This is a genomic window from Kitasatospora aureofaciens (assembly GCF_019192735.1).
Taxonomy (GTDB): domain Bacteria; phylum Actinomycetota; class Actinomycetes; order Streptomycetales; family Streptomycetaceae; genus Kitasatospora; species Kitasatospora aureofaciens_A.
In genome coordinates this window covers 1-115,343 of sequence record NZ_JAHTKP010000017.1, presented here as the reverse complement: position 1 = coordinate 115,343, position 115,343 = coordinate 1, and the positions used below count along the sequence as shown (strand labels likewise).

Sequence of the window (115,343 nt, the reverse complement as noted above, 5' to 3'; positions counted from 1 at the left end):
TGGACTCGCCGGACAACCCCGTTCCGCAGCGCTGAACGGCCCGGCCGTCCGGTGCGGACGGCCGGGCTCTCAGAACCGGACTACGCCCGGACGGCCGGGCGCTCGGTGGCGGCGATGGTCGCCGAGCCGACGACGCGGGTGCCGTCGTACCGCACCACGGCCTGGCCGGGGGCGATGCCGCGGGCCGGGGTGAGGTCGTCCCCGCGTTCGGCGAGGCGCTCGGCGACGACGGCGCCGATGCCGGAGCATCAGTCCTTGTACGGAACGAGCTCCGACAGGCTCAGCGTGAAGCCGAAAGGCTCCGGAATGCTGATCGCGTCGCCGAACTTCCGATCGCTGCGGGTGTGGTACCGGTCGTGGTTCGGCTCAGAGAACAGCGTCACCGTCTGCTGGCGCGGGTCCACGATCAGATAGAGCGGGATGCGCATCACGGCGTAGTCGTGCAGCTTGTCCATCCAGTCGTTGCCCGGATTGGACGGCGAGACGATCTCCACAGCGATCAGGGCTTCCGCGGCGGAGGCCTTGTTGCCCGGCTCGGAGAGGACCTCCACCGGCAGGTACGTCAAGTCCGGCTCGCGTCCCTTGGAGACATCAGGGCTGACGATTTCGCTCCGCTCGCTGGGGAGATAGCCGTCAGGAGCGTGCTGCTCGAACTGCCTGCGCACCTGGGCCACGTTGAGCTGATGGATGTTGGACGGCGACGCCTGCATGATCAGCGTGTCTCCGGACCATTCGATCCGAACGCCTTCCGGGGCGATCCGCTCCAGTTCCTCGATGAAATCGCGGTGCTGCTCGTAGAAGGTCATGCCGTCCTCTCCGGAGGGTGCATCGGCTGCTTCGGCGAGTTGCCGTAGTCCCGCTCCCCAGGCCCGGGCAGTCGCGTTGTCCCGTGCGAGGAAGCCGCGCAGCTGGCACTCCGAGTATGCCAGGGGTGTTCGACCCGGCTCCCGCTGAACTCCCGCCCGCGCCGCCGGGCCGGCGGCGCGGGCGGGATCGCCGACTCGCCTCTCCCCCTCGCGTCGAAAGGAGCAAGGGTGAGGAGCGACGAACCTCAGGCATCGGCCGACCCGGCCGATGCCTGGCCGGCCCGTCCGGCTCAGGCCTTGACGGCCGGGCGCTCGGTGGTCGCGATGGTGGCCGAGCCGACCACCCGGGTGCCGTCGTACAGCACCACGGCCTGGCCGGGGGCGATGCCGCGGACCGGGCTGTCCAGGCGCACGTGCAGCTCACCGTCGACGACGGAGGCGGAGACGGGCACCTCCTCGCCGTGCGCGCGCAGCTGGGCGGTGTACCGGCCGTCGGCGGCCGGCTCGCCGCCGCACCAGCGGGGGCGGATCGCGGTGAGGCCGGTCACGTCCAGGCCCTCGACCGGGCCGACCGTGACGGTGTTGTTCACCGGGGAGATGTCGAGCACGTAGCGGGGCTTGCCGTCCGGCGCCGGGCGGCCGATCCGCAGGCCCTTGCGCTGGCCGATGGTGAAGCCGTACGCGCCGTCGTGCTCGCCGAGCTTGGTGCCGTCCACGTCGAGGATGTCGCCGGTGGCGGTGCCGAGGTGACTGGCCAGGAAGCCCTGGGTGTCGCCGTCGGCGATGAAGCAGATGTCGTGGCTGTCGGGCTTCTTGGCGACGGCCAGGCCGCGGCACTCGGCCTCCTCGCGGATGACGTCCTTGGTGGTGTCGCCGAGCGGGAAGAGGGAGTGGGCGAGCTGGTCCGAATCCAGCACGCCGAGGACATAGGACTGGTCCTTCGCCGCATCCACCGCGCGGTGGAGCTGGCGCTCCCCGGAGGGCAGGTCGACGATCCGGGCGTAGTGGCCGGTGCAGACGGCGTCGAAGCCGAGCGCGATCGCCTTGTCCAGCAGCGCGGCGAACTTGATCTTCTCGTTGCAGCGCAGGCAGGGGTTGGGGGTGCGGCCGGCCGCGTACTCGGCGACGAAGTCGTCGATCACGTCCTCGCGGAAGCGCTCGGCGAGGTCCCACACGTAGAAGGGGATGCCGATCACGTCGGCGGCGCGACGGGCGTCCCGGGAGTCCTCGATGGTGCAGCAGCCGCGGGCGCCGGTCCGGAAGGACTGCGGGTTCGCCGACAGCGCCAGGTGGACGCCCGTCACCTCGTGCCCCGCTTCGGCGGCGCGCGCGGCGGCGACGGCGGAGTCCACCCCGCCGGACATCGCCGCGAGCACACGCAGACGGCCAGTGGACGGAGCGGTCGGGGCACCCGGGAAGTCAGTCATGATGCCGACAAGCGTACGTGCTGCGGCGGCTGTTCCCCGAGTCGATGTCCCCTGGCCGATCCCCGGCCGGTCCTCAGCGCCGGACGGCCATCAGGCCCGCGTTGCGGGCGCGCTGGACGGCCGGGCCGATGGCCTTCGCCAGGGCGGTGACGTCCTCCCGGACGGAGGTGTGGCCGAGCGAGAAGCGCAGCGAGGCGCGGGCCAGCAGCGGGTCGGCGCCCATCGCGAGCAGCACGTGGCTGGGCTGCGGGACGCCGGCCGAGCAGGCCGAGCCGGTGGAGCACTCGATGCCCTGGGCGTCGAGCAGCATCAGCAGCGCGTCGCCCTCGCAGCCGGGGAAGGAGAAGTGCGCGTTGGCGGGCAGCCGGCCCTCGGGCGCCGGGTCGCCGTTGAGCACCGCGTCCGGCACCTCGGCCAGCACCGCGGCGATCAGCTCGTCCCGCAGCGCGCCGAGCGCCACCGCGTGCTCGGCCCGCCGCTCGGCCGCGATCGCCGCGGCGGCGGCGAAGCCCGCGGCGGCGGGCGCGTCCAGGGTGCCGGAGCGGACGTCGCGCTCCTGCCCGCCGCCGTGCAGCAGCGGGACGGGCGCGGCGCCGCGCGAGAGCAGCAGCGCGCCGATGCCGAACGGGCCGCCGATCTTGTGCCCGGTGACGGTGACCGCGGTGAGCCCCGACTCGGCGAAGGAGACCGGCACCTGACCGAGCGCCTGCACCGCGTCGGCGTGCATCGGGATGCCGAACTCGGCCGCCACGGCGGCCAGTTCGGTGACCGGCTGGACGGTGCCGACCTCGTTGTTCGCCCACATCACGGTGACCAGCGCGACCGAGGCCGGATCCCGCTCGATCGCCTCGCGCAGCGCCGCCGGATGCACCCGGCCGAGCCCGTCCACCGGCAGGTACTCGACGGTGGCGCCCTCGTGCTCGGAGAGCCAGTGCACCGCGTCCAGCACCGCGTGGTGCTCGACCGGGCTGCACAACACCCGGGTGCGGGCCGGATCGGCGTCCCGCCGGGCCCAGTAGAGGCCCTTGACGGCGAGGTTGTCCGACTCGGTGCCGCCGCCGGTGAGCACGATCTCGCTCGGCCGGGCGCCGAGGGAGTCGGCCAGCGACTCGCGGGCCTCCTCGACCACGCGGCGGGCCCGGCGGCCGGCTGCGTGCAGGGAGGAGGCGTTGCCGACGACTCCGAGGTGCGCCGTCATCGCGGCGATCGCCTCGGGCAGCATCGGCGTGGTCGCCGCATGGTCCAGGTATGGCATAACCCCCCGATTGTAGAGGGCCCTCCCCCGCGCCGTTCCCGCCGTGCACACCGATCCGGCCACCGGCCGGACGGCGGCCGGATCGGCGGTGTCCGGCACTGGTTTGTACCACTGCACGGCCCAGCGGTTAGCCTGACGGACACTTCTCTCAGAACCTCGGGGGCGCCATGTCGCAGTCGGTCGACCGCGCCCTCACCCTGCTCGGGTCGCTCGGCGACGGGCCGGTCACCCTGGAGCAGGCCGCGACCAGCATCGGCGTCCACAAGTCCACCGCGCTGCGGCTGTTGCGCACCCTGGAGGCGCACGGCTTCGCGCAGCGCCAGCCCGACCTGCGCTACCGGCTCGGCGGCCGGCTGCTGTCGCTGGCCCACCGGGCGCTGGAGGACATCGACGTCCGGCAGGTGGCCGCGCCGTACCTGGCCGCCCTCAACGCGCGCTGCGGCTACACCGTCCAGCTGGCCATGCTCCAGGACGGCGAGGTGCTCTACCTGGACGAGGTGGGCGGCCACGGCGCCGGGCGGCCGTCCCGGATCGGGCGCCGCGCGCCGGTCACCGGGACGGCGGTCGGCCGGGTGCTGCTCGCCGGGCTGCCCGAGGACGGCACCCCCGAGGACGAACTCCCGGCCGAGCTGGCCGCGGTGCGCCGCCGGGGCTGGGCGGCCGAGTCGGCCGAGCACCGGGAGCCGGTGACCTGCGTGGCCGCGCCGGTGGCCGGCAGCGACGGCCGGACGGTCGCGGCCTGCGCGGTGAGCGCCCCGGCGGACCGGGTGCGGCCGGCCGAACTGGCCCGCATGGTGCCGGAACTGCTCTGCACCGCCGAGGCCATCTCGCTCGCGTACGGCGGCTCGCCTAGTCCTCGCTGGTGCGAGAACCGTTGCGGTGCCAGGCCCGCGGCGCGCGCCAGCCGTACTTGAGCGCGAGCATCCGCAGCACGAAGGCGGTGAGCGCGGCGGCGGTGCCGGTGGCCCCGGTCAGCCGGTCGGCGCCGATCAGCACCGCGACCAGGCCGGCACCGACCAGCGCGGGCACCGCGTAGATCTCCCGGTCCCAGCGCAGCAGCGCGGGGATCTCCCCGGCCAGCACGTCCCGGATCACCCCGCCGCCGGCCGCGGTCACCATGCCCAGCGCGACGGCGGCCACCGCGCCGAGCCCGTAGTCGTGCGCCTTGGCGGTGCCGGTGACGCAGAACAGCCCGAGCCCGAGCGCGTCCAGGGTCTGCACCGCCCGGTTGATCCGCTCGACCTCCGGGTGCAGGAAGAACACCACGAGCCCGGCCGCCAGCGGCGTCAGAAAGTACCCGAGATTACTGAAGGCCGCCACCGGCGTCGCACCGATCACCAGGTCGCGCATCACCCCGCCGCCGAGCGCGGTGACCTCGGCCAGCACACAGATCCCGAAGATGTCCATGTTCTTGCGTACGGCGAGCAGCCCCCCGGAGAGGGCGAAGACGAAGATGCCGACGAGGTCGAGCGACTGCTGCACGTCGGAGGGAAAGATCTGCGAGGTCACCGTCCCTTTTGTACCTGATCCACCGAACTCGGCTAGCCTCCGCATGGTGAAGCTGCGCCCCATCACCCCCGCCCCGGCGAGACTCGGCTGGCTCGACGCGCTGCGCGGCATAGCGGCACTCGCCGTGGCCATGCACCACTTCGGCCTGGTCAACCTGATCCCGCATGCCGCGAGAGAGCCGTACTACCTGGATCTCGGGCTCTTCGGCGTGATGCTGTTCTTCCTGGTGAGCGGGTACATCATCCCGGCCTCGCTGGAACGGCGCGGTGACGTCCGGGGGTTCTGGGCGGGGCGGTTCTTCCGGATCTCGCCGGCGGTGGCCCTGGCCGTGGTCGCGAGTCTGCTGATCCTCCCCCGCAAGTTCGCGATCGTGCAGGCCTTCGCCTTCGACCACCCGCTGCTGTCGTTCGCGGCCAACGGGTTGATGCTGCAGGACCTGCTGGGCGTGCCCAGTGCGATCGGCGTCCTGTGGTCGCTCACGTACGAGATGATCTTCTACTACTTCGTGACGGCCCTGTTCGTCATGGGGTGGCACCGGAAGAGCGCCCCGATCGCGATCGGCTTCGCGGCCTTCGCCCTCGTCCTCGGCTCATGGTTGGCGCTGGGTACCATCTCCACCGACCTGGCTTCGATCCGGCACCTGGTCGCCGCCGCCTGCATCGTCGTCCTCATGGCGATGGCCTGCATCTTCACCGCCCGCCCTGACTTGATCCGCTGGGGCGGACTGCTGCTCGGCGGCCTCGGCCTGACCCTCGTCCTGCTCAACAGCCGGTCCGCCGGGTTCGAGACCATGATGATCTTCGCGACGATGTTCGCGGGCACTGTGCTGTACCGCCTCGAACACGGCCAGATCGAGCGGCTCCCGGCCGTCCTCTGCTGCACCTTCGTCGTCGTCTGCGGCTTCGTGACCGGCTACCTCTACGACAGCGGCACGACGCTGTGGAAGACGTGGACCGACTCCTGGATGGCGTTCTCCTACGCCTACCTGGCGGCCTGGGCGGTGTTCGTGGCCGGCATGCTGCTGCGCAAGCGCCGGTTCCCGCGCTGGCTCAGCGGGCTGGGCGCGATCAGCTTCTCCGTCTACCTGCTGCACGGCCCGCTGATCTTCTTCATGGGCTGGCAGCTGTCGGGCCACGCCCCGCTCGTCGGCTGGAAGGACCGGGGCCTGGAACTCGTCGCCTTCCTGGCCGCCCTGGTGGTGCTGAGCTACCTCAGCTACCGCCTGGTCGAGATCCCGTTCCAGAACCTCGGCCGCAAGGTCATGAAGGCGGTCAACCGCCGCTTCCCGCCGATCACTCCCGCCGACCAGGCCCCGCCGGGCGTCCACGAGCCGGCGCGGGTGGGCTCGCGCACCGGCTGACCTCGACCCATCCCCGCAGCTCAGGGGCGGCCGGCCCAGCGGGTGCCCGCCCCGGAGCAAGGGTCACAGTCCGGACAGGAACCACGCTCCGAAGGGTCTTCGAACTCCCTCGAACGGTTCTTACCCCCCGCTGCTTCCGCTAGCTTCCGCGTGTGAAGCTGATGGAATGCGCATCCAGGCGACGCACTGGCCGAACCGCCGAGGGCGCCCCCGCCGCCCCCGCCTCGTCGAGACTCGGCTGGCTCGACGCGCTGCGCGGTATGGCCGCCCTGGCGGTCGCGGTGTACCACCTCGCACTGCCGTTCCACTGGGTGCCGGGCGGCACCAAGGTCCCGCACTACCTGGACCCGGGCATCTTCGGCGTGATGCTGTTCTTCCTGGTGAGCGGGTACATCATCCCGGCCTCGCTGGAACGGCGGGGTGACGTCCGGGGGTTCTGGGCCGGGCGGTTCTTCCGGATCTTCCCCGTGGTGATCCTGACCGTGGTCGGGAGCGTGCTGATCCTCCCCCGCCAGCACTCGGTGGTGCAGGCCTTCGCCTTCGACCACCCGCTGCTGTCGTTCGCGGCCGGCGGGACGATGCTGCAGGACATGCTGGGCGTGCCCAACGTCGTCGGGGTCATGTGGACGCTCACCTACGAGATGATCTTCTACTACTTCGTGACGGCGTTATTCGTCATGGGGTGGCACCGGAAGAGCGCGCCGATCGCGATCGGCTTCGCCGCGTTCGCCCTCGTCCTCGGTTCCTGGCTGGCGCTGGGCACGATCTCCACCGACCTGGCTTCGATCCGGCACCTGGTCGCCGCCGCCTGCATCGTCGTCCTCATGGCGATGGCCTGCATCTTCACCGCCCGTCCGGACCTGGTCCGCTGGGGCGGACTGCTGCTCGGCGGCCTCGGCCTGACCCTCGTCCTGCTCAACAGCCGGTCCGCCGGGTTCGAGACCATGATGATCTTCGCCACGATGTTCGCGGGGACGGTGCTGTACCGGCTGGAACACGGCCAGATCGAGCGGGTCCCGGCCATCCCCTGCTGCGCCTTCGTCGCCGTCTCCGGCGTCACGGTCGGCTACCTCTACAACCGCGGCCCGGCCCTGGGGAAGACGTGGACCGAGTCCTGGATGTCGTTCTCCTTCGCCTACGCGGCCGCGTGGGCGGTGTTCGTGATCGGCATGCTGCTGCGCAAGCGCCGCTTCCCGCGCTGGCTCAGCTGGCTCGGCTCGATCAGCTACTCGGTCTACCTGCTGCACAACCCGCTGATCCACGGCATGGACTGGCTCCTGGAGGGCCACGCGCCGATCGTCGGCTGGAAGGACCGGGGCATCCAGTTCGTCGCCTTCTCGGCCGCGCTGCTGGTGGTCAGCTACCTCAGTTACCGCCTGGTCGAGATCCCGTTCCAGAACCTCGGCCGCAAGGTCATGAAGGCGGTCAACCGCCGCTTCCCGGCGCCCGTTGCACCGCAGCCCGCGATCGTCGGCCAGGCCCAGCCGGCCGCCGCGGACGGGTCCGCGGCGGAGCCGGTGCTGTCCGGCCGCGACTGACGAACCGGCGGCGCTACGACGGCGATACGGCGAAAGGCCGCCCGCCCCGGGCGTCCGGGGCGGGCGGCCTTTGTCGTGGAACCGTTAGGCGACGGCGTCCACAGGGGCTTCGCCCGCGGTGTTCTCAGGGAAGTGACACGCGACCTGGTGGCCGGTCTTGAGGGCGACCAGCGGCGGCTCCTGGGTGGCGCAGACCTCCTGGGCCTTCCAGCAGCGGGTGCGGAAGCGGCAGCCGCTGGGCGGGTTGATCGGCGAGGGGACGTCGCCCTTGAGCAGGATCCGCTCGCGGCCGGCCCGCTGGCGGCGGCGCGGGTCGGGCACCGGCACCGCGGACATCAGCGCGGTGGTGTACGGGTGCATCGGGCTGCGGTAGAGCGAGTCCCGGTCGGCGATCTCGACGATCTTGCCGAGGTACATCACCGCGACCCGGTCGGAGACGTGCCGGACCACCGAGAGGTCGTGCGCGATGATCAGGTAGGTCAGGCCGAGTTCGCGCTGGAGGTCGTCCAGCAGGTTGACCACCTGCGCCTGGATGGAGACGTCCAGGGCGGAGACCGGCTCGTCCGCGACGATCATCTTGGGCCGCAGGGCGAGCGCGCGGGCGATGCCGATGCGCTGGCGCTGGCCGCCGGAGAACTCGTGCGGGTAGCGGTTGTAGTGCTCGGGGCTGAGCCCGCACAGTTCCAGCAGCTCCTGGACGGCCTTCTTGATCCCGCCTTCGGGCACCGCGTTCTGGAGCCTGAACGGCGCGCCGACGATGGTGCCGACGGTGTGCCGCGGGTTGAGCGAGGAGTACGGGTCCTGGAAGATCATCTGGATGTCGCGGCGCAGCGGCCGCATCGCGCCGACCCCCAGGTGGGTGATGTCGGTGCCCTCGAACTCGATCGTCCCGCCGGTCGGTTCGTCGAGCCGGGTGACCAGCCGGCCCATGGTCGACTTGCCGCAGCCGGACTCGCCGACGACGCCGAGCGTCTCACCCGCGTTGACCGTGAAGTCGATGCCGTCGACGGCCCGGACCGCGCCGGTCTGGCGCCGCAGCAGCCCGCTGCGGATCGGGAAGTGCCGGGTCAGGCCGGTCACCCGGAGCAGCGGCTCGCGGTCGGAGGCGGTCGCGGGCGACGGGATCGCCGTCTGGGTCGCCTGAGTGTCCGTCATCGGTTCTCTCCAGAAAGGTGGTACGACGCCTGGTACGAGGCCGGGCTCACAGCCGGGGCGCGATCTCTTCGGTGAAGATGCGGTGCCGCTCGGCCGCCGCGAGGTGGCAGGCCGCGTGGTGCCCGGGCACGGCCTCGGCCAGCACCGGGACCTCGGTCGTGGAGCGCCCGCCGGTGAGCTGGGCGTACGGGCAGCGCGGGTGGAAGGCGCAGCCGGACGGCACGTTGATCAGGCTGGGCGGGGTGCCCCTGACCGGCACGAGCCGGTCCTGGAGCTCCCGGTCGAGGCGCGGCATGGAGCCCAACAGACCCCAGGTGTAGGGGTGTTCGGGCGCGTCGAAGAGGGTGTCGGCGGGGCCGCGCTCGACGCACTTGCCGCCGTACATGACCAGGATGTCGTCGGCGAGCTCGGCGACCACCCCGAGGTCGTGGGTGATGATGATGACGGCCGAGCCGAACTCCTCCTGGAGGTCGCGGATGAGGTCCAGGATCTGCGCCTGGACGGTGACGTCCAGGGCGGTGGTGGGCTCGTCGGCGATCAGCAGGGAGGGGTCGTTGACCAGCGCCATGGCGATCATCGCGCGCTGGCGCATGCCGCCGGAGAACTGGTGCGGGTAGTCGTCCACGCGGCGGTCGGGCTGCGGGATGCCGACCCGGTCGAGCATCTCGATGGCGCGGGTGCGGGCCTGCTTCCTGGTCGCGTCGGGGTGGTGCACCCGGTAGGCCTCGACGATCTGCTGGCCCACCGTGTAGTAGGGGTGCATCGCGGTCAGCGGGTCCTGGAAGATCATCGCCATCTCGCGGCCGCGCAGTTGGCGCACCCGGTCGGGGCCGGCCGCTATCAGGTCCTCGCCGTTCAGCCGGATCTCGCCGCTGATCCGGGCCCGCTTGGAGCGGTGCAGGCCCATGATGCCGAGCGAGGTGACGGACTTCCCGGAGCCGGACTCGCCGACGATGCCGAGGGTCCGGCCCTTGTGCAGGTCGAAGCTGACCCCGTCCACCGAGCGGACCAGGCCGTCGTCGGTGTCGAAGTGGATCCGCAGGTCGCGGACGGAGAGGAAAGGGTCTCCGGCCGGGGTCTGCGCGGCGGGCGCCGTGGTGTTCTGGAGCTCGGTCACGAGAGCCTCACCCGGGGGTCGACGAGGGCGTACAGGAGGTCGACCACGAGGTTGCAGACGACGATGAAGAAGGCGGCGAGCAGGGTGACGCCGAGGATCTTGGGCAGGTCGTTGTCGGCGATCGCCTGGACGGCGAAGGCACCGATGCCCTGGAGCGAGAAGACCTGTTCGGTGATCAGCGCACCGCCGAGCAGCAGGCCGAGGTCCATGCCGAAGATGGTGACGACGGGGGTGAGCGCGGCGCGCAGCCCGTGCCGGGTGACGACCTTGCGCTCGACCAGGCCCTTGGCCCTGGCGGTGCGGATGTAGTCCTCGCTCATGGTCTCCAGCATCCCGGCGCGGGTGAGCCGGGCGTAGAGCGCTGAGTAGAGGAAGGCCAGCGAGATCCACGGGAGGATCAGGTTGCGGGCCCACATGATCGGGTCGTCGGTGAAGTTGACGTACTGGAGGTTGTCCAGGATCGGCCACTCGTAGCTGAAGACGGTGAGCAGCAGCGCGCCGGTGAAGAAGACCGGGAGCGAGACGCCGGCGAGGGCGACGCCCATGGCGAGCCGGTCGAAGATCGAGCGCGGCTTGAGGGCGGAGATGACGCCGGTGGTGACGCCGGAGACCAACCACAGCACGGCCGCACCGATGGCCAGCGAGAGGGTGACCGGGATGCGCTTGGTCAGCTCGGGCCAGACCTCCAGGTGGTTCTTGAACGAGTAGCCGAAGCACGGCACGTGGCAGGTGACCGGGTCCGGACCGAACTTGTACTCGGCGCCGCCGACCAGGCCCTTCAGGAAGTTCCAGTACTGGCTGTACAGCGGCTGGTCGAACCCGAGGTTCTTCTTGACCGCAGCGATCGCCTCGGGCGACGGGTTCTTCCCGATGTACTGCGCGGCCAGCTGGTCACTGGTCTCGCCGGCGATGCGCGGGAGCAGGAAGAAGATCGCGAAGGTGACCGCGCTGACCACCAGGATCAGCAACAGGGCCGCGAACGTCCTGCGAATGATGTAGGCAAACACAGTTGGTCGGCTCCGGCGGCCCGCCACCGTCCGGGATCTGCCGGACGGTGGCGGGCGCCGCTGCCTTCACCTGCCTTCAGGGATGCGGAGCCAGGCTCTTTACTTGGTGGTGCCGATGTTCAGGTAGTCGTACTCACCCGAGAAGGCCGGCGTGGAAGCGAGGTTGGTGGCGCTGTCCGGGCGGTACAGGAAGACCTTGAAGTCGGTCAGCGGGACGTACACCGCCTGGTCCATGACCTTCTTGTCGATCTGGGCGTAGATCTTCTCGCGGGCCGCCTTGTCGGTGTTGGTGGCGGCGTCGTCGATCAGCTTGTTGATGTCGGGGTCGTTCAGCTGGGCCAGGTTGCTGTTGCCGGAGGCCTTGATCGCGCGGCCGTCGACGATCTGCTGCAGGAAGCCGTAGCCGGTCGGCCAGTCGGCGCCCCACTGCATCATCATCAGGCCGATGTTGTGGTCCTGGGTGAACTGCGGGACACCGGCGTTGTCCGAGAAGTACTTGCCCTGCGGGAACTTCTGGATCTCGGCGTTGACGCCGATCTTCTTCAGCGCGGCCTGGATCGCGGTCGCCGCCTGGACCTCGGGGTCGCGCTCGGTGCGGGCCGTCAGCACGGTGTTGAAGCCGTCCGGCTTGCCGCAGGCCTTGAGCGCGGCCTTGGCCTTGTCGAGGTCGCCCTTGTTGTCCTTGGTCTCCCAGGTGTTGAAGTCCTGGTGGCCCGGGATGTCCGGCGGGAGCACGGTGTTGGCGATCGCGCCGCGGATCGGGCCGCCGAGCGTGAGCTGCACCGAGGTCTTGTCGATCGCGTACTGGACGGCCTTGCGGCACTCGATGTTGTCGAACGGCGCGACCTTGGTGTTGATCGCGGTGTAGACCAGGCGACCACCGTAGGCGTTGTCGGTGCTGGCCTTGAGCTTCTGGTTCTGCAGGATCTGCGCCTGGGTCTGCGGGTCGACGCCGCCGCCGACCAGGTCCACCTGGGCGTTGCCGGCGATGAGGTCCTTGTCGATGGTGGACTGCTCGATGCCCATCTTGACCACGATCTTGTCCGCGAGCTGCTTGCGGATCGGGTCGGTGCTCTTGTCCCAGTTGGTGTTCGGCACCAGGGTGAGCTGCTTGCCGTCGTCGTAGGACTCGAACTTGTAGGTGCCCGAGGAGACCACGTGCTTCACGTAGTTGGCACCGTCGTCCTTGGCCTGCGGGACCGGGACCGTCTGCGGGGCGCTGACCAGGTAGTCGAAGTCCGCGAAGGCGTGCTTCAGGTGGAAGACGATGGTCAGGTCGTCCGGCGTCTCGATCGACTTCAGGTCGCCGGTCTTGTCCTTGTACGGGCCCTCGTAGGGGGTCGGGTTGTCGACCAGCAGCTCCTTGAAGTACGTCGGGCCGTTGGAGTTCACGTCCGGCGCGAAGTTGGAGCGCTCCACGGCGTACTTGACGTCCTTGGAGGTGATCGGGGTGCCGTCGTCGTACTTGAGGCCCGCGCGCAGCTTGTACGTCCAGGTCAGGCCGTCCGCGCTGGGCTGGCCCATGTTCTCGGCGAGGTCCGGGACGAGCTTGTTGCCGTCCTCGCCCGCGGCCGGGTTGAAGGTGGTCAGCGGACGCCCGTACAGGCGCGAGAAGTTGTAGATGTAGGCGTAGTACGTGTTGCCCGGGTCGAAGGAGTCCGGGGTGCCCTTCATCTCGTAGGTGACCGTCCCGCCCTTCTTGTCCGAGGCGTTGACGATGTTCTTGGTGGCCGCGTCGGCGCCACCGGCCGCGCTGGTGCCACTGGAGGAGGTGTCGGAGCTCTTGGTGCCGGACGAGCAGCCGGTCACGATCAGGACCGCGGCGGCGGCCGCCGCGGTCAGCGCGACGGTACGGGACCTACGCATGGGTGAGATCAACCCCTTGAGGATGTGGAGGAGGCGGAGATTCCTGACGCAGGGTCAGTTGCTCTTGGGATCGAGGGCGTCACGCAGCCCGTCGCCGAGCAGGTTGAAGGCGAGCACGGTGAGGAAGATCGCCAGACCGGGGACCACCATGTACTGGGGGTCCACCTGGTAGTACTTGATCGCGTCGTTGAGCATGCCGCCCCAGGAGGCCTGCGGGGGCTGGATGCCGACGCCGAGGAAGCTGAGGCCGGCCTCGAAGAGGATGTTGGTCGGGATCAGCAGGGTCGAGTAGACCAGGATCGGACCGACCAGGTTCGGCAGCAGTTCCTTGAACAGGATGAACGGGCCGCGGGCGCCCAGGCTGCGGGCCGCGTGGACGAACTCGCGCTCGCGCAGCGAGAGCGTCTGGCCGCGCACGATCCGGCCCATGTAGGGCCAGTTGAAGAAGCCGATCACGAAGATCAGCACCATGATGTGCAGCGGGAGGCCGTGCAGTCCGAACGCGCCGCCCTGCAGCGAGGTCGAGATCGCGATGGCGAAGAGCAGCAGCGGGAACGCCAGGAAGACGTCCATGATGCGGCTGATCACGGTGTCCACCCAGCCGCCGTAGTAGCCGGCCATCACGCCGAGCACGGTGCCGATGGTGTTGGACAGCACGGTCGCGCCGAAGGCGACCAGCAGGGAGACCCAGGAGCCCTCGATGGCACGGGAGAGCAGGTCACGGCCCTGGAGGGGGTCGACGCCGAGCGGGTGGTCCCAGCTCATGCCGCCCCAGTTCCCGATCGGCAGGCCGCCGAGGTTGGCGTCCAGGATGTCCGGGTCCTGATGGAGTGCGTCGGGGTCGAGCCCGAAGAGGGCCTCGATCGGCTTGGCCAGCACGGCAAGCAGGATCAGCAGGATCACCACGACGCCGCCGGCGACGGCGATCTTGTCCCGCTTGAAGCGGGTCCAGGCGATCTGGCCGAGGGAGCGGCCCTCGATCTTCTTGGCCGGGCTCACGGTGGCGGGTGCCCCCGGTTCGTTCCCGGCGGTCTTGATGGGTGCGGTCATGGTCAGTTGGTCCCCTCGCCGACGGTGGCCGGCCCACGGGTGCCGGTCACCGGTTCGGCGGTACGGCTGCGGACGTGCGGAGGTGCTTGGAGCAGGTGTTCGCGGCAGTACGTCGTGCACAGGTACTGCCACCACGCGGGATGGGCGTCGCGTGGATCGAGCGGTCGGCTTGCGCGTTCACCTTCGTGGGGTTCCAAGTACGCGCGGTGCGTTGCGCAGAACTCTCTGCCATCCGAACTGGCTTGCGCCAGCCCTGCCAACCGACAGATGCCCAACTGTGATCTGTGCGCATGCACCTCCCAGATCGTTGGCATATCCCTCTTCACATGGCCGCACCAGCCATGTCAAGATGCCTGCCTGGCCCGACCGGAAGTTCGTCCGGAAAGCACCGAAGCCGACCTGATGTGAAATCAAGTCGGCTTCGGGTATGGGGCTTTGGGGTTTTGGAACTCAGCGCCCGGGGTATCCGGGCCACGGCCGCTGCGGCGGCTGGGGCTGCCCGTGCCAGCCCGGAGCGGGCGGCTGGGTGCCGTAGTACCCCGGCTGCTGCGGCGGGTGGTAGCCCGGCGGCGGCACCGGCGGGTAGGCGCCGGTCGGCCGGCCGAGACCGGCCGCCTCCCGGTCGTAGAACGGCCGCGTGTTGGCGCGCATCCACAGCGCCACCGGGTCGAACTCGTCCGCCATCGCCACCGTGGACACCGCCAGCCCCTCCGGGGCCACCGCGATCGCCCGCTGCATCAGCGCCCGGACCGCCTCCACGGCCGACGGCGAACTCTCGTACAGGTCCAGGCCGATCGCCAGGTACGGTTCACCCACGGCCGGCTGCACCCAGGCCCGGCGCAGCGCCCGGACCGCGCGCACCTCGCCCGCCTGGCGTTCCAGCAGCGCGAAGAACTGCTGAGCGGGCACCTGCGGTTCGCTCAGCTTCAGCGGCCCGGCCGGCAGCCGGTCCAGGCCCGCCGCGATCCGCCGCAGGTCCGCCCAGGGCACGCCGACGCCGCCGCCCGGGGCGTGCGGGTTCAGCCACAGGCCCCAGCGGGTCCGGTACAGCGAGGCGGCGATCTCCCGCCCGGAGATCACCTCGTGGGCCCGCGCCCAGCCGGAGGCGGCCAGCTGCTCGGGCGAGGTGACGGCCGGCGCGTAGCCGTGGCCGCTGATCTCCATGTTCCCGTACTGGGCGTCCGGGCTGCCCGGCGTGCCGTGCCAGAGCAGCATCCAGACCTGGCCGTCGGCCAGCGCGTGCAGCAGCTGCTCGTACGCCTCGTAGCGCTCCGGCGCGACCTCGCGCAGCGCGCGCTCCAGCACCCCCGGATCCGCGCCGGGGCGCCCGGCCGGTGCCTGGCCCCAGGGCCCCGGGGCACCGCCCGCTACCGCTCCCGCACTCATGCGCCCACCTCGCTGCGCCTCTTTCCTCACCTGCCGCCGGTCCGTCGGCCGTCTGCACGCACCCTATGGCGCGGCACCGGCCACCGCCACGGCGACGTGCCTACGAACAAAGCCCTGATCCGGGTGCTCACATCCGGCTGGTCACATCCGGCTACTTACATCCGGCTACTCACATCCGTGTGCTGGTCACATTCGTGTGTAGAAAGGCAGTACCCGGGTGAGCATCCACTCGACCACCGGATCGTCGGCGAGGTCGAGCAGCACGAGGTGGACGCCGCCGGGCAGCGGCGCGGTTCCCAGCGCACGGCCGAGTGCGTCGTTCACCGCACCCGGGTCCGCCGGGGCGGCCGGGTCGAGCTGGACACCCACGAACATCACGGTCGGCTCGCCCTCGATGCTGGCGAGCGCCCGCCGCGCGGTCAACACCCCGGGCAGGGCGGACAGTTCGGCCCGGCAGGCGGCCAGGAAGTGCTCCGGGTCCTCGCCCGGCACCGGCTCGCGCAGCGCCACCCGGCCGCCGGTCGGGGCGGCGGGGTCCTCGGGGCTCCCCCAGCGGTCGGCGCGCGGCCCGCGGCGCAGCTCGGCCACGCCCTGCGGCGGCACCGGGATGCCCACCGCGGCCTCCGGGTTGACGGCGATGCCGACGCCCAGCGGCAGCCCGCGGGCGAACTCCCAGGCCGGCGCGATCGCGAACGCCATTCCCGGCGCCTGCTGGAGGAACACCTCCTGCGAGGAGAACACCGGCACGTACGGGTCGCCGGCCAGCTCGATGGTCGGCAGGTCCAGCGCCTGCCCCTGCGGGTCGCCGCCGGCCGGCAGCGGGATCCACACCTGGCTGCGGGCCAGCACCTCGATCACCCGCGGGGTCGCGCCCGGATCGCCCAGGGCGGCGGTGAGCACCTGCTCCAGCTCGTTGGCCGGCCACGCGCCGCCCGGCGGCGCCGACTCCGGGCCGCCCCACCCCTGCTGCTGCTCCACCGGGTACCCCATGCGCCCCTGCTACCGCCCTCTGCCGGTCGGCCGCCCACTGCTGCGCCGACGCGGAGCAGTCTAGGGCCCGTCTTCGGACTCCCGTCGTCCGCCCGCAGGGCGGGCCGGGCGGCGTTGGGGTGCGTGCATCGCAAGGCGGAGGAGGGAGTCCATGCGGAGCATCGGCGACCGACGACAACGCAGCGAGGCGCGTGCCCCGGCGTCGCCCGGCAGGCGGGAGTCCGAAGACGGGCCCTGGGGCCCGTGTTCGCCTTCATGTCGGGTGACAGTTCGGGTCATGGTTCGGCAGCGCGCCGTGTGACCGGGTCCCCCCCTCCCGTCGTCGGCGCGGACGTGCCATGATGTGCGCGTCCGACGGCGTCGTGCGACGTCGGCCCCACAACTCCATACCGGCCGCTCGAACCCGCGCGGGAGAGCCCGGAGTGCCCCGTCTGGCGGCACAGCCGGCGCCGAAGGAGCAAGTCCTCCCCGGAATCTCTCAGGCACCCCTACCGCACGGGTTAGGCACATCTGGAAAGCGGCGCACGGCCCTGTCGCGCGCCCACCCACGGTGCAAGCCGCCATGCTGTCCTGAAAGCTGGAAACAGCCACGGGCCGCGGTGCGGTGAAGCTCTCAGGTTCGACGACAGATGGGGAGACCCACGCCGCCGCATGCCCGCGCGCAGGGTCGGCCCCCGAGCGGGTCCGGTCCGGTGCGCGCACCCCTGAGTGCCCAGACCGAGGAGTTCCAGGCCATGTCGTCCCTCCGCCTCACCGCGCTCGACGCGCTGCACCGCGCCCTCGGCGCGACCATGACCGACTTCGCCGGCTGGGACATGCCGCTGCGCTACGGCAGCGAGCGCGAGGAGCACCTCGCCGTCCGCACCAAGGCCGGTCTGTTCGACCTCTCCCACATGGGCGAGATCACCGTCACCGGCCCGCAGGCCGGCGAGATGCTGGACCACGCGCTGGTCGGCTTCGTCTCCGCGCTGGGCGTGCTGCGCGCCCGCTACACCATGATCTGCGCCGAGAACGGCGGCATCCTGGACGACCTGATCGTCTACCGCCTGCGCGAGGACGCCTTCCTGGTCGTCGCCAACGCCTCCAACGCCCAGCTGGTGCTGGACGAGCTGATCGCCCGCGCCAAGGGCTTCGACGCCGTCGTCACCGACGACCGCGACACCTACGCCCTGATCGCCGTCCAGGGCCCGGAGTCCACCGCGATCCTGGCGAAGACCACCGAGGCCGACCTGCCCGGCCTGAAGTACTACGCGATCCTCCCGGCCCAGGTGGCCGGCCGCGACGTGCTGCTCGCCCGCACCGGCTACACCGGCGAGGACGGCTTCGAGATCTTCTGCAACCCGGGCGACGCCGAGGCGATCTGGCAGGCGCTGACCGCGGCCGGTGAGGGCCACGGCCTGGTGCCGTGCGGCCTGTCCTGCCGCGACACCCTGCGTCTGGAGGCGGGCATGCCGCTGTACGGGCACGAGCTCTCCACCGACCTGACCCCGTTCGACGCCGGCCTCGGCCGGGTGGTCCGCTTCGACAAGACCACCAACGAGGGCGCGTTCATCGGCCGCAAGGCGCTGGAGAAGGCCGCCGCCGAGGCCGAGGCCCACCCGCCGCGGGTGCTGGTCGGCCTGGTCTCCGAGGGCAAGCGCGTGCCGCGCGCCGAGTACACCGTGGTCTCCGCCGACGGCGCCCCGATCGGCCGGATCACCTCGGGCGCGCCCTCCCCGACCCTGGGCAAGCCGATCGCGATCGCCTACGTCGACGCGGCCCACGCCGCCCCCGGCACCACCGTCGCGGTGGACGTGCGCGGCAAGCACGAGCCGGTCCAGGTCGTCGCGCTGCCGTTCTACAAGCGCGCCCGCTGACGCTGCCCTTTGACGCTGTCCTTCCGAGAGATCCACGTCGAATTTCCACAGATCCACGTCAGATCCACGTCGAAGCCGTCCGTGCGGCGGCCCGCTTCGTCGTACCCGCTTCCCATCCTGGAGAATGACGCCATGAGCAACCCCCAGCACCTGCAGTACACCAAGGAGCACGAGTGGCTGACCGCCGCCGTGGACGGTGTCTCGACTGTCGGTATCACCGCCCACGCCGCCGATGCGCTCGGTGACATCGTCTACGTGCAGCTGCCCGAGGTCGGCGAGACCGTGACCGCCGGCGAGACCTGCGGCGAGCTGGAGTCCACCAAGTCGGTGAGCGACCTGTACTCCCCGGTGACCGGTGAGGTCACCGAGGTCAACCAGGACGTCCTGGACGACAACGCCCTGGTCAACAGCGCTCCGTTCGAGGGCGGCTGGCTGTTCAAGGTCCGGGTGGAGTCCACCGACGAGCTGCTCAGCGCCGACGAGTACGACGCCCTCACCAACCCCCAGGGCTGATCCCTGGGCCGGGGCGGCCGCAGCGCGGCGGCCGCCCCGCTCCAGCGGCCTCCCCTCCTCCCTCCTCCCGGGAAGACCACACCATGACGGTTCTGAACCAGTCCCTGCACTCCCTCGACCCGGAGATCGCCGCCGCGGTCGACGCCGAGCTGCACCGCCAGCAGACCACCCTGGAGATGATCGCCTCCGAGAACTTCGCCCCGGTGGCGGTCATGGAGGCCCAGGGCTCGGTGCTCACCAACAAGTACGCCGAGGGCTACCCCGGCCGCCGCTACTACGGTGGCTGCGAGCACGTCGACGTGGTCGAGCAGATCGCGATCGACCGCATCAAGGCCCTGTTCGGCGCCGACCACGCCAACGTCCAGCCGCACTCCGGTGCGCAGGCCAACGCCGCCGCGATGTTCGCGATGATCCAGCCGGGCGACACCATCCTGGGCCTGAACCTGGCCCACGGCGGTCACCTGACCCACGGCATGAAGATCAACTTCTCCGGCAAGCTCTACAACGTGGTCGCGTACCACGTCGACGAGAAGACCAGCCAGGTCGACATGGCCGAGGTCGAGCGCCTCGCCAAGGAGCACCAGCCGAAGCTGATCATCGCCGGCTGGTCCGCCTACCCGCGCCAGCTGGACTTCGCCGAGTTCCGCCGGATCGCCGACGAGGTCGGCGCGCTGCTCATCGTCGACATGGCGCACTTCGCCGGCCTGGTCGCCGCGGGCCTGCACCCCAACCCGGTGCCGTACGCGGACGTGGTCACCACCACCACCCACAAGACCCTGGGCGGCCCGCGCGGCGGCGTCATCCTGTGCAAGGCCGAGTGGGCCAAGAAGATCAACTCCGCGGTGTTCCCCGGCCAGCAGGGCGGTCCGCTGGAGCACGTGATCGCCGGCAAGGCCGTCGCCTTCAAGGTCGCCGCGTCGGAGGAGTTCAAGGAGCGCCAGCAGCGCACCCTGGACGGCGCCAGGATCCTCGCCGAGCGCCTGCTCCAGGACGACGTCACCGAGGCCGGAGTCTCGGTGCTGTCCGGCGGCACCGACGTGCACCTGGTCCTGGTCGACCTGCGCAACAGCCAGCTCGACGGCCAGCAGGCCGAGGACCGCCTCCACGAGGTCGGCATCACGGTCAACCGCAACGCCATCCCGAACGACCCGCGCCCGCCGATGGTCACCTCCGGCCTGCGCATCGGCACCCCGGCGCTCGCCACCCGCGGCTTCCAGGCCGAGGACTTCCGCGAGGTCGCCGACATCATCGCCGAGGCGCTCAAGCCCGCCTTCGACGAGGGCACCGCCACCGCGCTGAAGGCCCGCGTCACCGCGCTGGCCGAGAAGTACCCGCTCTACCCGAACCTGTGACCGTCCAGCCTGTGACCGTCCAGGGGTAGGTGACCGGCCTCACCCCGCCGGCGCACCTGGGATTCCGGGGCACCGCGCACACTGGAAGTGCGCGCGGTGCCCCGTCCCGTGTCAAACCCCTGCCAGCAAGTCCTTCCACGAGACCAGACAAGGACGTCCCCCGTGGCCATCAGCGTCTTCGACCTCTTCTCCATCGGCATCGGCCCGTCGAGCTCCCACACCGTCGGCCCGATGCGCGCCGCGCGGATGTTCGCCCGCCGGCTGCGGTCCGAGGACCTGCTCGCCCAGGTGGCCGGCGTGCGCGCCGAGCTGTACGGCTCGCTCGGCGCCACCGGCCACGGCCACGGCACCCCGAAGGCCGTCCTGCTGGGCCTGGAGAACAACTCCCCGCGCACCGTCGACGTCGACCAGGCGGACAAGGACGTCGAGCGGATCACCGCCGAGAAGCGGATCAACCTGCTCGGCGAGCACCCGATCGACTTCGACCCCGACACCCAGCTGATCCTGCACCGCCGCCGCTCGCTGCCCTACCACGCCAACGGCATGACCCTCTGGGCGTACGCGGCGGACGGCTCCACCCTGCTGGAGAAGACCTACTACTCGGTCGGCGGCGGCTTCGTCGTCGACGAGGACGCGATCGGCGCGGACCGGGTCAAGCCCGACGACACCGCGCTGCGCTACCCCTTCCGCACCGGCGAGGAGCTGCTGCGGCTCACCCGGGAGACCGGGCTGTCCATCTCCGGCCTGATGCTGGAGAACGAGAAGGCCTGGCGCAGCGAGGAGGAGATCCGGGCCGGGCTGCTGGAGATCTGGCAGGTCATGCAGGAGTGCGTGCGGGCCGGCATGTCCCGCGAGGGCATCCTGCCCGGCGGCCTCAAGGTCCGCCGCCGTGCGGCCGCCGCGGCCCGCGCGCTGCGCGCCGAGGGCATCGGCCCGGCCAACGCCATGGAGTGGGTGACCCTCTACGCGATGGCGGTCAACGAGGAGAACGCCTCCGGCCGCCGGGTGGTCACCGCGCCGACCAACGGCGCGGCCGGGATCATTCCGGCGGTGCTGCACTACTACCTGAACTTCATCCCGGGTGCGGACGAGGACGGCATCGTCCGCTTCCTGCTCGCGGCCGGCGCCATCGGCATGCTCTTCAAGGAGAACGCCTCCATCTCCGGCGCCGAGGTCGGCTGCCAGGGCGAGGTCGGCTCCGCCTGCTCGATGGCCGCCGGCGGCCTCGCCGAGGTCCTCGGCGGCAGCCCCGAGCAGGTCGAGAACGCCGCCGAGATCGGCATCGAGCACAACCTCGGCCTCACCTGCGACCCGGTCGGCGGCCTGGTCCAGATCCCCTGCATCGAGCGCAACGGCATGGCCTCCGTGAAGGCCGTCACCGCCGCCCGGATGGCGCTGCGCGGCGACGGGCGGCACCACGTCTCGCTCGACAAGGCGATCAAGACGATGAAGGAGACCGGCGCCGACATGAAGATCAAGTACAAGGAGACGTCGCGCGGCGGGCTCGCGGTGAACGTCATCGAGTGCTGATCCTTTCTTCGGCTCTTTTCGCGGCGGTGCGATCGAGCCCCCGGACGGGTTTTCCGTCCGGGGGCTCGTTTCGTGAGGTAAACCCGTAGCCGACGGAGCGTCAGTCGGGCAATAATCCCCGCGAGTTGGTTAACGCCACAGGGGGGAGTGGATGACGTTCCAGCCGTACGCCACGTCCGCCGAAGCACCGCCGTCGTCCCCGTCGCCGTACGCCACGTCCGAGGCCACCCGGCTGCTGTGTGCGGGCGTGTACCTCGACCCGGAGTTCCGCCGGCGCGTGATCTCCGAGCTGGTCGAGCACGACGAGCGTTCCGTCCCGCCGTCGCTGGGCTTCGACCTCGTCCAGGTCCTCGCGCACGCGCTCAAGGCCCGGGCGGCGGAGGCGCTCACCGGCGCCGTGCTGGCCGTGCTCTGGCTCGGCTTCTTCGCCGCCTCCTACCAGCCGCTGATCGCCCACCCGCCGACCGCCCATCACTCGTCCGGGTACGGATACGGCGGCGGGTACGGGTCCTCGCCCTCCCAAGCGTTCGGCGACGGCGTCGGCACGGCCGCCCCGTACGTCGCGAACTTCGCCTTCCTCTACGCGCTCGTCTGCCTGCTGTCCTGGTTCGCCAAGACCCCGGCCGCCCGGGACCACGCGCTCTACGCGCCCGCGCCGCCGGCCGGTTCGCCGTCCCCGCTCCGGCGCGCGCGCAGCGGCTTCCTCGCGGTCGTCGCCGTCCTCGCCCAACTCGGTTACTGGGCGCTCGCGGTGAACGCCCTCCGGGACTCGTACTACCTCGGCGCGGTCTTCCCGTTCGCGCTCGCCGCCGTGGTGTGGGTGCACCGGCTGCTCGCCGCCCGCACCGTTCGCGAGCGGCTCAACCGGCTGCGCTACCCCGACCTGCCGCCCGTCGAGCTGCCCCGCCGGGGCCGCTACCGCGCGCTCGCGGCCGCCATCGAGGCCGAGCAGTACTCGCCGCTCGTCGTCTACGACTCCGCGCAGCCCTTCCTCGGCGCCGGGGTCCCGTTCCAGCCCTGGTCGTTCGTCCTGGAGCTCAAGCGCCGCACGACCGGGCGCGTCCTCCCCGAGCAGCGCGTCCCCCCGGAGCAGCCCGACCTCACCGCGCGCGCCGTCCTCGACCTGATCGTCCCGCGCCTGCTCGCCCTGCGGCAGGCCGCCGCCGAGACCAGCCTGGACCGGCTGCGCGACATGGAGGTCCGGGAGGTCGTTTTCCTCCCCCACGGCCCCCAGCGCGCCGCCGTCCGGCGCGACCGCGAGGCCGTCGAGCAGCACCTGCGCGACGCCGTCGACGAAGGCGCCGAGCGGCGCCGGCACTTCCTGCGGATCCGGGTCGGCGCGTGGGACGAGCAGGTGGTGCTGTCGGTGCTGATCCGGGTGCACACCCAAGGGCGGCTGCTCGTGCTGGAGGTCGTGCCGCACGTCCTGGGGCCGGTCCGGCACGACTACGAGCTGCTGGCCGACGCCGTCGCCCTGCGCGGCGTGCGGCTGCGCTCCGGACGACCGGCGGTGTCTGCCTTCGTCGCCGGGCCGGCCGCACTCCAGGCGCTGCTGCGCTACGGCGCCGGGCCCGGTGGCGGACTCGGCGCGGGGGCGGACGGCGGCACGGCGCTGTCCGCCCGGCCGACCGTCTCGCTGCGCGAACTCGCCGCCGAGTCCACCGTCTCGCTGCTCCAGGACCTCGACGTCAACCGGTACGTGCGGACGATCCAGGAGCGGGTCATCGCGGGCGTGCGCGAGGCGCTGCACAGCGAGGGCTACGAGACCGGCCGGTTCGAGCAGACCGTGGTGCAGGTGCTGGAGGGCGGCGTCTACATCGGCGCGATGAGCGGCGGCGCGGTCGCGTCCGGGGCGGGCGCCTCGGCGCGGGCCGGGGCCGCCGGTGGTGAGGGAACGACATGACGGAGGGATTTTCAGTGACCAACGAAGAGCGGGAACAGACGGGCGGGGTGTCGATCGGGCACCTGTCGGGCGGGGCGGTCGCGGCGGGGGACCACGCGGTGGCGGAGGACCGGTCGCAGCGGGTCGGGGAGGCTGCTCCGGTCGTTCCCGCTGCTCCTCCGGCCGGCTCCCCCAGTGGGATCGCGATCGGGGCGATGAGCGGGGGCGCGGTGGCGGCCGGGGCGGGTGCCCGGGCCGTCGACTCCTCGGTGCACCTCGACGCCTCGGCCCGGCAGTTGCTCACCTCCGTCCGTACGCTGCGGCAGCAACTCCCGCTGCTGGCACGGGCGGAGGGGGACGGTGTGGCGCAGGTGGAGGGCGAGCTGGAGGCCGTCGGCACGGAGATCGAGCAGACCGGCACGGCCGGTCGCTCCCGGCTGGAGCGGCTGCGCGACCTGCTCAAGGGCGCGGGGACCGTGGTGTCCGGGCTCGCCTCGGCGCTCGCCGTCGTCCAGGCGATCGAGCAGTTCCTGGGCTGAGCCATGGATCTGGAATGGGATGCCGAGCGCCAACGTTGGGTGACCCGGCCGGCCGGGCCGGGCGCGCCGGCGCCACCGCCCGTCCCGCCGCCGCCACCGCCTCCGTCCTTGCCTCCGCGGCCACCACGACCGCCAGGGCCGCCGCGACCGCCGCGACCGCCGCGACCGCCAGGCAAGCTGCGCCCGCAGGCGATCGTGCTCGCGGCGGTGGCCGGCGTGCTCATCGGCGGGATCGCGGGCGGCGGCTGGTACCTGCTGTCACTCCGCAGCGAGGGGAAGCAGCCGGTGAGCGCAGCGACCTCGCCTCCCCCGTCATCCCCCTCGCATTCCCCCTCCCCCACACTCTCCCGTTCCCCCTTCCCCACCCCCACCCCGACACCATCCACCCCGACGCCAGCACCGACCCCGACCACCGGCCTCACCCTCGTCCAGGACCCGGCCGGATTCACCCTCCCCGTCCCCGACGGCTGGCAGCGCCGCGCGGACGGCACGTCGGTCTTCTACGACTCCCCCGACGGCACGAGCCTGATCCAGGTCTTCGTGATGGGCACCGGCACCCCGCTGGCCCAAGCCTCCGCCACCGACAGCAGCCTGGCCGGCAACCCCACCCGCTTCCCCGGCTACCAGCGCATCCGCCTCGAACAAACCGCAGGCGGCGCCGCCGAGTTGGAATACGCCTACACCCCACCCGGCAAGCCCACCCGCCACGTCATCGACCACATCCTCACCGCCCCCGACGGCCAGACCTACGCCCTCCTGGTAGCCGGCCCCACCGAAACCTGGCCCACAACCCTCCAGCGCATCCAGCAGTCCCTGGTGACTTCATGGTGCCTCTCCACCCACTGCTGACCCCCGCCGCACAGAAAGTCGACCCCGCCGACTTCCTGCGCCCCCTCCCCCACCACCGATCAGGCACTGCCCTCCAGGCGGGCCGCCATCGCGGTCAGGCGGCCCATGGTGTGGGCTACGCCGAGGCCGTCCATGTAGTCGCGGACGTGCACGATGCGGCCGTCGCGGATGCGAATCACCAGGAGGCCCGGGACGGTGAACGGGCGGCCGGTGGGGGCGATCGTGCCGGTGACGACCTGTTCCACCGTGATCACCTCCGCATCCGTGCTCTGGTGGACGGCGATCTCGTGGATCTCCTTCGGCTGCGCCGGGCTCGCGCCCCAGGCGGCGCGGTAGCCCGCCCGCACCTCCTCGCGGCCTGCGTAGCGCTCGGGCATGCCGGGGAACAGGAAGGGGAAGTCGTGGACGGCATCAGCGGCGTAGAGGTCGGCGAGGGCGTCGGCGTCCTTGTCGAGCATCGCCTGCCGATAGCGGGCGAGGATGTCGAGCGGGGTGGCGTTCGGCATGGGCGAGCTCCGTTCCGTCGTGAGGAGAGGGCGCCAGAACACCTGCGCGACAACCGACTTTAGCCGTTCGAGTTCGCCGGCTCGGCCGTGGTCCTTCGACGGCTTCGACTGACTGCGGGCCGGTGTCCGGGACCGGGTTCGGCCTCGTGAGGCACTCCACCGCCCGCTCGTACGCGTCCGAAGGCACGCACCGGATCCAGTACGGACCGTGCCGCAGCCCGTCCGGATCGATGCCGCCGCCTGCGTAGTCGTCGCGGAAGTACTCGTGCGCGACGAGGGCGGTCAGCAAGTCCCTGTTCCGGGTGCCCGGGGGAAAGCGGAAGGACTTCAGATCGACCCAGCGAAAGCCGTGCCCCCGGCTGTCGGGGAAGGGGTGGTGCCGGAAGTTCACGAAGGTCCGGCCCGTGAAGTCGAGTTCGATCACCGGATCACGCTACCCCCGGGCCCGGGCCGGAACTCGGTCCGGCCCGGCCCGGACCGCTACTCACGGATCACCCGAAGGCGAGGAATGCCAGGCCGGTGGCGAGGACGGCCAGGCCGAACCAGGAGGCGGCAGGCAGGTGTTCGGCGAGGACGGCGACGCCGAGGAGGGCGGCGACGGCGGGTTCGGCCAGCGTCAGCGTCGTGGCGGTCTGGGCGGTGGTGTGGCGGAGGCCCTGGCCGAAGAGGCGGTAGGCGAGGAAGGTGGTGATCACGGCGAGGTGGAGGGCGACGGCCGCGCCCCGGAGCGTGAGCAGCCAGTGGCCGTCGCTGAGCAGCAGGACGGGGAGGACGAGCAGCGCAGCCCCGCCGAACATCGCGCCCATCACGCCGCCGGACGGGTGCCCGTGGGCGATCAGCTTGCCGCCGACGAGGGAGTAGGCGGCGTACGAGAGGCCGGCGAGCGCGGCCAGCAGCACGCCGAGGACGTCAACGGGCGTGGTGCCACCCGTCAGTTCGGGGCCGAGGACGAGGATCGTGCAGCCGAGGACGGCCGTCGTGGTCGCGACGACCCAGCGGGCGGTCGGCCGGGCCTGGCGGGTGAGCCAGGCGAGGAGGCCGGTGAAGACGGGGGCGCTGCCGAGGGCGATCACGGTGGACACGGCCACACCGGTACGGCTCACGGCCGGGTAGAACGTGACCGGGTAGCCCGCCACCGCGACCGCGCCCAGGGCGAGCAGCCACCGCTCACGGCGGGTGCACACCCGGGGCAGGGAACGGGCGGTGCGGGTGGAGAGGAAGAGGAGCAGGCCGCCGAGGACGAGCCCGGCGGCGCCGATGGCAGCCGGGGGCGCCCCGGCGGGGGCGAGGGAACTGGCGGTCCCGGTGGTGCCCCAGAGTATGGCGGCGGCCAGGATCGGGAGCGGCCCGCTAACGGGGTTGAGGGTGCGGTTGGGCACAGTGGTGAACTTCCGTCGTCGAAGACCGTCGTGGGAACTGGTTTCGAAACGGGCGCACGCAACAGCCCCCTGGCGGCGACGAAGGCCGGCCGGGACAGCGGGGTCAAGCCACCACCGAGCGCCCGATCAGGCGCAGAGCGGTGGCAGAACGACGTGCCAGTACGAGTTCACAGGCCCGATGGTACCGGGGTTGCGCAGGAGGTCGACGGGGCCGACTTCCTGCGCAGCGACGGAACGTGTTCAGTCGGCTGGCCACTCAGTCGCCTTGTCGCCGAGCAGATCACGAGTGGACGCCACATCTTCCGCAAAGGCTTCATCCGGAGCGGGCGGGTAGGCCGGCGAGGAGAGGGCGAGTGTGAACCAGACGGTTTTGCCGATGTAGCGCTCGCCGCGGGAGTGCGCGCCCCAGGAGGTGGCGAGGGCGGCGACGAGTTCGAGGCCGCGACCGGACTCGTCGTCGGGGGCGGGGTGGCGCGGGACCGGGAGGTCGGGGCTGGCATCGGAAACTTCGACGCCGGCCGAACGAGGAATCCCTTGCAGCCTCTCGGGTTCGCTGGTCATCGTGGAGACGGTGAACCACGAACGCTACGCCTACGTCGAGACCCACAGCACCAACCTCCTGCACAACGATCCGCAAGTCGTCGGCCAACTCAGCGCGCGCCAGGCGATCTTCCAGGCCGAGGCACTCGGCATCACGAACTCCGCGGAGTTCATCAGGAGAGAGGTGGAGAAGCTGTAGCGAAGAGGATGGGCGTCCGAAGCTCAAGGGCCTGCGGTCGAGTGACCCCCTAGTGGAATGGGTGGGTAACCACCTTCCAACCACCATTGCGCGCAGCAGATATGACTAATCGTCACTGCTTCGCCACAGCCCGTTCCGCCGTGTAGCGTGCGCAGTAACAAATCAACCCCCGCCGGTGCGCCAACACCGAACGGGGGTCTGACCGGCACGATCGAACGGACTCGATCCTGTGGCTAATCACGACTCTACTCGCATGGCCGCGCCCGGATACGGCAAGCAGTCCGCTCCGGGGCAACTTCCCGCCGGGGCGAACGACTTCACGCACCTCCCGGCCCGCGAGGCGTACCTCGCCTCCCTGATCGACCACCTCCCCGACGGCGCCGCCATGGACGCGAAGACGCTCGCCGCCCTCCAGCCCCACTACGGGCAGATGGCCGTCCGCACAGCCCTCAACACCCTCTCCACCGCCGGTCACCTGCGCCGCGTCCGCGAGCGCGTGAGCGGCGACCAATGCCGGTGGGTGTTCCGCACCTACTTCTCCCGAACGCCCCGCAGCGACGCCTGGTGGGCCCGCTTCCTCGTCACCGGCGAGGCGGGCGAGTCAACGGAAAACGCACCCGATCCCCCGAAGGAGCGAAGCGCCTCCCCCGCTCCTCCCACCTCCCCGGCCTACGCCGCCCTCGCCGGCCTCGGGCTGGCCGACGCCCGCCTGGCCCTCTCCGCCGCCGACTGCGAGGCCCTCGAACCGCTCGCCGCCGAGTGGCTGGCCCGTGGCACCCCGCCCGCCCTGTTCACAGCCACCCTCATCGCGGGCCTCCCACCGGCCGTCCACAGCCCGGCCGGCTTCACCCACCGCCGCCTGATCGACAAGATGCCCCCGGAACGCCCCGTCCAAGAGCCGGCCACCCGCATCCTGGAGTGCACCGACTGCCGCACCCCTTGCCGCCCCCACGCCCTCCTCGGGGGCCTCTGCCGCGTCTGCCGCACTGGCACCACCGGCCAACGAACGCCGCCACCCCCGCCCCGCCTCTCCCCCGCCGTCGTCCGTCGGCACGCGGCCGAGGTACGCAGAGCGATGGGTGACGGAAACCCCGTGGCACAGCGGCCCGCACCCGTGCTGAACTGGGCGGATGGACCATGACGACGTACTCGCCCTGTTCGACCGCCAGCTGCGGCGCGACGTGCGGCCCGACAGCCCCGGAGCCCGCGTCGAGCGGGACGGCGACGTCGTGCGGCAGGTCGGCACGGATCACGACTGGAACGGCATCGTCTGGTCGGACGTCAGCACCACCACGGCGGACGAGGCGATCGCGGCCCAGGTGCGGTACTTCACTGCCCTGGGGCGCGAGTTCGAGTGGAAGGCCTACGCCCACGACCGGCCGGGCGACCTCGGGAGGCGGCTGGAGGCGGCCGGGTTCACAGCCGGTCCGGAGGAGGCGGTGATGGTCGCGCCCGTCCAGGATCTGCCCACCGACGTCGCGCTGCCGGAGGGCATCCACCTGCGCGCGGTGACCGACCCTGCCGGGGTGGATCTCCTGGCGGACGTCCACGAACAGGCCTTCGGCACCAGCAGCGCCCGGTTGCGGCAACGACTGCTCGACCAGCTCGCCGAGGGCTCGGAGACAGCCAGCATGGTCGTGGCTATGGCCGGGGACATGCCTGTGTGCGCGGCGCGCATGGAGCTGTGCCCGGGCACGGACTTCGCGGGACTCTGGGGCGGCGGCACCGTGGCGGCCTGGCGGGGGCGGGGGATCTACCGGGCCCTGATCGCCCATCGCGCCCGGATCGCCGCCGAGCTCGGCTACCGCTACCTGCAGGTCGACGCCAGTGATCAGAGCCGCCCGATCCTGCAACGGCTCGGGTTCACCGTGCTGAGCACCACGACCCCGTACGTCTGCAAGCCGTAGGCCCCCGCCGCTTCGCTTCGGCCGAGGCCCGACTGGGATTCGACCGAGAAAGACCCCCACCTCTGCCCGCTGATCATGAATATTCACAGGTGGCGGCGTTAACCTATGCAAATTCCAAAGGTGAAGTAGGTTACAAACCTTTCAATCCAAGACGCCCGGTTTGCCCGCATGCTGAGACCGTGCAATAGTTGACACATCGGACTTCGACTGGCCCGACCTGGCACAGTCGACGCCCATCGCGCGGCACGCACCCCCTTGGCCGGCGCGATGACTTGCAGGGGCCCCCATCCGCCGGACCGCGGCGATCTCGGGGGCCCTGCGTGTTTTACGGGCCGGGAAGAAGAGCCCGGGGAAGAAAAGCCTCAGTGGCGTTCGCGGATCTTCAGCTCGAACCAGACGCCCTTGCCCCGCGGCAGCAGGTCGGCGCCCCATCGGTCGGCGAGGTCGTCGATGACCCGCAGGCCCCGCCCCCGCTCGTTGACGGGCAGCGGCTCGGCGAGGATCACGCAGGGCAACGCCCGCGAGGAGTCTCGGACTTCGATGCGCAGCCAGCCGGGCTTGCGGCTCACCTGGAGCCCGATGGTGCGGCCGGCGGCGTGCCGCACGGCGTTGGAGATCAGCTCGCTGGTGAGTAACTCCCCGGCCTCCAGGTGCTGGTGGAGGTCCCAGGACTCCAGGACGGACAGCACCAGCCGACGGGCCACCGGGCCGGACTCCGGCCGGGACGGCAGCCGCACCTCGCTCGGCGTGGACTGATCGCGCAGCCTGCCGAAGTACATCTCCTCCAGCTCCGCGGAGCTGAGCCGCTCAAGCGCCGAGAGCGCTCCCTGGACGTCGATCCAGGTCGCCTCGGCGACCAAACCGGCCCCGGGAACTGATGACTGATCTGTTTCGCCCCAACCCGCCATGCGACCCATCATTGCGGAACGCAAGCAGCCGCGTACGGACAATGAACAAACGATCTCCGCCGAGTCGGCATATGCCCCGTGCAAGCAAAAAGCGACCCGGGCCCGACGTCCGTCAAGCCCGGGTTGCCGCAAACCTGCTTCTACCAGGCACTCCAGGCCAGGTTCCAGCCGCTCAGACCGTTGTCCGGCTCCAGGGTCTCCTTCTTGATGGAGTTCTTGACGATCACCACGTCCCCGACGAGCGAGCCGTCGTAGAACTTGCCCATCGAGGTGGAGTCGCCGCCGCCCTCGGCGTCCTTGAGGCCGACGCAGCCGTGGCTGACGTTGTCCCCGCCGAACACCCCGTTCTTGGCCCACCAGTTGCCGTGCACGTACGTGCCGGAGGTGGTGAGCCGCATCGAGTGCGGCACCTGGAGGTCGTAGGGCGCGCCGGTCATGCCGGGCAGGGTGCTGGACTGCATCCGCACCGTGCCCTCCTTGGACATGATGACCATGGTGCCGTTCCAGGTCGGGTGGTCGTCCGAGCCGGAGGTGATGTCGATGTCGGAGCTCTGGCCGTCCCGCTCGACGGTCATCTTGTGCGCCGCCGCGTCAACCGTCGAGATCTGGGATCGCCCGATCGTGAAGGGCTCGTCCCGGTCCGAGCCGCCGTAGACGCCCGGGGCGATCTCTACGCTCTTCAGGCGGTAGTGCACGGTCACCTTGGTGCCCGGCTTCCAGTAGCCCTCGGGGCGGAAGTCCAGTCGGCGGTCGCCGAACCAGTGGCCCTTGACCACGGTGCCGTTGTCGGTCTCGAAGGTGACGCCCTTCGCGACCGCGTCCTTGTTCTTGACGTCCTTGGTGAACTCCACCGAGACGATCATGCCGACACCGTACGTCGCGTTGTTGTCGACGTTGTCGACCGCCTTTGCCTGGGCCTCCGGCGTCAGCGTGGTGAAGTTGCTGTCCGCCTCGGCGACCACGCCGTTGGCATCCGCGGCCATCGCGCTCACCTGGTAGCCGGTGCCGACCGAGAGGCCGGTCGATGGAGTCCAGCTGGAGCCGTCGGCGGCGATCGTGCCGGGTATCTCCTTGCCGGTCTTGTCGCTCACCTTGACGGTGGTGAGCTTGCCGCCCGTCGCCCCGACCTTCAGCGCGCCCGGTGCCACGTCCACCGAGCCGGTCTTCGGCTCGATGCTCACCACGGCCTGCGACACCTTCGGCGCCGCGCTCGTGGGAGCGGCGGAGGCCGAGGCCGTACTGCCCGCCGCGCCGGCCCCCAGGTCGGCCTTGGCCGCGCTCCCGCCACCGTCGCCGTTGCACGCGGCCGTCAGCACCATCATGCCGCCGACCAGACCGGTGGCCACCACTCTGCGTATCGACCTCACGTCGATCCCTCCCTCTGAACCCCACTCGAACCCCACCGGGCCCGACCAATACACGCGCTGACCACCGGAAAGGTTGCGCCATTCGAGGGCTTTGCGCTTGGAAAATGCGATCGGCCCGACCCCAACGGGTGAGGGTCGGGCCGATCGACGAGAAACCACCGGGGCACCGGGACTACCGGCGCCTACCAGCGGGTAAGGCCTACCAGTTCGCCCAGGCCACGTTCCAGCCGCCCAGCCCGTTGGAGGGCGAGACGGTCTTCTCCTTCGAGTTCACGATCTTGACGACGTCGCCGACCATCGAGTCGTTGAAGAACTTGCCCGCGACCGAGCTGTCGCTGCCGCCCTTCTCGTCCGCCATCGAGACGCAGCCGTGGCTGGCGTTGGTCTTCCCGAACGGGCTGGCCCAGTAGTTGCCGTGCACGAAGGTGCCGGAGGTGGTCAGCCGCATCGCGTGCGGCACGTCCTGGATGTCGTACTCGCCGCCCAGACCCACGGTCTGCGAGTTCATCCGGGTGACCTTCTCCTTGGACATGATCACCATCGTGCCGCTCCAGGACGGCGTCGCGTCCGCGCCCAGCGTGACCGGCACGGTGGTGCTCCTGCCGTCCCGCTCGACGGTCATCCGGTGCGTCTTGGCGTCCGCGGTGGAGATCATCGAACGGCCGATGGTGAACGGCTCGTCCTTGTCCACGTCGCCGTAGATGCCCGGGGAGACCTCGACGCTCTTCAGCCGGTACTTGATGGTGGCCTTGGTGCCCGGCTTCCAGTACTCGGCCGGACGGAAGTCGAGCCGGCGATCGCCGAACCAGTGGCCCTTCACCTCGGTGCCGTTGTTGGTTTCGAAGGTGATCGCCTTGGCGACGGCGTCCTTGTTCTTGATGTCCCGGGTGAACTCCACCGAGACGATCATCCCGACGCCGTAGGTGGCGCCGTCGCGGATGTTGTCGTTGGTGGAGACCTTCTTCTCCGGCGTCAGCGTGGTGAACGAGGTCGTGGACGCGGCCACCAGGCCCTCGGCGTCCTTGGCCTGCGCGTTCACCTTGTACGCCATGCCCACCACGAGCCCGGCGGCCGGCTTCCAGCCGGTGCCGTCCGGGGTGATCGCGCCCTCGACCGGTTTGCCGTTCTTGTCGGTCACCTCGACCGTCGTGAGCTTGCCGTTGGAGACGGCCACCTGCAGTGCGTTGTTCGGCGCGACGTCCTGGGCGCCGTCCTTCGGCTCGACGGCCAACACGGCGGCCGAGGTCTTCGGCGTGGCCGGCGCGCCCCCGGGCGCCGCGCTGCCGTCCGCCCCCGCTCCCGCCGTCGCCGCCGCGGAACTGCCGCCCCCGGCCGAGTCACTACTGGCCTTGTCGTCGTTGCAGGCCGCGGTGAGCAGCAGCACCCCGCCCATGGCCAACGCCACCGCACCCCTGCGCCCATAGCCCCTGGGCCCGAAGCCCTTGCCCCCGAAGCGACTGGTGGTACGTATCGCGGCGTCAGCCGCCTTCCCCGTCTTCACGGTTTCTCCCCTCCCGGTATCCACTCTCTTGACGCGTTGAGTGCCCCCATGAGTTGCACCGGACGCCGATCTTTCGCGCCACGGCCAGGCGCCGCGGAGCAGGATAACCGGGGTGCCCGAGTGCATCCCGAGGGGAGGTGGGTGGAGCGGGGGTAAAGCGACCGTGAAGATTGCCCGGCAAGATCGACAAGCAGCTGGAGCGCGCTCCCTGCCAGAAGGTCGGGCGGGCAGCGCGGAGTCCATCCGCCGGTAAGCCCCCGTTCAGCCGCTTCCGATCAGCGCAAACCGGGAAAGAGGAAGTGAACGGGGTCCGGGACACCCCGTCCAGGGAGGGCACAGCCATGGCGTCAGGGCAGGAGCTGGAAGCCGGGGTACGGCCGGGCGGCGGTCCGCACACCGCCGAGCCACCGTGGCCCGGCAGCTGGCAACCGCTCGGCGCCCGCTTCCGGACCGACCAACTCGGCGGCCCCGGCACCAACTTCGCGCTCTGGGCGGCCGGCGCCGAGGCCGTCGACCTGTGCCTGTTCGACGAGGCCGGCCGGGAGAGCCGCCACCGCCTCACCGAGCAGGACTTCCAGATCTGGCACGGCTTCCTCCCCGGGGTCCGCCCCGGCACCCGGTACGGCTTCCGCGTGCACGGCCGCTGGGACCCGTGGACGGGCGCCCGCTGGAACCCGGCCAAGCTGCTGCTCGACCCGTACGCCCGCGCCGTCGACGGCTGTTACACCTCCCACGACGCCGTCTGCGGCGCCGTCCGCAACTGGCCGGAGGCGAACGTCGCCGACACCGTCCGGGACAACCGCGACTCGTCCCTGTACGTGCCCAGATCCGTCGTCGTCCACGATGACGACGACTGGTACGACGACCACCGCCCGAAGACCCCGTGGGCCGAGACGGTGCTCTACGAACTGCACGTCCGCGGCTTCACCATGCGCCACCCCGACGTCCCGCCCGACCTCCGCGGCACCTACGCGGGCCTGGCCCACCCCGCCGCGATCGCCCACCTGGCCCGCCTCGGCGTCACCGCCGTCGAGCTGCTGCCGGTCCACCAGTACGCGAGCGAGGACCACCTCCAGGCGCGCGGCCTGGTCAACTACTGGGGCTACAACACCGTCGGCTACTTCGCCCCGCACGCCGGCTACTCCGCCTCCGGCTCGCGCGGCGGCCAGGTCGGCGAGTTCAAGCGGATGGTCCGCGCCCTGCACGCCGCCGGGATCGAGGTGATCCTCGACGTGGTGTTCAACCACACCGCCGAGGGCGCCGAACTCGGGCCGATGCTCTCCCTGCGCGGCATCGACAACGCCGCCTACTACCGCCTCGCCCCGCACCGCCCGCGCGGCTACGCCGACTACACCGGCTGCGGCAACACCCTGGACACCCGCCGCCCGCAGGTGATCCGGCTGGTCACGGACTCGCTCCGGTACTGGGTCACCGAGATGGGCGTGGACGGCTTCCGCTTCGACCTCGCCGCCGCACTCGCCCGCGGCGCCGACGGCGGCGTCGAGATGGACCACCCGTTCCTCGCCGCCGTCTCCCAGGACCCCCTCCTCAGCCGGGTGAAGCTGATCGCCGAACCATGGGACGTCGGCCCGGGCGGCTACCAGGTCGGCGGCTTCCCGCCGCTGTGGGCCGAGTGGAACGACAAGTACCGGGACACCGTCCGGGACTTCTGGCGCGGCGCCCGCCCGGACGTCCGCGAGCTGGGCTACCGGCTCTCCGGCTCCTCCGACCTCTACCAGCGCGGCGGCCGCCGCCCGTACGCATCCGTCAACTACGTGACCGCCCACGACGGTTTCACGCTCCGCGACCTCGTCTCGTACGACCGCAAGCACAACGAGGCCAACGGCGAGGCCAACCGGGACGGCACCGACGACAACCGCTCCTGGAACCACGGCACCGAGGGCGAGACGGCCGACCCCAAGATCACCGCCCTGCGGCTGCGCCAGCTGCGCAACCTGATGGCCACCCTGCTGCTCTCCACCGGCGTTCCGATGATCACCGCCGGGGACGAGTTCGGCCGCACCCAGGGCGGCAACAACAACGCCTACTGCCAGGACAACGAGGTCAGCTGGCTGGACTGGTCGCTGCTGGCGGAGCCCGGCTGGCGGGAGCTGTGCGACCTCACCGCCCGGCTGGTCCGGCTGCGCCGCGCCCACCCGGTGCTGCGGCAGCGGGCGTTCTTCTCCGGCCGGGCCAGCACCCCCGGCGGCCAGCCGGACCTCGCCTGGTTCACGCCGCTCGGCAAGGAGATGACCGAGGCCGACTGGTTCGCCCCGACGGCCTGCCTCGGCATGCTGCTCTCCGGCGCCGCGATGTCCGAACGGGACGAGGCCGGGCGGCCGTTGCGGGACGACAGCTTCCTGCTGCTGCTCAACGCCGGCCACGAGCCGGTCGTGTTCACGCTGCCCGGCGAGCCCTGGGCGGCCCCGGAGGCCGCGTACGAGACGCTCGCCGACACGGCCGCCGCGGGCACGGGCGAGCCGTACCCGCGGGGGGCCGTCGTCCTGGGCGGGCGCTCGCTGCACCTGCTGCGGGCGCCCGCCCCGGACGCCTTACCCGAATGACGTGCTCGAACGGCGTGCGCGTCAGTCAACGTGCGCGTCGGTCAACGTCAGTCCCGCGCGGCTTGAGTTCGTAGTCGACGAAGGCGGTGAGCAGGGGCTCGCAAGAGGCGCACGACGCGCTCCTCCCTGCACGACCGGAAACGCGCGCCCCACCGGACACGCGCGCCCCGCCCGAACGGGTGGCCGGTTCTCGCCCCACGGCCGCGACAGGGGCGAAAAACCTGATGAGAAATGACGGAAGCTCTGCCTACCCTCACGGCGATGGCCGAGAACCGACAACACGACGACTCCGCGACCGGGCACCGCTCCACGGTCCGCTCCCTGCTGCGCCTGTGGCCCTACGCCCGGGGCGTCCGCCGAAAGCTGGCCGTCTCGGTGACGGCCGCCGTGCTCGCCATGATGAGCGTCCTCGCCGTCCCGATCGTCCTCGGCCGGATCGTCGACGGCCCGCTCGCCGACCACGACCTGGCCGGGCTCTGGCCGCTCGCCGGCCTGCTGCTGCTCCTCGGCCTGATCGAGGCCGCCCTGTTCTACACCCGCCGGGTGGTCCTGGCCCGCCCGCTGGCCGGGCTGGAGACGGCCATGCGCAGCGACCTGTTCGCCAAGCTCCAGCGGCTGCCGGTCTCCTTCCACGAACGGTGGGGATCCGGCCAGTTGCTCTCCCGGGCCACCGCCGACATGTACACCATGCGGCTGTTCCTGGCCTTCCCCCTGGTCTTCCTGATCGTCAACTCGGTGATGTTCCTGGCCGGCACGGCGGTGATGTTCACCCAGGACTGGCGGCTCGCCCTGATCGTCGTGCTGCCCGCCGCGCCGCTGTTCGTGCTCACCCGGCGCTTCGAGTCCGGCTACTCCGGCGCCTCCCGGCGCGCCCAGGACCAGAACGGCGACCTCGCCACCGTCGTCGAGGAGTCCATCCTCGGCATCCGCATCCTCAAGGCCTTCGGCCGCCACCGCTCGATGGCCGAGCGCTTCACGGCACAGTCCCACCTGCTGCGCCGCACCGAGCTGCGCAAGGCCGGCCTGCTCGCCAACCTGTGGGCGGTCATCGTCGGCCTGCCCGAACTCGCCCTCGGCTGCGCACTCGCCGTCGGCGCCTACCTGGTCGCGCACGACGAGCTGAGCGCCGGCACCCTGGTCGCCTTCCTCTCCACCGCTCTCGCGCTGCGCTGGCCGGTCGAGTCCCTCGGCTGGCTGCTCGCCTACGCCAACGAGGCCGCCACCGCCACCGACCGCTTCTTCGAGGTCATGGACGAGCCCGAACCGGCCGACCCGGGCACCGCCACCGACCTCGGCCCGACCGCCGACGGCATCCGCTTCACCGGCGTCCACTTCCGCTACCCCGACGCCCCCGACGGCACCCCCGACCTGCTCCGCGGCATCGACCTGCACATCCGCAGCGGCGAGACGATGGCCCTGGTCGGCGCCACTGGCAGCGGCAAGACCACGCTCACCGCGCTGCTCCCCCGGCTGTACGAGGCCACCGCCGGCACCATCACCCTGGACGGCCGGGACATCCGCGAGCTGCCCCGGGAACGGCTGCGCGAGCTGGTCGCGGTGGCCTTCGAGGAGCCCACCCTGTTCTCCGCCACCGTCCGGGAGAACGTCCTGATGGGCGCCCCGGGCGCGGGCGACGACCGGCTGCGCGCCGCGCTCGCCACCGCCCAGGCCGGCTTCGTCGAGAAGCTCCCGGCCGGGGTGGACACCGAGGTCGGCGAGCAGGGCCTCAGCCTGTCCGGCGGCCAGCGCCAGCGCCTCGCACTGGCCCGTGCGGTGGTCGGCGACCCGGCCTTCCTGGTCCTGGACGACCCGCTCTCCGCCCTCGACGTGCACACCGAGGCGCTGGTCGAGGCGGCCCTGCGCGAGGTCCTCGGCTCCACCACCGCCCTGGTGGTCGCCCACCGCCCCAGCACCGTGCTGCTCGCCGACCGGGTCGCGGTCCTCGCGGACGGCCGGATCGAGGCCGTCGGCACCCACCAGGAGCTGCTGCGCAGCTCGGCGCACTACCGCGAACTGATGTCGGGCGAGGCCGCTTTCGCACCCGAGGCCGCGCTCATCTCCGAGGGGGGCACCACCCGATGACCACCACCGTCGAGCCCGCCGGCCGCACCGGGGAGCAGCCGGTCGAGGAGGAGCTGCCCCCGCCCCCGGCCGACGAGGAGGACATCCCCGTCCCGCCCGGCGCGCCCCGGGCGCTGCTGCGCTCGCTGCTCGGCCCGCACCGGGCCCGGATCGCCGTCGCGATGCTGGTGATCCTGGTCCAGCAGGCCGCCCTGCAGTCCGGCCCGCTGCTGGTCGCGGTCGCGATGGACCGCGGCATCCCGGCGCTGCGCGAGCACGACGCCGGGCCGCTGATCTCGGTGATCTCCGCGTACCTGGCCTTCTCGCTGCTCAGCCCGGTGCTCCAGTGGGCGTTCATCAAGATCAGCGCCCGGGTCAACCAGGACATCCTGCTGGAGCTGCGCGGCCGGATCTTCCGGCACGCCCAGCGGCTCAGCCTGGACTTCCACGAGCGCTACACCTCGGGCCGGATCATCTCCCGCGCCACCAGCGACATCGACGCGCTGCGCGAGCTGCTCTCCGAGGGCCTCCAGGAGCTGCTGACCGTCTTCCTGTCGGTCTGCTACATCTCGGTGCTGCTGCTGGTGCTGGACTGGCGGCTCGGCCTGGCCTCGCTGGCCGCGCTGCTGCCGCTGGCCCTGATCGCCCACTCCTTCCGGACCCGCTCGCGCCGGGTGTACCGCCGCTCGCGGACCTCGGCCGCCTCGATGATCGTCCGCTTCACCGAGACCATGAACGGCATCCGCCCGGTGCAGGCCTTTCGCCGCGAGCGGGCCAACGACGCCGCCTTCGCCGTCGTCAACCAGCAGTCCGCCACCGCGACCGCGGACGGCTTCCTGGAGCTCGCCCGGTACGTCGGCCTCTCCCGCACCACCGCCAACATCTGGACCACCGGCGTGGTGCTGCTCGGCGCGTACCTGGTCGCCGACGGCACGGCGGAGCTGGGCGTGCTCACCGCCTTCGTGCTCTACCTGCGTCGGCTGTACGACCCGATCGACCAGCTGGCGATGTTCCTGAACAGCTATCAGTCGGCCGCCGCCGCACTGGAGAAGATCGCCGGCCTGCTCGCCCACGAGCCGACCGTCGCCGAACCGGCCGAGCCCGCCGGGCTGCCGGAGCCGGCCGGCAAGGGCCGGGAGGTCCGCTTCGAGCGGACCCGCTTCGCGTACCGCACCGGCAAGGAGGTGCTGCCGCCGTTCGACCTGCTGATCCCGGCCGGGCAGACGGTGGCCGTGGTCGGCGCGACCGGCGCGGGCAAGTCGACGGTCGCCAAGCTGCTGGCCCGCTTCTACGACCCGACCGACGGCCGGATCCGGCTGGACGGCGTCGACCTCCGTGACCTCGCCACGCCCGAACTGCGGCGCGGGGTGGTCATGGTGACCCAGGAGTCATTCCTGTTCTCCGGCACCGTCGCCGAGAACATCGCGATCGGCCGCCCCGGCGCCACCCGTGAGGAGGTCGAGCAGGCCGCCCGGGACATCGGCGCGTACGAGTTCATCGCCGCGCTCCCGGACGGCTTCGACACCGACGTGCGCAAGCGCGGCGGGCGGATCTCCGCCGGGCAGCGCCAGTTGGTCGCGTTCGCCCGGGCCCTGCTGGCCGACCCGGCGGTGCTCATCCTCGACGAGGCGACCAGCTCGCTGGACGTCCCCGGCGAGCAGGCCGTCCAGCGGGCGATGCGCACGGTGCTGGCCGGCCGGACGGCCGTGATCATCGCCCACCGGCTCTCCACCGTGGAGATCGCCGACCGCGTCCTGGTGATGGACCAGGGCCGGATCGTCGAGGACGGCACCCCGCAGGAGCTGATCGACGGCGCCGGCCGCTTCGCCGAGCTGCACAAGGCCTGGCGGGACAGCCTGGTCTGAGCCGCCGCCCGCACATGGCAGAGGCCCGGACCGGGCCGCGTCCTCGACACGCCCCGGTCCGGGCCGCCGACGGTGGGCAACGCTCAGGTCACCGTCACCGCGTAGTCCGTGTGCCAGTCCGGGCTGGGGCAGTCCTCCACCCCGGACACGTCCAGCGTCCCGCCGGGCAGCACCTGCCCCGACACCGTCGCCGGGTCGATCACCACGCTCGGGTTGATGAAGGTCGCGTCCTTGTACCGCGGACCCGTCGCGTAGTGGCACGCCAGCGACCGCGGCCCGGTCGCCGTGCAGCCGTACGGCGTCTTGCCCGTCAGCGTGGTGTGCTCCGGAGTCGTGATCAGGACGTCGATCGGGTGGGTCGAGTACGAGGGCCCGTCGTTGTACACCCACAGCGGCAGGCCGATCGTCGCCCCGGGCGCCCCCTTGAAGTCACCCGGCTGCAGCACCGGATGGCCGGCCTCCCACGCCGACGACGCCCCGACCATGAAGTGCGCCCGGGTGTCGGCGGTCGTGAAGCTGTACGGGGTGGTGTGACCGGACTGGTCCGGGTCGCCCGGGTAGAACGCCTGCACGTCCCCGCTGATCGTGGTGAACGGCGAGGTGATCGGCGCGACGTACAGCGACAGCCGCTCCACCGACGTCTCCCCCGGTGCCAGGCCCGCCGGCAGCTTGTAGGAGCTTCCGGTCCCGAAGTACGTCAGGGTCACCGGCGGGTTCGCGTCCCTCACCACGCCCGGCGGCGGGAAGTGGACGACCACCATGGTCTCGTCGCCGGTCGCGGCCGGGCCGTGGTTGGTGACGTGGACCTCCAGGATCCCCGTCTCACCGGGCACGACCGGCGCTTCAGGAGGGCACAGCTCGATCGTCAGCTGCGCCGCCGGCGGCGGGGGCGCCGAGGAACGGGCCGCCTGGGCCGGCCACGCCACGAGGACAACGGACAGCACGGCCAGAGCCGCCGCACGCATGGTTCGTATCATGACCACAACGCTCCCCCCGCCTGCAACGCAGGGCAACCGGGCGGCTTCCGTCCGTAGCAGTCGAACGCTGCCCGGGCGAACGCCGCCCGGGGCGGTGCGACGGGCTGCCCCGCACCGCCCCGAGCCGAAGGGCGCGCCGGTGCCGAAAGCGAGGGAGCGAGGAAGCAACCGACGAAGGAGGGAGCGCGGGAGCGATGAGCGTCGGCGCCGGGTACCCGAAGGGCGCGCCCGGAGGCGAGCGGGCGACCCGACCCGCCCCGAGCCGAAGGGCGCGCCGGTGCCGAAAGCGAGGGAGCGAGGGAGCAACCGACGAAGGAGGGAGCGCGGGAGCGATGAGCGTCGGCGCCGGGTACCCGAAGGGCGCGCCCGGAGGCGAGCGGGCGACTATCTGAGCAGCCCCGCGTCCATCCCGGCCGACTCGGCGGGCAGGGCGACCAGCCCGAGCTCCGCCGGGGAGGCCAGCCGCGGGTGGGCCGGCTGCACCCGGACGGTGTAGCCGAACGGGCCGGTCCGGCACAGCTCCAGCGAGCCCTCGTACCGGGTCCGCCCGTCCAGGTCCGGGCCGCCGACCGGCTTGAGCGCCAGCAGGCAGGCGTCCGAGATGCCGTCCGACTCGTCCACCCGGCCGGACACCACCTGCACCTCGACGTCGCCCGGCTCCAGCGCGCCGAGCGCGACCTGCACCCGCAGCGCCAGCGAGCTGCCCAGCTCCTGCGCCTCGTCCGGGCAGTCCGCCTCGACGTGCTCGACCCGGACGGCCGGCCAGGCCTCCCGGACCTTCGCCTTCCACACCGCCAGCTCGCGGGCCCCGGTGTTCCGCCCCGCCGCCAGCTCCCGCTGGGCGAGCGCCGCCGGGGCGTACAGCCGCTCGACGTACTCGCGGACCATCCGGCCGGCCAGCACCTTGGGGCCGAGGGTGACCAGGGTGTGCCGGACCATGGCGATCCAGCGGTGCGGCAGCCCGTCCGCGCCCCGGTCGTAGAAGCGGGCCGCGACCTGCTCCTCGATCAGGTCGTACAGCGCGGCGGCCTCGATGTCGTCGCGCCGCTCGGCCTCCCGGCTCTCCGGGTCGAGCACGCCGCTGCTCTCGTCGGCGGTGGGGATCGCCCAGCCGTTCTGGCCGTCGTACCACTCGTCCCACCAGCCGTCCAGGACGGACAGGTTGAGGCAGCCGTTGAGCGCAGCCTTCATCCCGGAGGTGCCGCAGGCCTCCAGCGGGCGCAGCGGGTTGTTCAGCCAGACGTCGCAGCCCGGGTAGAGGTGCCGGGCCATCGCCATGTCGTAGTCCGGCAGGAAGACGATCCGGTGCCGGACGGCCGGGTCGTCGGCGAAGGCGACCATCTGCTGGATCAGCCGCTTGCCGCCGTCGTCGGCCGGGTGGGCCTTGCCGGCGACGACGATCTGCACCGGCCGGGTGGGGTGCAGCAGCAGGGCGCGCAGCCGTGCCGGGTCGCGCAGCATCAGGGTGAGCCGCTTGTACGAGGGCACCCGGCGGGCGAAGCCGATGGTGAGCACGTCCGGGTCGAGCACCGAGGCGACCCAGCCGAGCTCGGCCTCGCCGGCGCCGCGCTGGCGCCAGGAGTCGCGCAGCCGGCGGCGGGCCTCGTCGACGAGCTGGGCGCGCAGGCTGCGGCGCAGCTCCCAGATGTCGGTGTTGGCGATCCGCTCCAGACCCGTCCAGCGCTTGGCGTCGCCGGTGGTCATGGCGTCCTCGGCGCGGTCGACGCCGATCTCGGCGGCGCCGAGCCGGACCACGGCCGGGTCGATCCAGGTGGCGGCGTGGACGCCGTTGGTGACGGAGGTGATCGGCACCTCGGACGGGTCGAAGCCGGACCAGAGGCCGTTGAACATGGCGCGGCTGACCTCGCCGTGCAGGGTGGAGACCCCGTTGGCGCGCTGGGCGAGCCGCAGGCCCATGGCGGCCATGTTGAAGAGCTTCGGGTCCCCGCCGCGCCAGGTCTCGGCGCCGAGCGCGAGCACGGGTTCGACCGGGACGCCTGGTAGCGCGGCGTCGCCGCCGAAGTGCCGGGCGACCAGCTCGCGGTCGAAGCGGTCGATGCCGGCCGGGACGGGCGTGTGGGTGGTGAAGAGGGTGCCGGCCCGGACGGACTCCAGGGCGGCGGCGAAGTCGAGGCCGGCCGTGTCGGTGTCGGCCGGGCCGGCGGCGACCAGCTCGCGGATCCGCTCGACGCCGAGGAAGCCGGCGTGGCCCTCGTTGGTGTGGAAGACCTCGGGGGCGGGGTGGCCGGTGAGCCGGCAGTAGGCGCGGACGGCGCGGACGCCGCCGATGCCGAGCAGCATCTCCTGGAGCAGCCGGTGCTCGCTGCCGCCGCCGTAGAGCCGGTCGGTGACGTCGCGCTCGGCGGGCGAGTTGGCCTCGGTGTCGGAGTCGAGGAGCAGCAGCGGGACCCGGCCGACCTGGGCCTTCCAGATGTGCGCGGCGAGGGTGCGGCCGCCGGGCAGGGCGAGGTCGACCCGGCAGGGGGTGCCGTCACTCTCCCGGAGCAGGCTGACCGCGAGTTCGTCCGGATCGAGCAGCGGGTAGCGCTCCTGCTGCCAGCCGTCCCGGTCGAGGGACTGCCGGAAGTAGCCGTGCCGGTAGAACAGCCCCACGCCGATCACCGGCACGCCGAGGTCGCTGGCGGCCTTGAGGTGGTCGCCGGCCAGGATGCCGAGGCCGCCGGAGTACTGGGGCAGTGCGGCGGCGATGCCGTACTCGGGCGAGAAGTAGGCGATGGCGGCGGGCAGCGGGGCGCCGCCGGTCTCCTGGGACTGGTACCAGCGCGGGCCGGCCAGGTACTCGCGCAGGTCGTCGGCGAGGTCGCCGAGTCTGCGCAGGAACCGCCGGTCGGCGGCGAGCGCGGCGAGCCGGGTGGCCGGGACCTCCCCGAGCAGCCGCACCGGGTCCTCGCCGGTCGCGGCCCAGACCTCCGGGTCCACGGACCGGAAGAGGTCCCTGGTCTCGGGGTGCCAGGACCAGCGCAGGTTGAGGGCCAGCTCGTGCAACGGCTGGAGTTGTTCGGGCAGGACGGTGCGGACGGTGAATCTGCGGATTGCCTTCACGGCGTGAAGCGTAGCCTCGATGGCCGTCATGACAGTGGGTCAAGTGGCCTATTGGGCATCCGTTCGGGCTATTGATGAGATCGCATTCGGCGCATTGGTCTGCACGGGGGGCGCGCAGGGCGCACTTTTCCGGGGGTTCGCGCTACCAATGCGTGAACACTGCGGAACAGATCCATTTCCGGCGGCTCATCCGCTCCGGACAAACCCCGAAACTACTGTCGTACCGCTGCAAAAGTCTTGTCCTCGGTGCGAGGATGACCCAAGGTCGTTGATGCTGTGGGGAGTGCGGCGACGGGTGGCGCCCTCCTCGAAGCAGCACGTCCGAATCCTTTTCGCGTTGATCGTTCCTCATCCTCCTTAGCTCAATCGGCGCTCACCGCGCTCCGACGCGTGTCCTCGTACCGGGTTGGCTCGTTCACGGGTGGACCGGGTCACCCAGGGGCGTGCCCCCGGAGGCGTGCGCCGGGACGCGCGCGGGCTCCGGGGCGTCCTGCCACGGGCTCGGCGGGCGCCGGGCAGGTTGCCGGGGACGGCGGCGCGGGCAGGCTTCCGGTCGCACGTCCTCCCCACCCAGCAGTCCTCCCGGTACTCCCCTGGCCCGCCCCCCGGCGCCCGTGGGAGCTGCCGCCGATCTCGGGCAGGAGCTTGGCATGCACGGCGACACGCGGGACCAGTCCACACCGGTGGCCGACACTCTCGACGCAGCGGTCGCGGAATCCTCCGGACGGATGGATTCTGACACTCGGACAGACCCGGCGATGCCGGCGCCCAGGACGTCCGGGGCGGTCCGTGACGAACCCTCCGAAGCGGCCGGACAACCCGGGGCCGAGGAGGACCGGACCGCGGCACCGCGCAGGCGCACCACCACCACGCGCCGCGCCGCCACCGCCGGGTCCACCGCGCAGGCCGTCACCCCGAAGGCCGGCGCCGGGACGTCCGCTGTCGGGACGTCCGCTGTCGGGAAGTCCGCTGCCGCGCCACGCAAGACGGCCGCAAGCAAGACGGCTGCAAGCAGGACAGCGACCAGCAAGACGGCAGCGAAGACGCCCGCCCGCAAGCCCTCCGCCCGCAAGACGACAGAGAGCGACACCGTGATCGGCCGCATCCCCGTCCTGGACGTCAGCCCCCTCGTCGACGCCGGCCGCCGCCCGGCCAAGGCGGTCGCCGGCGAGACCTTCCTGGTGACCGCCACCGTGTTCCGCGAGGGCCACGACGCCGTCAACGCCAACGTGGTGCTGCGCGACCCGCGCGGCCGCAGCGGCCCGTGGACCCCGATGCGCGAGCTCGCCGAGGGCACCGACCGCTGGGGCGCCCACGTCACCCCGACCGCGCCCGGCCGCTGGTCGTACCTGGTCGAGGCGTGGAGCGACCCGGTCGCCACCTGGCGCAGGACCGCGTCGGTGAAGCTGCCCGCCGGGATCGACACCGCGCTGGTCCTGGAGGAGGGCGCCCGGCTGCTGGAGCAGGCCGCGAACGGCGTGCCGAAGAAGGAGGGCCGCGCGCACGTGCTGGCCGCCGCCGACGCGCTGCGCGATCCCGGCCTGCCGCCGCTGTCCCGGCTGGCCGCCGCGCTCGCGCCCGAGGTGCTGGACCTGCTGGCCCGCTACCCGCTGCGCGAGCTGGTCAGCGCCTCCCGCCCGCTGCCGCTCCAGGTGGACCGCGAGCGCGCCCTGTTCGGCTCCTGGTACGAGTTCTTCCCCCGCTCGGAGGGCGCCGTGGTGGACCCGAGCGGCGTCGAGCCGCCGCGCTCGGGCACCCTGCGCACCGCCGCCGAGCGGTTGCCCGCGGTCGCCGCGATGGGCTTCGACGTGGTCTACCTGCCGCCCGTCCACCCGATCGGACGCGCCTACCGCAAGGGCCCGGACAACACCCTGACGGCCGGTCCGCACGACGTCGGCTCGCCCTGGGCGATCGGCTCCCCCGAGGGCGGCCACGACGCGATCCACCCGGACCTCGGCACCATCGAGGACTTCGACCACTTCGTCGCCGAGGCCCAGGCGCTGCACCTGGAGGTGGCGCTGGACTTCGCCCTCCAGTGCTCCCCCGACCACCCGTGGGTGAACAAGCATCCGGAATGGTTCAGCCACCGCGCCGACGGCACCATCGCGTACGCCGAGAACCCGCCGAAGAAGTACCAGGACATCTATCCGATCAACTTCGACCAGGACATGGAAGGAATCGTCAAGGAAACCATCCGTATCCTCCGTTTCTGGATGTCCCACGGAGTGCGGATCTTCCGGGTCGACAACCCGCACACCAAGCCGGTGCTGTTCTGGGAGAAGGTGCTCGCCGACATCGCCCGCACCGACCCGGATGTCGTGTTCCTGGCGGAGGCCTTCACCCGCCCCGCGATGATGCACACCCTCGGGAAGATCGGTTTCCACCAGTCGTACACGTATTTCACCTGGCGCACCACCAAACCGGAACTCACCGAGTACCTCACCGAACTCACCGGCGACGCCGCCGCCTGCATGCGGCCCAACTTCTTCGCCAACACCCCGGACATCCTGCACGCCTACCTCCAGCACGGCGGCCGGGCCGCGTTCGCCGTCCGGGCCGTGCTCGCCGCCACCCTCGCCCCCAGCTACGGCGTCTACGCCGGCTACGAGCTGTTCGAGAACGAGCCGGCCCGCCCGGGCTCCGAGGAGTACCTGCACTCGGAGAAGTACGAGCTGCGCCCGCGTGACTGGAACCGCACCGACACCCTCGCCCCGCTGCTCACCGTGCTGAACCGGCTGCGCCGTCGCCACCCCGCCCTCCAGCAGCTGCGCGACCTGCGCTTCCACCCCACCGACAACGACCAGGTGATCGCCTACTCCAAGACCGCGACCACCCCCGAGGGCCTGACCGACCAGGTGATCACGGTCGTCAACCTCGACCCGCACCACGTGCAGGAGGCCACCGTCACGCTCGACGGCGATGGTCCCTACGCGGTGCACGACGAGCTCACCGGCGCCGTCTACACGTGGGGCCGGCACAACTACGTCCGGCTCGATCCCTCAGCCGAGCCGGCTCACCTCCTCACGGTTCGGAGGAACCCAGCGTGACAGTGAACGAGCCCGTCCCCGACACCTTCCCCGAGACCTCGAAGAAGAACCTGGACCCCGAGTGGTTCAAGCGTGCGGTCTTCTACGAGGTGCTGGTGCGGTCCTTCCAGGACAGCAACGGCGACGGGGTCGGGGACCTCAAGGGGCTCACGGCCAAGCTCGACTACCTCCAGTGGCTCGGGATCGACTGCCTCTGGCTCCCGCCGTTCTTCGCCTCGCCGCTGCGCGACGGCGGGTACGACGTGGCCGACTACAAGTCGGTGCTGCCGGAGTTCGGCGACCTCGCCGACTTCATGGAGTTCGTGGACGCCGCGCACGCCCGCGGCATGCGCGTGATCATCGACTTCGTCATGAACCACACCAGCGACCAGCACCCGTGGTTCCAGGCCTCCCGGACGGACCCGGACGGGCCGTACGGCGACTTCTACATGTGGGCCGACGACGACAAGGCGTACCCCGACGCCCGGATCATCTTCGTCGACACCGAGACCTCCAACTGGACGTACGACCCGGTCCGCAAGCAGTACTACTGGCACCGGTTCTTCTCGCACCAACCGGACCTCAACTACGACAACCCCCGGGTCCAGCAGGAGATGATCGCCGGCCTGCGGTTCTGGCTCGACCTCGGCATCGACGGCTTCCGGCTGGACGCGGTGCCCTACCTGTTCGCCCGCGAGGGCACCAACTGCGAGAACCTGCCGGAGACGCACGAGTTCCTCCAGCGGGTCCGCAAGGAGATCGACGCCAACTACCCCGACACCGTGCTGCTCGCCGAGGCAAACCAGTGGCCGGAGGACGTCGTCGACTACTTCGGCGACTTCACCGCGGGCGGCGACGAGTGCCACATGGCGTTCCACTTCCCGGTGATGCCGCGGATCTTCATGGCGGTGCGGCGGGAGTCCCGCTACCCCGTCTCGGAGATCCTCGCCAAGACCCCGCACATCCCCAGCGGCTGCCAGTGGGGCATCTTCCTGCGCAACCACGACGAGCTGACCCTGGAGATGGTCACCGACGAGGAACGCGACTACATGTACGCGGAGTACGCCAAGGACCCCCGGATGCGCGCCAACGTGGGCATCCGCCGCCGGCTCGCCCCGCTGCTGGAGAACGACCGCAACCAGATCGAGCTGTTCACCGCCCTGCTCCTCTCCCTGCCCGGCTCGCCGGTGCTCTACTACGGGGACGAGATCGGCATGGGCGACAACATCTGGCTCGGCGACCGGGACGGCGTCCGCACGCCGATGCAGTGGACCCCGGACCGCAACGCGGGTTTCTCCTCCGCCGACCCGGGCAGGCTCAGTCTGCCGCCCATCATGGACCCGGTGTACGGCTATCAGGTGACCAACGTCGAGGCACAGCAGAGCAGTTCGAGTTCACTGCTGCACTGGACGCGTCGCATGATCGAGATCCGCAAGCTCAACCTGGCGTTCGGCCTCGGCACGTACACCGAACTGCCCTCCAGCAACCCCGCGGTGCTGGCGTTCGTGCGCGAGTACGAGGGGGACCTGGTCATGTGCGTGAACAACTTCTCGCGGTTCGCGCAGCCGACCGAACTGGACCTGCGGCAGTACGGCGGACGGTACCCGGTCGAGCTGATCGGCGGGGTGCGCTTCCCCTCGATCGGTGAGTGGCCGTACCTGCTCACCCTGGCCGGCCACGGCTTCTACTGGTTCCAGCTCCGGCAGCCCCCGCGACTGAGCGGGACCAGGCGGTCGAAGTAACGATCCGCCGGACGCCGGCCCGACCGCACCACCAGACCCTCCGGGGGCGCGAGTTGAAGCCCCGTGCCCCCGGAGTTCTCCGCACCGCGACGTACGGAGAACAGCCCAACGGCCACCCACACGAAGGCGTGACACCCGAGACCCGCTCGCGTGCCGTCGCCGCCGCGCCGCCGAAATCCGGAAGACTGACGGACCCGGCCAGACCCGTCGGGCAGTCGGCCCGCTTCCGGGGAAAGGGAGTCATGTCCGAAACCTCCCGTTCTCAAGCCCATGTGCAGCACGACACCCCGGCCGGCCCCGCCGCGCCGGCGGGCGCGCGGAGCACCGGGGTCCGGAGAACCGCCCTGGGGGTCAGCGAACTCGTCCAGGCGGCCCTGCCGCTGATCTCCGAGTGGCTCCCCACCCAGCGCTGGTACGCCGGAAAGGGACGGCCCATCACCGGCCTCACCCCGGTGGTCGGAACCCCGCTGCAGGTCGGCGACCCGGCCCTGCTGCACCTCCTGCTCCGGGTCGAGCACGCCACCACGGCCGGCGCCCCGCACGGGGACGTCTACCAACTCCTCCTCGGCATCCGCTCCGAGGGCCCCGCCGACATCGAGCCCAGCGCCGTCCTCGGCCGGCTCAGCCAGGGCCCGTACGACGGCGCGACCCTCTACGACGCGGTCCACGACCCCGAGCTCACCGGGCGGCTGCTGGAGCACCTGGCCACCGGCGACCGCTTCGGCTCGCTCGCCTTCCGCCGCACGCCCGGCTCCGGGCTGCCCACCAGCATCCCCGGCCGCGCCTCCACCGCCGAGCAGTCCAACAGCTCCGTCATCTACGGCACCTCCTACATCCTCAAGCTGTTCCGCCGCATCCACCCCGGCACCAACCCCGACCTGGAACTCTCGCTCGCCCTCTCCCGGGCCGGCTCCACCCGCATCCCCCGCGTCGCCGCCTGGTTCGAGAGCCGGATGGAACGCGCCGAACCCGCCACCCTCGGCCTGCTCCAGCGCTACCTGCCGGACGCCGAGGACGGCTGGGAACTCGCCCTCGACCAGGTCGGCCGGCTCAAGGGCGACCCCTCCCCCGGCAACTTCGCCATCGAGGCGCACCGGCTCGGCCGGGCCACCGCCGAGGTCCACCGGGTGCTCGCCCGCTCGATGCCGGTCGCCCGGCTCGACCGCACCCAGACCCGGCAGCTCGCCACCGCCATGGCCGACCGGCTCGACAGCGCGGTCGCCGCCGTCCCCGGGCTGCTGCGCTACCGGGCCGCGCTGCGCACCGCCTTCCAGCAGCTCGCCGACGCCCACCCGGACGGCCTGCCGGTCCAGCGCATCCACGGCGACCTCCACCTCGGGCAGGCCATGCGCACCCCGCACGGCTGGGTCCTGCTCGACTTCGAGGGCGAACCGGCCAAGTCCGTCAACGAGCGCCGCGAACCGCAGCCCGCCCTGCGGGACGTCGCCGCGATGCTCCGCTCCTTCGACTACGCGGCCGCCCACCTGCTGGCCGGCGGCCCCGTCGACCCGGAACTCGCCCACCTCGCCGCCGCCTGGGCGCAGCGCAACCGCACCGCCTTCTGCGCCGGGTACACCGCCGGGGGCGGCGTCGACCCGGCGGCCTCGCCGGAGCTGATGCGGGCGCTGGAGATCGACAAGGCGGTCTACGAGGTGGTGTACGAGGCCCGGCACCGGCCGAGCTGGCTGCCGATCCCGCTGGCCGCGATCAACCGGCTCGCCCTGACCGTCTGATCACCCCTTCACCCGTACCGCCAGCCCGGAGCTCGCCCACCCCCCGCCGCAGGAGGACCCAGCCGTGACGCCGCTCGACCCGCCCGGCCGCACCACCCGCCCCGTACCGGCCACCTTCCTGGCCGGCCCGCCCGGAGCCGAAGGGCGCGCCGGTGCCGACAGCGACGAGCGCCCGGAGGAACCGGACGGGCGGGCCGCCGCCATCCCCCAGCGCGAGCCCGCGGCGGCCGAAGCCCTTCCCGTCGCCCCGCTGCGGCTGCCCGAGGCGCCGCTGCCGCCCGCCGAGGTGGACCGGCTGGTCGGCGGGCAGCACCACGACCCGCACGCCCTGCTCGGCGCCCACCCGGTGCACGGCGGCACCGCGATCCGGGTGCTGCGGCCGCTCGCCGAGCGGGTGATCGTCGAGACCGCCCAGGGCCCGGCCGAACTCACCCACCAGCAGGGCGGGTTGTTCACCGGTCTGCTGGCCGGCGGCGAACTCCCCGACTACACGCTGCTGGTGACCTACCCGGGCGGCGAACCGCTCGCCCAGCACGACGGCTACCGCACCCCGCCCACCCTCGGCGAGCTCGACCTGCACCTGATCTCCGAGGGCCGGCACGAGCAGCTGTGGCGGGCGCTCGGCTCGCACGTGCGCACCGTCGACGGGGTGGCCGGCACCGCCTTCGCGGTCTGGGCGCCGAACGCCGCCGGGGTCCGGCTGATCGGGGACTTCAACCACTGGGACGGCACCGGGCACCCGATGCGCTCGCTCGGCTCCTCCGGCATCTGGGAGCTGTTCGTCCCCGGCCTCGCCGAGGGCACCACGTACAAGTACGAGATCCACACCCGGCAGGGCTGGGTGCTCGACAAGGCCGACCCGCTGGCCCGCGCCGCCCAGTGCCCGCCCGGCACCGCCTCGGTGGTCACCTCCTCCGCGTACCGGTGGGAGGACGGCGAGTGGATGGCCCGCCGGGCGCGCGCCGCACACCACCGGGCGCCGATGTCGGTGTACGAGCTGCACCTGCCGTCCTGGCGGCCCGACCTCACCACCTACCGCGCGATCGCCGAGGAACTGCCCGGATACCTCAAGGAGTTGAACTTCACCCACGTGGAGTTCATGCCGGTCATGGAGCACCCCTTCGGCGGCTCCTGGGGCTACCAGGTGTCCGGCTACTACGCCCCCACCGCGCGGCTCGGCAGCCCTGACGACTTCCGGTACCTGGTGGACACCCTGCACCGGCACGGCATCGGCGTGATCGTCGACTGGGTGCCCGCCCACTTCCCCAAGGACGACTTCGCCCTCGCCCGCTTCGACGGCGAGCCGCTCTACGAGCCCGCCGACCCGCTGCGCGCCGAGCACCCCGACTGGGGCACGCTGGAGTTCGACTACGGGCGCACGGAGGTCCGGAACTTCCTGGTCGCCAACGCGGTCTACTGGTGCGAGGAGTTCCACATCGACGGGCTGCGGGTGGACGCCGTCGCCTCCATGCTCTACCTCGACTACTCCCGCGAGGGCGGCGCCTGGACGCCCAACCAGTACGGCGGCCGGGAGAACCTCGACGCCGCCGCGTTCCTGCAGGAGATGAACGCCACCGTCTACCGCCGCTGCCCCGGCGTCGTCACCGTCGCCGAGGAGTCCACCGCCTGGGACGGCGTCACCCGCCCCACCGACAGCGGCGGCCTCGGCTTCGGGCTCAAGTGGAACATGGGCTGGATGCACGACTCGCTGGTCTACATGTCCAAGGAGCCGGTGCACCGCAAGTACCACCACAACGAGATCACCTTCTCGATGGTGTACGCCTACTCCGAGAACTACATCCTGCCGATCTCGCACGACGAGGTCGTCCACGGCAAGCAGGCGCTCGTCTCCAAGATGCCCGGCGACTGGTGGCAGCAGCGCGCCAACCACCGCGCCTACCTCGGCTTCATGTGGTCCCACCCCGGCAAGCAACTCCTGTTCATGGGACAGGAGTTCGCCCAGGGCGCGGAATGGCACCACGAGCAGGGCCCGCAGTGGTGGGTGCTCGACGAGCAGTGGCCCGCCCACCGGGAGCACCTCGGCGTCCGCCGGCTCGTCCGCGACCTCAACCGCCACTACCGCGACACCCCCGCCCTCTGGGAGCTCGACACCACCCCCGACGGCTTCCGCTGGCTCGACGGCGGCGCCGCCGAGGACAACCTGCTCTCCTACGTCCGCTACGCCGCCGACGGCAGCCCGCTCGTCGCCGTCTGCAACTTCTCCCCCGTCGTCCGGCACGGCCACCGCATCGGCCTGCCCGCCCTCGAAGGCCGCGACCAGCTCTGGGAGGAAGTGCTCAACACCGACGCCGAGACCTACGGCGGCAGCGGCATCGGCAACTCCCACCCCATCAAGGCCGACCCGGCCGAGTGGAACGGCCAGCCCCGCTCCGCCGACCTGATCCTCCCCCCACTCGCCACCATCTGGCTCCGCCCGGCCTGACCCGCCCCTCCGCACGGGAACCGAACGGCGGCTCAGCGGCGGCCTCCGAGGTGGAGGCCGCCGCGCCGGCCGGCCCGGCCGATTACAGCGGTGCCGCCACGGGGAAGCCGAGTTCCTCGGCCGCCTTGGCCAGTTCGTGGTCGTAGGTGATGAACTCGGTGAGCTCCGCCCGAATGTATGGTCGATATGACCACTTTCCGAGACGACGGGACGGAGACACCCACGTGGCGCGCAGCGTGTACGTGACCGGGATCGACCGGGGGGACGGCCGGCAGGCGGTCGAGCTCGGGGTCATGGAACTGCTCACCCGCCAGGTGGACCGGGTCGGGGTGTTCCGTCCACTGGTGCACTCGCACGCGCCCGGGGGACCGGGGTCGGACCACGTGGTGGAGCTGCTGCGCGGGCGGTACCGGATCGACCTGCCGGCCTCCGAGCTGTACGGGCTCACGTACGAGGAGGCCGCCGCCCTGCAGGCCGCGCAGGGGCAGGACGAGCTGGTGTCCGCCCTGGTGGACCGGTTCCGGGCGCTGGAGCGGCGCTGCCAGGTGGTGCTGGTGCTCGGCACCGACTTCGCGGACACCAACATCCCGGACGAGCTGGCCTTCAACGCCCGTCTGGCGAACGAGTTCGGCGCCGCCGTGCTGCCGGTGGTCGGCGGGCACGCCGAGGACCCGGAGGCCGTGATCGCCGAGGTCCGCAACGCCCACCGGGCGTACACCGACCTCGGCTGCGAGACCCTGGCGATGATCGCCAACCGGGTCGCCCCCGGCGCCAAGCAGCAGATCCAGCGCAAGCTCACCGAGAAGCTGCCGATCCCCGCCTACGTCATCCCGGAGGAGCCGGCGCTGGCCGCGCCGACCGTCGCGCAGCTGGTCGAGGCGACCGGCGCCGAGGTGCTGCTCGGGGACGCGGCCGGCCTCGCCCGGGACGTCCGCGGCTTCGTCTTCGGCGGCGCCATGGTGCCGACCTTCCTGGACGCGCTGACCGAGGGCGCCCTCGTCGTCACCCCCGGGGACCGCGCCGACCTGGTGATCGGCGCGCTCGCCGCGCACGCCGCCGGCGCCCCGCCGATCGCCGGCGTTCTGCTGACGCTCGGTCAGCACCCGGGCCCGAACGTGATGGCGCTGGCCGCCCGGCTCGCACCCGGCACCCCGGTCGCGGTCGTCCCGGAGGGCAGCTGGCCGACCGCCGCTACCCTGACCCACCTGGAGGGCAAGCTCACCTCGGCCAGCCCGCGGAAGGCCGAGGTCGCCCTCGGCCTGTTCGAACTGAACGTCGACACCGCCGAGTTGACGACCCTGATCGAGGTCGGCCGGTCCGAACGGGTCACCCCGATGATGTTCGAGCACGCGCTGCTGGAGCGGGCCCGGGCCGAGCGCCGGCACGTCGTGCTGCCCGAGGGCGCCGAGGAGCGGGTGCTGCGCGCGGCCGAGATCCTGTTGCGCCGCAACATCTGCGACCTCACCCTGCTCGGCGAGGCCGACGCGGTGCGCCGCAAGGCCGCGAGCCTCGGCATCGACCTCCCGCAGGAGGCCCCGGGCGCCGACCGCACCCAGGTGCGAATCGTCGACCCGACCACCAGCCCGCTGCGCCGCCAGTTCGCCGAGCTGTACGCGCAGTTGCGCGCCCACAAGGGCATGACCGTCGAGCTGGCGCTGGACGTCGTCACCGACGTCTCGTACTTCGGCACCCTGATGGTCCAGGAGGGCATCGCCGACGGCATGGTCTCCGGCGCAGTGCACTCCACCGCCGCGACCATCCGGCCCGCCTTCGAGGTGATCAAGACCTCGCCGGGCGCCTCGATCGTCTCCTCGGTGTTCTTCATGTGCCTGGCCGACAAGGTGCTGGTCTACGGCGACTGCGCGGTCAACCCGGACCCGGACGCCCAGCAGCTGGCCGACATCGCGATCCAGTCCGCCGCCACCGCAGCCCAGTTCGGCGTGGAGCCGCGGGTCGCGATGCTCTCGTACTCGACCGGCACCTCCGGCTCCGGCGCGGACGTCGACAAGGTCCGCAAGGCCACCGAGCTGGTGCGCGAGCTGCGCCCGGACATCCTGGTCGAGGGCCCGATCCAGTACGACGCGGCGGTGGACGAGCACGTCGCGGCCACCAAGCTGCCGGGCTCGGCGGTGGCCGGCCGGGCGACCGTGCTGATCTTCCCGGACCTCAACACCGGCAACAACACCTACAAGGCGGTCCAGCGCTCGGCCGGCGCGGTGGCGGTCGGCCCGGTCCTCCAGGGTCTGCGCAAGCCCGTCAACGACCTCTCGCGCGGCGCGCTGGTGCAGGACATCGTCAACACCGTCGCGATCACCGCCATCCAGTCCCAGGACCGCAAGGGAGCCGAGCAGTGAGTGAAGGTACGCGCGTTCTTGTCCTGAACGCCGGCTCCTCGTCCGTCAAGTACCAGCTGATCGACATGCTCGACGGCGCCCGGCTGGCCTCCGGGCTGGTCGAGCGGATCGGCGAGCCGAGCGGGCGGCTGATGCACACCCCGCGCTCGGGCGAGCGGCGCGAGACGCTGCAGACCTTCCCGGACCACTCGGCCGCGCTGAAGGCCGTCGCCGAGGAGCTGTCCGCCGACGGCCTCGGGCTGGACTCCCCCGAGCTGGCCGCGATCGGCCATCGGGTGGTGCACGGCGGCAAGCGGTTCACCGAGCCGACCGTGATCACCGACGAGGTGCTCAGGGAGATCCGCCGGCTGGTCCCGGTCGCGCCGCTGCACAACCCGGCCAACATCACCGGCATCGAGGTGGCCCGCGCGCTGCGCCCCGACCTGCCGCAGGTGGCCGTCTTCGACACCGCCTTCCACGCCTCGATGCCCGAGTACGCGGCCCGGTACGCGATCGACAAGGCCGTCGCGGACGAGCACCGGGTGCGCCGCTACGGCTTCCACGGCACCTCGCACCAGTACGTCTCGCGGGCCACCGCACGGCTGCTCGGCAAGGACCCGGCCGAGGTGAACGTGATCGTGCTGCACCTGGGCAACGGCGCCTCAGCCTCGGCGGTCAGCGGCGGCCGGTGCGTGGACACCTCGATGGGCCTGACCCCGCTGGAGGGCCTGGTCATGGGCACCCGCTCGGGCGACATCGACGCGGGCGTGGTGTTCCACCTGCACCGGGTCGGCGGGCTGTCGATCGACGAGATCGACGACCTGCTCAACCGCCGCAGCGGCCTGCGCGGCCTGTGCGGGGACAACGACATGCGCGAGATCATGCGCCGCGCCGAGGAGGGGGACGCGGACGCGAGGCTGGCCTTCGACTCCTACATCCACCGGCTGCGCAAGTACATCGGCGGCTACTACGCGGTGCTCGGCCGGGTGGACGCGATCGCGTTCACCGCGGGCGTCGGCGAGAACGCGGCGCCGGTGCGCGCGGCGGCCACGGCCGGACTGGAGGAGCTGGGCATCGCGGTGGATCCCGAGCTGAACTCGGTGCGCTCCGGCGAGCCCCGGATCATCTCGCCCGCGTACGCCCGGGTGGCGGTCGCGGTGGTGCCCACCGACGAGGAACTGGAGATCGCGCAGCAGGCCTTCGCCCTTGTGCACCGGCAGCCCCGGGAGCACCAGGAGTACCAGGAGTCCGAGGACTGACACTGTTTTGTCTCGCTCCGCGGAATCCTTCGTCGGCGATTCCTCACGATTCGTGCCGAATGCACCCATAACACGAACGGATAGACTGATCCATATGCGCCGAGCGAAAATTGTCTGCACCCTGGGTCCGGCCACGGACTCCTACGAACAGCTGAAGGCCATCGTCGAGGCGGGCATGAACGTCGCCCGACTGAACATGAGCCACGGCACCCACGCGGACCACGAGGAGCGGTACCGAAAGGTCCGCCAGGTCTCGGAGGACACCGGCAAGGCCATCGGCGTCCTGGCCGACCTCCAGGGTCCCAAGATCCGTCTGGCGACCTTCGCCAACGGCCCGGTGACCGTCGACAACGGCGACGAGTTCACCATCACCACCGAGGACGTCCCCGGTGACCAGCACATCTGCGGCACCACCTACAAGGGCCTGCCCGGCGACGTGAAGCCCGGCGACCCGATCCTGATCAACGACGGCGTCATCGCCCTGGAGGTCGTCAGCGTCGACGGCCCGCGGGTGAAGACCGTGGTGGTCGAGGGCGGCGTGCTCTCGAACAACAAGGGCATCAACCTGCCCGGCGCGGCCGTGAACGTGCCCGCCCTGTCCGAGAAGGACAAGGAGGACCTGCGCTTCGCGCTCCGCCTGGGCGTCGACATGATCGCCCTGTCCTTCGTCCGCAACGCGGACGACATCAAGGACGTCCACGCGGTCATGGACGAGGTCGGCATCCGCATGCCGGTCATCGCCAAGATCGAGAAGCCGCAGGCCGTCGAGGCCATGGAGGAGATCGTCCTCGCCTTCGACGCCATCATGGTCGCCCGCGGCGACCTGGCCGTCGAGTACCCGCTGGAGCGGGTGCCGCTGGTCCAGAAGCAGCTCATCACACTGGCCCGCCGCAACGCCAAGCCGGTCATCGTCGCCACCCAGATGATGGAGTCGATGATCCACGCCTCGCGCCCGACCCGCGCCGAGGTCTCCGACGTCGCCAACGCCATCCTGGACGGCACCGACGCGGTCATGCTGTCGGCCGAGTCCAGCGTCGGCAAGTACCCGGTCGAGACCGTCCGCACCATGAGCCGGATCTGCGAGAAGGCCGAGGAGGAACTGCTCTCCCAGGGCCTCCAGCCGCTCAACCCGGGCCGCAAGCCGCGCACCCAGGGCGGCTCGATCGCCCGCGCCGCGTGCGAGCTGGGCGACTTCCTGAACGGCAAGGCGCTGGTCGCGTTCACCAAGTCCGGTGACACCGCCCGCCGCCTGTCCCGCTACCGTTCGCCGATCCCCGTGATCGCGTTCACCCCGGACGCCGCCACCCGCAGCCAGCTCTCGCTGAGCTGGGGCGTCGAGGCGCACGTCACCGAGCAGGTCGACACCACCGACGAGATGGTCGCGCAGGTCGACCGCGAGCTGCTGCGCATGGGCCGGCTGAGCGAGGGCGACACCGTCATCGTCACCGCCGGCTCCCCGCCCGGCATCCCCGGCAACACCAACATGGTCCAGGTGCACCACCTGGGCACCCGCAGCGAGTAGTACCACGCGCCCAACGCCCGTGGGGCGGCTCCTCCTTTGCAGAGGGGCCGCCCCACGGGCGTTCCGGCGCCTACTTGTTGCTGTAGGGCGCGTTGTCGTTGAAGAGGTGCATGCCGGGGATCGTCAGCGTGCCGCCGAACTGGCCGGCCTGCTTGGCGGTGACGCCGGTCAGCTCCAGGTCCAGCGGGATCGGGACGGAGCCGATCAGGTCGTACAGCCAGCGCGGCAGGGTGTCCGGGGTGAGGGTGATCTCGCCCAGGTCGATCGGGATCGGCAGGCCGAGCACCTTGGACAGGTGGCCGGACAGGCGCTCCACGTACATGGTGACCGGGCCGTTGCGCATGGTCGAGGTCGAGCCGGGGGCGCCCTGGACGTGGAAGGTCACGCCGTTGCCCTCCAGAGTCGACATGTCGAGGTTCTCGATGTCGACGCTCGCCACCACGAACTTCAGGACCCGCTTGGTGCCGGTCGGGGTCTTCACGTCGTAGACGCCGTAGAACTCCGAGCCGTGCAGGCCGAGGCGGCTGGTCAGCAGCGTCCAGTTCTGCTCCGGGACGACGTGCTCGCCGGCCGCGGCGGCGGTCAGGTTGCGGGTGTCCACCGCGCAGTTCGGGTTGGCGGTCGGTGAGGCGGTCGGGGACGCGGAGGCAGACGGCGTGGCCGTCCCGGAGGTGGAGGCGCTCGCGGAGGGCGTCGGCTTCGGGGTCGCCTTGCCCGTCGCGGACGGCTTCGGGGCCTGGGTCACGGTGTCGCCGCTGTTCGGCTGCGCGGACGGCCGCGCGGAGGGCTGCGCCTGGGGCTGACCGGCGGCCGGGGCCTGCGGCTGCGCGGGCTGGGCCGGGGTGCCCGCCCGCGGGGCGGGGGCGGCGGGCGCCGGGGCGGGGGTGGCACTCGACGTCGCGGACGGCGTCGCAGAGGGCGAACTGCCGGGGTTCAGCAGGTTGTTGATGCCGCCGAGGATGTCGTCGATCAGCCCGGCCTGCGACGCCTTGGCGGTCCCGTTCGGGGTCCCGCTCGCGTTGCCCTGGTAGACCGCGCTCCCCGCGCCCGTGCCGGTCACGGAGGAGCGGACGGCGGGCGGCTGGGTGGTGACGGTGGCCGTCGGGGCGGCGGTCGGCGTCTTGGTCGGCGCGGACGGCTGCGGGGCGGGCGCGATGGTCGGCGCCTGCGTCGGCACGCTCGTGGGGGCCGTGGTCGGACCCGTGGTGGGCGTCGCGGACGGCCCGGGCGGCGGCACCGGCAGCTCGCTCTTGGGCACCGGCGTCTCCACCACCGACGCGACGTCCGGGACGGCCGCCGGGGCGGTGCCGCACGGCTTGCCCGCCGTGGAGTCGGCCAGCGCCGGGTTCGGCGTGTAGGCGGCGGCCATCAGCAGCGCGGTCGGCACGGCGGCCATCGCCAGCGCGCGGCCTCTCAGCCGGACCCGGACGGGCGTGCGCGGCGCCGCGTGGCGGCCGGAGCGCTGTGGTTGCTCGTCCGACGTGCTCACCGCGCCTCCTCGGGGTCTGCGGCAGCGGCCTGCTGCGGGATGGCAGCCTCGGCGGCCGGCGCCTGCTCCTTCGGCTCGCCCTGCGCGGGCAGCTTGGCGGTGGGTGCCTCGGTGGCGGCGGTCTCGGCGACGGCGGGCTCGGCCGCAGCGGCAACGGTGCTCTTGGCCACCGCAACCTCCGGCTCCGGCAGCGGCGCCCACGAGACCAGCAGCCCGCCACCGATCAGGCCCGGCAGCAGCGCCATCCCGAACCCGGCCAGGTTGGAGACCGGGATCGAGACCAGCGTCAGCAGGATGGTCGCTATGCCCGCAAAGAACCGCACGGCCGGCTGGAACCACCCGGTGAGCCCGAGGATGATCATCAGAATGCCGATGATCATCGAGCCGGCGCCCGCCGTCGTCGACATCGCGATGGTCACGCTCCCGAGCGCGAGGTGCGCGTACGGGAAGTACAGGATCGGGACGCCGGCGATCATGGCCAGCAGGCCGCCCCAGAAGGGCCTGGTGCGGCGGAACACGCGGAAGTGCCGCCAGAGCCACCCGATCGGATTCTGGTGGCCGGTCCGGGTTTCGACCGTTGCGCTGGACATGGTGCAGCTCCTCGATGTCTCTACGAGGGGAAGAACATTGGCGTGAGGCCGGGAACGGCGAAAAGCGCGCCGCCCCCGGCCTGCGAAGGACCCGTCACTCGGGCGTGCCAACCGGCGCGCCGTCAGGCGGGGCTCAGAAGCACTCGTTGCCCGGGCCGTCGCCGTGCTTGAGCGAGAGGTTCAGGCCGTTGAGCACGAAGTTGCCGGCCGAGGTGGCGCGCGCGGTCTGCTGGACGCCGCTCAGGTCGGCCCCGTCGGCGGCCTGGGCGAAGCCCATGGCGCCGGTCGGCAGACCCGCACCGCCGCCCGCCTTCTGGACCCCGGGGTGGGTCTTCCAGCCCTGGGTCGCGGTGCCCTTGAGGGTGGACGCGTCCTGGCCGATGTTGATGTTGGTGAAGGTCGCGTCGGCCTTCAGCTGCTCCAGGTCGATGAGCAGGTTGTCGGCGTGCACCGGCTTGCTGCCTGCACCACCAGCGTGCAGTTGGAGGGTGATCTTGCCCAGGCCGAACGCGGACAGGTCGGTCACCACGGACTGGCACAGGTTGGTGATGTCGGCCGAGTCGAAGGCCGAGACGGCGACCGGGTGCGGCGTGCCGTTGGCCTCGATGTCGACGGTGCCGAACTGGGCGAAGTTCTTGCCCGACAGGTGGTCGGTGCTCACCTTGAACTGCTGGCCGGAGATGCTGAACGAGGCGGCGAGCGCGCTGTTGGCAATGGAGAAGCCGACGGCGGCGGTGGCCGCGATGCTCGGCACCATCACCAGGGCGAAGCGCTTCCAGCGGGTCTTGCCGTAGGTCTTGGACATGCGAGTCCTCCTTCTGGGACGTACATCTCCGGCCTCCCGGCGGCGACTCCCGCGCCGGTGGGGGCCTGGGATGGGAGAGAGCTACGTCCTCGGTAGCGGAGAGCGCCTTGGGCGTCGTCGGACGCGGGAGCGGCCTGCGTACTGCGGCACTCCCGACCCTGGACCGGCCGTCCTTGTGGGGCGGCGGGCAGGACCGACGACATCGGCGATCACCCCCGAGCGACAACCAGCGACCGCGCAGGGGTGCGCGACCGTGTCGAAGGACAGGAACCGCCGTGGGACCGCGGATACCCCCCTGCCCTCCCTACCGCCGGCCGGGGCCGACGGATCACCCGGTGGGGATCCCGCGCTCCACGTCGCCGACCGGCTGCCGGGGGTTGGAGTCTGGGACCGGGCGTGGCCGATCGTGCTTGAATCCCGGGCGAAGCACAAGAGGTTCCTTACTGACGGGTAATCCAACACCCGGTGACGTCGATCATGGAATCGACCCGATATGCACCGTGCGTGACGTCGCGCAGGAATCGTGACGGCGAAATCCCCCGGAAACACCAGCGAAACACCCGTGGGCGGTCACCAGGCGTGACCACCCACGGGTGAAATCAAGATTTGGTAAACGTCTGTCCGGTTGACCGGATTGTCGCCAAATCACCCACGACACCGCAGGTCATCCGCCGTGCCAGACGCACGGTCAGGTCGGACGGATCACCGGACCTGTCCGACTCAGAACAGCACGCGCGCCAGCGCCGCCCGGGCCACCACCACGCGCGGGTCCTCCGCCCCGATCACCTCGAACAGCTCCAGCAGGCGCAGCCGGGCGGCGTCCCGGTCCTCGCCCGCGGTCCGGCCGACGGTGTCCACCAGGCGCCCGAAGGCGTCCTCGACGTGGCCGCCCACCAGGTCCAGGTCGGCCGCCTGGAGCTGCACCTCGACGTTCTTCGGGTCGGCCGCGGCCGCCGCCCGGACGGTCTGCAGGTCCAGCCCCTCGATCCGGCTCAGCAGTTCGGCCTGGGCCAGGCCCAGCTTCGCCTCGGTGTTGCCCGGCTGGTCGGCCAGCACGTTCTTGTAGGCCTGGACCGCGCCGCCCAGGTCGCCGCGGTCCAGTGCGTCGTGCGCGGCGGCCAGCGCCGGGTCCTCGAAGCCCTGCGGGGCGCCGCCCGGCTCGCCACCGGGGGCCGCCGCGCCGCCGGCGATGCCGAAGCGCTGCTCGGCGACCAGGATCAGCTGGTCCAGCACCTTGCGGACGTTGGCCGCGCTCTCGGCGCCCTGGAACAGCGGCACCAGCTGGCCGGCCACGACGGCCATCACGGCCGGGATGCCCTGGATGCCGAACTGCTGGGACAGCAGCGGGTTGGCGTCGACGTCGATCTTGGCGAGCACGAACTGGCCGGCGTACTCCTCGGCCAGGCTCTCCAGGATCGGGCTGAGCTGCTTGCAGGGGCCGCACCACTCGGCCCAGAAGTCGATGACGACCGGCACCTCGGTGGAGCGCTGGACGACCTCGGCCTCGAAGGTGTCCTCGGTGACATCGATGACGAGCCGGTAGGCGGGCTCGGCGGGGGCGATACCGGCCGCCTCGGCGGCGGCGGCCTGGCGGGCCCGCTCGGCCCGCGCCTGCTCGGCCTTCTGGGCTGCCTCACCGGCCGCCTTCACGGCGGCGAGGTCGACCGCACCACGCAGGGCGGAGCTGTTCTGACGCGAATTCCGTGGCTGCATGGCACCATCCTCCCCCGTCCGCGCCGCCTGCGGGCACCAACCTCCGGAAAGTCGCCCCGCGCGGGCTGCGCGGCGCCGGTTTCCGGGCGGTGCGCCCTCTCCCTGCCGCCCTCTTCCAGAGTTTCCCGGTAGCCCCTGAACCGTTCGGCGCGGATCCCCACCCGCGCCCGCGCCGCTCCCGTCCCACGGGTTGCGGCGCCTGGTTGTCACTGCTTTCGCTACGAGTCGTAGCGTAACTGGAGCCGGTGCCCCGGCCGCAAGCCCCACCGGCCGTTCCGGGACGTGACCTGCCCCACTTTCCCAGGTGGCACGGCTGTCCGAAGCGCCGGACACTCGCTACCGTTACCAGCCCCACCCAAGTTACTTACCAGTAAAACGTGCAAGGAGGCCCGGTGCCGGCCGCCCAGCCCCCCATGACCCCGGAGACCGCCGAAACCGCCGCGGCCGCGGACGGCGCCGCCCCGGCGGACAGCACCGCTCCCAGGGCCAAGGGGCGCCCGCGCAGCGCCGCCGCCGACCGCGCGATCCTCGACGCCACCCGCGAGGCGCTCGCCGAACTCGGCTGGGGCGGGCTCACCATGGGCCACGTCGCAACCCGGGCCAAGGTCGCCAAGACCACCCTCTACCGCCGCTGGCCGTCCAAGAACGAGCTCGTGGTGGACGCCGTCGCCAGCCTCTTCGACGAGCTCGTGATGCCCGACCTCGGCAGCCTGCGCGCCGACATCGAGGCCGTCGTGGCCCAGTTCGCCGACCTGTTGGCCCGGCCGGAGAGCCAGGCCGCGCTGCTCGCCCTGTTCGCCGAGGGCACCCGCGACCGGCAGCTGCACCGACGGATCCGGGAGGCCATCGTCGACCCGCAGAAGCGGCTGGTCCGGCAGGGCCGGTCGGCGGCCCAGGCGCGCGGCGAACTCGCCCCGGACACCGACCCGGTGGCGGCCGTCGAGGAGATCGACATCATCTTCGACACCATCGCCGGGACGGTCGAGCACCGCGTCCTGGTCAGCGGCGAGCCGATCACCCCCGAGTGGACCCGCCGCTTCACCGGCCTGCTGCTCGAACCGTTCCCCAGTCTCGCCACCGACTGACCGACGGCACGCCGAAGCCGCCCCGCACGAATCGTGCGGGGCGGCTTCAGTTACTCGCCCACTCGCCTCGGGGCGGGTAGGGGACAGCTCTCGTATGGGCTGGGCGCTAGAAGGTCGCCGTCTCGCGGTACGTGCCCCACTCCTGGCGCAGCGCGTTGCAGATCTCGCCCAGCGTCGCCTCGGCGCGCACCGCGTCCAGCATCGGCGGGATCATCGACGTACCCGAGCGCGCCGCCGCCAGCATGGCGTCCAGCCCGGCCCGCACCGCCGCCTCGTCCCGGGCCGCCTTGCGGTCGCCCAGGACGCGCACCTGCTCGCGCTCGACCTCGTGGCTGACCCGCAGGATCTCCAGCTCGGGGGTGACGCTGCGCGGGTGGCAGTTGACGCCGACCACGCGCTTCTCGCCCTTCTCCACCGCCTGCTGGTACTGGAAGGCCGCCTCGGCGATCTCGCCGGTGAACCAGCCGTCCTCGATCCCGCGCAGGATGCCCGAGGTGATCGGGCCGATCTCGTGGTCCTCGCGGCCCTTGTCCAGACGGCTCTTGTTCAAGATCTGCTGGAAGATCGCCTCGGCCTGCTGCTCGATCCGGTCGGTCAGCGCCTCGACGTACCACGAACCGCCCAGCGGGTCGGCCACGTTGGCGACGCCGGTCTCCTCCATCAGCACCTGCTGGGTGCGCAGGGCGATCTCGGCGGCCTGCTCGGAGGGCAGCGCGAGCGTCTCGTCCAGGGCGTTGGTGTGCAGCGAGTTGGTGCCGCCGAGGACCGCGGAGAGCGCCTCCACGGCGGTACGGACCACGTTGTTGTACGGCTGCTGCGCGGTCAGCGAGACGCCGGCGGTCTGGGTGTGGAAGCGCAGCCACTGCGCCTTGTCGGTCTTCGCGCCGAAGCGGTCGCGCATCCAGCGGGCCCAGATCCGGCGCGCGGCACGGAACTTGGCGATCTCCTCGAAGAAGTCCAGGTGTGCGTCGAAGAAGAAGGACAGGCCCGGCGCGAAGACGTCCACGTCCAGGCCGCGGGACAGGCCCAGCTCGACGTAGGCGAAGCCGTCGGCGAGCGTGTACGCGAGCTCCTGCGCGGCCGTCGCCCCCGCCTCGCGGATGTGATAGCCGGAGACGGACAGCGGCTTGTACGCGGGGATGCCCTGCGCGCAGTACGCCATCAGGTCGCCGATCAGGCGCAGGTGCGGCTCGGGCGCGAAGAGCCACTCCTTCTGGGCGATGTACTCCTTGAAGATGTCCGTCTGCAGGGTGCCGTTGAGCACCGCCGGGTCGACGCCCTGGCGCTCGGCGGCGACCAGGTACATGCAGAAGATCGGGACGGCCGGGCCGCTGATCGTCATCGAGGTGGTGACCTCGCCGAGCGGGATGCCCTGGAACAGGACCTCCATGTCGGCGGCCGAGTCGATGGCCACGCCGCAGTGGCCGACCTCGCCCAGCGAGCGGGGGTCGTCCGAGTCGTAGCCCATCAGGGTGGGCATGTCGAAGGCGACCGAGAGGCCGCCGCCGCCCGCCGCCAGGATCATCCGGTAGCGCTCGTTGGTCTGCTGCGCGTTGCCGAACCCGGCGAACTGGCGGATGGTCCAGGTACGGCCCCGGTAGCCGGTGGGGTGCAGCCCGCGGGTGAACGGGTACTCGCCCGGCCAGCCGATCCGCTCGAAGCCCTCGTACGGCTGCCCGGCCGGCGGGCCGTACACCGGCGCGACCTCGTCGCCGGAGAGGGTGGTGAAGTCCGCGTCGCGCTTGCGGGCGGTGTCGTAACGCTGCTGCCAGCGCTGCCGTCCGCGCTCGATCTCCTCGGCGTCCATGACCCCGATCTCCGCTCCGTACGGCCGCCACGGCACCGGGGCGGCACAGCTATTAGGACGTCCTACTAATTTACTCGGACGTCCTAGCAGTTGTCGACGGATGACGGGGCCCAAACGCGGAGCGCCCCTCCCCCCGGCCGGGGAAGGGGCGCTCGTACGGACTGTTCGTGTGCGCTCGGTGATCAGACGCCGGCGGGCTGGCGGGCTGCGGTGCCGGCCGTGAGCTGCTCGGCGGCCTCGCGGGCCACCCGGCGCTCGAAGACGAAGGAGGCGAACGGGATGCAGCCGGCCGCCAGGGTCAGGACCATCCGGCCGAGCGGCCACTTCAGCTTCTGCCCCAGCAGGAAGGTCACCACGAAGTACCCGATGTACAGGTAGCCGTGCAGCATCGCCACGTACGTGGTCAGGTCCTCGGCCGTGCTGAAGCCGTACTTCGCGACCATGAAGCCGCAGAACACCAGCAGCGCCACACCGGTCGCAATGGCCAGGGCCCGGTACCAGCCCAGCAGGGGGGTCGCCTTCATACTTTCATCGCCTCGCTCGGCTGGATCGGCCGGTACGTCCGGATCTGCGCACCGCTCACACGAGGGTAGCCGCCCTCACGGCCGCTCCCGCGCAGCCCCCTGGCGGCGCCCCTCGCCGCGCTCCCCGGCCGTCCCGCCGGCCGTCCCGCGCGCCGTCTCGTCGGTGAAATCCCCGGCGGCGATCCGCAGCGGCCTGAGCAGCTCGAACACCTGACGGCACTGGTCGGCGTCGTACTCCTCCAACCCGAACTCCATCGCCATGAGCTCCCGGGTGGCCTCCTCGACCGCCTCGCGCCCGCGGGCGGTGATCGCGGCGAGCACCCCGCGGCCGTCCAGCGGGTTGGGGCGGCGGGCGACCAGGCCGGCCCGCTCCAGCCGGTCGACGGTGTTGGTGACGCTGGTCGGGTGGACCATGAGCCGCTCACCGATCTTGGAGAGCGACAGCTCGCCGGTCCGGCTGAAGGTGAGCAGCACCAGCGCCTCGTAGCGGGCGAAGGTCAGCCCGTACGGCTTGAGCACCGCGTCGACCCGGGAAAGCAGGATCTGGTGCGCGCGCATGATCGAGGTGATCGCCGCCATCGAGGGGACCCCGCCCCAGCGGCGGGTCCACAGCTCGTCGGCGCGGGCGATCGGGTCGAAGTCGAGTGCGAGGGGCTTGGCCACCTCCTTACCGTACCGGCGGACGGGACGTGTGCTACCAGCTGTCCTGATGATGGACAAGCACGACGCGTGGCGGGAACCCGCCAATCGGGCGGCCAGGTCCATACCTGGACATTGCGGCGGTGTGAATGCACGACAACAGACCACCCCCGCACGGTGATTGACGGCAAATCGGTCGTCCACCCCACTATCAGGCCTCGGTTCGGCCGGTAACCCGCTGAAAGGCGGGGCGATTTCAACCGTTTTGTCGTCCCGTTCACATTCCCTCGCACTGGCGGGACTTGGCCAACTCATGAACAAGACCTGTCATTTCGTTTGCTCGATTGTCATGCTTTCCGCCAACCCCGTTCGGCGGCCACCACCCCCACCCATCGGTGACCCGCCGCACGACCGCACGGGGTTGCCCAGCACGTCAGCGCCCGTTCCGCCCCTCAGGTGCCGACCCCGGCCCCCGGGACGAGGCGCGACCGCGCACCGCGGTTTCCCGGAAGGACTCGTACGTGAAGCGAAAGCTCGCAGCCGTCGCCGTACTCTCCGCCACCGCCCTCCTCACCGGTGTCGTCCAGGTGAGCACCGTCGCCCAGGCGACCCCGACGCCCATCCTCCAGGCGCAGGCCGCCCAGCAGCAGGCCGCGGCACTCGCGCTGGCGAGCGGCCAGTCCGGCCCGCTCGCCAAGGCGCTCGCCCTCGGCGGCCAGGAGCAACTGGTCGCCAAGGACGCGGTGGTGGACGCCGACGGCACCCGCCACCTCCGCTTCGAGCGGACCTTCGCCGGCCTGCCGGTGCTCGGCGGCGACCTGGTGGTCCACCAGAGCGCCGGCGGCGCGGTGAAGTCGGTCGACAAGGCGATATCCGCTCAGCTCGACGTGCCGAGCCTCACCCCGCAGATCCCCGCCGACCAGGCCGCCGCGCAGGCGAGCGGCGCCGTGCAGTCCACCGTCGGCATCGCCGCCGACGAGGACGAGTCCCCGCTGACGGCCGTCCACCAGACCGGCAAGCCCGAGCTGGTGATCTGGGCCTCCGACGGCAACCCGCGGCTCGCGTACCGGACCACCGTCGAGGGCGTCCGCGCCGACGGCACCCCGAGCAGCCAGCTGCTGGTCACCGACGCGGCCTCCGGCGAGGTGCTGTCCACCCACGAGCAGGTGCAGACCGCCTCCGGCAGCGGCACCGGCGTCTTCGTCGGCAAGGTGCCGCTGACGACCACCCAGAGCGGCTCCTCGTACCAGCTGAAGGACGCCACCCGCGGCGGCCAGTCCACCAGCAACCTGAAGGGCCGGACCTCCGGCTCGGGCACCCTCTACGCCAACGCGACCGACGTCTTCGGCAACGGCAGCGCCTCCAACACCGAATCCGCCGCCGTGGACGCCCAGTTCGGCGCCGCGACCACCTGGGACTACTACAAGAACACCTTCGGCCGCAACGGCATCAAGAACAACGGCGTCGGCGCGGCCAGCCGCGTCCACTACGGCTCGAACTACGTCAACGCCTTCTGGAGCGACACCTGCTTCTGCATGACCTACGGTGACGGCTCCGGCAACACCCACCCGCTCACCGCGCTGGACGTGGCAGGCCACGAGATGACCCACGGCGTCACCTCCGCCACCGCCGGCCTCAACTACTCCGGCGAGTCCGGCGGCCTCAACGAGGCCACCTCGGACATCTTCGGCAAGATGGTCGAGTTCTACGCCAACCTGCCCTCGACCCCGCCGAACTACCTGATCGGCATCCAGCTCAACATCAACGGCAACGGCACCCCGCTGCGCTACATGGACAAGCCCAGCAAGGACGGCTCCTCGGCCGACTCCTGGTCGCCGAGCGTCGGCAACCTGGACGTCCACCACTCGTCCGGCGTCGCCAACCACTTCTTCTACCTGCTGTCCGAGGGCAGCGGCGCGAAGACGATCAACGGCTTCAGCTACAACAGCCCGACGTCCAACAGCTCGACGCTCACCGGCATCGGCCGGGACAAGGCCGCGAAGATCTGGTACCGCGCGCTGACCGTCTACTTCACGTCCACCACCAACTACGCGGGCGCCCGCACCGGCACCCTGAAGGCGGCGGCGGACCTGTACGGCTCGGGCAGCGCCGAGTACAACGCGGTGGCGGCCGCATGGAGCGGCGTCAACGTCAACTGACGCTCGACCTCAACTCACGTACGGCGCAAGGGCGTCCGCAGGGCCCATTCCCGGCCAATCCCGCAGGCGCCCTGTTCTTTCCCGCCACGAATTGTCATGCTTCTGACGGAGCCATCCCCGGAAACGGCGACAGGCTGCCACGGCCCTTGGGAGAGGAGGCCGTGGCAGCCTGTCGGCCGTCGGTGGGGCAGGCGGTTCAGGCGGTGGCCGGCCGCAGCTCGCCGCGCTCCTCCTTGCCGAGCATCCGCTCCGCGAAGAAGCCTCCGGTCGGCAGCACCGCGAGGACGAACAGCAGGATTCCGCGCTTGGCGTCCCACTTCTGCGTCTGCCAGGCCTGGATCCAGAAGACGACGTACAGGATGAACAGGATCCCGTGGACCATGCCCATCACCGGGACGGCGTCGAAGCTGGTGGTCCGCTTCAGCACGGAGCAGATCAGCAGCAGGATGAACGAGACCCCTTCGGGGCCGGAGACCAGGCGCAGGCGGTGGACGGCGCTGCTGTTCACGATGGATACCTCAATGCGGGGGTCGGAGATCCGGGGGCCGGAGATCGCTTGTGAACCGGCTCACAAGCCTCCCGGCCATTATCACCGAGCACATGTCCGAACCCGCTGCCGGGGTGCCCGATGTCACAGCTGCGCCCCAGAACCCGGCGCGGCGCCGCACGGAGTCACCCGCTACCCCTATCCTGCTGCCCGCATGCCCGGCGAACCGGGCACCGTACGCATCGCACCACGGGGGTAAGCCACCGATGTTCAAACGGGACTGGGACCGCAGGACCTGCGCCAAGCGCGGCCACATCACCTACGCGCCGACCGAGCCCGAGCTGGCCGCCCGGCTGCACACCGCCACCGCCGTCGGCGACGCCTGGCGCTGCCTGCGCTGCGGGGACTTCGCGCTCGGCGCCCCGCACGGCTCCGGGCCGGCCTCGAACGCGCCGCTGGTGCCCCGCGGCAAGGCGCTGCGCGACCTCTTCATCCTGCGCTTCCTGGCCGTCGAGCGGATCCTGCGCGGGATCCTGATCCTCATCGTCGCCTTCGGCGTCTGGAAGTTCTCCAACAGCCAGGACGCCGTACACCGGGTCTTCGACCAGGACCTGACGGTCTTCAAGCCGGTCACCGACCACTTCCACTGGGACCTCGAACACTCCCCGATCGTCGACACGATCCGCAAGACCTTCAACTACAAGAAGAGCACCCTGCTGATCGTGGCGGGCGCGCTGGTCGCCTACGCGCTGATCGAGATCGTCGAGGCGGTCGGCCTCTGGCTGGGCAAGCGCTGGGCCGAGTACCTGACCGTCGTCGCCACCGCGGCCTTCCTCCCGCTGGAGGGCTACGAGCTGCACGACCACGTGAGCGCGGTGAAGATCTGCACGCTGCTCCTCAACATCGCCGCGGTGGTCTGGATCATGGTCTCCAAGCGGCTGTTCGGGCTGCGCGGCGGTGTGGTGGCCTTCGAGGCGGAGCGCCACTCGGCCTCGCTGCTGGAGGTCGAGCAGGCCGCCGGCACCCTGCCGCACCCGTCCTCGGAGGCGCACGCGCAGGCCTAGCACGAACGGGTGGTTCGGGCCCGGCGCTTATGTCCCAGGCCCGTACCAGTCCGCCTGCGCCCCTCCCCCGGCCACGGCCGCGCCGGATACATTGCGGCCGTGGCACAGTTCAGACTCCAGGGGTCCCGGGTGCTCGCCGTCGAACTGGCGGGCGACGCCGTGAAGGCCAGAAACGGCTCGATGGTCGCGTACACGGGCCAGATGGCCTTCAAGAAGCTGACCGGCGGCGGCGACGGCCTGCGCGGCATGGTCACCCGCCGCCTGACCGGCGAGCAGATGGCGGTGATGGAGGTGAAGGGGCAGGGCACCTGCTACTTCGCCGACAAGGCCACCGAGATCAACCTGGTCCGGCTGACCGGCGAGACGCTGTACGTCGAGGCCGACAACCTGCTCTGCACCGAGGCCGGCCTGCGCACCGGCACCACCTTCACCGGGCTCAACGGCGTCTCCTCCGGCAACGGCCTGTTCACCACCAAGGTCGAGGGCCACGGCTGGGCCGCCGTCACCTCGAACGGGCCCGCCATCGTCCTGCGGGTCGGCAAGGACATGCCGCTGCGGGTGGACCCGGGCGCGTACGTGGCGCACACCGGCAGCCTGCACCGCAGCCTGAAGTCCGGGGCCGGCTGGACCACGGTGATCGGCGAGGGCGGCGGCGAGGCCGTCCAGGTGGAGTTCACCGGTGAGGGCCTGGTGTACGTGCAGCCGTCGGAGAAGCGCACCCCCGGGGGTGACGTCTGATGGGCTTCACGAAGATCAACGGCAAGATGGTCGAGGCCCGGGTGGTGCCCGGGCAGCGGCTGTTCAGCCAGCGCGGCGCGATGCTCGCGTACACCGGGGACGTCCGCTTCACGCCGAACATCACCGGCGGGCAGGGCGGCGTGATGTCGATGATCGGCCGCCGGGTGGCGAACGAGGACACCCCGCTGATGACCGTCGAGGGCCGGGGCAGCGTGCTGTTCGGCCACGGCGGCCACCACGTGCACGTGATCGACCTGACCGGGGACACCCTGTACGTCGAGGCGGACCGGCTGCTGGCCTTCGAGGGCTCGCTCCAGCAGTCCACCATGTTCATGGGCTCGCAGGGCGGGGTGATGGGCATCGTCCGTGGCCAGGTCACCGGCCAGGGGCTGTTCACCACCCGGCTGGACGGGCACGGCGCGGTCGCCGTGATGGCGCACGGCGGCGTCTTCGAGCTGCCGATCGCCCCCGGGCAGCCGGTGCACGTCGACCCGCAGGCCTACGTCGCGCACCGCGGCCAGGTGCAGAACAGGCTGTCCAGCGCGCTGGGTTGGCGCGAGATGATCGGCCGCGGCTCCGGCGAGGCGTTCCAGCTGGAGCTGTCCGGGCATGGCGCGGTGTACGTCCAGGCGAGCGAGGAGAAGCTCTGATGTCCCACCCGCCGCAGCCGCCGCACGACCAGCAGCCGTACGGGCAGGCCCCGTACGGGCAGTCGCCGCACGACCAGCCGACCCAGCCGGGCTTCGCCGTGCCGATGCCCACCCAACTCGACTTCACCGTGCCGCTCCCGGCCGCACCCGACAGCTCCGGCCCGGCGGTGTACGACGCCCACAGCCTGCCGGTCGACGACAACGTCAACCCGTACGCCTTCTCGGTCGACCTGAACGGCTCGTACTTCCTGCAGAAGGGCAAGATGATCGCCTACTACGGCGACATCACCTTCCAGGGCGTCGGCGCCGGCGTGCTCGACCGGGTGCTCGGGCAGCACTTCAACTCCCCCATGCACGCGGCGGATTGGGTGGTCGCCCAGGGCCGCGGCAAGCTGCTGCTGGCCGACCGCGCCTTCGACCTCAACTCCTACGACCTGGACGACGGCAACCTGACCGTCCGCTCGGGCAACCTGCTCGCCTTCGACCCGGCGCTGCGGCTCAAGCAGTCGATCATCCCGGGGTTCCTGACCCTGCTCGGCACCGGGAAGTTCGTCGCCGCCTCCAACGGCCCGGTGCACTTCGTCGAGCCGCCGGTCCGGGTGGACCCGCAGGCCCTGGTCGGCTGGGCCGACTGCCCGGCGCCCTGCCACCACTACGACCACGAGTACCTGCACGGGGTGATCGGCGGCCTGCGCCGGCTGACCGGGCTGGGCGGGGCGTCCGGCGAGGAGCACCAGTTCGAGTTCATCGGCGCCGGCCAGGTGCTGCTGCAGTCCACCGAGGTGCTGATGGCCGAGCGCCCGGTGGGCCAGGTGGACGCCGAGGCGGGCGTCCCGGTGGGCGGCGTGCCGCCCCAGCCGGGCGCGGGCCACGGCGGCGGACCGGGCGGGGGCAGCCCCCAGGTACCCGGACTCGGTAACCTGGGCGACCTCGGACGGCGTTTCGGTCTGTAAACTCGTACAAGATTGAACTAAATCGGGTATGCTGACCGCATGGATATGCAGACCACCGACACTGCGGACACCCTTCCGTCGCCGGCCGAGGAGGAGACTCCCTGGCTGACCGCCAGGGAGCAGCGGATGTGGCGCGCCCATCTGGAGGTCGCCAAGCTGCTGGACTACCAGCTCGGCCGCGAGCTCCAGCCGCACAACCTGGCGATCAACGACTACGAGATCCTGGTCGTGCTCTCCGAGGCGCCCGAGCGCCGGATGCGGATGACCGACCTCGCCACCGCCACCCTGCAGTCCAAGAGCCGGCTCTCGCACCAGATCACCCGGATGGAGAACGCCGGGCTGGTGCTCCGCCAGGAGTGTCCGGGCGACCGCCGCGGCCTCTACGCCAACCTCACCGAGCAGGGCTGGGAGACCATGCAGCGGGTCGCCCCCGACCACGTCCGCAGCGTCCGGGCGCACTTCATCGACCGCTTCACCCCGGAGCAGCTGGACGCGATGTTCGAGGCGCTGGCGCCGATCGCCGAGCACCTGCGCGGCCTGCGCGGCCGCGCGTAACGACCGAAAGCCGAAGGGCCGACCCCCGCGGGTCGGCCCTTCCTACGTGCTCAGCCGTCGTGCTCAGCCCTGGGTCAGCCCCGCCACCAGCGCGTCGGCGGCGCCGTACGGGTCCAGGTCGCCCGTCACCACCCGCTCGGCCAGTCCGGCCAGGTGCCGGTCCCCGTGCAGGTCGCCGATCCGGGCGCGCAGCTCGGCCAGCGCGATCGCCTCGATCTCGTCGGCGGCCCGGCGCCGGCGGCGCACCGCCAGCTCGCCGTGCTCCTCCAGCCAGGCGCGGTGCTTCTCCAGCGCCTCGACCACCTCGTCCACGCCCTCGCCGCGGGCCGCGACGGTCTTGACGATCGGCGGGCGCCAGTCCCCCGGCTCGCGGGCCTCGCCGAGGCCGAGCATGTGGTTCAGCTCCCGGGCGGTGGCGTCGGCGCCGTCCCGGTCGGCCTTGTTGACCACGAACAGGTCGCCGATCTCCAGGATCCCGGCCTTGGCGGCCTGGATGCCGTCGCCCATCCCGGGGGCGAGCAGCACCACGGTGGTGTCGGCCTGGGCGGCGATCTCCACCTCGGACTGGCCGACGCCGACGGTCTCGACCAGGATCACCTCGCAGCCGGCCGCGTCCAGCACCCGCAGCGCCTGCGGCGCCGACCAGGAGAGCCCGCCGAGGTGGCCGCGGGTGGCCATCGAGCGGATGAACACCTCGGGGTCGGTGGCGTGCTCCTGCATCCGGACCCGGTCGCCGAGCAGGGCGCCGCCGGAGAACGGCGAGGACGGGTCGACGGCCAGCACCCCGACTCGCTTGCCCAGCCGGCGGTACGCGGAGACCAGCGCCGAGGTGGAGGTGGACTTGCCGACCCCGGGCGAGCCGGTGAGGCCCACCGTGTAGGCCTGCCCGGTGTACGGGGCGAGGGCGGCCATCACCTCGCGCAGCTCCGGGGCCGCGTTCTCGACCAGCGTGATCAGCCGGGCGACGGCGCGCGGACGGCCTTGCCGGGCCTGTTCGACCAGCGTGGCGACATCGATCATCGGGTGCTCCTTGCGGGGATGCCGACGGGGCTGCGGATCCGCTTGTGGCGGTCCGCAGCCCCGAAGGTATGTCAGATGATCAGGCCTTCGGGCTGTGATCCTTGGAAACCCGAACGATCAGGGCGTCGCCCTGGCCGCCGCCGCCGCACAGGGCCGCCGCGCCGACGCCGCCGCCGCGCCGCTGGAGCTCCAGCGCCAGGTGCAGCACCACGCGGGCGCCGGACATGCCGATCGGGTGGCCGAGCGCGATCGCGCCGCCGTTGACGTTGACGATGTCCGAGGTGACGCCCAGGTCCTTCATCGACTGGTGGGCGACGGCCGCGAACGCCTCGTTGATCTCGATCAGGTCGAGGTCGGAGACCTCCAGGCCCTCCTTGGCCAGCGCGTGCTTGATCGCGTTGGACGGCTGGGACTGCAGCGAGTTGTCCGGGCCGGCCACGTTGCCGTGGGCGCCGATCTCGGCGATCCAGGTCAGGCCCAGCTCCTCGGCCTTGGCCTTGCTCATCACGACCACCGCGGCGGCGCCGTCGGAGATCTGCGAGGAGGTGCCGGCGGTGATCGTGCCGGCCTTGGCGAAAGCGGGGCGCAGCTTGGCCAGGCTCTCGACGGTGGTGTCCGCGCGGATGCCCTCGTCCTGGCCGAACAGGACCGGCTCGCCCTTGCGCTGCGGGATCGCCACCGGGACGATCTCGGCGTCGAAGATGCCGTCGGCCTGGGCCTTGGCGGCCCGCTGGTGGGAGGCGGCGGCGATCTCGTCCTGGACGTCGCGGGCGATGCCGAGGCGGGTGTTGTGCTTCTCGGTGGACTCGCCCATCGGGATGTTCTCGTAGGCGTCGGTGAGGCCGTCGTGCGCCATGGCGTCCAGCAGCTCGATCGCGCCGTACTTGTAGCCCTCGCGGGACTTCGGCAGCAGGTGCGGGGCGTTGGTCATCGACTCCTGGCCGCCGGCCACGACGATGTCGAACTCGCCGGCCCGGATCAGCTGGTCGGCCAGCGCGATGGCGTCCAGGCCGGAGAGGCAGACCTTGTTGATGGTCAGCGCCGGGACGTTCATCGGGATGCCGGCCTTGACGGCCGCCTGACGGGCCGGGATCTGGCCGGCGCCGGCCTGGAGCACCTGGCCCATGATCACGTACTGGACCTGCTCGCCCGTGATCCCGGCCCGCTCCAGGGCGCCCTTGATCGCGAAGCCGCCGAGGTCGGCGCCGGAGAAGCCCTTGAGGGAGCCGAGCAGGCGCCCCATCGGGGTCCGCGCTCCCGCGACGATCACAGAGGTGGTGTTGGTCATGGGACGGGCCCCTTCGCACGTCGTGGCCAGGTGAGGATGCCGCTCAATGTACTGACCTGTTACCCGCCCGTCACCGGACCTACGGTGTGATCGAGCGCACTGGCACCATCCAGTCAACACCGTGTCAACGGGGTCCGGGTGAAGCCCGCCGTGTGAGCAGGCTCGCACGTCCGGCGCTGGCGCCCGTCAAGCCCGATGCGCTGCACTGGTGCCACGTTTACCCCGACGTCCCCAACCCGCTCACCGGAGGTCGCCGTGCTGACCCGTATCGACCACATCGGCATCGCCTGCCGAGACCTCGACAAGACGGTCGAGTTCTACCGCGCCACCTACGGCTTCGAGGTGTTCCACAGCGAGGTCAACGAGGAGCAGGGCGTCCGCGAGGCCATGCTCAAGATCAACGACACCGGGGACGGCGGCGCCTCCTACCTCCAGCTGCTGGAGCCCACCCGGCCCGACTCGACCGTCGCGAAGTGGCTGGAGAAGAACGGCGAGGGCGTCCACCACATCGCCTTCGGCACCGCCGACGTGGACGGCGATTCGGAGGCGATCCGGGCCAAGGGCATCCGGGTCCTGTACGAGCAGCCGCGGATCGGCTCGATGGGCTCGCGGATCACCTTCCTGCACCCCAAGGACTGCGGCGGCGTGCTGACCGAGCTGGTCACCTCCGCCGAACCGGGCGGCCACGAGGACCACTGAGGCCCCCGACGGGTGCCGCTCACAGAGGGTGGCACCCCTCAATACCGCTCATGACCCGTCAGTAACCTCGCCGGGCAACCCGGAAAACCGCCACGCGGCCATTCCCCCGCAGTGCGCTCCCACTACAATGCCCAGGTGCGCGAAGACTCCGGGTTGACGGAGGCGACGGGCACGGCCGATGACAGGCCTGTCCGCCCTCTGGCGGCGGCCCGTCGCAGGGGAGTCCACTACGCGGGCACGGCTGAACAGTCGCTACACGGATCTGTCACCATTCTCCACAAGGCAAGAGTTCGCCCAGGAGTCCACCCGGACGGGGGAACGCGGTACCACCGCGCTTCCGCGCCCAGGACTCCGACAACCGCGACGGGCGGCCCCGGCATGACGGGGGGCCACCACCGGCCGCGGATGCAAGGACCAGTCGGACCGGCCCCCGGACAACGGGAGCCCGGCACCGGCCGGGTCGAGGACGCGACCAGGAGATGGATGGGACCGCGGAGTGCGGGGCAACGACCGCTACGAGGCTGACGATCACCTCTCCCAGTTCGAGGCCGAGATGGGTCGGACTCGGAAGGAGCGGGACAAGGCAGTCGAGCATGCCGAGGACCTCGCCTACCAGGTGGAGGTGCTCCGGGCGAAGCTGCACGAGTCCCGCCGCATGCTCGCCCAGCCGCGCGCCTTCGACGCCGTCTCCGGCCAGGCCGAGCAGATGCTCCGCACCGCCGAGATGCAGGCCCAGCAGCTGCGCGCGGACGCCGAGCGCCAGCTGCGCGACTCCCAGGCCGCCACCCAGCGGATCATGGCCGAGGCCGCCGAGCGCACCGCCCGCCTGGAGGCCGAGCTCACCGCCCGCCGCCGCCAGCTTGAGGACGAGCTCGCCGAACTGCGCCGCAACGCCGAGCAGCACGTCAGTGGCTGGGCCGAGCAGACCCGGGCCGGCAGCGAGCAGGAGGCCCAGCGCCTGCTCCAGGAGGCCCGCGTCGAGGCCGAGCGGATGGTCGCCGCCGCCCGCGCCGAGGCCGTCGCCCTCGCCGACCAGGCCCGCGCCCAGACCGCCGCCGATGTCGACGCCGCCCGCGGCGAAGCCCATGCCGCCGCCGAGGCCGCCCTCCAGCGGGCCCAGAACGACGCCGAACGTCTGCTGCGCGCCGCCTCCGAGCAGGCCCAGCAGGCCGGCGCCCAGGCCGCCGCCGACGTCGACGCCGCCCGCGGCGAGGCCCAGCAGCAGCTCGCCGCCGCCCACGTCGCCGCCGAACAGCAGCTCGCCGTCGCGCAGGCCGAGATCGGCCGGCTCAAGGAGCAGGCCGCCGCCGAGCAGGCCCGCGCCGAGCAGCAGCTCGCGCACGCCCAGGCGGAGATAGAGCGGCTGCGCGCCGAGGCGATCGCCGAGGCCGAGCGCACCCGCCGGGAGGCCGCCGAGCTGCGCGCCCAGGCCGAGGAGGCCGCCGAACAGCTCCAGGCCGACGCCGAGGCCGCCGCCGAGCGCAAGGTCGCCGACGGCGAGGCCGCCAGCGAGCAGCGCTCGCAGACCGCCCGGGCCGAGGTTGCCCGCATGGTCGGCCAGGCCACCAAGGAGGCCGAGGCCATCCGCGCCGAGGCCGAGGCGATCCGTACCGCGGCCGCCACCAGGCAGGCCCAGGCGGACGCCGCCAAGGCCGCCGCGGCCGAGGAGAGCGAGCGGCTGCGGGCCACCGCCGAGTCCGTCGCCGGTCAGCTGCGGGCCGAGGCCGAGGCGGCGATCGCCGACCTGCGCGCCCAGGCCGAGCGCGAGCTCGCCGACCTGCGCGCGCACGCCGAGGCCGAGGCCCAGCGGCTGCGCAGCGAGGCCGAGGAGGAGGGCCGGGCGGCCGGCGCCAAGGACGCCACCGTCCACCTCGCCAAGGCCGCCAAGACCGCGGAGGAGGTGCTCGACCGGGCCAACCAGGACGCCGAGACCGCCCGGAGCGCGGCCGCCACCGAGGCCGAGCGGATCCGCACCGAGGCCGCCGCCGAGGCGCAGCGCCTGCGCGAGCAGGCCCAGGCCGCCGTCGAGCAGGCGCAGAACGCCGCCCTGGACGACGCCGCCGCGATCCGCGAGCGGATCGAGCAGATGCAGGACGAGGCCGCCCGGCTGCGCGCCGAGGCCGAGGAGCTGCGCGCCCAGGCCGCTGCCGAGGCCGACCGGGTGCGTGGCGAGGCCCGCCGCCAGGCCGTCGTGCAGATCGAGGAGTCGGCGAAGAACGCCGAGGAGCTGCTCACCCGGGCCAAGGCCGACGCGGACGAGCTGCGGGCCGGCGCCGCCGGGGAGATCGAGCGGCTGCGCGAGCAGGCCCAGGAGCAGGCCGCCGAGACCCAGGGCCGGGCCGAGCAGACCCTGGCCCGGGCCCGCGCCGAGGCGGAGAAGATCACCTCCGCCGCCGAGCAGCGGGGCCAGGACGCGCTCGCCGCCGCGAAGGCCGCGGCCGCCGAGAACCGCACCGCTGCCGAGCGCGAGACCGCCGAACTCCGGCGCGACGCAGCCGAGTTCGACCAGCGGGTGCGCGACGGGGCGAGCGCCGCCGCGGACGCCGTGCGGGCCGACGCCCAGGCCGAGGCGAGCGCCGTCCGGGACGCCGCGGTGGCCGACGCCGAGCGGGTGCGCACCGAGGCCGACACCGAGGCCGCCCGCACCCGGGGCGAGGCCGAGGCCGTCGCCACCGCCCTGCGCGAGGAGAGCCGGCGCGAGCACGAGGAGGCCGCCGCCGGGCTGCTGCGCGAGCGCGAGGAGACCGCCGAGCAGCTGGCCGCCGCCCGGGCCGCCCGCGAGCAGGCCGAGCAGGCCGCCGCGGAGCTGACCGAGCACACGGCGAACGAGACGGCCGCCGTCCGCGAGGCCGCCGAGACGTACGCCGACCGCGTCCGCACCGAGGCCGAGCAGACCGCCACCGAGCTCACCGAACGCACCGCCGCCGAAACCGCCGCCCTGCGCGCCGAGACCGAACAGGCCGCCGCCGAACTCACCCAGCGCACGGCGAACGAGACGGCCGCCGTCCGCGAGGCCGCCGAGACGTACGCCGACCGCGTCCGCACCGAGGCCGAGCAGACCGCCACCGAGCTCACCGAACGCACCGCCGCCGAAACCGCCGCCCTGCACGCGGAGGCCGAGGAGCAGCTGGAGTCCGCCCGGACCGCCGCCGAGCAGCGCCGGGCCGAGGCCGCGCAGGCCGCCGACGAGGTCCGCGAGAAGGCCGCCGCCGAACTGGCCCTGGCCAACGAGCAGGCCGAGACGGTCCGCGCCGAGGCCGGCCGCGAGCTGTCCGAGGCCCGGGCCACCGCCGACACCATCCGCGCCGAGGCCACCGCCGTCCTGGAGCAGGCCCACGCCGACGGCGACGAGCTGATCGCCGCCGCCAGGTCCGAGGGCGCCGGCCTGGTCGAGGCCGCCGAGGACGAGGCCGCCGAGGTCCGCCAGTCGGTGGCGGGCATGCACGAGGCCGCCTCCCAGCAGATCGCCGAGCTGCGGGCCGCCGCCGAGCGCGAAGCCGCCGAGGTCCGCGAGCAGGCCGAGCAGGCCGCCGCCGACCTGCGGGCCGACGCCGAGCGGGAGACCACCGAGCAGCGCGAACTCGCCGACCGCGAGACCAGCGACCAGCGGGCCCTCGCCGACCGCGAGACCATCGAACAGCGCGAGCTGGCCAACCGGGAGACCGCCGAACAGCGCGAGCTGGCCAACCGGGAGACCGCCGAACAGCGCGAGCTGGCCGACCGCGAGACCGCGGACCTGCGCGCCCGCACCGCCGCCGAGACGGCCGCCCTGCGCGAGCAGACCGAGCTGGAGCTGGCCACCGAGCGCGAGGCCGCCGAGGCCGAACTCGCCCGGCAGCGCGCCGAGGCCCAGGCCTACGACGAGCAGCTGCGCGCCGAGGCCGACGCCGAACTGCGCACCGCCCAGGAGGCCGCCGACCAGTTGCGCGCCGACGCCGAGGCGCAGGCCGCCCGCACGGTGGCCGCCGCCGATGAGCACGCGGCCGGCCTGGTCGCCGACGCCGAGGAGCTGGCCGCCGCGCTGCGCGCCGAGGCCGAGGAGTACGCGCTCGCCACCCGCACCCTCGCGGACGACTACGACACCGCCACCCACGCCCGCGCCGACGCCTACGACGCGAAGACCCGGGAGGCCGCCGAGCAGTTCGACAAGGCCACCCGGGACCAGGCCAAGTCCGTCCTGGAGAAGGCCTTCGCGGACGCCGAGTCGCTCGGCGAGGACGCCCAGACCACCGCCCTGGCCACCACCGCCGCCGCCGAGGAGCAGGCGGACGCGATGGTCGCCGCCGCCCGCAAGGAGGCCGACCGGCTGGTCGGCGCCGGCGAGGCGGCCGGCCAGGCCGAGGTGGAGAAGGGCCGCGCCGACGCGGACACGCTGCTCGCCGAGGCCCGCCGGGACGCCACCGCGATCCGCGAGCGCGCCGAGGAGCTGCGCGAGCGCACCGACGCCGAGGTGGAGGCGCTGCACGAGCGGGCCCGCAAGGAGAACGCGGCGGCCATGAAGTCGGCCGGCGAGCGGGTGGACGCCCTGGTGACGGCCGCTCAGGAGCAGCTCACCGAGGCCGAGGAGCAGGCGGTGGCCACCGTCACCGAGGCCGAGGAGCGCGCGGCGGCCCTGGTCGCCGCCGCCGACGAGCGGGCCAACGAGCTGACCTCGGAGGCGTCCGCGGAGGCCAGCAAGGTCCGGCTCTCGGCCGTCCGCAAGGCCGAGAACCTGCTGAAGGAGGCGGAGACCAAGCTCGCCAACTCCACCGAGCGCGCCGAGGCGCTGATCGTCAAGGCCGAGGCCAAGCTGCAGTCGGCACAGGACGAGGCCGAGGAGCAGCTGGAGAGCGCCTCCGCCGAGGCGGAGAAGCGGCTGCTGGCCGCCGAGCGCGCGGCGGACGAGCAGATCGAGCTGGCCAGGGCCGAGGCCGAGCGGCTGCTCGGCGAGGCGCGCACCGAGGCGGAGCGGGTCACCGCCGAGGGCCGGCGCGAGCTGGACGAACTGGTGCGCCGTCGCAAGGACATCAACACCGAGATCTCCAGGGTCCAGGACGTGCTGTCCGCACTGGAGGCTTTCGAGGCACCGTCACCGGTGACACAGGCAAGCGGGGGAAACAGCAAGAAGGACGGGGGTGCCAAGGCCGGTGCCGGAGTTGGCTCCCCCCGGTCGGGTGGCAATCGCTCCAAGAGCGCACCACCCGATTGAGCGGACATTGTCCGCGAGACAACGGCACTTCGCCGTCGACACTCCGGTACCGTGTCAGGATTCCCTCAACCACCTCAGCGGTTTGACGACAGGAAGCCCAGAACCCCATGAGCGACAGTCACTCCCCTCACGGCTTCGACCTGGTGCGCCGTGGGTACGAGCGTGCCCAGGTCGACGAGCGGATCACCAAGCTGGTGGCCGACCGTGACAGTGCCTTGACCCGGATCAGCGCGCTGGAGAAGCGGATCGAGGAGCTCCACCTGGAGACCCAGACCGCCCAGGCGGCGGTCACCGAGGCGGAGCCCTCGTACGCCGGTCTCGGCGCCCGGGTCGAGAAGATCCTGCGCCTCGCCGAGGAGGAGGCCAAGGACCTGCGCGACGAGGCGCACCGCGCCGCCGAGCAGCACCGCGAGCTGGCCGAGGCCGCCGCGCAGCAGGTCCGCACCGAGGCCGAGAACTACGCCAAGGACCGCAAGGCCAAGGCGGAGGACGAGGGTCTGCGGATCGTCGACAAGGCCAAGAGCGACAGCGCCCAGCTGCGCGCCGAGGCCAACAAGGACGCCCAGAACAAGCGCGAGGAGGCGGACGCCCTCTTCGAGGAGACCCGCACCAAGGCCGCCCAGGCCGCGCTGGAGTTCGAGACCAATCTGGCCAAGCGCCGCGAGCAGTCCGAGCGGGACCTGGCCGCCCGTCAGGCCAAGGCCGAGAAGCGCCTGGCCGAGATCGAGCACCGGGCCGAGCAGCTGCGCCTGGAGGCCGAGAAGCTGCGCACCGACGCCGAGCGCCGGGCCCGCCAGACCGTCGAGACGGCCCAGCGCCAGTCCGAGGACATCGTGGCGGACGCGAACGCCAAGGCCGACCGGATCCGCAGCGAGTCCGAGCGCGAGCTGGCGGCGCTCACCAACCGCCGCGACAGCATCAACGCCCAGCTGACCAACGTCCGCGAGATGCTGGCGACGCTGACCGGCGCGGCCGTGGCCGCCGCGTCGCTGCCGAACGACGACACCATGGGCGTGCCCGCCCAGCAGTCGCGCTGACGCCGCAGCCGGCAGGCCCTCACCCGCCCGGGTGAGGGCCTGCCGCGTTTCACGCCGTCATCATCTCGGATGACCTGGCCTCACCTCGGATAGGCCCCGTCGGGCCGCTGGTGGCCGCTGCTGAGCTGGTTGCCCTCGTCGTCCGAGACGGTGCCGAACCACGAGGTGCACCAGACCGAGACGGAGTCCGGCCAGTACTGCACCTCGAAGGGGTGGCCGGAGCCGTGGTCGCCGTACGAGGTGACGATGAAGGTCTCCCCCGGGCGCATCCAGTAGTCCTCGCCGAGCGGTTCCAGGGTCAGTTCGACCAGCCCCTCGCCGCGGTTGGTCACGGGCATCCGGCCGGTCACCTCCAGGGTCGAGAAGTCCCAGCCGGCCGTGTCCTCCGTCATCCGGCCGCCACCCGGGCGAGCAGCTTGCGGACGGCGGTGTCGAACGCCTCGGGCGCCTCCAGGGCGCTCAGATGGCCCACGCCGGGGATGACGGTCAGTTCGGCGTCCGGCCGCAGCCGCGCCATCAGCTCGGCCTCCTCGACGGCCACCAAGGCGTCCTCGGCGCCCGCGACGATCGCCGCCGGCACCCGCAGACCGGCCAGTACCTCCTGGGCATCCGGCCGGGCCGCCATGGCCCGCTGTGCCCACGCGACGGCGGCCGGCGGCGCGGCGGCGACCAGCGACTGCACCCGCTCCACCAGGTGCTGCGAGTCCGGCCCGAGCTGGCCGGCCGCCACCTGCTCGTCGAGCAGCAACTGCACGCTGTCGCGGGCGAGGACGGCGGCAGCGATCCGCTCCCGGTTGGCGCGGACGGCGTCGGTGTCGGCGGTGGCCCGGGTGTTGGCCAGCAGCAGGCCCGCCAGCCGGTCCGGGTGGCGGCGGGCGAAAGCCAGCGCCACGTAGCCGCCCATGGAGAGCCCGCCGACCACCGCGCGCTCGATCCCGGCCGCGTCCAGCAGCAGCGCGAGGTCGTCGGCGACCAGGTCCAGCGAGGGCTCGTCGGTGCCCAGCGCGGTGCCGCCGAAGCCCCGCTGGTCGGGGGCGAGCACCCGGGCCTCGTCCCCGGTCAGGCCGGGCAGCGCGTCCAGTTGGGCGGACCACATCGCGGCGTTCAGCGGGAAGGCGTGCAACAGCAGTAGGGGCGTTCCGGTGCCGCTCTCGCGCACCGACAATGCTGAAGGGAGCTGGGTCATGGGCCCACCGTATTGCGGTCCGCCCGGCGGGCCCACTCAGCGGGCCGCGATATCCGCTTTGTCCTAACCTGACAGAGAGTAAGGGAGCGCGAATGATCGAGTTGCACGACCTGACAAAACGTCACGGCAGGACTCTCGCGGTGGACCGGCTCAGCTTCCGGGTCCCACAGGGGGTCGTCACCGGCTTCCTCGGCCCCAACGGCGCGGGCAAGTCCACCACGATGCGCATGATCCTCGACCTCGACCGCCCCACCGGAGGCCGGGTCACCATCGACGGCAGGAGATACGGGCAGCTCAGCGAGCCGCTCAAGTACATCGGCGCGCTGCTGGAGGCCAAGGCCGTCCACCCCGGCCGCACCGCCCGCGACCACCTGCTCTGGCTCGCCCAGAGCAACCGCATCCCGGAGCGCCGGGTCGACGAGGCGCTCGCGCTGGTCGGCCTCACCCCGGTCGCCCGCAAGCGGGCCCGCGGCTTCTCGCTCGGCATGGGCCAGCGCCTGGGCATCGCCTCCGCGCTGCTCGGCGACCCGGAGATCGTCATGTTCGACGAGCCGGTCAACGGCCTGGACCCGGAGGGCATCCTCTGGATCCGCAACCTCATGAAGCGGCTCGCCGCCGAGGGCCGCACCGTCTTCGTCTCCTCGCACCTGATGAGCGAGATGGCCGTCACCGCCGACCACCTGGTGGTCATCGGCCGGGGCCGGCTGCTCGCCGACCTGCCGATGCCCGAGTTCATCAAGCGCAACTCCCGCTCCGCCGTCCGGATGCGGACCCCGCAGCCCGAGCGCCTGCTCGACGTCCTGGCCGTCGCCGGGCTCCGCCACGAGCCCGGCCCCGACGGCTCCTACGAGGTGGTCGGCGGCGACCTCGCCGCACTCGGCGACCTGGCCGCCGCACACGGCGTCGTCCTGCACGAACTCAGCCCCCAGCAGGCCTCGTTGGAGGAGGCGTTCATGCAGATGACGGCCGACTCGGTGGAGTACCACGCCGGCGACGGACCGGGCCGCGACGCGGCCGGCGCACCCGGCACCTGGGCCGCCGGCCGGCAGCAGCACAGCAACGCCCAGCCGGCCGCGGCGGCAAGACAGGAGGAGAACTGAGATGGCGTCCTTCCCGGCGATCCTGCGCTCCGAGTGGACGAAGATCCGCAGCGTCCGCTCGACGATCTGGACCCTGGCCCTGACCTTCGTCGTCACGGTCGGCCTCGGCGCGCTGCTGTCCCTGCTCACCAACAACAACTTCACCGAGTTCCGCCGCAACGTGCAGACCCCGTTCGACGCCACCAGCACCGCCTTCGCCGGCATCCGGCTCGGCGAGCTCGCGATCATCGTCTTCGGCGTGCTGGCGATCGGCAACGAGTACAGCAGCGGGCTGATCCGGGTCACCCTGGCCGCCGTCCCGCAGCGCGGCACGCTGCTCACCGGCAAGGCGGTGGTGCTCGGCGCCCTGGCCCTGGTCGTCTCGGTGGTGACGGCGTTCATCACCTTCTTCACCGGCCAGGCGCTGCTCGGCTCGCACTCCACCACCCTCGGCGAACCGCACGTGCTGCGCGCGGTGTTCGGCGCGGCGCTGTACCTGACGATGCTCTGCCTGTTCTCGGCCGGAGTCACCGCGATGCTGCGCAACCAGACACTGGCGCTGGGCGTGCTGGTGCCGTTCTTCTTCCTGCTCTCACCGATCCTGTCGGTGGTGCCGAAGGTGAAGACGCTGGCCCACTACTTCCCCGACTACGCGGGCTCCCGCATGCTGCTCGTGTTCGAGGAGCAGGGCCAGCCGTACGGGCCGTGGGCCGGCTTCGCGATCTGCCTCGCCTGGACCCTGGCCGCCCTGGTCGGCGGCGCACTGGTGCTCAAGAGCCGTGACGCGTAAGGAAGTTCGGGACTCAGTAGCGCGGAGCGCCGCGGCCTCGCAGGACGTTGGAGGCCCGGCGCTCCCGCGCTCCCCAGCACGCGCGGTGCCAGTGCCGCCGGTCGTCCACCCCCGCGCCGTGCACCGGCCAGGCCACCACATGGCCGACCCCGGACGGGATCTCCTGGTCGCAGCCCGGGCAGCGGTAGTGCCGCCCGGCCGTCCCGGCGACCGTCTGGACCACCCAATCGTCGCCCTGGTAGCTCTCGGTGCGGCGCAGCGAACCGCCCAGCGGGGCGGGCCGTTCGGCCTCGCGCTCAGCGGCGCTCTTGATCCGGTTGCGGCGGGGCGACACGGCGGACTGCCTCTCTTCAGGGGGCTCGGGACCGTTCCAGACTACGGCCGGGCACCAGCCCCCGAAGGCCACTATCACGGCATCGTGCGGCGGTTCGGTGTTTCCGCCGAGATCCACCCGATCTTCCGGGAAATTCGTCGTTCAGCGTGCCATTGGCACATGACATCGGATACCCACAAGGGGAACAGGCGGGGCCCGCGAACCCTGCGCGCACCCGAGGAGGCCCAACGATGACCAAGACCAGCGCCCGCGCCGAGACCCGTCGGCCCGTCGGCGTCCGGCCGCCCGCCCCCGGACCGGCGTTGAGCTCCGTCCCCCCGGTGACGGCCGCCGCGGGCGACGCGCTGCCCGCCACCCAACGGGCCGGCGTGCTCCCGGCGGACACCGCGCCGGTCCGGGTCGGCGCCTTCCTGCTCTCCGCGCAGTTCCCCGGGCAGACCCACGGCGAGGTGCTGGACCGCACCGTCCGGGCCGCCGTCGAGGCCGAACGCGCGGGCCTGGACAGCGTCTGGCTGGCCGAGCACCACTTCGTCCCGTACGGGGTCTGCCCGAACGCCGCCACCCTGGCCGCGCTGCTGCTCGGCCGGACCCGCCGGATCGGCATCGGCACCGCGGTCAGCGTGCTCTCCACCACCCACCCGGTGGCGCTCGGCGAACAGGCCGCGCTGCTGCACCTCACCTCCGGCGGACGCTTCACGCTCGGGGTGGGCCGCGGCGGCCCGTGGATCGACCTGGACGTGTTCGGCAGCGGCGTGGACGCCTTCGAGAACGGCTTCCCGGAGCGGCTGGACCTGCTGATGCGGTGGCTGCGCGGCTCCCGGGTCGGCGCGGACGGGCCGCAGTTCGCGTTCCCCGAGGTGGCGGTGGTGCCGCGGGCGACCGAACCGGTCCGCCGGCCCGGGCTGGGCGCCTGGCTCGGCCTCGGCGAGCCCGCCGGCCGGCTGCGCTTCCCGCGTCAGCGCCAGGACGTCGAGGGCGTCGGGCCCGTCGGGGGCATCGGCGGTGTCGGGGGAGTCGGGGGCCTCGGCGAGGAACTGACCGCCGCCGGACGGCCGGTGGCCGGCCCGCCGGTGGTCGTGGCGTGCACGTCGCCGGGCGGGGTGAAGCTCGCCGCCGAACGCGGCCTGCCGATGCTGCTGGGCATGCACTCCGGCGACGACGACAAGCTGAAGATGCTGGAGCTGTACCGGAGCGCCTGGCTGGCCTCCGGCCGCAGCGAGGAGCAACTGCGCCGGATCACCCGCCGGCACGTCGCGGCCGGGGTCGCCCAGGTCGACGACCGCGCCTCGGAGGCCCGGGCCACGCTGCTGAGCGCCATGCCGGGCTGGTTCGAGTACGGGCTCGGCGCCCACCGCACCGTGGACGGCCGGGAGCGCAAGATGCGTGACCCGCACCAGTACACCGAACTCCTCTGCGACCTGCACGCGGTGGGCACCCCGAAGCAGTGCGCCGACCGGCTGCTGGCCACCGCCGAACGGACCGGCATCCGCCGCTTCGCGCTGCTCGCCGAGGGCAGCGGCGACCGCGAGGCGACCCTGCACAACATCGCCCGGCTCGGTTCCGAGGTGCTCCCGCAGCTGAGCTGAGCAGGCCCGGGCCGCCCCCTCCCCCCGCACCGGGGGCCGGGGCGGCCCGGCGGCATTCCGGCCGCCGCCGCACGGGCGGACCTCAGCAGTCCCGCAGTTCCTCGGACTGGTTGAGCAACTGCTCCCGGACGGAGGTGAAGCGCTGGATCCGCGCCTCGTTGGCCGCCGAGGGCAGGAAGACCGCCACCCGGTGACAGTTCTGGAACGCCAGCTGCACCCCGAAGTGCCGCTGCAGGGCCCCCCGGATGGCGTCGCTGGCGAGTGCCCGAAGGAGCTGGCCGCGGGCCTGCTCGCTGGGCGGCGGTACCTGGTTGTCGGCGAAGTCGGTGCCGTCGACCTTCGCCTGGGCGACCAGCGAGCTGATCAGGTCCCAGGCGTACGGCAGGGAGACGCGGACGCAGTCGACGAATTCCCGCTCGTCGACCTCGCCCCGCTCGGCCTTTTCCAGCAGGGCCGGTGAGACGTCGAGCGACATGGATTCTCCTCTCGCGGTCCACCCGCGCGGCGCCCGGGTGGTGGTGCGTAGTCCAAAGCTCACAGTGAGGTGGGTGTAAACGCGCGTGATGTCCGGAGCAGCCCGGTACGGCTGTTTCCGGCATCGTGCGAGGGGCGGTGGCGCCACTGGACGTGACGTCCCGGACACCGACCGCTCAGAACAGCGTGGCAGTCAACGGCGGACCAGGCCGGTGGTTCCTGCGGATTGCTTGGGAAATACGCTGCGGTGCACCAGAATGGCCGGATCCTGTCGGATCGTTCATCTGAAGTCTCCATCCCCGTTGACAGCGCTCCCGCACGCATGCCGTCACACACGGTAGCGACCCCGGGGTAGGGGCGCCAGACCGCGGGAGGCATCCCCCGGGACCGCCGAACCTCCATGTTCGCGGGGTTCGCGGATTCTTCACCCGGTCGTCGCGGAATCGCATCAACTGGCCCCAGTGGGCTAGCGTGGTCGACCGTGCGTCTCGTAATTGCCCGCTGCTCAGTCGACTATGCCGGTCGGCTCTCCGCCCATCTGCCCTCCGCCACCAGGCTCATCCTGGTCAAGGCCGACGGCAGCGTCAGCATCCACGCCGACGACCGCGCCTACAAGCCGCTGAACTGGATGTCCCCGCCGTGCGCCCTCAAGGAGGCCGACGGGGTCTGGACGGTGGTGAACAAGGCCGGCGAGAAGCTCATCATCACGCTGGAGGAGGTGCTGCACGACTCCTCCCACGAGCTCGGGGTGGACCCGGGCCTGATCAAGGACGGCGTCGAGGCGCACCTCCAGGAGCTGCTGGCGGACCGGATGGAGGTGCTCGGCGCCGGCTGGTCGCTGATCCGCCGCGAGTACATGACCGCGATCGGCCCGGTCGACATCCTCTGCCGCGACGCCGACGGGGCCACGGTCGCCGTCGAGATCAAGCGGCGCGGCGAGATCGACGGCGTCGAGCAGCTCACCCGCTACCTCGAACTCCTCAACCGGGACCCGCTGTTGGCCCCGGTGAAGGGCGTCTTCGCCGCACAGGAGATCAAGCCCCAGGCCCGCGTGCTGGCCACCGACCGGGGCATCGGCTGCGTGGTGCTGGACTACGACGAGCTGCGCGGCATCGACGACGACAAGCTGAAGCTGTTCTGACGGGTCACTGCCCCGACTTCGTCGCCGACGGCGTCGGCGACGAAGTCGGCGAGGTGGACGAAGGACTCGGAGCCGGCGTAGTCGTGGTCGGGTTCGGCGCGGGAGCCGACGTCGTCGGGTTCGTCACCGGCGGCGGAGGGGCCTGAGTCGGCCCCGGCCCCGGCTGCTGGACGGGCGGCTGCGGCTGGCCCGGCGCGGGCTGCTGGGGCTGCGGCTGCTGCGGGGTGTCCGTCCCGGTCGCGCCGGGCGAGCGGCTCGGCTTCTTCGAGGCCGACGCCGACGCGGACGGCGAGTGCGTCCCACTGCCGCTCGCCGAGGGCTCCGGGCTGGTCCCGCCCGCCGCCGGGCTGCTGCCCGGGCCGTCGGCGCCGCTGCCGGCCGTCGAGGACGGGCTGGTGCTGGGGTGCGGCAGCGGGAGCTGCCCACCGGTGGTGCCGCTGCCGTCGTCGAGCTGCCCGTGCGGGTCGTTGGCCTTGTGCTCCCCCGGCCCGGCAACGCTCATCCCCACCGCCGTACCGAGCACCCCGAGGGTGAGCAGGACCGCGGACGCGACGACGATCCGCCTCCTTCGCCCGGACTTCAGGCTCGACGGCACCTTGGCGGCGATCTTGCGAATGACCGGCCCACGAGCAGGCGCGGCCGCGGCGGGCTCGGCGCCCGGCAGCTGACGGCCGTCCGCGCGCAGCAGGTCGAGCATCCTGCCCGCGGCGGCGACCCCGCGCTGCTCCCCGACGGCGGCCCGCAGGGTGAGCGCGGTCTCCAGCTCGGCGACCGCCCGGGACGGCTCCCGGACGCAGATCGCGTAGACGCCCAGCTCGTGGTGGAACCAGGCCTCGTCGGCCTTCGCGCCGGTCCGCCGGGCGGCCTCCAGCCCGAGCTGCAGCACCCGCTCCCAGGCCCCCCAGCGCAGCGACAGCGCCAGCGCCGGCCCGGCCGCCCGGGCCAGCCGGACGACGGCCTCGTGCCGCCCGGCGGTGCGGTCGGCCAGCAGGACGCCGATCAGCACCTCCGCCTCGGCCGCGATCTGCGGCAGCGACACCGAGCTGTGCCCGACCCACCAGGCGAAGTGCTGCGCGGCGCCGTCGACGCAGCCGCGGGCCGGCCAGTGCGGGGCGAGGAGTTCGAGCGCGCCGGCGGTGAGCCGGTGGTGGCCGCCGATGGACACCGCGAGCCCGGCGTCGGCGAGCTCGGCGAGCGCGCTCTCGCCCTGGCCGACGTCGATCAGCGCGGGCAGGTGCGGTGCGGTCGGGCACTCGCCGCCGAGCGCCACCGCGAGCCGCAGCACGGCCTGCGCGGGCTCGCTGAGCCCCTCGGCGAGCCGGACGGCGGGCGAGGCGGTCTCGGCGACGGACGGCAGCGGGACGGTCCGGCGCAGCGCGTTCTCCCGGACGGCCGGGTCGGGGTCGTGGGCAGGTTCGGCGATCGCGCCGAAGACGTCCAGCCGGTCCTCCTCGGCGGCGACCAGCGCGTCCACCGAAACGTCCCGCTGGCGCAGCAGCGCGGCGGCCTGGACGAACCGCAGCGGCAGGCCCTCGGACTCGAACCAGAGGTCGACCGCCCAGGCCTTCTCGGCGACGTCCAGGGGCCGTCCGGCGAGCCGGGCGGCGAGCGCGAGGCAGGCGCCGCGCGAGAGCCCGGCGACCGGGTGGTCCTGGAGCCGGGAGCCGGCCGGCAGCACCGAGCTGCTGGGCTCGACGGAGATCAGGAACGCGCAGCGGGGGGCGGCGGCGAGCAGCTCCTCCAGTCCGGCCCCGGCCGGCTCGGCGCCGTCGATGACGACGATCGCGCCGACGTCGGCGAGGTGCGCGGCCAGCTGGCCCGGGTCGGGGCGGTAGCCGGGGGCGTGGTGGGTGGCCGCGAAGAGTTCCTGGAGCAGGTCGGCGGTGGTGCGGCGGTGGCCGCACAGCTGGACGACGCCGCCCGGGGCGAGGTCGGCGGCGGCCTCGGCAACGGCCGACAGCAGAGCGCTGCGGCCCGAGCCGGCCTGGCCGACCAGGCGTATCGAGCGGCCCTCGGCGAGCAGGCCGAGGAGTACGGCGATGTCGGCCTCGCGGTCGAGCAGCGGCAGGTCGGCGGGCCCGGCGCCGAGGGCGAGCGGGCCGACCGCGCGCTCGGCGCCGCCGACCGGGCCACGGGCGGGCTCGCTGCGCTCGATCCGGCGGGGGCGGGGGCGCCACTCCTCGGGGCAGGGGCGGGCCTCGGAGCCGTCCGGGGCGCCGACACCGACCAGCAGGCCGCCGGAGACCAGCTCGCCACCGCGGGTGCGGACGGCCTCCTGCCGGAAGTCACCGGATGGCTGTGCCACGTTCTGCTCCGCCCATGTTCGGCCGCCGGCGCCCCGCGCCGGCCGGCTGACGACTGGATGCGGCCGCGTTCGGGCAGGATTCAGCCCGACCCGGGCGGCCGTCTTCTGACGCGGCAGACTCTCGCACATCCGGCCCCACACGTGTAGCCGGGTCCCAGGGTGAACGCTAGGGCGTGCCTGACAGACACGCCCTAGAGGATGACCCCGTGCGCCTCGGCGATGCCGCCGTCGACCGCGAGGATGCGGTGCAGCTTGGTGGCCACCAGCAGGCGCTGGAGCTGGGCCGGGACGGAGCGCAGCACCAGCCGGCGGCCGATCCGGCCGGCCCGGCGGTGGGTGCCCATGATGACGCCGAGGCCGGTGGCGTCCCAGAACTCCAGCCGGGCGAGGTCGAGCACGAGGTCGCCGAAGCCGCCGTCGACGGCCTGGTGCAGCCGGGCCCGCGCGTCGGCGGCGGTGCGCACGTCGAGGCGGCCCTCGATCGCCAGCGCCGTGTGGTCGCCGGTGATGCGCATGCTCTCCTCCTTCGCCTGGTCGGCCGGTACGGGGGGGGTTCGGTCCGCCCCGGCCGTGCCGGGCCCGGGGGCGGGGTGTCATCCGGGCGGGCCGTGGCCCCTCGCCCGGGCCCGGGACGCAGCATCATCAGCCTGGGCCGGGTTCCCCCTCATCTGACGGCGAACCAGTACCGCAGGTTGCTGGTTCCGGCCACATCTGAAGCAACTTCACTCGCCCGAGGGAATATACGCAGGAACTCTCCACACCTACGCTCGATTACCGCCCAAATCACCCGTCTGCGGCACCCGGCGTGAGGAAACTCACCCGCCCCGGCGGAGCGGGCCGTACGATGCTCCGATCGCACGGCCCGCCCGGTGATCCGCCTGCGTACGGACCTACTTGCCCGCGTACGGGTAGAAGCCGCGGCCGCTCTTGCGGCCGAAGTCGCCGGCGGTGACCATGCGCGCCATGATCTCCGGCGCGGCGAACTTCTCGTCCTGGGTCTCGGCGTAGATGTTGCGGGCGGCGTGCAGCAGGATGTCCACGCCGGTCAGGTCGGCGGTCTCCAGCGGGCCCATCGGGTGGCCGAAGCCGAGCCGGCAGGCGGTGTCGATGTCCTCGGCGGAGGCGACGCCCGTCTCGTACAGCTTGGCGGCCTCGACGACCAGCGCGGTGATCAGGCGGGTGGTGACGAACCCGGCCACGTCGCGGTTGACCACCACGACCTCCTTGCCGACGCCCTCGGCGAAGGCTCGGGCGGCGGCCAGCGTCTCGTCGCTGGTCTTGTAGCCGCGGACCAGCTCGACCAGCTTCATCAGCGGCACCGGCGAGAAGAAGTGCACGCCGACGACGGACTCCGGGCGCTGGGTGACGGCGGCGATCCGGGTGATCGGGATGGCGGAGGTGTTGGAGGCGAGCACGGCGCCATCCTTGGCGAGCTTGTCGAGCTCCCGGAAGACGCCCTCCTTGACCTCCAGCTTCTCGAACACCGCCTCGACCACGATGTCGGCCTCGGCGACGGCGCCCAGGTCGGTGGTGGTGGTGATCCGGCCGAGCGCGGCCTCGGCGTCCTCGGCGCTCAGCCGGCCCTTCGCGACGAACTTCTCGCACGAGGCGCGGATGCCCGCGAGACCGCGCTGCAGCGCCTCCTCGGTGACGTCCCGCAGCACCACCGGGTGGCCGGCCTGCGCGGACACCTGGGCGATGCCGGCGCCCATCAGGCCGGCACCGATCACGGCGATCTGCTTGCTGGACGCATTGCTCATGGCTGGGTCTCCCGATGCCGTCGCCGCCCTGCGGGCGGGCCCTGAAGGCGGCTCAGGGCAGGGGTCACCGCCGTTGAGCCGCGTCACTCACGGCGGACTTTAGTGCCCAAATCCCGCACGCAATAGCAATCGGGAGTGTGATCTGCAACCGACCTGGTCAGTTGCCCATGATGCTCGTCAGATGGTCAGACCGAGGTCCTGGGCCAGGATCGCCGCCTGCACCCGGCTGCGCAGTCGCAGCTTCGCCAGGATCCGGCTGACGTGGGTCTTGGTGGTCGCCTCCGCCATCTCCAGCCGGGCCGCGATCTCCCCGTTGGACATCCCGGCCCCGAGGCAGGCCAGCACCTCCCGCTCGCGCCCGGTCAGGCCCGCCACCGCCGCGCGGGCCTCCGGTCCGACCCTCCGCTCCGGCCGGGCGAAGGTGCCGATCAGCCGCCTGGTCACCGAGGGCGCCAGCATGCCGTCGCCGCGCGCCACCGTCCGGATGCCCTCGACCAGGGCGTCCGCCTCCAGGTCCTTGAGCAGGAACCCGGCCGCGCCGGCCCGCAGCGCGCCGTAGACGTACTCGTCCAGGTCGAAGGTGGTCAGCACGAGCACCTGGGCGGCACCCGCGGCCACCACCTCGCGGGTCGCCGAGACGCCGTCCAGCCGCGGCATCTGGACGTCCATCAGCACCACGTCCGGCCGCAGCTCCAGCGCCAACCGGACGGCCTCCTCGCCGTCGGCGGCCTGCCCGACCACCTCGACGTCCGGCTCGGCCCGCAGGATCATCACCAGCGCCGCCCGTACCGCCGCCTGGTCCTCGGCCACCAGCACCCGGATCGTCATGCCCGTCCCTCACTCCCCTGCGTGCGCGGCAGCACCGCGCGCACGCTCCAGTTCCCGTTCAGCGGCCCGGCCTCGAAGCTGCCGCCGAGCAGCCCGGTCCGTTCCGACATGCCCACCAGTCCGGCCCGCGCGCCGGGCAGTTCGCGGCCCGCCTCGCCCCGGTACGGGCTGTCGACGGCGATCCGCAGCTCCTCGGGCCCGAAGTCCAGCCGCAGCGTCACCAGCCCGGGACCGGCGTGCTTGAGCACGTTGGTCAGCGACTCCTGCACGATCCGGTAGGCGGCCAGCCCGACCGGCACCGGCACCTCGCCGCGCTCGCCCAGCTCGGTGAGTTCGAAGTCCAGCCCGACGTCCCGACCGGCCGCCCGGGCCTTGGCCAGCAGGGCGTCCACCGCGGCGAGGTCGGGCGCCGCGTACGACTCGTCGGCCTCTCCCCCGCCGCTGTCCCGGAGCAGTCCGATCATGCGACGCATTTCGGCCAAACCCTGGACGCTGTTCTCCCGGATCACCGCCAGCACCTCCACCAGCGGGTCGTCCTCGGCCCGCAGCTGCCGCCGGGCGACGGACTGCGCGCCGGTGGCGTGGATCGCGATCGCCGACAGGTGGTTGGCCACCACGTCGTGCAACTCCCGTGCCATCCTCGCCCGTTCGGCGACGATGGCCTCGCGCCGGTCCATCTCCGAGAGCAGCGCGGTCTGTTCGGCGCGCAGCCGCTCGGTCTCGGCTTCCTTCCGGTGCTTACGCACGATGTCGCCGGTCCAGACCGGGGCCAGGAACACCAGCGCGGTGATCACCACCACCGCCAGCGCCGACGGGGCGTCCCCGGCGATCAGCACCAGCGTGCTCAGCCCCAGCACCGAGGCGGCGCCGGTCAGGTGCAGGATCCGCGACATCCGCGGGCTGCCGTAGATCACCGCGGCGTACAGCAGATCGGTGTACATGATCGTGGTGGCCAGCACCGCGCCGGAGAAGATGCTCGCCACGAAGACCAGCCCGCCGACGGTCACCGTCACGATCGGCCGGGTGCGCCGGAACAGTTCCAGCGTCGCCATCACCAGCATCGGCGGCAGGACGGCCCACGGCGGCACGTTCGAGGAGTTGTCGTAAACCCGGAAGGCGATCAGCACGGAGCCGCCGAGCACCCCGCTGAGGGCGATCGCTCGGTCCAGCTGCCGCGGGGAGAGGGTCGGTCTGCGCACGGGACCCATCACATCACCCCGGTCGGGCAGCGGGCTCCGGACCGGGGACGAGGCCCGCTACATCGAAAGATGCAGCCCCGGACGGCACCGCACGACGACGACACCGGCGCGCCCGCGCACGAGGCTGGAAGCACCGCCGACCGTCCGGGAGCAGAACGTGATCGTCACCCTCATCGTCGCCGCCGAGATCTCCTGGTGGATCCTGCTCGGCCTCGGCCTCTCCGCCCGCTACCTGCTGCGGTGGCGCCGGACCAGCACCGCGCTGCTGGTCGGCCTCCCGGTGGTGGACCTCGCGCTGTACGCCCTCACCGTGCTGAACCTGCGGGGCGGCGCCGAGGCGGGCTGGATGCACGCCCTCGCCGCGAGCTACGCCGGCTTCTCGGTCGGCTACGGCCCGTCCCTGGTCGCCTGGGCCGACCGGCACTTCCTGCACCGCTTCGCCGGCGGCCCCAAGCCGTTGCCCTCCCCCAAGTACGGCCCGGAGCGGACCAGGTACGAATGGCAGGTCGCGGGCCGCACCGTCGTCTCGGCCGCGATCACCCTGCCCCTGATCACCCTGCTGGTGCCGCTCTCCGCGGGCGCCGCCCACTTCGGCACCTTCGCCCAGTGGTACTGGAAGCTCGGCATCGCGGCCGTCGTCAACGTGGTCGTGGCCGGCTGCTTCTCGATCTGGCCCAAGGAGCCGCCGGCCGGCGTCACCGTGGTGGACGGCCGGGTGGTCGAGCAGAAGGACCCGGAGAAGGTCTCCTAGCGGTTCTCCCCCGGCACCCAGAGCACGTCGCCGCGCTCCTTGTTGGCCACCCGGGCCAGGATGAACAGCAGGTCGGACAGCCGGTTGAGGTACTTCGCGGTCAGCGGGTTGACGGAGTCCCCGTACTCGGCGATCGCCGCCCAGGTCGAGCGCTCGGCCCGCCGCACCACCGTGCAGGCCAGGTGCAGGTGGGCCGCACCGGGCGTGCCGCCGGGCAGGATGAAGCTGCGCAGCTTCTCCACCTGCGCCAGGTAGTGGTCGCAGTCCCCCTCCAGCCGGTCGATGTAGGACTGGAGCACCCGCAGCGGCGGGTACTTCGGGTCCTCGACCACGGGCGTGGACAGGTCGGCGCCGACGTCGAACAGGTCGTTCTGGACCCGGGTGAGCACGGCCGCCACGTCCTCGGGCAGCGCGCCGACCGCCAGGGCCACCCCGATCGCCGCGTTCGCCTCGTTGGCGTCGGCGTACGCCATCAGCCGCGGGTCGGTCTTGGTGGTCCGGCTCATGTCGCCGAGAGCGGTGGTGCCGTCGTCACCGGTGCGGGTGTAGATGCGCGTCAGATTGACCATGCGGCCAGACTAGCGGGCAGGTTAAGCGACGTTAACCCCAGTCGCCGTTGGCCCTGCGCGCCGTTGCTCCTACGCGACGTTGACCCTCTGCCCGGGCGGCGCCGCCTCCAGCCAGGCGAGGAACCCGGTGAGCGCGTCCTCGCTCATCGCCAGCTCCAGCGGCGCGCCGTTGTGCAGGCAGCGCAGCACCACCGAGCCGGAGAGCAGCGCCAGCTCCTCCTGGCCCTCCGGGTAGCGCCGGCCGAGCACCTCGATCTCCCGGCGCGGCAGCACCTTGCGGGGGCGCGGGGCGTACGAGAAGACCCGGAACCACTCGATCGAGTCACCGCTGTAGCGGCCGATACCAAAAACCCACCCCTTGCCGTCGGTCTGGGGGACCGGGGCCGAGGTGGGTTTGCCGTTCTCGTCGAGGTCGGGCTGCGTCGAGGCGTCGGCGGGCATTTTGAGCCGGTAGCTGCAGTCGAAGGTGCCGCCGACCCGCTGGATGAGGCGCCGGCGGACCGCGAACGCCACCAGGCCGATCACTCCCAGCGCCACGACCGCCGCGCACACCACAAGGGCGAGGACCATGCTCACCGACCTCCTCGCTACCCGCGTTCCCCGTATCGGTCGTATCAAGCGACCGCGTTGACCTACCAACTGAGACGACAGTCCCGGGGTCACGCTCACGCGTCCCCGGGACCGTCGCTCGACCCCGCTAAGCCAGGGTCCGGCACACTCAGGCGTGGGCCTTGAGGCCGCGCGCCGCGAACAGACGCACCTCGGCGCGCCGCTCGGCGTGCGCGTCCAGGTCCGCCTTGGCCTGCTCCAGTGCGCGCTCGGCACGCGCGACATCGATCTCGTCCGCCAGCTCGGCGATCTCCGCGAGCAGAGACAGCTTGTTGTCGGCGAAGGAGATAAAGCCGCCGTGCACCGCGGCGATCACGGTGCCGCCGTCCACCGTGCGGATGGTGACCGGGCCGGTCTCCAGCACACTCAGCACCGGGGTGTGACCCGGCATGATGCCGGTGTCACCGGAGGCCGTACGGGCGACGACGATGGTGGCCGCACCGGACCACACCTTGCGGTCGGCTGCGACCAGCTCGACGTGCAGCTCAGCCAACGTGGGCTCCTAGGCTCATGCAACCCCCGATTACTCGGGAGTTTCGGTAAGAATAACGGCCCCGCGCCTCCGGCATGAAACCGGCGGCACGGATTTGACCGGAATCACAGCCGATGCGACGTGAGGGGTGGGTCCCAGGGCTGGGGCCCACCCCTCACGCTCACTCAGCTGCTACCGGCCGCGATTACTTCTTCGCCAGCTCGGCGGCGTTCTTCTCCAGGTCCTCGATGCCACCGCACATGAAGAAGGCCTGCTCCGGGATGGCGTCGTACTTGCCGTCCGCGATCGAGTTGAAGGCCTCGATGGTCTCCGACAGCGGCACGGTCGAGCCCTCGACACCGGTGAACTGCTTCGCCACGTAGGTGTTCTGCGAGAGGAAGCGCTCGATGCGGCGAGCACGGTGCACCGTGATCTTGTCCTCTTCGGACAGCTCGTCGATACCGAGGATCGCGATGATGTCCTGGAGGTCCTTGTACTTCTGCAGGATCCCCTTGATACGGACGGCCGTGTCGTAGTGGGTCTGCGCGATGTACCGCGGGTCGAGGATGCGGGACGTGGAGTCCAGCGGGTCGACGGCCGGGTAGATACCCTTCTCCGAGATCGGACGCGACAGAACGGTGGTCGCGTCCAGGTGGGCGAAGGTGGTGGCCGGCGCCGGGTCGGTCAGGTCGTCCGCGGGGACGTAGATCGCCTGCATCGAGGTGATCGAGTGACCGCGGGTCGAGGTGATGCGCTCCTGCAGGAGGCCCATCTCGTCGGCCAGGTTCGGCTGGTAACCCACCGCGGAGGGCATCCGGCCGAGCAGGGTCGACACCTCGGAACCGGCCTGGGTGAACCGGAAGATGTTGTCGATGAAGAGGAGCACGTCCTGCTTCTCGACGTCGCGGAAGTACTCCGCCATGGTCAGCGCGGAGAGCGCGACGCGCAGACGGGTGCCCGGCGGTTCGTCCATCTGGCCGAAGACCAGCGCGGTCTTGTCCAGAACGCCCGAGTCCACCATCTCGTCGATGAGGTCGTTGCCCTCACGGGTGCGCTCGCCGACGCCGGCGAACACCGAGACACCACCGAAGTTCTCGGCGACGCGGTAGATCATCTCCTGGATCAGAACGGTCTTGCCGACACCGGCACCACCGAACAGACCGATCTTGCCACCCTGCACGTACGGGGTGAGGAGGTCGATGACCTTGATGCCGGTCTCGAACATCTCGGTCTTGGACTCGAGGTCCTTGAACTCCGGGGCCTTGCGGTGGATCGGCCAGCGGACCTCGACCTGCTGGTCGAACTCCTTCTGGTCGACGTTCAGCACGTCACCGAGGGCGTTGAACACCTTGCCCTTGGTGATCTGGCCGACCGGCACCGAGATGGCGGCACCGGTGTCGCTGACCTGGGTGCCACGGACCAGACCGTCGGTCGGCTGCATCGAGATGCCGCGGACCATGCCGTCGCCCAGGTGCTGGGCGACCTCAAGGGTCAGGGTCTTGCGGCCCGAGCCGTCGGGGTTGTCCACCTCGACGTGCAGGGCGTTGAACATGTTCGGAATAGCGTCGACGGGGAACTCCACGTCGACGACCGGGCCGATGACCCGCGCGACGCGGCCCGTCGCCGTGGTCGGCTCAACAGTGGTGGTCATTCTCATTCGCTCCCGCGGCTAGCGTCGGCGAGGGCGTTGGCGCCGCCGACGATCTCGCTGATTTCCTGGGTGATCTCGGCCTGACGGGCCGAGTTGGCAAGCCGCGTGAGCGACTTGATGAGCTCGCCGGCATTGTCCGTCGCGCTCTTCATCGCACGACGGCGGGCGGCGTGCTCGGAGGCGGCCGACTGCAGCAGCGCGTTGTAGATCCGACTCTCGACGTACCGCGGCAGCAGCGCGTCCAGCACGCCCTCCGCCGACGGCTCGAAGTCGTACAGCGGGAAGATCTCCGTCTTGGCCGGCGTCTGGTCACTGAGCTGGACGTCGTCCAGCTTCAGCGGCAGCAGCCGGGCCTCCACCGCGTTCTGCGTCAGCATCGACACGAACTCGGTCGAGATCAGGTGGAGTTCGTCCACGCCGCCGGTCTCGGCCGTGAAGGCCTCGATCAGGTCGGCCGCCACCATCTTCGCGTCGCCGTAGGTCGGCTTGTCCGAGAAGCCCGTCCACGAGTTCCCCACCGCCAGGTTGCGGAAGGTGTAGTACGAGACACCCTTCCGACCGACGATGTAGGTCACCACGTCCTTGCCCTCGGCGCGCAGGCGCTCGGAGAGCGACAGCGCGGCCTTGATGGCGTTGGTCGAGTAACCGCCGGCCAGACCGCGGTCCGCCGCCACCAGCAGGATCGCGGCACGGGTGGCGTTCGGGTTCTCAGTGGTGAGCGGGTGCTTGGCGTTGGACCGGGTGGCCACCGCCGTCACCGCCCGGGTGAGCTCATCGGCGTACGGAGTGGAGGCGGCCACCGCGCGCTGCGCCTTGACGATGCGCGCCGCGGAGATCATCTCCATCGCCTTGGTGATCTTCTTCGTCGCGGTGACAGAGCGGATCCGGCGCTTGTAGACCCGAAGCTGTGCTCCCATGGGTCGTTACGTCCTTTCCCTCGCTACCGGACTCAGGCCTGCTCGGAGAGCAGCTTGCCGTCGGCGGTCTGGTAACCCTGCTTGAAGGCGTCGATCGCGCCGGTCAGCGCGTCGATGGTGCCGTCCTCCAGCTTGCTGGTCTCGACGATGCCGGCCAGCAGGTTCTTGTGCTGCAGACGCAGGTGGTCGAGGAACTCGCGCTCGAAGCGGCGGATCTCGGCGACCGGGATGTCGTCCAGCTTGCCGGTGGTGCCGGCCCAGATGGAGACGACCTGCTCCTCGACCGGGAACGGCTGGTACTGACCCTGCTTCAGCAGCTCGACCATGCGCGCACCGCGCTCCAGCTGGGCCTTGGAGGCCGCGTCCAGGTCGGAACCGAAGGCGGCGAACGCCTCCAGCTCGCGGTACTGGGCGAGGTCCAGGCGCAGGCGGCCGGCGACCGACTTCATGGCCTTGATCTGGGCCGAGCCACCGACGCGGGAGACCGAGATACCGACGTTCACGGCCGGGCGGATGCCGGCGTTGAACAGGTCGGACTCCAGGAAGCACTGGCCGTCGGTGATGGAGATGACGTTGGTCGGGATGTACGCCGAGACGTCGTTGGCCTTGGTCTCGATGATCGGCAGACCGGTCATCGAGCCGCCGCCCAGGGCGTCGTTCAGCTTCGCGCAGCGCTCCAGCAGGCGGGAGTGCAGGTAGAAGACGTCACCCGGGTAGGCCTCGCGGCCCGGCGGGCGGCGCAGCAGCAGGGAGACGGAGCGGTAGGCCTCGGCCTGCTTCGACAGGTCGTCGAAGACGATCAGGACGTGCTTGCCGTCGTACATCCACTCCTGGCCGATGGCCGAACCGGTGTACGGGGCGAGGTACTTGAAGCCGGCCGGGTCGGAGGCGGGAGCGGCCACGATGGTGGTGTACTCCAGCGCGCCGGCCTCCTCCAGGGCGCCGCGGACGGACGCGATGGTGGAGCCCTTCTGACCCACGGCGACGTAGATGCAGCGGACCTGCTTCTCCGGGTCGCCCGAGCGCCAGTTGTCGCGCTGGTTGATGATCGTGTCGACGGCCACCGCGGTCTTGCCGGTCTGGCGGTCACCGATGATCAGCTGACGCTGGCCACGGCCGATCGGGGTCATGGCGTCGATGGCCTTGATGCCGGTCTGCAGCGGCTGCTTGACCGACTTGCGGGCCATGACGCCGGGGGCCTGCAGCTCCAGGGCGCGGCGGCCGGTGGCGGCGATGTCGCCCAGGCCGTCGATCGGGTTGCCCAGCGGGTCCACGACGCGGCCGAGGTAGCCGTCGCCGACCGGAACCGAGAGGACCTCGCCGGTGCGGCGCACCGTCTGACCCTCCTCGATGCCGCCGAACTCGCCGAGGATGACGACACCGATCTCGCGGGTGTCGAGGTTCAGCGCGAGGCCGAGCGTGCCGTCCTCGAACTTCAGCAGCTCGTTCGCCATGACCGAGGGCAGGCCCTCGACATGCGCGATGCCGTCCGCTGCGTCAGTGACCTTGCCGACCTCTTCCACAGAGGCGGCGTCCGGCTGGTACGACTGGACAAAGTCGGCCAGCGCGTCCCGGATCTCCTCCGGACGGATCGTAAGCTCCGCCATCAGGCTTCCCTGCTCTCCTAGTTTGCGATCCTCGGCCCGCCATTGAGGGCCGCAAGTATTCGACTCTCGGCCGGGTCTGCCGAACCGGCCGTACGATTTGCCGGCTCTTGGGGGAGCCGGTTTCCCGACCGAGGGTCGGATGTGCTGCTTCGGTGCTCAGCCTTCGAGCGTCTGGCGAGCGCCTTCGAGGCGGCTCGACACGGTGCCTTCGATGACCTCGTCGCCGATCTGCACCCGGACACCGCCGACGACCTCGGGGTCGATGTCGATGTTCAGGTGGACCTGGCGGCCGTACATCCGGCCCAGAGCACCGGACAGGCGCTCCTTCTGGGTGTCCGACAGCAGCACCGCGGTGGTGACCAGGGCCACCACGCGGCCACGACGCGCGGCGGCGAGCTTCGAGTAGGACTCCAGGCCCTGCTCCAGGCTACGGCCACGCGGGGCGTTGACGAGGGCCGTGACCAGGCGGACGGTGCCCGCGTGGGCGCGGCCGCCGAGCAGCTTCCTGATCAGCTCCGCCTTGGCGGCGGCGCCGGCCTTCGGCTCGGTCAGCGCGGCGCGCAGCTCGTGCGAGCCGCTCACCACCCGGCCGAACCGGAACAGCTCGTCCTCGACGTCGTCCAGCGCACCGGTCTTGTCCGCGCCGATGACCTCGGCGTACGCGGCGAGTTCCTCGGTCGCGTCGACCAGGTCGCGCGAGCCCGACCAGCGGGAGCGGACCAGGCCGGACACCAGGTCGGCGGTCTCGCCGGAGACCTGACCGGTCAGCAGCGAGGAGACCAGCTGGGCCTTGTCCTGGCCCGACCGGGACGGGTCGGTGAGGACACGGCGCAGCGACACCTCACGGTCCAGCAGGACCGTGACGGCGGTGAGCTCCTCGGCGAGCTTGGCCGCGTCCACCGAGGTGGAGTCGGTCAGGCTCTCCAGGTTCTGCCGCCCGGCGGCGAGGGCCTCGCGGCTGGCGCCGATCACTTGGCCGCACCCTGAGCAACGGCGGCCTTGGCCTCCAGCTCGTCCAGGAAGCGGTCGATCACGCCGCTCTGCCGGGCGTGGTCCTCAAGGGACTCACCCACGATGCGGGAGGCCAGCTGGGAGGCCAGCGAACCCACGTCCTGGCGCAGGGCGGCAGTCGCCTGCTTCTTGTCGGCGTCGATCTGGGCGTGACCGGCCGCGACGATGGCCTCGCGCTGACGCTGGCCCTCCTCGCGCATCTCCGCGAGCTGGGCGGCACCCTGCTCGCGAGCCTGCTCGACGATGCGAGCAGCCTCGTGACGCGCCTCGGCGAGCTCGGCGCGGTACTGCTCAAGCAGGGCCTGGGCCTCCGCCTGAGCGGCCTCGGCGCGCTCCATGCCGCCCTCGATGGCGTCCCGACGCTCCGACAGCACCTTCTCGATGCTGGGGAGGAGCTTCTTGCCGAGGAGACCGAAGACGATGAAGAAGCAGAGCAGGCCGATGATGATCTCGGGCCACGCGGGGAGGAGAGGGTTCATCTTCTCCTCGGCCGCGAGCGTAACCGCGATGCTCATATCTGGACCTTCCTCGAAAGGGTCTGCGGCAGGATTACTTGTTGCCGAAGACGAACGGCATGACGATGCCGATGAGGGCGAGCGCCTCGGTCAGCGCGAAGCCGATGAACATGTTGGAGCGGATGAGACCGGCGGCCTCGGGCTGACGGGCCATGGCCTGGACACCGTTACCGAAGATGAGACCGACGCCGATGCCGGGGCCGATGGCGGCGAGGCCGTAGCCGATGGAGGCGACGGAACCGTAGACGTTGCCCTCAGCGAGCATGCTCATTGACGTTGTCCTTTGCAGGGGTGGTGATCCGGTGGTGATTGGCCACCGGGCGGTCCGGGAGGTTGGTTCAGGGAGGGCCGAGGCCCCGGGCTCAGTGCGACTCTTCGAGGGCACCGGCGATGTAGCTGCTGGCCAGCATCACGAAGATGTAGGCCTGCAGGAACTGGACCAGCAGCTCGAAGGCGGTCAGCGCGACGGCGACGATGAACGAGGCCGAGCCGTAGAGCGCGCCCAGGGTCGGGCTGAGCAGGTACCAGGAGGCGATGGAGAACATCACGATCAGCAGGTGGCCGGCGAACATGTTCGCGAAGGCTCGGACCGCGAGCGTGAAGGGGCGCACGAAGATGTTCGAGAAGAACTCGATCGGCACCAGGATGAACATGACCCAGCCGGGGATGCCCGAGGGCCAGCAGAGGTTCTTCAGACCGCCGACGAAGCCGTGCTTCTTGAAGGTCAGCGTCATGTAGACGATCCACACGACCGCCGCGAGGCCGGCCGGGAACGCGATCGCGGCCGTCACCGGGAACTGGGCGAACGGGATGATCGACATGATGTTCATCAACCAGATGAAGAAGAACATCGAGACCAGCATCGGGACGTACTTCTCGCCCTTCTTGCCGATCGTCTCCATCACGATGGAGCGCTTGACGAAGTCGTAGCCGATCTCACCGACGAGCTGCAGCTTGCCGGGGACCAGGCGCGGCTTGGCGAAGGCGGCCCAGAAGAAGACGACCACCAGCACGGCGACGATCATCGACAGCAGCATCGGCTTGTTGAAGTCGACGCCGCCGATCGTGAAGATCGGCTTGAACGAGAATTCGTTCAGACCCGGCGCCGGGAAGCCGCAGCCAGCGTCCCCGAAGTGGCAACTGCTGGCGAGGGGGAGTTCAGCACTCACCACGGACTCCTTCGTCGTGACGCATGGTTACGGCAACCTCGGTGTGTCGGCGCGGCCTGCGGCCACGGAGCGGCACTGGAACTTGATGGGTTTCTCGCCGACCCCGCCCGGCAGTGCGCTGCACCACGGCGGGATCATCGAAGACTGCGCGGATCCGGGGGGCGATCCGTCCAATGTCCGGACAGACCTGGCCTCTTCCCGTACTCCGTTGTTGCGACGGACGATAGCAGCCCGTCAGTGCGGCATAAACACCGCCCCCCTCGTTGGGGGGACAGTTGGGCCTCGTCACTGTTGACGCCCCGAGTCGGAGGGCTTGTCGTCCTTGTTTTCGGAGGCGTCGGGGTCGACGTAGAAGGTCTTCGCCTTGAGCGCGCCGCGCACCTGGAAGCCCGTCCAGATCAGTGCGCAGCCGAGCAAGGTGAAGGCGAACGCCTGCCGGTTGAAGAGCTCGGTGTTCTTGAAGACCGCGAGGACGATGCCGACCAGCAGGATCTGCGTGGTGTACACGAGCAGCGCCGCGGCCATCATGATGTGCGGGTTCGACCTGGTCAGCCGGTCGAGCGCGACCTGGCCGAAGCTGAAGAAGGCCATCACCAGCAGTGCGCCGAAGAGGGCGCCGAGCAGCCCCTTCCCACCGGCGACGGCGAACGAGATCGCCATGGCGAGGATCCCGGCGACCGCAGTGGGAATCGCGGCGCCTCGGAGGATCCGGGCGTCGTTGGACGGCATGTCGGCAGCTCCGGCGGCATGTCGATGTGGCGGGGGACGGGTCGCAAAGCATGGTGGTGACACCGGACCGAGCAGCCGCCGCCGGGCCGCCCGCTGGAGCGGCGGGCCCGTCGAGGGAGACCGACCGGGGACGGAAGTCCTCCACCTGTCAGGTCTTTCGGCGTGTTCTCGGTACTCGTGAACGGTATCACAAACTATTTGATGAGAGCTTTACCATGAATGTGTGGTGCCTGTCACACTGACGGCCCAACAGTGCCTCCGAACGAGTGAACAGATCTGACGTACCGTCAAGCACCGTCAAGTGCCCTGCTAGCGGCGGCCGGTGGCGCGACGGTGGTCGTCGAGCGCGGAGGAGCCCCGGCCGGCTTCACCGAGAAGTTGCTTGTCCTTCGCCGACAGTTCAGCCATCGGCGCCGAGGGCTGCCGGCGGTACCGCGGCGGGACGAAGGACTGCACCGCCCGCGGGGCGCGCGGCCGGAACCGCGGGGTCAGCAGCACCACCAGACCGACCAGGCAGAGCCCGGCCAGCGTCAGCACCACCGTGCGGCCGGTGTTGGTGATCGAGAAGGCCACCGTGCCGAAGGCGATCAAAGCGGCCCAGAAGTACATGATCAGCACGGCCCGGCTGTGCGAGTGGCCGACCTGCAGGAGCCGGTGGTGCAGGTGCCGCTTGTCCGCGGCGAACGGCGACTGGCCGGCCCAGGTGCGGCGGACGACGGCGAGCAGCAGGTCCGCCAGCGGCAGCGCGATGACCGTCAGCGGCAGCAGCAGCGGGATGTAGATCGGCACCAAGGCGTGCACGGTCGCGGTCTGCGAACCGGTCTCGCTGGTGATCAGGTCGGGGTCGACGCGCCCGGTGATGGAGATCGCGGCGACGGCCAGCATCAGGCCCAGCATCATCGAGCCGGAGTCACCCATGAAGATCCGCGCAGGGTGCATGTTGTGCGCCAGGAAGCCCAGGCACATGCCGATCAGCAGCACGCTGAACAGCACGGCGGGCGCCGCGTCGGTGATCGTGTAGCCGTACCAGAGCCGGTACGAGTACAGGAAGAAGGCCATCGCGGCGATGCAGACCATGCCGCCGGCCAGGCCGTCCAGGCCGTCGATGAAGTTCACCGCGTTGACCATGACGACGACCAGGGTGACCGAGATGACCATGCCCTGGGTGGGGCTGACGGCGACCGTGCCGACGCCCGGCACCGGCAGGGTGATCACCGTGACGCCCTGCCAGACCATCACACCGGCGGCGATCATCTGGCCGCCGAGCTTCACCAGGGCGTCCACGCCCCACTTGTCGTCGAGCACGCCGAGCAGCCACATGATCCCGGCGCCGGAGAGCAGCGCGCGGATGTCGGTGCCCTGGCTGAACACCTTGCTCAGGTTGTCCAGCTGCGAGGCGACCAGGATGCCCGCGCACAGCCCGCCGAACATGGCGATGCCGCCGAGCCGCGGCGTGGGCTCGCGGTGCACGTCACGGGCCCGGACCGGCGGCATGGCGCCGGCCGCGATCGCGAACTTCCGGACCGGGCCGGTCAGCAGGTAGGTGACGGCCGCGGTGCAGAACAGCACCAGCAGATACTCACGCACCACTGGCCTCCTGCATCACTGTCCAACGGGAAGGTACCGAAGGTACTCCCGCGTCTGTCCGGGGTTCGAGGTGCGTGGCCACGGCACACACCTTATTGAGTCGGACGCCCGGGGCGCGCATCGCGGTTCGCCCTACCGGGTAGGAGATCCGGATGCCCGTGACGCTTCCCGGCTCATGCGCCCGCCTCGCTGCGCTCGGCAGGGGCATTCGCCCACCCGCACCTTTCGATGATTCTCCCCCAGCCTTCGGCCGGGGGGACCCCCATGCTTCGCTCACTCATCCGCGGTCCGCGAAGGCAAGGGCCAGCTCCCGGACCCGCTCGCCGACCTCCGCCACCGCGCCCCCGGCGAGCAGCCGTCCGACCAGTCCGGCGATCTCCGCCAGCTCCGGCTCCCCCATCCCCTGCGTGGTCACCGTACCGGTGCCGAGCCGGATCCCGGAGGCCTCGGACGGCGGCGCCGGGTCGTACGGCAGCGCGCACTTGCCGAGCAGCAGCCCGGCCACCGCGCAGCGCCGCTCGGCCTCGGCGCCGGTGACGCCGAGCGGGCTCACGTCCGCCGTCACCAGGTGGGTGTCGGTACCGCCGGTCAGCGGGCGCATTCCGGCCTGCGCGAGCCCCTCGGCGAGCGTCCGCGCCCCGGCGACTGTCCGCAGCGCGTACGCCCGGTAGGCGGGCGTCGCCGCCTCCGCCAGCGCGACGGCCTTGCCGGCCACCTCGTTCATCGCCGCCCCGCCCTGGCTGAACGGGAACACCGCCCGGTCGATCCGCTCGGCCAGCTCGGCAGTGGACAGCAGCAGGCCGCCGCGCGGGCCGCGCAGCAGCTTGTGGGTGGCCATCACGGTGACGTCGGCATACGGCACCGGGGAGGGCGCCGCACCGGCCGCGATCAGGCCGGTCGTCTGCGCGGCGGAGGCGATCAGGTACGCGTCCACCTCGTCGGCAATCTCCCGGAAGGCGGCCCAGTCCGGGTGCCGGGGGTAGGAGATGGAGCCCGCGACGATGGCCTTCGGGCGGTGCAGCCGGGCCAGTTCGCGCACCTGGTCGAGGTCGATCAGGCCGTCGCCCTCGCGCACGCCGTAGCCGGTGAAGGCGAACCAGCGGCCGGAGAAGTTCGCCCGCGAGCCGCAACTGAGGTGGCCGCCGTGCTCCAGCGACATCGCCAGCACGCCGTCGCCGGGCCGCAGCAGCGCCGCGTACGCCGCCAGCATCGCCGAAGTGGCCGACCGGGGCTGGACGTTGGCGTGCGGGGCGATGAACAGCTCGCGGGCCCGGTCGATCGCCAGCAGCTCGGCGGCGTCCGCGAGGGCGCAACCGGTGTGATGGCGGCGTCCGGGGTAGCCCTCGGCGTACTTGTCGATCAGCGGGCCGCTCAGGGCCGCCAGAACGGCCGGGCTGGTCAGGTTCTCCCCCGCCAGCAGCTGGATCGTCTCGGCCCGCCGCTCGGCCTCCGCGGCGAGCAGGTCGGCGAGCTGCGGATCCGCCCGGTGCAACGCCTCGGACGCCCAGGGGCGCCCCCTCGTCGCGGTAGGGCCGGTCGCGGCATCGGTGACGGTCATGGCGGGGCTCCCGGGCGCTTCGGGGTCGATTCCTCCAGCGTAGGACCGGGCCCCGCGGGCGGCTCGCCGACGCGGGGCCGGTGCACCCGGGCGGGCGCGCAGGGACATGCCTAAACGTGCGCGGGTACCCCGGTGAGCGCGGTGACGACGGGGTCGACCGCGTGGAATATCTCCTCGCCGCAGTTGCGGAACATGCCGATTGGCGCGCCGTACGGGTCATCGACCTCGTCGGACTCCGGGGTGGCGGCGAGCAGCCAGCCGCGCAGCGCGGCGGCCGACCGGACCAGCGCACGGGCACGCTCGGTGACGTCCGCGCCGCGGCGCGGGTCGGGCAGCGTGCCCGGGTCTATCGTCCGCACCAGGCGGGTGAACTCCTTCAGCGTGAAGGTGCGCAGCCCCGCCTCGTGGCCCATCGAGATCACCTGGGCGCGGTGGTCCAGGGTCGCGGTGAGCACCAGGTCGGCCTCGACCACGTGCTCGTCGAGCAGTTCCCGGCCGGCGAAGCCGCCGCTGTCGGCGCCGTACTCGTTGAGCACGGTCGCGGCGTGGTCCTCCATCGGCGCGCCCTCGTGGCCCCAGGTGCCGGCGCTCTCCACCAGGATCCGTCCGGCCACCCGGGGGCTGAGCCGGGTGTCCAGCTCACGCCGGGTCAGCCGCTCGGCGATCGGCGAGCGGCAGATGTTGCCGGTGCAGACGAACAGGATCCGGAAGTGGTCCAGCGGCCTGGGGCCCACGCTCAGGTACGGCGCTATGCCGGGCCCGGCATGGAGCGAGGCGGTGGGCGTCAACTGCCGGCCTCCAGGTCGGGGACGACCTCCCTCAGCTGCTCGACGCTGATCGCGCCGGCCCGCAGCAGGACCGGGACCTTGCCCGTGACGTCGACGATGGACGAGGCGGTCGCGTGGTCGGCCTGTCCGCCGTCCAGGTAGACCGAGATGGCGTCGCCGAGCTGCGCCTGCGCCTCGTCGCAGGTGGCCGGGGACGGGCCGCCGGTCTTGTTGGCGCTGGAGACGGCGAGCGGGCCGGTGGCGTTCAGCAGCTCGATGGCGACCGGGTGCAGCGGCATCCGGACCGCGACGGTGCCGCGGGTCTCGCCGAGGTCCCAGCGCAGCGAGGGCTGGTGCCGGGCGACCAGGGTGAGCCCGCCGGGCCAGAACGCGTCGACCAGCTCCCAGGCCTGCTCGGAGAAGTCGGTGACCAGCCCGTGCAGGGTGGTCGGCGAGCCGACCAGGACCGGCGAGGGCATGTCGCGGCCGCGGCCCTTGGCGGCCAGCAGGGCGGCCACGGCCTCGGGCGAGAAGGCGTCCGCGCCGACGCCGTACAGGGTGTCGGTGGGCAGCACGACGAGTTCGCCGCGGCGGATGGCCGAGGCGGCCTCGCGCAGGCCGGTGGCGCGGTCCCCGGCGTCGGCACAGTCGTAGCGGCGGCTCATCGGTGCGGTCCCCTTCCGGAATGGCTCATGACGTTCACAGCGCGGCCTTGCCCGCCGTGATGCTGCGCTGACCGGTCACAACGACGCCCTCCGGGCGGTCGTACTGCGCTCGATTGTTCACAGCGCAGCCCTTCGGGCTGTTGTGCTGTGCTCGATTGTTCACAACGACGCCCTTCGGGCTGTTGTGAAGCGCGGCCGGTTGTTCAGATCGCGGTGGTCGGCGGTGTCCGTCCAACCGCGTTCCTCGTTGAAGATCCACGGCACCTGCCCGCCCTGCTGGTCGGCGTGCTCGATCACCACCGCGCCGCCCGGGCGCAGCAGCCGGGCAGCCACCCGCTCGATGCCGCGGATGGTGTCCAGCCCGTCCTCGCCGGAGAACAGCGACATCTGCGGGTCGTGGTCGCGGGCCTCCGGCGCGACGTACTCCCACTCGGTGAGCGGGATGTACGGCGGGTTGGAGATCACCAGGTCGAAGCGGCCGTCCCAGGAGCGGTCGTCGGCGAAGGCCTTGGTGGCGTCGCCGGCGTGCAGGGTGACCCGGGCCCGGTCCGGGCTGGCGGCGATGTTGCGCCGGGTGTACTCCAGCGCGCCCTCGTCGAGCTCGAAGGCGTGCACGGTCGAGCGCGGCAGTTCCTGGGCGAGCGCGAGCGCGATGGCGCCGGAGCCGGAGCAGAGGTCGACGACCAGCGGCTCGGCCACGTCCATGTCGCGGACGGCGTCTATGGCCCACTCGACCACCGTCTCGGTCTCCGGCCGGGGCACGAACACCCCGGGGCCGACCTCCAGCTCCAGGTAGCGGAAGAACGCCCGCCCGGTGATGTGCTGGAGCGGTTCGCGCGCCTCGCGGCGGGAGACGGCCTCCCAGTAGCGGGCGTCGAAGTCGGCGTCCTTCACCGTGTGCAGCTGGCTGCGCTTGACGTTGTGGACGTAGGCGGCGAGTTCCTCCGCGTCGAAACGCGGCGACGGCACGCCGGCCGCGGCCAACCGCTGGGTGGCCTGGGCCACCTCGGCGAGCAGCAGGTTCATCCGTACGACCTCTTGTTTCTGCGCTCCGGCTGCGGGGTTGTACCGGTGCTGGGGCGCCGGTCTCAGTTCTGTTGGGCCGCGGCGAGCTTGGCCGTCGCGTCCGCGTCGACGCAGGACTGGATCACCGCGTTCAGGTCGCCGTCCAGGACCTGGTCCAGGTTGTACGACTTGAAGCCCGTGCGGTGGTCCGAGATGCGGTTCTCGGGGTAGTTGTACGTCCGGATCCGCTCGGAGCGGTCCACCGTGCGGACCTGGCTGCGGCGGGCGTCCGACGCCTCCCGCTCGGCCTCCTCCTGCGCGGCGGCGAGCAGCCGCGAACGCAGGATGCGCATCGCCTGCTCCTTGTTCTGCAGCTGGCTCTTCTCGTTCTGGCAGGACGCCACGATACCGGTCGGCAGGTGGGTGATCCGGACAGCGGAGTCGGTGGTGTTGACCGACTGGCCGCCGGGGCCGGAGGAGCGGTAGACGTCGATCCGCAGGTCGTTGGCGAGGATCTCGACCTCGACCTCCTCCGCCTCGGGGGTGACCAGCACGCCCGCCGCGGAGGTGTGGATGCGGCCCTGGGACTCGGTGGCGGGGACACGCTGCACGCGGTGCACGCCGCCCTCGTACTTCAGGCGGGCCCAGACGCCCTGGCCGGGCTCGCTGTTGCCCTTGGTCTTCACGGCGACGGAGACGTCCTTGTAGCCGCCGAGGTCCGACTCGTTGAAGTCGATGATCTCGGTCTTCCAGCCGATCCGCTCGGCGAAGCGCAGGTACATCCGGAGCAGGTCGCCGGCGAACAGCGCGGACTCCTCGCCGCCCTCGCCCGCCTTGATCTCCAGGATGACGTCCTTCTCGTCGCTCGGGTCGCGCGGGACGAGCAGCAGGCGCAGCTCCTCCGTCAGCTCCTCGCGGCGGCGCTCGGAGTCCTTCACCTCGGCGAGGAACTCCGGTTCCTCGGCGGCGAGTTCACGTGCGGCCTCGATGTCCTCGCCGGCCTGCCGCCACTCCCGGTAGACCCGGGTGATCGGGGTCAGCTCGGCGTACCGCTTGGCCAGCTTGCGGGCGTTGGCCTGGTCGGCGTGGACGGACGGGTCGGCCAGCCTCTTCTCGAGGTCGGCGTGCTCGACCAGGAGCTCTTCGACTGCCTCGAACATGGAGTGGGCCTTCTTCCCGTGAGAACCGTTGGGGTACCGGTCGGTGGTGCGAACCGGTGGACGAGAGCGCGCAAACGCCGGGGGACGCGAACGGCGCCGGCCCCCAGCGCCCCCGGAACGAGTACGGGGGCACCGGGAACCGGCGCCGAGGGAGCGCTAGGCCTTCGCGCTGTGCTGCTTGCCGAAGCGGGCCTCGAAGCGGGCCACGCGGCCACCGGTGTCGAGGATCTTCTGCTTGCCGGTGTAGAACGGGTGGCACTGCGAGCAGACCTCGGCGCGGATCTCGCCGCTGGTCTCGGTCGAGCGGGTCGTGAACTCGGCGCCGCAGGTGCAGGTCACACGGGTGACCACGTACTCGGGGTGAACGTTGGGCTTCAAGGGGTTCTCCTAGTGTTCGGGAGGGCACCGGGTCGGCGGCTGGAGTGCCGCACGTGAACCGGGACCGACGGACCAGTCTGCCAGGACCGGCCGCATCTTCCCAAACCGGGTCGTGTTCCGGGATATTCCGGGCGCCCCCGGACCGCCCCCGGACCGCCGGCGGGCGCCCCGCGGACTAGCGCTTCGCGGCGGCCGTAGGGACGGCCGTCGGGGTGGCCGTGGGGGTGGCCGTCGGGGTGGCCGTCGGGGTGGCCGTGGGGGACGCCTGGGCGGGGTTCTGGGGCTGGGCCGCGACGACGGCCTGCGGGATCGCGTGGTCGGCCTTGAGCGCCGCCCAGACCTGGTCCGCCTGCGGCTGCTGCTCGACCACGCGGTTGGGGTCGCTGGGGGCGGTGACCACCGGCAGGGTCACCATGCCGAGCTGGTCCGGCCCGATCCCCTTGAGCTCCTGGACCAGCCCGACCAGCGCGCTCACCGAACCGAGCGCCGAGTCGGTGGTGATGCTCTTCGTCACGGTGTCGCCGATCGACCACAGCTTGACCGGATTGGAGAACAGGCCCATCCCGCCGGCCTGCTGGAGCAGCGACTTCACCATCTGCTTCTGCAGCTCGATCCGGCCGAGGTCGCTGCCGTCGCCGACGCCGTGCCGGGTGCGGACGAAGGCGAGCGCCTGCGTGCCGTCCAGGTGGTGCTCGCCGGCCGGGAGGTCGAGCCCGCTGTCCTTGTCGTGGATGGCCACCGTGGTGGTCACGGTGGCCCCGCCTATCGCGTCCACGACCCGGGCGAAGCCGGCGAAGTCGACCTGGACGAAGTGGTCCATCCGCAGACCGGTCAGCTGCTCGGTGGTCTTGACCGCGCAGGCCGCGCCGCCGGTCTCGAAGGCGCTGTTGTACATCGCGCGCTTGGCGCCCGGCGCGGGCTTGCCGTTCGCGTCGGTGCAGTCGGGCCGGTTGACCAGGGTGTCGCGCGGGATCGAGACGATCTCGGCGTGCGAGTGGTCCTGGTTGACGTGCACCACCATCGCGGTGTCGGAGCGGGCGCTGTCGCCGGTGTCCCCGCCGGCCAGGTCGCCGTTCGCGCCGGCCCGCGAATCCGAGCCCAGGACGAGGATGTTGAACGAGCCGTTGGTGGCGGCCGGCGGCCGGGCGTCGCCCAGGCGGGCGTTGATGTCGACGCTCTTGATGTTGCCGTTGAGCTTGACGTACGCGTAGACGGCGACTCCGGCGCCCAGGACGACGAGCGCGGCGAACGCGCAGGCGGCTACCCGCAGAACCTTGCGGCGGCTGGTCGGGACCCTCTTGTGCTCGGCCATACGCACCAGAGTAAATCGGACAAGATGATCCAAAGGGGTTGAGATGTCGCAACTCTGGAACAAACGCGTCCGGGCAAACGCGTCCGGACAGCACGGAACCCCGGACCGCTCGCGCGGTCCGGGGTTCCGTGCTGTTCGGTGCCGTTCAGTACGCCGAGGGCGTCCCGTTACGGTCAGTCGCCGGACCCGGGGGTCGTCTTGGCGATCTGCATCAGGAACTCGGCGTTGCTCTTGGTCTGCTTCATCTTGTCCAGCAGGAGCTCGATCGCCTGCTGCGAGTCGAGCGCGTGCAGCACCCGGCGCAGCTTCCAGACGATCCCCAACTCCTCGCTGCCGAGCAGGATCTCCTCCTTGCGGGTGCTGGAGGCGTCCACGTCGACGGCCGGGAAGATGCGCTTGTCCGAGAGCTTCCGGTCGAGCTTGAGCTCCATGTTGCCGGTGCCCTTGAACTCCTCGAAGATCACCTCGTCCATGCGCGAGCCGGTCTCGACCAGCGCGGTGGCCAGGATGGTCAGCGAGCCGCCGTTCTCGATGTTGCGCGCGGCACCGAAGAACTTCTTCGGCGGGTACAGCGCGGTCGAGTCGACACCACCGGACAGGATGCGGCCGGAGGCCGGCGCCGCCAGGTTGTAGGCGCGGCCGAGGCGGGTGATCGAGTCCAGCAGGATCACCACGTCGTGGCCCAGCTCGACCAGGCGCTTGGCGCGCTCGATGGCCAGCTCGGCGACGGTGGTGTGGTCCTCCGCCGGGCGGTCGAAGGTCGAGGAGATGACCTCGCCCTTCACCGACCGCTGCATGTCGGTGACCTCTTCCGGACGCTCGTCGACGAGGACGACCATCAGGTGGCACTCGGGGTTGTTGTGGGTGATCGCGTTGGCGACCGCCTGCAGCACCATCGTCTTACCGGTCTTCGGCGGCGCGACGATCAGACCGCGCTGGCCCTTGCCGATCGGCGACACCAGGTCGATGATCCGGGTGGTCAGCACACCCGGGTCGCTCTCCAGGCGCAGCCGATCCTGCGGGTACAGCGGGGTCAGCTTGTTGAACTCGGGGCGGCCGCGGCCGCTGTCCGGGTCCATGCCGTTGACGGAGTCCAGCCGCACCATGGCGTTGAACTTCTCGCGGCGCTCGCCCTCGCGCGGCTGGCGCACCGCACCGGTGATGGCGTCACCCTTGCGCAGGCCGTTCTTGCGGACCTGGGCGAGCGAGACGTAGACGTCGTTCTGGCCCGGCAGGTAGCCGGAGGTGCGCACGAACGCGTAGTTGTCGAGGATGTCGAGGATGCCCGCGACCGGGATCAGGACGTCGTCCTCGCCGATCTGCGGCTCGACGGTGCCGGCCGGCTCGAAGCCCTCGCGGCGGCCACGGCCCCGGCGGTCGCGGTAGCGGCCGCGGCGGCCACGGCGGCCGTCGCCGAACTCGTCGTCCTCGTAACCGCCCTGCTGGGCCTGCGGCTGCGCCTGCTGCTGGCCGCCACCCTGGCGGGCCTGCTGGCCGTCGCCCTGGGCAGCCTGCTGCTGGCCGCCCTGCGGGGCCTGGCGGTCGGTACGGTCGGCCCGGTCACGGCGGTTGCGGCGGTCGCGGCGCGACTCGCGGGTCTCGCCGTCCTGGCCGGCCTGGGCCTCGCCGCCCTCCTGGCGCTCGGGGCGCTCCCCCGCCTCGCGGCGGTCACGACGGTCCCGGCGGTCGCGGCGCGAGTCGGTGCGGCCCTCCTCGCGGCCCTCGAAGGCGCGGGTCTCGGCCGGGCGGGCCTCCGCCTGCTTGGCCTCGGCCACGACGACGGCGGCGGGCTCGGCGGCGGCCGGGGCAGCGGCCTCGGCGGTCGGGGCGCCGGCGGCCGAGGTGGCGCGGCGGCGG

98 protein-coding genes, 1 pseudogene and 1 riboswitch (1 of these 100 running past the window's edge) are annotated in these 115,343 nt (G+C 71.8%); of the genes and pseudogenes, 39 read left to right on the top strand and 60 right to left on the bottom strand.

Annotated features, from left to right (window positions below; all coding sequences use genetic code 11):
• Positions 1-35 carry the end of a methyltransferase domain-containing protein gene (locus KV557_RS19520; protein WP_218201983.1) on the top strand. The gene continues 1,138 nt to the left of window position 1, outside the view, so 35 of the gene's 1,173 nt are visible here — the last part of the coding sequence; its start codon lies off the left edge, out of view; the stop codon is at positions 33-35.
• Positions 36-80: 45 nt separating this feature from the next.
• Here KV557_RS19520 and KV557_RS44500 read toward each other — a convergent pair.
• The 4 genes and pseudogenes from KV557_RS44500 to KV557_RS19505 form a co-directional block, all read right to left on the bottom strand.
• A pseudogene (locus KV557_RS44500) lies at positions 81-188 on the bottom strand (aminomethyltransferase beta-barrel domain-containing protein); the annotation flags it as partial.
• A 60-nt stretch (positions 189-248) separates the two neighbouring features.
• Complete coding sequence (locus KV557_RS19515; protein ID WP_218201981.1) at positions 249-806, bottom strand: Uma2 family endonuclease; 558 nt, start codon at positions 804-806, stop codon at positions 249-251.
• Between the two features lie 290 nt (positions 807-1,096).
• The gene (gene mnmA, locus KV557_RS19510; RefSeq protein WP_218201979.1) at positions 1,097-2,233 is read right to left on the bottom strand and encodes a tRNA 2-thiouridine(34) synthase MnmA; all 1,137 of its coding nucleotides are present in this window, start codon (positions 2,231-2,233) and stop codon (positions 1,097-1,099) included.
• A 73-nt stretch (positions 2,234-2,306) separates the two neighbouring features.
• Positions 2,307-3,488: a cysteine desulfurase family protein gene (locus KV557_RS19505; RefSeq protein ID WP_218201977.1), complete on the bottom strand. Its 1,182-nt coding sequence runs from the start codon at positions 3,486-3,488 to the stop codon at positions 2,307-2,309.
• Positions 3,489-3,655: 167 nt separating this feature from the next.
• Between KV557_RS19505 and KV557_RS19500 the strand changes: the two genes are divergently transcribed.
• On the top strand, positions 3,656-4,402 hold the full coding sequence (locus tag KV557_RS19500) for an IclR family transcriptional regulator (RefSeq protein WP_218201974.1): 747 nt from the start codon (positions 3,656-3,658) through the stop codon (positions 4,400-4,402).
• On the opposite strand, the gene KV557_RS19495 is transcribed toward KV557_RS19500, so the two are convergent.
• A complete protein-coding gene (locus tag KV557_RS19495; protein WP_308129974.1) occupies positions 4,338-4,997 on the bottom strand; it encodes a trimeric intracellular cation channel family protein in 660 nt (219 codons plus the stop codon). The genes KV557_RS19500 and KV557_RS19495 overlap by 65 nt on opposite strands.
• Before the next feature lie 46 nt (positions 4,998-5,043).
• Between KV557_RS19495 and KV557_RS19490 the strand changes: the two genes are divergently transcribed.
• Positions 5,044-6,357, top strand: coding sequence for an acyltransferase family protein (locus KV557_RS19490; RefSeq protein WP_218201970.1), 1,314 nt, complete (start codon positions 5,044-5,046; stop codon positions 6,355-6,357).
• Positions 6,358-6,518: 161 nt separating this feature from the next.
• Positions 6,519-7,895 (top strand): acyltransferase family protein, encoded by a 1,377-nt coding sequence (locus KV557_RS19485; RefSeq protein ID WP_256177663.1) that lies wholly within the window; start codon positions 6,519-6,521, stop codon positions 7,893-7,895.
• A gap of 84 nt (positions 7,896-7,979) precedes the next feature.
• Here the strand turns inward: KV557_RS19485 and KV557_RS19480 are convergent, their stop codons facing one another.
• The 7 genes from KV557_RS19480 to KV557_RS19450 form a co-directional block, all read right to left on the bottom strand.
• The gene (locus KV557_RS19480; protein WP_218201965.1) at positions 7,980-9,050 is read right to left on the bottom strand and encodes an ABC transporter ATP-binding protein; all 1,071 of its coding nucleotides are present in this window, start codon (positions 9,048-9,050) and stop codon (positions 7,980-7,982) included.
• Positions 9,051-9,096: 46 nt separating this feature from the next.
• Positions 9,097-10,167 carry an ABC transporter ATP-binding protein gene (locus tag KV557_RS19475; protein ID WP_218201963.1) on the bottom strand — a complete coding sequence of 357 codons (1,071 nt, stop codon included), beginning with the start codon at positions 10,165-10,167 and terminating at the stop codon, positions 9,097-9,099.
• Positions 10,164-11,174, bottom strand: a complete 1,011-nt coding sequence (locus KV557_RS19470) for an ABC transporter permease (protein WP_218201961.1) — start codon at positions 11,172-11,174, stop codon at positions 10,164-10,166. Before KV557_RS19470 ends, KV557_RS19475 begins: the two co-directional genes overlap by 4 nt.
• A gap of 99 nt (positions 11,175-11,273) precedes the next feature.
• Positions 11,274-13,040, bottom strand: coding sequence for an ABC transporter substrate-binding protein (locus KV557_RS19465; protein WP_218201959.1), 1,767 nt, complete (start codon positions 13,038-13,040; stop codon positions 11,274-11,276).
• Between the two features lie 54 nt (positions 13,041-13,094).
• On the bottom strand, positions 13,095-14,090 hold the full coding sequence (locus tag KV557_RS19460; RefSeq protein ID WP_218201958.1) for an ABC transporter permease: 996 nt from the start codon (positions 14,088-14,090) through the stop codon (positions 13,095-13,097).
• Between the two features lie 450 nt (positions 14,091-14,540).
• Positions 14,541-15,476 (bottom strand): enhanced serine sensitivity protein SseB C-terminal domain-containing protein, encoded by a 936-nt coding sequence (locus tag KV557_RS19455; RefSeq protein WP_218201955.1) that lies wholly within the window; start codon positions 15,474-15,476, stop codon positions 14,541-14,543.
• A 186-nt stretch (positions 15,477-15,662) separates the two neighbouring features.
• Positions 15,663-16,466: an enhanced serine sensitivity protein SseB gene (locus tag KV557_RS19450; protein ID WP_218201953.1), complete on the bottom strand. Its 804-nt coding sequence runs from the start codon at positions 16,464-16,466 to the stop codon at positions 15,663-15,665.
• 398 nt (positions 16,467-16,864) lie between these two features.
• Positions 16,865-16,970, top strand: a riboswitch (glycine riboswitch).
• Between the two features lie 230 nt (positions 16,971-17,200).
• Between KV557_RS19450 and gcvT the strand changes: the two genes are divergently transcribed.
• The 7 genes from gcvT (at position 17,201) to KV557_RS19415 (ending at position 24,987) form a co-directional block, all read left to right on the top strand.
• On the top strand, positions 17,201-18,322 hold the full coding sequence (gene gcvT, locus KV557_RS19445) for a glycine cleavage system aminomethyltransferase GcvT (protein WP_218201951.1): 1,122 nt from the start codon (positions 17,201-17,203) through the stop codon (positions 18,320-18,322).
• Positions 18,323-18,454: 132 nt separating this feature from the next.
• Positions 18,455-18,835: a glycine cleavage system protein GcvH gene (gene gcvH / locus KV557_RS19440; RefSeq protein WP_218201949.1), complete on the top strand. Its 381-nt coding sequence runs from the start codon at positions 18,455-18,457 to the stop codon at positions 18,833-18,835.
• An 83-nt stretch (positions 18,836-18,918) separates the two neighbouring features.
• Entirely contained in the window at positions 18,919-20,187 is a 1,269-nt protein-coding gene (glyA, locus tag KV557_RS19435; RefSeq protein WP_218201948.1) for a serine hydroxymethyltransferase, read from the top strand.
• 162 nt (positions 20,188-20,349) lie between these two features.
• Complete coding sequence (locus tag KV557_RS19430; RefSeq protein ID WP_218201946.1) at positions 20,350-21,717, top strand: L-serine ammonia-lyase; 1,368 nt, start codon at positions 20,350-20,352, stop codon at positions 21,715-21,717.
• Positions 21,718-21,868: 151 nt separating this feature from the next.
• A complete protein-coding gene (locus KV557_RS42735) occupies positions 21,869-23,620 on the top strand; it encodes a hypothetical protein (protein WP_256177646.1) in 1,752 nt (583 codons plus the stop codon).
• A gap of 14 nt (positions 23,621-23,634) precedes the next feature.
• Positions 23,635-24,138, top strand: coding sequence for a hypothetical protein (locus KV557_RS19420; protein WP_218201944.1), 504 nt, complete (start codon positions 23,635-23,637; stop codon positions 24,136-24,138).
• 207 nt (positions 24,139-24,345) lie between these two features.
• Positions 24,346-24,987, top strand: coding sequence for a hypothetical protein (locus KV557_RS19415; RefSeq protein WP_218201941.1), 642 nt, complete (start codon positions 24,346-24,348; stop codon positions 24,985-24,987).
• A gap of 59 nt (positions 24,988-25,046) precedes the next feature.
• On the opposite strand, the gene KV557_RS19410 is transcribed toward KV557_RS19415, so the two are convergent.
• The 3 genes from KV557_RS19410 to KV557_RS42725 all read right to left on the bottom strand — a co-directional run bounded on the left by KV557_RS19410 (position 25,047) and on the right by KV557_RS42725 (position 27,433).
• On the bottom strand, positions 25,047-25,493 hold the full coding sequence (locus KV557_RS19410) for a nuclear transport factor 2 family protein (RefSeq protein WP_218201939.1): 447 nt from the start codon (positions 25,491-25,493) through the stop codon (positions 25,047-25,049).
• A 491-nt stretch (positions 25,494-25,984) separates the two neighbouring features.
• The gene (locus KV557_RS44495; protein ID WP_218201936.1) at positions 25,985-26,872 is read right to left on the bottom strand and encodes a DMT family transporter; all 888 of its coding nucleotides are present in this window, start codon (positions 26,870-26,872) and stop codon (positions 25,985-25,987) included.
• Positions 26,873-27,112: 240 nt separating this feature from the next.
• Positions 27,113-27,433 (bottom strand): ATP-binding protein, encoded by a 321-nt coding sequence (locus tag KV557_RS42725; protein WP_256177645.1) that lies wholly within the window; start codon positions 27,431-27,433, stop codon positions 27,113-27,115.
• 10 nt (positions 27,434-27,443) lie between these two features.
• Between KV557_RS42725 and KV557_RS19395 the strand changes: the two genes are divergently transcribed.
• The 3 genes from KV557_RS19395 (at position 27,444) to KV557_RS19385 (ending at position 29,518) form a co-directional block, all read left to right on the top strand.
• Positions 27,444-27,611 (top strand): hypothetical protein, encoded by a 168-nt coding sequence (locus KV557_RS19395; protein WP_218201934.1) that lies wholly within the window; start codon positions 27,444-27,446, stop codon positions 27,609-27,611.
• 253 nt (positions 27,612-27,864) lie between these two features.
• Positions 27,865-28,752, top strand: a complete 888-nt coding sequence (locus KV557_RS19390) for a hypothetical protein (RefSeq protein WP_218201933.1) — start codon at positions 27,865-27,867, stop codon at positions 28,750-28,752.
• Entirely contained in the window at positions 28,742-29,518 is a 777-nt protein-coding gene (locus KV557_RS19385; RefSeq protein ID WP_218201931.1) for a GNAT family N-acetyltransferase, read from the top strand. The genes KV557_RS19390 and KV557_RS19385 overlap by 11 nt, the downstream gene beginning before the upstream one ends.
• Before the next feature lie 362 nt (positions 29,519-29,880).
• On the opposite strand, the gene KV557_RS19380 is transcribed toward KV557_RS19385, so the two are convergent.
• The 3 genes from KV557_RS19380 to KV557_RS19370 form a co-directional block, all read right to left on the bottom strand.
• Positions 29,881-30,378 (bottom strand): ATP-binding protein, encoded by a 498-nt coding sequence (locus KV557_RS19380; protein WP_256177644.1) that lies wholly within the window; start codon positions 30,376-30,378, stop codon positions 29,881-29,883.
• Positions 30,379-30,566: 188 nt separating this feature from the next.
• On the bottom strand, positions 30,567-31,793 hold the full coding sequence (locus tag KV557_RS19375; RefSeq protein ID WP_308129973.1) for a L,D-transpeptidase: 1,227 nt from the start codon (positions 31,791-31,793) through the stop codon (positions 30,567-30,569).
• 199 nt (positions 31,794-31,992) lie between these two features.
• Positions 31,993-33,198, bottom strand: a complete 1,206-nt coding sequence (locus KV557_RS19370) for a L,D-transpeptidase (protein WP_308129972.1) — start codon at positions 33,196-33,198, stop codon at positions 31,993-31,995.
• Positions 33,199-33,635: 437 nt separating this feature from the next.
• Here KV557_RS19370 and glgX point away from each other — a divergent pair, with 437 nt between their 5' ends.
• The 3 genes from glgX to KV557_RS19355 all read left to right on the top strand — a co-directional run bounded on the left by glgX (position 33,636) and on the right by KV557_RS19355 (position 39,784).
• The gene (gene glgX, locus KV557_RS19365; protein WP_218201929.1) at positions 33,636-35,858 is read left to right on the top strand and encodes a glycogen debranching protein GlgX; all 2,223 of its coding nucleotides are present in this window, start codon (positions 33,636-33,638) and stop codon (positions 35,856-35,858) included.
• A 261-nt stretch (positions 35,859-36,119) separates the two neighbouring features.
• Positions 36,120-37,940, top strand: coding sequence for an ABC transporter ATP-binding protein (locus KV557_RS19360; RefSeq protein ID WP_218201925.1), 1,821 nt, complete (start codon positions 36,120-36,122; stop codon positions 37,938-37,940).
• On the top strand, positions 37,937-39,784 hold the full coding sequence (locus tag KV557_RS19355) for an ABC transporter ATP-binding protein (RefSeq protein ID WP_218201923.1): 1,848 nt from the start codon (positions 37,937-37,939) through the stop codon (positions 39,782-39,784). Before KV557_RS19360 ends, KV557_RS19355 begins: the two co-directional genes overlap by 4 nt.
• 83 nt (positions 39,785-39,867) lie before the next feature.
• Here KV557_RS19355 and KV557_RS19350 read toward each other — a convergent pair whose 3' ends face one another.
• A complete protein-coding gene (locus KV557_RS19350; RefSeq protein ID WP_218201922.1) occupies positions 39,868-40,749 on the bottom strand; it encodes a hypothetical protein in 882 nt (293 codons plus the stop codon).
• 396 nt (positions 40,750-41,145) lie between these two features.
• Positions 41,146-43,824 carry an alpha-glucan family phosphorylase gene (glgP, locus tag KV557_RS19345; protein WP_218201920.1) on the bottom strand — a complete coding sequence of 893 codons (2,679 nt, stop codon included), beginning with the start codon at positions 43,822-43,824 and terminating at the stop codon, positions 41,146-41,148.
• A gap of 1,091 nt (positions 43,825-44,915) precedes the next feature.
• Here glgP and KV557_RS19340 point away from each other — a divergent pair.
• From KV557_RS19340 to glgB, 4 genes are all read left to right on the top strand, one after another.
• Complete coding sequence (locus KV557_RS19340) at positions 44,916-46,871, top strand: alpha-1,4-glucan--maltose-1-phosphate maltosyltransferase (RefSeq protein WP_218202035.1); 1,956 nt, start codon at positions 44,916-44,918, stop codon at positions 46,869-46,871.
• Positions 46,868-48,592: a maltose alpha-D-glucosyltransferase gene (treS, locus tag KV557_RS19335; protein ID WP_218201918.1), complete on the top strand. Its 1,725-nt coding sequence runs from the start codon at positions 46,868-46,870 to the stop codon at positions 48,590-48,592. The genes KV557_RS19340 and treS overlap by 4 nt, the downstream gene beginning before the upstream one ends.
• Positions 48,593-48,834: 242 nt before the next feature.
• Positions 48,835-50,325 carry a maltokinase N-terminal cap-like domain-containing protein gene (locus KV557_RS19330; RefSeq protein ID WP_218201916.1) on the top strand — a complete coding sequence of 497 codons (1,491 nt, stop codon included), beginning with the start codon at positions 48,835-48,837 and terminating at the stop codon, positions 50,323-50,325.
• Positions 50,326-50,389: 64 nt separating this feature from the next.
• Positions 50,390-52,768 (top strand): 1,4-alpha-glucan branching protein GlgB, encoded by a 2,379-nt coding sequence (gene glgB, locus KV557_RS19325; protein WP_374106648.1) that lies wholly within the window; start codon positions 50,390-50,392, stop codon positions 52,766-52,768.
• Between the two features lie 82 nt (positions 52,769-52,850).
• Here glgB and KV557_RS19320 read toward each other — a convergent pair whose 3' ends face one another.
• Entirely contained in the window at positions 52,851-52,988 is a 138-nt protein-coding gene (locus KV557_RS19320) for a hypothetical protein (protein ID WP_218201914.1), read from the bottom strand.
• A 4-nt stretch (positions 52,989-52,992) separates the two neighbouring features.
• Between KV557_RS19320 and pta the strand changes: the two genes are divergently transcribed.
• The 3 genes from pta (at position 52,993) to pyk (ending at position 57,882) form a co-directional block, all read left to right on the top strand.
• Positions 52,993-55,122, top strand: coding sequence for a phosphate acetyltransferase (gene pta / locus KV557_RS19315; protein ID WP_218201913.1), 2,130 nt, complete (start codon positions 52,993-52,995; stop codon positions 55,120-55,122).
• Positions 55,119-56,360, top strand: a complete 1,242-nt coding sequence (locus KV557_RS19310; protein WP_218201911.1) for an acetate kinase — start codon at positions 55,119-55,121, stop codon at positions 56,358-56,360. Before pta ends, KV557_RS19310 begins: the two co-directional genes overlap by 4 nt.
• Before the next feature lie 94 nt (positions 56,361-56,454).
• Entirely contained in the window at positions 56,455-57,882 is a 1,428-nt protein-coding gene (gene pyk, locus KV557_RS19305; protein WP_218201909.1) for a pyruvate kinase, read from the top strand.
• Between the two features lie 70 nt (positions 57,883-57,952).
• Here pyk and KV557_RS19300 read toward each other — a convergent pair whose 3' ends face one another.
• From KV557_RS19300 to KV557_RS19285, 4 genes are all read right to left on the bottom strand, one after another.
• Positions 57,953-59,371, bottom strand: a complete 1,419-nt coding sequence (locus KV557_RS19300) for a hypothetical protein (protein WP_218201907.1) — start codon at positions 59,369-59,371, stop codon at positions 57,953-57,955.
• On the bottom strand, positions 59,368-59,961 hold the full coding sequence (locus KV557_RS19295) for a DUF6114 domain-containing protein (RefSeq protein ID WP_218201905.1): 594 nt from the start codon (positions 59,959-59,961) through the stop codon (positions 59,368-59,370). Before KV557_RS19295 ends, KV557_RS19300 begins: the two co-directional genes overlap by 4 nt.
• Before the next feature lie 133 nt (positions 59,962-60,094).
• Positions 60,095-60,766 carry a DUF6230 family protein gene (locus tag KV557_RS19290; RefSeq protein ID WP_218201903.1) on the bottom strand — a complete coding sequence of 224 codons (672 nt, stop codon included), beginning with the start codon at positions 60,764-60,766 and terminating at the stop codon, positions 60,095-60,097.
• 720 nt (positions 60,767-61,486) lie between these two features.
• Complete coding sequence (locus KV557_RS19285; protein ID WP_218201901.1) at positions 61,487-62,479, bottom strand: tetratricopeptide repeat protein; 993 nt, start codon at positions 62,477-62,479, stop codon at positions 61,487-61,489.
• Between the two features lie 392 nt (positions 62,480-62,871).
• Between KV557_RS19285 and KV557_RS19280 the strand changes: the two genes are divergently transcribed.
• Positions 62,872-63,564 carry a TetR/AcrR family transcriptional regulator gene (locus KV557_RS19280; protein ID WP_308129971.1) on the top strand — a complete coding sequence of 231 codons (693 nt, stop codon included), beginning with the start codon at positions 62,872-62,874 and terminating at the stop codon, positions 63,562-63,564.
• A 106-nt stretch (positions 63,565-63,670) separates the two neighbouring features.
• On the opposite strand, the gene KV557_RS19275 is transcribed toward KV557_RS19280, so the two are convergent.
• The 3 genes from KV557_RS19275 to KV557_RS19265 all read right to left on the bottom strand — a co-directional run bounded on the left by KV557_RS19275 (position 63,671) and on the right by KV557_RS19265 (position 66,558).
• Complete coding sequence (locus KV557_RS19275; protein WP_218201899.1) at positions 63,671-65,371, bottom strand: acyl-CoA mutase large subunit family protein; 1,701 nt, start codon at positions 65,369-65,371, stop codon at positions 63,671-63,673.
• A gap of 182 nt (positions 65,372-65,553) precedes the next feature.
• Positions 65,554-65,895: a DUF3817 domain-containing protein gene (locus KV557_RS19270; RefSeq protein ID WP_218201897.1), complete on the bottom strand. Its 342-nt coding sequence runs from the start codon at positions 65,893-65,895 to the stop codon at positions 65,554-65,556.
• Between the two features lie 75 nt (positions 65,896-65,970).
• On the bottom strand, positions 65,971-66,558 hold the full coding sequence (locus KV557_RS19265) for a MarR family winged helix-turn-helix transcriptional regulator (RefSeq protein ID WP_218201895.1): 588 nt from the start codon (positions 66,556-66,558) through the stop codon (positions 65,971-65,973).
• A gap of 497 nt (positions 66,559-67,055) precedes the next feature.
• Here KV557_RS19265 and KV557_RS19260 point away from each other — a divergent pair, with 497 nt between their 5' ends.
• On the top strand, positions 67,056-68,693 hold the full coding sequence (locus KV557_RS19260) for a M4 family metallopeptidase (protein WP_218201893.1): 1,638 nt from the start codon (positions 67,056-67,058) through the stop codon (positions 68,691-68,693).
• Between the two features lie 196 nt (positions 68,694-68,889).
• Here KV557_RS19260 and KV557_RS19255 read toward each other — a convergent pair whose 3' ends face one another.
• Complete coding sequence (locus KV557_RS19255; RefSeq protein WP_374106647.1) at positions 68,890-69,201, bottom strand: DUF3817 domain-containing protein; 312 nt, start codon at positions 69,199-69,201, stop codon at positions 68,890-68,892.
• 245 nt (positions 69,202-69,446) lie between these two features.
• On the opposite strand from KV557_RS19255, the gene KV557_RS19250 reads away from it, so the two are divergent.
• The 5 genes from KV557_RS19250 to KV557_RS19230 all read left to right on the top strand — a co-directional run bounded on the left by KV557_RS19250 (position 69,447) and on the right by KV557_RS19230 (position 73,140).
• A complete protein-coding gene (locus KV557_RS19250; RefSeq protein WP_218201891.1) occupies positions 69,447-70,244 on the top strand; it encodes a DUF2127 domain-containing protein in 798 nt (265 codons plus the stop codon).
• Positions 70,245-70,343: 99 nt separating this feature from the next.
• A complete protein-coding gene (locus KV557_RS19245) occupies positions 70,344-70,982 on the top strand; it encodes an AIM24 family protein (protein ID WP_218201889.1) in 639 nt (212 codons plus the stop codon).
• Positions 70,982-71,632, top strand: coding sequence for an AIM24 family protein (locus KV557_RS19240; RefSeq protein ID WP_218201888.1), 651 nt, complete (start codon positions 70,982-70,984; stop codon positions 71,630-71,632). Before KV557_RS19245 ends, KV557_RS19240 begins: the two co-directional genes overlap by 1 nt.
• A gap of 104 nt (positions 71,633-71,736) precedes the next feature.
• Entirely contained in the window at positions 71,737-72,585 is an 849-nt protein-coding gene (locus KV557_RS19235) for an AIM24 family protein (RefSeq protein WP_218202026.1), read from the top strand.
• Positions 72,586-72,624: 39 nt separating this feature from the next.
• A complete protein-coding gene (locus KV557_RS19230) occupies positions 72,625-73,140 on the top strand; it encodes a MarR family winged helix-turn-helix transcriptional regulator (RefSeq protein ID WP_374106646.1) in 516 nt (171 codons plus the stop codon).
• Between the two features lie 63 nt (positions 73,141-73,203).
• Here the strand turns inward: KV557_RS19230 and meaB are convergent, their stop codons facing one another.
• Both meaB and KV557_RS19220 read right to left on the bottom strand, forming a co-directional pair.
• Positions 73,204-74,160: a methylmalonyl Co-A mutase-associated GTPase MeaB gene (meaB, locus tag KV557_RS19225; protein WP_218201885.1), complete on the bottom strand. Its 957-nt coding sequence runs from the start codon at positions 74,158-74,160 to the stop codon at positions 73,204-73,206.
• Positions 74,161-74,239: 79 nt separating this feature from the next.
• Positions 74,240-75,448 carry an acetyl-CoA C-acetyltransferase gene (locus tag KV557_RS19220; RefSeq protein WP_218201882.1) on the bottom strand — a complete coding sequence of 403 codons (1,209 nt, stop codon included), beginning with the start codon at positions 75,446-75,448 and terminating at the stop codon, positions 74,240-74,242.
• Positions 75,449-75,703: 255 nt separating this feature from the next.
• On the opposite strand from KV557_RS19220, the gene mce reads away from it, so the two are divergent.
• The 3 genes from mce (at position 75,704) to KV557_RS19205 (ending at position 82,372) form a co-directional block, all read left to right on the top strand.
• Positions 75,704-76,147 (top strand): methylmalonyl-CoA epimerase, encoded by a 444-nt coding sequence (gene mce / locus KV557_RS19215; RefSeq protein WP_218201880.1) that lies wholly within the window; start codon positions 75,704-75,706, stop codon positions 76,145-76,147.
• A gap of 496 nt (positions 76,148-76,643) precedes the next feature.
• Entirely contained in the window at positions 76,644-81,335 is a 4,692-nt protein-coding gene (locus KV557_RS19210) for a hypothetical protein (RefSeq protein ID WP_218201878.1), read from the top strand.
• Positions 81,336-81,442: 107 nt separating this feature from the next.
• Positions 81,443-82,372, top strand: a complete 930-nt coding sequence (locus tag KV557_RS19205; protein WP_218201876.1) for a cellulose-binding protein — start codon at positions 81,443-81,445, stop codon at positions 82,370-82,372.
• Positions 82,373-82,452: 80 nt separating this feature from the next.
• Here KV557_RS19205 and KV557_RS19200 read toward each other — a convergent pair whose 3' ends face one another.
• Positions 82,453-82,764 (bottom strand): hypothetical protein, encoded by a 312-nt coding sequence (locus KV557_RS19200; protein WP_218201874.1) that lies wholly within the window; start codon positions 82,762-82,764, stop codon positions 82,453-82,455.
• The gene (locus tag KV557_RS19195; RefSeq protein WP_218201872.1) at positions 82,761-83,558 is read right to left on the bottom strand and encodes an alpha/beta fold hydrolase; all 798 of its coding nucleotides are present in this window, start codon (positions 83,556-83,558) and stop codon (positions 82,761-82,763) included. The genes KV557_RS19200 and KV557_RS19195 overlap by 4 nt, the downstream gene beginning before the upstream one ends.
• Before the next feature lie 92 nt (positions 83,559-83,650).
• Here KV557_RS19195 and KV557_RS19190 point away from each other — a divergent pair, with 92 nt between their 5' ends.
• Both KV557_RS19190 and KV557_RS19185 read left to right on the top strand, forming a co-directional pair.
• The gene (locus KV557_RS19190; protein WP_218201870.1) at positions 83,651-84,658 is read left to right on the top strand and encodes an ATP-binding cassette domain-containing protein; all 1,008 of its coding nucleotides are present in this window, start codon (positions 83,651-83,653) and stop codon (positions 84,656-84,658) included.
• Position 84,659: 1 nt separating this feature from the next.
• Positions 84,660-85,427, top strand: a complete 768-nt coding sequence (locus KV557_RS19185) for an ABC transporter permease subunit (RefSeq protein WP_218201868.1) — start codon at positions 84,660-84,662, stop codon at positions 85,425-85,427.
• 13 nt (positions 85,428-85,440) lie between these two features.
• On the opposite strand, the gene KV557_RS19180 is transcribed toward KV557_RS19185, so the two are convergent.
• A complete protein-coding gene (locus KV557_RS19180; RefSeq protein ID WP_218201867.1) occupies positions 85,441-85,761 on the bottom strand; it encodes an ATP/GTP-binding protein in 321 nt (106 codons plus the stop codon).
• 230 nt (positions 85,762-85,991) lie between these two features.
• Between KV557_RS19180 and KV557_RS19175 the strand changes: the two genes are divergently transcribed.
• Positions 85,992-87,347, top strand: a complete 1,356-nt coding sequence (locus KV557_RS19175; RefSeq protein ID WP_218201865.1) for an LLM class flavin-dependent oxidoreductase — start codon at positions 85,992-85,994, stop codon at positions 87,345-87,347.
• A gap of 82 nt (positions 87,348-87,429) precedes the next feature.
• Here the strand turns inward: KV557_RS19175 and KV557_RS19170 are convergent, their stop codons facing one another.
• Positions 87,430-87,822 carry an SCO5389 family protein gene (locus KV557_RS19170; RefSeq protein ID WP_218201863.1) on the bottom strand — a complete coding sequence of 131 codons (393 nt, stop codon included), beginning with the start codon at positions 87,820-87,822 and terminating at the stop codon, positions 87,430-87,432.
• Between the two features lie 480 nt (positions 87,823-88,302).
• Between KV557_RS19170 and nucS the strand changes: the two genes are divergently transcribed.
• Entirely contained in the window at positions 88,303-88,962 is a 660-nt protein-coding gene (gene nucS / locus KV557_RS19165) for an endonuclease NucS (RefSeq protein ID WP_218201862.1), read from the top strand.
• A gap of 4 nt (positions 88,963-88,966) precedes the next feature.
• On the opposite strand, the gene KV557_RS19160 is transcribed toward nucS, so the two are convergent.
• From KV557_RS19160 to KV557_RS19140, 5 genes are all read right to left on the bottom strand, one after another.
• A complete protein-coding gene (locus KV557_RS19160; RefSeq protein WP_218201860.1) occupies positions 88,967-91,267 on the bottom strand; it encodes an ATP-binding protein in 2,301 nt (766 codons plus the stop codon).
• A gap of 191 nt (positions 91,268-91,458) precedes the next feature.
• Positions 91,459-91,782, bottom strand: a complete 324-nt coding sequence (locus KV557_RS19155; RefSeq protein ID WP_218201858.1) for an STAS domain-containing protein — start codon at positions 91,780-91,782, stop codon at positions 91,459-91,461.
• Between the two features lie 375 nt (positions 91,783-92,157).
• A complete protein-coding gene (locus KV557_RS19150; RefSeq protein ID WP_218201856.1) occupies positions 92,158-93,027 on the bottom strand; it encodes a 3-hydroxyacyl-CoA dehydrogenase family protein in 870 nt (289 codons plus the stop codon).
• A gap of 177 nt (positions 93,028-93,204) precedes the next feature.
• Complete coding sequence (locus KV557_RS19145; RefSeq protein ID WP_218201854.1) at positions 93,205-93,855, bottom strand: response regulator; 651 nt, start codon at positions 93,853-93,855, stop codon at positions 93,205-93,207.
• Positions 93,852-95,063, bottom strand: coding sequence for a sensor histidine kinase (locus tag KV557_RS19140; protein WP_218201852.1), 1,212 nt, complete (start codon positions 95,061-95,063; stop codon positions 93,852-93,854). The genes KV557_RS19145 and KV557_RS19140 overlap by 4 nt, the downstream gene beginning before the upstream one ends.
• A 148-nt stretch (positions 95,064-95,211) precedes the next feature.
• Here KV557_RS19140 and KV557_RS19135 point away from each other — a divergent pair, with 148 nt between their 5' ends.
• Positions 95,212-95,805 (top strand): hypothetical protein, encoded by a 594-nt coding sequence (locus KV557_RS19135; protein WP_218201850.1) that lies wholly within the window; start codon positions 95,212-95,214, stop codon positions 95,803-95,805.
• On the opposite strand, the gene KV557_RS19130 is transcribed toward KV557_RS19135, so the two are convergent.
• From KV557_RS19130 to rho, 20 genes are all read right to left on the bottom strand, one after another.
• On the bottom strand, positions 95,802-96,374 hold the full coding sequence (locus KV557_RS19130) for a cob(I)yrinic acid a,c-diamide adenosyltransferase (RefSeq protein WP_218201848.1): 573 nt from the start codon (positions 96,372-96,374) through the stop codon (positions 95,802-95,804). The genes KV557_RS19135 and KV557_RS19130 overlap by 4 nt on opposite strands.
• A 69-nt stretch (positions 96,375-96,443) precedes the next feature.
• Positions 96,444-96,944, bottom strand: coding sequence for a DUF2550 domain-containing protein (locus KV557_RS19125; protein WP_218201846.1), 501 nt, complete (start codon positions 96,942-96,944; stop codon positions 96,444-96,446).
• A 148-nt stretch (positions 96,945-97,092) separates the two neighbouring features.
• Positions 97,093-97,476, bottom strand: a complete 384-nt coding sequence (locus tag KV557_RS19120; RefSeq protein ID WP_218201844.1) for a F0F1 ATP synthase subunit epsilon — start codon at positions 97,474-97,476, stop codon at positions 97,093-97,095.
• A gap of 184 nt (positions 97,477-97,660) precedes the next feature.
• Complete coding sequence (gene atpD / locus KV557_RS19115; protein ID WP_218201841.1) at positions 97,661-99,106, bottom strand: F0F1 ATP synthase subunit beta; 1,446 nt, start codon at positions 99,104-99,106, stop codon at positions 97,661-97,663.
• Positions 99,107-99,108: 2 nt separating this feature from the next.
• On the bottom strand, positions 99,109-100,023 hold the full coding sequence (locus KV557_RS19110) for a F0F1 ATP synthase subunit gamma (RefSeq protein WP_218201840.1): 915 nt from the start codon (positions 100,021-100,023) through the stop codon (positions 99,109-99,111).
• A 32-nt stretch (positions 100,024-100,055) separates the two neighbouring features.
• A complete protein-coding gene (atpA, locus tag KV557_RS19105; protein ID WP_218201838.1) occupies positions 100,056-101,630 on the bottom strand; it encodes a F0F1 ATP synthase subunit alpha in 1,575 nt (524 codons plus the stop codon).
• Between the two features lie 156 nt (positions 101,631-101,786).
• Positions 101,787-102,602 (bottom strand): F0F1 ATP synthase subunit delta, encoded by an 816-nt coding sequence (locus tag KV557_RS19100; protein ID WP_218201837.1) that lies wholly within the window; start codon positions 102,600-102,602, stop codon positions 101,787-101,789.
• Positions 102,599-103,156 (bottom strand): F0F1 ATP synthase subunit B, encoded by a 558-nt coding sequence (locus tag KV557_RS19095; RefSeq protein WP_218201836.1) that lies wholly within the window; start codon positions 103,154-103,156, stop codon positions 102,599-102,601. Before KV557_RS19095 ends, KV557_RS19100 begins: the two co-directional genes overlap by 4 nt.
• A gap of 34 nt (positions 103,157-103,190) precedes the next feature.
• Positions 103,191-103,427, bottom strand: coding sequence for an ATP synthase F0 subunit C (gene atpE, locus KV557_RS19090; protein ID WP_153462626.1), 237 nt, complete (start codon positions 103,425-103,427; stop codon positions 103,191-103,193).
• A gap of 91 nt (positions 103,428-103,518) precedes the next feature.
• Positions 103,519-104,325: a F0F1 ATP synthase subunit A gene (gene atpB, locus KV557_RS19085; RefSeq protein ID WP_218201835.1), complete on the bottom strand. Its 807-nt coding sequence runs from the start codon at positions 104,323-104,325 to the stop codon at positions 103,519-103,521.
• A gap of 285 nt (positions 104,326-104,610) precedes the next feature.
• On the bottom strand, positions 104,611-105,054 hold the full coding sequence (locus tag KV557_RS19080) for a hypothetical protein (protein ID WP_218201834.1): 444 nt from the start codon (positions 105,052-105,054) through the stop codon (positions 104,611-104,613).
• A 309-nt stretch (positions 105,055-105,363) separates the two neighbouring features.
• Positions 105,364-106,641: an MraY family glycosyltransferase gene (locus tag KV557_RS19075; RefSeq protein WP_218201833.1), complete on the bottom strand. Its 1,278-nt coding sequence runs from the start codon at positions 106,639-106,641 to the stop codon at positions 105,364-105,366.
• Between the two features lie 277 nt (positions 106,642-106,918).
• Entirely contained in the window at positions 106,919-108,199 is a 1,281-nt protein-coding gene (glyA, locus tag KV557_RS19070; RefSeq protein ID WP_218201832.1) for a serine hydroxymethyltransferase, read from the bottom strand.
• 110 nt (positions 108,200-108,309) lie between these two features.
• A complete protein-coding gene (locus KV557_RS19065; protein WP_218202023.1) occupies positions 108,310-108,951 on the bottom strand; it encodes an arsenate reductase/protein-tyrosine-phosphatase family protein in 642 nt (213 codons plus the stop codon).
• Between the two features lie 32 nt (positions 108,952-108,983).
• The gene (locus KV557_RS19060) at positions 108,984-109,631 is read right to left on the bottom strand and encodes an L-threonylcarbamoyladenylate synthase (RefSeq protein WP_218201831.1); all 648 of its coding nucleotides are present in this window, start codon (positions 109,629-109,631) and stop codon (positions 108,984-108,986) included.
• A gap of 159 nt (positions 109,632-109,790) precedes the next feature.
• Positions 109,791-110,657, bottom strand: coding sequence for a peptide chain release factor N(5)-glutamine methyltransferase (prmC, locus tag KV557_RS19055; RefSeq protein WP_218201830.1), 867 nt, complete (start codon positions 110,655-110,657; stop codon positions 109,791-109,793).
• 62 nt (positions 110,658-110,719) lie between these two features.
• The gene (gene prfA, locus KV557_RS19050; RefSeq protein ID WP_218201829.1) at positions 110,720-111,796 is read right to left on the bottom strand and encodes a peptide chain release factor 1; all 1,077 of its coding nucleotides are present in this window, start codon (positions 111,794-111,796) and stop codon (positions 110,720-110,722) included.
• A 156-nt stretch (positions 111,797-111,952) separates the two neighbouring features.
• Positions 111,953-112,174 (bottom strand): 50S ribosomal protein L31, encoded by a 222-nt coding sequence (gene rpmE, locus KV557_RS19045; protein ID WP_030057539.1) that lies wholly within the window; start codon positions 112,172-112,174, stop codon positions 111,953-111,955.
• Between the two features lie 175 nt (positions 112,175-112,349).
• Complete coding sequence (locus tag KV557_RS19040; RefSeq protein ID WP_218201828.1) at positions 112,350-113,486, bottom strand: LCP family protein; 1,137 nt, start codon at positions 113,484-113,486, stop codon at positions 112,350-112,352.
• A 173-nt stretch (positions 113,487-113,659) separates the two neighbouring features.
• Positions 113,660-115,343, bottom strand: a 1,684-nt coding sequence (rho, locus tag KV557_RS19035; RefSeq protein ID WP_218201827.1) for a transcription termination factor Rho, incomplete at its 5' end; no start/stop codon positions are given.

Bases quoted from the DNA above. Each gene is read 5' to 3' on its own strand.
- KV557_RS19450 (WP_218201953.1), bottom strand. From the start codon at position 16,466: ATGGGGTACCCGGTGGAGCAGCAGCAGGGGTGGGGCGGCCCGGAGTCG.
- KV557_RS42735 (WP_256177646.1), top strand. From the start codon at position 21,869: ATGACGTTCCAGCCGTACGCCACGTCCGCCGAAGCACCGCCGTCGTCC.
- atpE (WP_153462626.1), bottom strand. From the start codon at position 103,427: ATGAGCATGCTCGCTGAGGGCAACGTCTACGGTTCCGTCGCCTCCATC.
- KV557_RS19200 (WP_218201874.1), bottom strand. From the start codon at position 82,764: ATGACGGAGGACACGGCCGGCTGGGACTTCTCGACCCTGGAGGTGACC.
- KV557_RS19080 (WP_218201834.1), bottom strand. From the start codon at position 105,054: ATGCCGTCCAACGACGCCCGGATCCTCCGAGGCGCCGCGATTCCCACT.
- KV557_RS19350 (WP_218201922.1), bottom strand. From the start codon at position 40,749: ATGCGTGCGGCGGCTCTGGCCGTGCTGTCCGTTGTCCTCGTGGCGTGG.
- glyA (WP_218201948.1), top strand. From the start codon at position 18,919: ATGACGGTTCTGAACCAGTCCCTGCACTCCCTCGACCCGGAGATCGCC.
- KV557_RS19330 (WP_218201916.1), top strand. From the start codon at position 48,835: ATGTCCGAAACCTCCCGTTCTCAAGCCCATGTGCAGCACGACACCCCG.
- KV557_RS19505 (WP_218201977.1), bottom strand. From the start codon at position 3,488: ATGCCATACCTGGACCATGCGGCGACCACGCCGATGCTGCCCGAGGCG.
- KV557_RS19190 (WP_218201870.1), top strand. From the start codon at position 83,651: ATGATCGAGTTGCACGACCTGACAAAACGTCACGGCAGGACTCTCGCG.
- KV557_RS19390 (WP_218201933.1), top strand. From the start codon at position 27,865: ATGGCCGCGCCCGGATACGGCAAGCAGTCCGCTCCGGGGCAACTTCCC.
- KV557_RS19095 (WP_218201836.1), bottom strand. From the start codon at position 103,156: ATGAGCATCGCGGTTACGCTCGCGGCCGAGGAGAAGATGAACCCTCTC.
- KV557_RS19275 (WP_218201899.1), bottom strand. From the start codon at position 65,371: ATGGACGCCGAGGAGATCGAGCGCGGACGGCAGCGCTGGCAGCAGCGT.
- KV557_RS19295 (WP_218201905.1), bottom strand. From the start codon at position 59,961: ATGTCCAGCGCAACGGTCGAAACCCGGACCGGCCACCAGAATCCGATC.
- KV557_RS19195 (WP_218201872.1), bottom strand. From the start codon at position 83,558: ATGACCCAGCTCCCTTCAGCATTGTCGGTGCGCGAGAGCGGCACCGGA.
- KV557_RS19140 (WP_218201852.1), bottom strand. From the start codon at position 95,063: ATGGGTCCCGTGCGCAGACCGACCCTCTCCCCGCGGCAGCTGGACCGA.
- KV557_RS19410 (WP_218201939.1), bottom strand. From the start codon at position 25,493: ATGCCGAACGCCACCCCGCTCGACATCCTCGCCCGCTATCGGCAGGCG.
- KV557_RS19220 (WP_218201882.1), bottom strand. From the start codon at position 75,448: ATGACCAACACCACCTCTGTGATCGTCGCGGGAGCGCGGACCCCGATG.
- KV557_RS19110 (WP_218201840.1), bottom strand. From the start codon at position 100,023: ATGGGAGCACAGCTTCGGGTCTACAAGCGCCGGATCCGCTCTGTCACC.
- KV557_RS19170 (WP_218201863.1), bottom strand. From the start codon at position 87,822: ATGTCGCTCGACGTCTCACCGGCCCTGCTGGAAAAGGCCGAGCGGGGC.
- KV557_RS19515 (WP_218201981.1), bottom strand. From the start codon at position 806: ATGACCTTCTACGAGCAGCACCGCGATTTCATCGAGGAACTGGAGCGG.
- KV557_RS19175 (WP_218201865.1), top strand. From the start codon at position 85,992: ATGACCAAGACCAGCGCCCGCGCCGAGACCCGTCGGCCCGTCGGCGTC.
- KV557_RS19290 (WP_218201903.1), bottom strand. From the start codon at position 60,766: ATGTCCAAGACCTACGGCAAGACCCGCTGGAAGCGCTTCGCCCTGGTG.
- atpD (WP_218201841.1), bottom strand. From the start codon at position 99,106: ATGACCACCACTGTTGAGCCGACCACGGCGACGGGCCGCGTCGCGCGG.
- prfA (WP_218201829.1), bottom strand. From the start codon at position 111,796: ATGTTCGAGGCAGTCGAAGAGCTCCTGGTCGAGCACGCCGACCTCGAG.
- KV557_RS19145 (WP_218201854.1), bottom strand. From the start codon at position 93,855: ATGACGATCCGGGTGCTGGTGGCCGAGGACCAGGCGGCGGTACGGGCG.
- KV557_RS19360 (WP_218201925.1), top strand. From the start codon at position 36,120: ATGGCCGAGAACCGACAACACGACGACTCCGCGACCGGGCACCGCTCC.
- KV557_RS19385 (WP_218201931.1), top strand. From the start codon at position 28,742: ATGGACCATGACGACGTACTCGCCCTGTTCGACCGCCAGCTGCGGCGC.
- mnmA (WP_218201979.1), bottom strand. From the start codon at position 2,233: ATGACTGACTTCCCGGGTGCCCCGACCGCTCCGTCCACTGGCCGTCTG.
- KV557_RS19235 (WP_218202026.1), top strand. From the start codon at position 71,737: ATGCCCACCCAACTCGACTTCACCGTGCCGCTCCCGGCCGCACCCGAC.
- KV557_RS19460 (WP_218201958.1), bottom strand. From the start codon at position 14,090: ATGACCGCACCCATCAAGACCGCCGGGAACGAACCGGGGGCACCCGCC.
- KV557_RS19500 (WP_218201974.1), top strand. From the start codon at position 3,656: ATGTCGCAGTCGGTCGACCGCGCCCTCACCCTGCTCGGGTCGCTCGGC.
- KV557_RS19480 (WP_218201965.1), bottom strand. From the start codon at position 9,050: ATGACGGACACTCAGGCGACCCAGACGGCGATCCCGTCGCCCGCGACC.
- KV557_RS19060 (WP_218201831.1), bottom strand. From the start codon at position 109,631: ATGAGCCGCCGCTACGACTGTGCCGACGCCGGGGACCGCGCCACCGGC.
- glyA (WP_218201832.1), bottom strand. From the start codon at position 108,199: ATGACCGTCACCGATGCCGCGACCGGCCCTACCGCGACGAGGGGGCGC.
- KV557_RS19130 (WP_218201848.1), bottom strand. From the start codon at position 96,374: ATGGTCAATCTGACGCGCATCTACACCCGCACCGGTGACGACGGCACC.
- KV557_RS19185 (WP_218201868.1), top strand. From the start codon at position 84,660: ATGGCGTCCTTCCCGGCGATCCTGCGCTCCGAGTGGACGAAGATCCGC.
- pyk (WP_218201909.1), top strand. From the start codon at position 56,455: ATGCGCCGAGCGAAAATTGTCTGCACCCTGGGTCCGGCCACGGACTCC.
- glgX (WP_218201929.1), top strand. From the start codon at position 33,636: ATGGCGTCAGGGCAGGAGCTGGAAGCCGGGGTACGGCCGGGCGGCGGT.
- KV557_RS42725 (WP_256177645.1), bottom strand. From the start codon at position 27,433: ATGACCAGCGAACCCGAGAGGCTGCAAGGGATTCCTCGTTCGGCCGGC.
- KV557_RS19040 (WP_218201828.1), bottom strand. From the start codon at position 113,486: ATGGCCGAGCACAAGAGGGTCCCGACCAGCCGCCGCAAGGTTCTGCGG.
- KV557_RS19485 (WP_256177663.1), top strand. From the start codon at position 6,519: ATGGAATGCGCATCCAGGCGACGCACTGGCCGAACCGCCGAGGGCGCC.
- KV557_RS19150 (WP_218201856.1), bottom strand. From the start codon at position 93,027: ATGAGCAATGCGTCCAGCAAGCAGATCGCCGTGATCGGTGCCGGCCTG.
- KV557_RS19465 (WP_218201959.1), bottom strand. From the start codon at position 13,040: ATGCGTAGGTCCCGTACCGTCGCGCTGACCGCGGCGGCCGCCGCCGCG.
- KV557_RS19455 (WP_218201955.1), bottom strand. From the start codon at position 15,476: ATGAGTGCGGGAGCGGTAGCGGGCGGTGCCCCGGGGCCCTGGGGCCAG.
- KV557_RS19270 (WP_218201897.1), bottom strand. From the start codon at position 65,895: ATGAAGGCGACCCCCCTGCTGGGCTGGTACCGGGCCCTGGCCATTGCG.
- KV557_RS19355 (WP_218201923.1), top strand. From the start codon at position 37,937: ATGACCACCACCGTCGAGCCCGCCGGCCGCACCGGGGAGCAGCCGGTC.
- KV557_RS19205 (WP_218201876.1), top strand. From the start codon at position 81,443: ATGAGCGACAGTCACTCCCCTCACGGCTTCGACCTGGTGCGCCGTGGG.
- KV557_RS19285 (WP_218201901.1), bottom strand. From the start codon at position 62,479: ATGCAGCCACGGAATTCGCGTCAGAACAGCTCCGCCCTGCGTGGTGCG.
- meaB (WP_218201885.1), bottom strand. From the start codon at position 74,160: ATGATCGATGTCGCCACGCTGGTCGAACAGGCCCGGCAAGGCCGTCCG.
- KV557_RS19125 (WP_218201846.1), bottom strand. From the start codon at position 96,944: ATGGTCCTCGCCCTTGTGGTGTGCGCGGCGGTCGTGGCGCTGGGAGTG.
- KV557_RS19230 (WP_374106646.1), top strand. From the start codon at position 72,625: ATGGATATGCAGACCACCGACACTGCGGACACCCTTCCGTCGCCGGCC.
- KV557_RS19250 (WP_218201891.1), top strand. From the start codon at position 69,447: ATGTTCAAACGGGACTGGGACCGCAGGACCTGCGCCAAGCGCGGCCAC.
- gcvT (WP_218201951.1), top strand. From the start codon at position 17,201: ATGTCGTCCCTCCGCCTCACCGCGCTCGACGCGCTGCACCGCGCCCTC.
- gcvH (WP_218201949.1), top strand. From the start codon at position 18,455: ATGAGCAACCCCCAGCACCTGCAGTACACCAAGGAGCACGAGTGGCTG.
- KV557_RS19240 (WP_218201888.1), top strand. From the start codon at position 70,982: ATGGGCTTCACGAAGATCAACGGCAAGATGGTCGAGGCCCGGGTGGTG.
- KV557_RS19155 (WP_218201858.1), bottom strand. From the start codon at position 91,782: ATGCGCATCACCGGCGACCACACGGCGCTGGCGATCGAGGGCCGCCTC.
- prmC (WP_218201830.1), bottom strand. From the start codon at position 110,657: ATGAACCTGCTGCTCGCCGAGGTGGCCCAGGCCACCCAGCGGTTGGCC.
- atpA (WP_218201838.1), bottom strand. From the start codon at position 101,630: ATGGCGGAGCTTACGATCCGTCCGGAGGAGATCCGGGACGCGCTGGCC.